Annotated in this window: 119 protein-coding genes and 2 riboswitches (1 of these 121 running past the window's edge); of the genes, 81 read left to right on the top strand and 38 right to left on the bottom strand. The window is 38.5% G+C overall.

All coding sequences use genetic code 11. The features are described from left to right. Both metH and ACRPLY_RS15075 read right to left on the bottom strand, forming a co-directional pair. Positions 1-2589: the 5' portion of a methionine synthase gene (gene metH, locus ACRPLY_RS15080; RefSeq protein WP_098112874.1), read on the bottom strand. The gene continues 855 nt to the left of window position 1, outside the view; only the first 2589 of its 3444 coding nucleotides appear in the window; it begins with the start codon at positions 2587-2589; its stop codon lies beyond the left edge, outside the window. Further along, positions 2590-4428: a bifunctional homocysteine S-methyltransferase/methylenetetrahydrofolate reductase gene (locus ACRPLY_RS15075; protein ID WP_014461038.1), complete on the bottom strand. Its 1839-nt coding sequence runs from the start codon at positions 4426-4428 to the stop codon at positions 2590-2592. It lies immediately after the preceding gene. A 107-nt stretch (positions 4429-4535) separates the two neighbouring features. Continuing rightward, a riboswitch (SAM riboswitch) is annotated at positions 4536-4642 on the bottom strand. Between the two features lie 332 nt (positions 4643-4974). Between ACRPLY_RS15075 and ACRPLY_RS15070 the strand changes: the two genes are divergently transcribed. The 9 genes from ACRPLY_RS15070 to ptsP all read left to right on the top strand — a co-directional run bounded on the left by ACRPLY_RS15070 (position 4975) and on the right by ptsP (position 15542). Continuing rightward, a complete protein-coding gene (locus ACRPLY_RS15070) occupies positions 4975-6009 on the top strand; it encodes a YkvI family membrane protein (protein WP_223546455.1) in 1035 nt (344 codons plus the stop codon). Between the two features lie 106 nt (positions 6010-6115). Continuing rightward, a riboswitch (FMN riboswitch) is annotated at positions 6116-6266 on the top strand. 278 nt (positions 6267-6544) lie between these two features. Next, positions 6545-7204: a riboflavin synthase gene (gene ribE, locus ACRPLY_RS15065; RefSeq protein ID WP_028414136.1), complete on the top strand. Its 660-nt coding sequence runs from the start codon at positions 6545-6547 to the stop codon at positions 7202-7204. A 16-nt stretch (positions 7205-7220) separates the two neighbouring features. Then, positions 7221-8414, top strand: coding sequence for a bifunctional 3,4-dihydroxy-2-butanone-4-phosphate synthase/GTP cyclohydrolase II (locus ACRPLY_RS15060; protein WP_028414135.1), 1194 nt, complete (start codon positions 7221-7223; stop codon positions 8412-8414). A 91-nt stretch (positions 8415-8505) separates the two neighbouring features. Beyond that, a complete protein-coding gene (gene ribH / locus ACRPLY_RS15055; protein ID WP_013056007.1) occupies positions 8506-8976 on the top strand; it encodes a 6,7-dimethyl-8-ribityllumazine synthase in 471 nt (156 codons plus the stop codon). A 382-nt stretch (positions 8977-9358) separates the two neighbouring features. Next, positions 9359-10231, top strand: a complete 873-nt coding sequence (locus ACRPLY_RS15050) for a hypothetical protein (RefSeq protein ID WP_165635675.1) — start codon at positions 9359-9361, stop codon at positions 10229-10231. Positions 10232-10362: 131 nt separating this feature from the next. After that, positions 10363-11211 (top strand): glucose PTS transporter transcription antiterminator GlcT, encoded by an 849-nt coding sequence (gene glcT / locus ACRPLY_RS15045; RefSeq protein ID WP_165635676.1) that lies wholly within the window; start codon positions 10363-10365, stop codon positions 11209-11211. 270 nt (positions 11212-11481) lie between these two features. Beyond that, on the top strand, positions 11482-13536 hold the full coding sequence (ptsG, locus tag ACRPLY_RS15040) for a glucose-specific PTS transporter subunit IIBC (RefSeq protein WP_028414132.1): 2055 nt from the start codon (positions 11482-11484) through the stop codon (positions 13534-13536). Between the two features lie 18 nt (positions 13537-13554). Further along, positions 13555-13821 (top strand): phosphocarrier protein HPr, encoded by a 267-nt coding sequence (locus ACRPLY_RS15035; protein ID WP_013056011.1) that lies wholly within the window; start codon positions 13555-13557, stop codon positions 13819-13821. Next, positions 13821-15542, top strand: coding sequence for a phosphoenolpyruvate--protein phosphotransferase (ptsP, locus tag ACRPLY_RS15030; protein WP_013082261.1), 1722 nt, complete (start codon positions 13821-13823; stop codon positions 15540-15542). The genes ACRPLY_RS15035 and ptsP overlap by 1 nt, the downstream gene beginning before the upstream one ends. Before the next feature lie 40 nt (positions 15543-15582). On the opposite strand, the gene ACRPLY_RS15025 is transcribed toward ptsP, so the two are convergent. The 3 genes from ACRPLY_RS15025 to ACRPLY_RS15015 form a co-directional block, all read right to left on the bottom strand. Next, entirely contained in the window at positions 15583-16269 is a 687-nt protein-coding gene (locus tag ACRPLY_RS15025) for an LrgB family protein (RefSeq protein ID WP_165635677.1), read from the bottom strand. Next, complete coding sequence (locus ACRPLY_RS15020) at positions 16266-16634, bottom strand: CidA/LrgA family holin-like protein (protein WP_014461029.1); 369 nt, start codon at positions 16632-16634, stop codon at positions 16266-16268. The genes ACRPLY_RS15025 and ACRPLY_RS15020 overlap by 4 nt, the downstream gene beginning before the upstream one ends. Before the next feature lie 497 nt (positions 16635-17131). Then, positions 17132-18007 (bottom strand): LysR family transcriptional regulator, encoded by an 876-nt coding sequence (locus ACRPLY_RS15015; RefSeq protein ID WP_432231934.1) that lies wholly within the window; start codon positions 18005-18007, stop codon positions 17132-17134. 241 nt (positions 18008-18248) lie between these two features. Between ACRPLY_RS15015 and ACRPLY_RS15010 the strand changes: the two genes are divergently transcribed. Next, on the top strand, positions 18249-19025 hold the full coding sequence (locus ACRPLY_RS15010) for a peptide ABC transporter permease (protein WP_432231933.1): 777 nt from the start codon (positions 18249-18251) through the stop codon (positions 19023-19025). 139 nt (positions 19026-19164) lie between these two features. Here the strand turns inward: ACRPLY_RS15010 and ACRPLY_RS15005 are convergent, their stop codons facing one another. After that, the gene (locus tag ACRPLY_RS15005) at positions 19165-19860 is read right to left on the bottom strand and encodes a GNAT family N-acetyltransferase (RefSeq protein ID WP_028414128.1); all 696 of its coding nucleotides are present in this window, start codon (positions 19858-19860) and stop codon (positions 19165-19167) included. 144 nt (positions 19861-20004) lie between these two features. Between ACRPLY_RS15005 and ACRPLY_RS15000 the strand changes: the two genes are divergently transcribed. Continuing rightward, positions 20005-20790 (top strand): SDR family oxidoreductase, encoded by a 786-nt coding sequence (locus ACRPLY_RS15000; RefSeq protein WP_028414127.1) that lies wholly within the window; start codon positions 20005-20007, stop codon positions 20788-20790. 36 nt (positions 20791-20826) lie between these two features. Here ACRPLY_RS15000 and ACRPLY_RS14995 read toward each other — a convergent pair whose 3' ends face one another. From ACRPLY_RS14995 to ACRPLY_RS14975, 5 genes are all read right to left on the bottom strand, one after another. Further along, on the bottom strand, positions 20827-21438 hold the full coding sequence (locus ACRPLY_RS14995; protein WP_014461024.1) for a nitroreductase family protein: 612 nt from the start codon (positions 21436-21438) through the stop codon (positions 20827-20829). A gap of 152 nt (positions 21439-21590) precedes the next feature. Then, complete coding sequence (locus ACRPLY_RS14990) at positions 21591-22754, bottom strand: aminotransferase A (RefSeq protein ID WP_033578399.1); 1164 nt, start codon at positions 22752-22754, stop codon at positions 21591-21593. Positions 22755-22850: 96 nt separating this feature from the next. Continuing rightward, a complete protein-coding gene (locus ACRPLY_RS14985; RefSeq protein ID WP_047751393.1) occupies positions 22851-23072 on the bottom strand; it encodes an IDEAL domain-containing protein in 222 nt (73 codons plus the stop codon). A gap of 203 nt (positions 23073-23275) precedes the next feature. After that, complete coding sequence (locus tag ACRPLY_RS14980) at positions 23276-23470, bottom strand: hypothetical protein (RefSeq protein WP_013056022.1); 195 nt, start codon at positions 23468-23470, stop codon at positions 23276-23278. Positions 23471-23583: 113 nt separating this feature from the next. Further along, positions 23584-24183: a TetR/AcrR family transcriptional regulator gene (locus ACRPLY_RS14975; RefSeq protein ID WP_013082269.1), complete on the bottom strand. Its 600-nt coding sequence runs from the start codon at positions 24181-24183 to the stop codon at positions 23584-23586. A gap of 297 nt (positions 24184-24480) precedes the next feature. Here ACRPLY_RS14975 and ACRPLY_RS14970 point away from each other — a divergent pair, with 297 nt between their 5' ends. After that, positions 24481-25386, top strand: coding sequence for a chemotaxis protein (locus ACRPLY_RS14970; RefSeq protein ID WP_432231932.1), 906 nt, complete (start codon positions 24481-24483; stop codon positions 25384-25386). A 50-nt stretch (positions 25387-25436) separates the two neighbouring features. On the opposite strand, the gene ACRPLY_RS14965 is transcribed toward ACRPLY_RS14970, so the two are convergent. Both ACRPLY_RS14965 and ACRPLY_RS14960 read right to left on the bottom strand, forming a co-directional pair. After that, entirely contained in the window at positions 25437-25904 is a 468-nt protein-coding gene (locus ACRPLY_RS14965) for a YkyB family protein (RefSeq protein WP_013056025.1), read from the bottom strand. Between the two features lie 261 nt (positions 25905-26165). Further along, a complete protein-coding gene (locus ACRPLY_RS14960) occupies positions 26166-26678 on the bottom strand; it encodes a L,D-transpeptidase family protein (protein WP_432231931.1) in 513 nt (170 codons plus the stop codon). A 102-nt stretch (positions 26679-26780) separates the two neighbouring features. Between ACRPLY_RS14960 and ACRPLY_RS14955 the strand changes: the two genes are divergently transcribed. Together ACRPLY_RS14955 and ACRPLY_RS14950 are read left to right on the top strand one after the other, a co-directional pair. After that, positions 26781-28307, top strand: a complete 1527-nt coding sequence (locus ACRPLY_RS14955) for a Ppx/GppA family phosphatase (RefSeq protein ID WP_165635678.1) — start codon at positions 26781-26783, stop codon at positions 28305-28307. Positions 28308-28380: 73 nt separating this feature from the next. Then, on the top strand, positions 28381-30504 hold the full coding sequence (locus ACRPLY_RS14950; protein ID WP_430080039.1) for an RNA degradosome polyphosphate kinase: 2124 nt from the start codon (positions 28381-28383) through the stop codon (positions 30502-30504). A gap of 39 nt (positions 30505-30543) precedes the next feature. Here the strand turns inward: ACRPLY_RS14950 and ACRPLY_RS14945 are convergent, their stop codons facing one another. Both ACRPLY_RS14945 and ACRPLY_RS14940 read right to left on the bottom strand, forming a co-directional pair. Beyond that, positions 30544-30882 carry a hypothetical protein gene (locus ACRPLY_RS14945; RefSeq protein WP_014461015.1) on the bottom strand — a complete coding sequence of 113 codons (339 nt, stop codon included), beginning with the start codon at positions 30880-30882 and terminating at the stop codon, positions 30544-30546. Between the two features lie 146 nt (positions 30883-31028). Beyond that, the gene (locus ACRPLY_RS14940) at positions 31029-31895 is read right to left on the bottom strand and encodes a metallophosphoesterase (RefSeq protein ID WP_013082275.1); all 867 of its coding nucleotides are present in this window, start codon (positions 31893-31895) and stop codon (positions 31029-31031) included. Positions 31896-32066: 171 nt separating this feature from the next. Here ACRPLY_RS14940 and fadH point away from each other — a divergent pair, with 171 nt between their 5' ends. The 3 genes from fadH (at position 32067) to ACRPLY_RS14925 (ending at position 34787) form a co-directional block, all read left to right on the top strand. Further along, the gene (gene fadH / locus ACRPLY_RS14935) at positions 32067-32831 is read left to right on the top strand and encodes a 2,4-dienoyl-CoA reductase (RefSeq protein WP_028414119.1); all 765 of its coding nucleotides are present in this window, start codon (positions 32067-32069) and stop codon (positions 32829-32831) included. A 105-nt stretch (positions 32832-32936) separates the two neighbouring features. Then, entirely contained in the window at positions 32937-34148 is a 1212-nt protein-coding gene (locus tag ACRPLY_RS14930; RefSeq protein ID WP_013056032.1) for an EAL domain-containing protein, read from the top strand. Positions 34149-34304: 156 nt separating this feature from the next. Continuing rightward, positions 34305-34787 carry a DUF3993 domain-containing protein gene (locus ACRPLY_RS14925; protein WP_033578404.1) on the top strand — a complete coding sequence of 161 codons (483 nt, stop codon included), beginning with the start codon at positions 34305-34307 and terminating at the stop codon, positions 34785-34787. A 29-nt stretch (positions 34788-34816) separates the two neighbouring features. Here the strand turns inward: ACRPLY_RS14925 and ACRPLY_RS14920 are convergent, their stop codons facing one another. Further along, positions 34817-35053 carry a glutaredoxin domain-containing protein gene (locus ACRPLY_RS14920; RefSeq protein WP_013056034.1) on the bottom strand — a complete coding sequence of 79 codons (237 nt, stop codon included), beginning with the start codon at positions 35051-35053 and terminating at the stop codon, positions 34817-34819. A 280-nt stretch (positions 35054-35333) separates the two neighbouring features. Here ACRPLY_RS14920 and ACRPLY_RS14915 point away from each other — a divergent pair, with 280 nt between their 5' ends. The 6 genes from ACRPLY_RS14915 to ACRPLY_RS14890 all read left to right on the top strand — a co-directional run bounded on the left by ACRPLY_RS14915 (position 35334) and on the right by ACRPLY_RS14890 (position 39809). Beyond that, complete coding sequence (locus tag ACRPLY_RS14915) at positions 35334-35570, top strand: YkuJ family protein (protein ID WP_013056035.1); 237 nt, start codon at positions 35334-35336, stop codon at positions 35568-35570. Between the two features lie 382 nt (positions 35571-35952). Next, the gene (cbpB, locus tag ACRPLY_RS14910) at positions 35953-36408 is read left to right on the top strand and encodes a cyclic-di-AMP-binding protein CbpB (protein WP_013056036.1); all 456 of its coding nucleotides are present in this window, start codon (positions 35953-35955) and stop codon (positions 36406-36408) included. Between the two features lie 99 nt (positions 36409-36507). Further along, entirely contained in the window at positions 36508-37386 is an 879-nt protein-coding gene (locus ACRPLY_RS14905; RefSeq protein ID WP_013056037.1) for a LysR family transcriptional regulator, read from the top strand. Positions 37387-37515: 129 nt separating this feature from the next. After that, complete coding sequence (dapD, locus tag ACRPLY_RS14900; protein WP_432231930.1) at positions 37516-38235, top strand: 2,3,4,5-tetrahydropyridine-2,6-dicarboxylate N-acetyltransferase; 720 nt, start codon at positions 37516-37518, stop codon at positions 38233-38235. A gap of 144 nt (positions 38236-38379) precedes the next feature. Beyond that, a complete protein-coding gene (locus ACRPLY_RS14895; protein WP_014461009.1) occupies positions 38380-39507 on the top strand; it encodes an N-acetyldiaminopimelate deacetylase in 1128 nt (375 codons plus the stop codon). Between the two features lie 56 nt (positions 39508-39563). Beyond that, positions 39564-39809: a YkuS family protein gene (locus ACRPLY_RS14890; protein WP_013056040.1), complete on the top strand. Its 246-nt coding sequence runs from the start codon at positions 39564-39566 to the stop codon at positions 39807-39809. A 34-nt stretch (positions 39810-39843) separates the two neighbouring features. Here ACRPLY_RS14890 and ACRPLY_RS14885 read toward each other — a convergent pair whose 3' ends face one another. Next, positions 39844-40707 carry a mechanosensitive ion channel family protein gene (locus ACRPLY_RS14885; protein ID WP_014461007.1) on the bottom strand — a complete coding sequence of 288 codons (864 nt, stop codon included), beginning with the start codon at positions 40705-40707 and terminating at the stop codon, positions 39844-39846. 356 nt (positions 40708-41063) lie between these two features. Here ACRPLY_RS14885 and ACRPLY_RS14880 point away from each other — a divergent pair, with 356 nt between their 5' ends. The 6 genes from ACRPLY_RS14880 (at position 41064) to ACRPLY_RS14855 (ending at position 47874) form a co-directional block, all read left to right on the top strand. Then, positions 41064-41612: a peroxiredoxin gene (locus tag ACRPLY_RS14880; protein WP_014461006.1), complete on the top strand. Its 549-nt coding sequence runs from the start codon at positions 41064-41066 to the stop codon at positions 41610-41612. Positions 41613-41714: 102 nt separating this feature from the next. Then, the gene (locus tag ACRPLY_RS14875; protein ID WP_028414116.1) at positions 41715-42161 is read left to right on the top strand and encodes a TlpA family protein disulfide reductase; all 447 of its coding nucleotides are present in this window, start codon (positions 41715-41717) and stop codon (positions 42159-42161) included. Positions 42162-42348: 187 nt separating this feature from the next. Then, the gene (gene gnd / locus ACRPLY_RS14870) at positions 42349-43245 is read left to right on the top strand and encodes a phosphogluconate dehydrogenase (NAD(+)-dependent, decarboxylating) (RefSeq protein ID WP_025749395.1); all 897 of its coding nucleotides are present in this window, start codon (positions 42349-42351) and stop codon (positions 43243-43245) included. Between the two features lie 259 nt (positions 43246-43504). After that, on the top strand, positions 43505-45241 hold the full coding sequence (locus ACRPLY_RS14865) for an ABC transporter ATP-binding protein (protein ID WP_033578405.1): 1737 nt from the start codon (positions 43505-43507) through the stop codon (positions 45239-45241). 15 nt (positions 45242-45256) lie between these two features. Further along, a complete protein-coding gene (locus ACRPLY_RS14860) occupies positions 45257-47062 on the top strand; it encodes an ABC transporter ATP-binding protein (RefSeq protein WP_028414114.1) in 1806 nt (601 codons plus the stop codon). A 149-nt stretch (positions 47063-47211) separates the two neighbouring features. Beyond that, complete coding sequence (locus ACRPLY_RS14855; RefSeq protein ID WP_028414113.1) at positions 47212-47874, top strand: potassium channel family protein; 663 nt, start codon at positions 47212-47214, stop codon at positions 47872-47874. A 42-nt stretch (positions 47875-47916) separates the two neighbouring features. Here ACRPLY_RS14855 and rnjA read toward each other — a convergent pair whose 3' ends face one another. Continuing rightward, the gene (gene rnjA, locus ACRPLY_RS14850) at positions 47917-49584 is read right to left on the bottom strand and encodes a ribonuclease J1 (RefSeq protein WP_013056048.1); all 1668 of its coding nucleotides are present in this window, start codon (positions 49582-49584) and stop codon (positions 47917-47919) included. Between the two features lie 5 nt (positions 49585-49589). Beyond that, positions 49590-49799, bottom strand: a complete 210-nt coding sequence (locus ACRPLY_RS14845; protein ID WP_013056049.1) for a DNA-dependent RNA polymerase subunit epsilon — start codon at positions 49797-49799, stop codon at positions 49590-49592. Between the two features lie 549 nt (positions 49800-50348). Between ACRPLY_RS14845 and ACRPLY_RS14840 the strand changes: the two genes are divergently transcribed. Then, positions 50349-51131 carry a Cof-type HAD-IIB family hydrolase gene (locus tag ACRPLY_RS14840; RefSeq protein WP_033578407.1) on the top strand — a complete coding sequence of 261 codons (783 nt, stop codon included), beginning with the start codon at positions 50349-50351 and terminating at the stop codon, positions 51129-51131. Positions 51132-51160: 29 nt separating this feature from the next. On the opposite strand, the gene def is transcribed toward ACRPLY_RS14840, so the two are convergent. After that, positions 51161-51715, bottom strand: a complete 555-nt coding sequence (def, locus tag ACRPLY_RS14835; protein ID WP_432231929.1) for a peptide deformylase — start codon at positions 51713-51715, stop codon at positions 51161-51163. 174 nt (positions 51716-51889) lie between these two features. Further along, positions 51890-52000 (bottom strand): YjcZ family sporulation protein, encoded by a 111-nt coding sequence (locus tag ACRPLY_RS14830; RefSeq protein WP_016763434.1) that lies wholly within the window; start codon positions 51998-52000, stop codon positions 51890-51892. Positions 52001-52169: 169 nt separating this feature from the next. Here ACRPLY_RS14830 and ACRPLY_RS14825 point away from each other — a divergent pair, with 169 nt between their 5' ends. The 6 genes from ACRPLY_RS14825 (at position 52170) to ACRPLY_RS14800 (ending at position 58823) form a co-directional block, all read left to right on the top strand. Beyond that, on the top strand, positions 52170-52835 hold the full coding sequence (locus ACRPLY_RS14825; protein WP_028407940.1) for a YkyA family protein: 666 nt from the start codon (positions 52170-52172) through the stop codon (positions 52833-52835). A gap of 581 nt (positions 52836-53416) precedes the next feature. Then, entirely contained in the window at positions 53417-54532 is a 1116-nt protein-coding gene (gene pdhA, locus ACRPLY_RS14820) for a pyruvate dehydrogenase (acetyl-transferring) E1 component subunit alpha (protein ID WP_013056054.1), read from the top strand. A gap of 3 nt (positions 54533-54535) precedes the next feature. Then, on the top strand, positions 54536-55513 hold the full coding sequence (locus ACRPLY_RS14815; protein WP_013056055.1) for an alpha-ketoacid dehydrogenase subunit beta: 978 nt from the start codon (positions 54536-54538) through the stop codon (positions 55511-55513). A 102-nt stretch (positions 55514-55615) separates the two neighbouring features. Beyond that, entirely contained in the window at positions 55616-56917 is a 1302-nt protein-coding gene (locus ACRPLY_RS14810) for a dihydrolipoamide acetyltransferase family protein (RefSeq protein ID WP_028414110.1), read from the top strand. Positions 56918-56920: 3 nt separating this feature from the next. After that, complete coding sequence (gene lpdA / locus ACRPLY_RS14805; RefSeq protein WP_013082295.1) at positions 56921-58333, top strand: dihydrolipoyl dehydrogenase; 1413 nt, start codon at positions 56921-56923, stop codon at positions 58331-58333. 247 nt (positions 58334-58580) lie between these two features. Further along, a complete protein-coding gene (locus ACRPLY_RS14800; RefSeq protein ID WP_028414109.1) occupies positions 58581-58823 on the top strand; it encodes a hypothetical protein in 243 nt (80 codons plus the stop codon). A gap of 49 nt (positions 58824-58872) precedes the next feature. On the opposite strand, the gene ACRPLY_RS14795 is transcribed toward ACRPLY_RS14800, so the two are convergent. Next, positions 58873-60393, bottom strand: coding sequence for a glycine betaine uptake BCCT transporter (locus ACRPLY_RS14795; RefSeq protein ID WP_028414108.1), 1521 nt, complete (start codon positions 60391-60393; stop codon positions 58873-58875). A gap of 393 nt (positions 60394-60786) precedes the next feature. Here ACRPLY_RS14795 and ACRPLY_RS14790 point away from each other — a divergent pair, with 393 nt between their 5' ends. Next, on the top strand, positions 60787-60912 hold the full coding sequence (locus ACRPLY_RS14790) for a GapA-binding peptide SR1P (RefSeq protein WP_013056059.1): 126 nt from the start codon (positions 60787-60789) through the stop codon (positions 60910-60912). Positions 60913-60948: 36 nt separating this feature from the next. Here the strand turns inward: ACRPLY_RS14790 and ACRPLY_RS14785 are convergent, their stop codons facing one another. Beyond that, on the bottom strand, positions 60949-62424 hold the full coding sequence (locus ACRPLY_RS14785) for an aminotransferase class I/II-fold pyridoxal phosphate-dependent enzyme (RefSeq protein ID WP_028414107.1): 1476 nt from the start codon (positions 62422-62424) through the stop codon (positions 60949-60951). Positions 62425-62955: 531 nt separating this feature from the next. Between ACRPLY_RS14785 and ACRPLY_RS14780 the strand changes: the two genes are divergently transcribed. Then, positions 62956-63225 (top strand): UPF0223 family protein, encoded by a 270-nt coding sequence (locus ACRPLY_RS14780; protein WP_013056061.1) that lies wholly within the window; start codon positions 62956-62958, stop codon positions 63223-63225. A 125-nt stretch (positions 63226-63350) separates the two neighbouring features. Further along, the gene (locus ACRPLY_RS14775) at positions 63351-63578 is read left to right on the top strand and encodes a hypothetical protein (RefSeq protein ID WP_098112885.1); all 228 of its coding nucleotides are present in this window, start codon (positions 63351-63353) and stop codon (positions 63576-63578) included. 2 nt (positions 63579-63580) lie between these two features. On the opposite strand, the gene ACRPLY_RS14770 is transcribed toward ACRPLY_RS14775, so the two are convergent. After that, the gene (locus tag ACRPLY_RS14770; protein WP_432231928.1) at positions 63581-64216 is read right to left on the bottom strand and encodes a YktB family protein; all 636 of its coding nucleotides are present in this window, start codon (positions 64214-64216) and stop codon (positions 63581-63583) included. Positions 64217-64484: 268 nt separating this feature from the next. On the opposite strand from ACRPLY_RS14770, the gene ACRPLY_RS14765 reads away from it, so the two are divergent. Beyond that, positions 64485-64670 carry a hypothetical protein gene (locus ACRPLY_RS14765; protein WP_013056063.1) on the top strand — a complete coding sequence of 62 codons (186 nt, stop codon included), beginning with the start codon at positions 64485-64487 and terminating at the stop codon, positions 64668-64670. A 195-nt stretch (positions 64671-64865) separates the two neighbouring features. Beyond that, positions 64866-65672, top strand: coding sequence for an inositol monophosphatase family protein (locus ACRPLY_RS14760; protein WP_154989282.1), 807 nt, complete (start codon positions 64866-64868; stop codon positions 65670-65672). Between the two features lie 108 nt (positions 65673-65780). Here ACRPLY_RS14760 and ACRPLY_RS14755 read toward each other — a convergent pair whose 3' ends face one another. After that, positions 65781-65966 (bottom strand): YlaF family protein, encoded by a 186-nt coding sequence (locus ACRPLY_RS14755; protein WP_028414104.1) that lies wholly within the window; start codon positions 65964-65966, stop codon positions 65781-65783. A gap of 113 nt (positions 65967-66079) precedes the next feature. Here ACRPLY_RS14755 and typA point away from each other — a divergent pair, with 113 nt between their 5' ends. Together typA and ACRPLY_RS14745 are read left to right on the top strand one after the other, a co-directional pair. After that, the gene (gene typA / locus ACRPLY_RS14750; RefSeq protein ID WP_013056066.1) at positions 66080-67918 is read left to right on the top strand and encodes a translational GTPase TypA; all 1839 of its coding nucleotides are present in this window, start codon (positions 66080-66082) and stop codon (positions 67916-67918) included. A gap of 160 nt (positions 67919-68078) precedes the next feature. Further along, entirely contained in the window at positions 68079-68396 is a 318-nt protein-coding gene (locus ACRPLY_RS14745; protein WP_013056067.1) for a YlaH-like family protein, read from the top strand. Positions 68397-68422: 26 nt separating this feature from the next. Here ACRPLY_RS14745 and ACRPLY_RS14740 read toward each other — a convergent pair whose 3' ends face one another. After that, positions 68423-68857: a hypothetical protein gene (locus tag ACRPLY_RS14740; RefSeq protein WP_033578411.1), complete on the bottom strand. Its 435-nt coding sequence runs from the start codon at positions 68855-68857 to the stop codon at positions 68423-68425. A gap of 1 nt (position 68858) precedes the next feature. After that, a complete protein-coding gene (locus tag ACRPLY_RS14735; protein ID WP_013056069.1) occupies positions 68859-69059 on the bottom strand; it encodes a YlaI family protein in 201 nt (66 codons plus the stop codon). A 185-nt stretch (positions 69060-69244) separates the two neighbouring features. Between ACRPLY_RS14735 and ACRPLY_RS14730 the strand changes: the two genes are divergently transcribed. Next, entirely contained in the window at positions 69245-69700 is a 456-nt protein-coding gene (locus ACRPLY_RS14730) for a pyridoxamine 5'-phosphate oxidase family protein (RefSeq protein WP_028414102.1), read from the top strand. A 26-nt stretch (positions 69701-69726) separates the two neighbouring features. Here ACRPLY_RS14730 and ACRPLY_RS14725 read toward each other — a convergent pair whose 3' ends face one another. Then, positions 69727-70326, bottom strand: a complete 600-nt coding sequence (locus ACRPLY_RS14725) for a YhcN/YlaJ family sporulation lipoprotein (protein WP_013056071.1) — start codon at positions 70324-70326, stop codon at positions 69727-69729. Positions 70327-70542: 216 nt separating this feature from the next. Here ACRPLY_RS14725 and ACRPLY_RS14720 point away from each other — a divergent pair, with 216 nt between their 5' ends. Next, positions 70543-71871 carry a PhoH family protein gene (locus ACRPLY_RS14720; protein ID WP_013056072.1) on the top strand — a complete coding sequence of 443 codons (1329 nt, stop codon included), beginning with the start codon at positions 70543-70545 and terminating at the stop codon, positions 71869-71871. Between the two features lie 38 nt (positions 71872-71909). Here the strand turns inward: ACRPLY_RS14720 and ACRPLY_RS14715 are convergent, their stop codons facing one another. Further along, on the bottom strand, positions 71910-72410 hold the full coding sequence (locus ACRPLY_RS14715; protein WP_014460988.1) for a hypothetical protein: 501 nt from the start codon (positions 72408-72410) through the stop codon (positions 71910-71912). Positions 72411-72691: 281 nt separating this feature from the next. Between ACRPLY_RS14715 and ACRPLY_RS14710 the strand changes: the two genes are divergently transcribed. The 3 genes from ACRPLY_RS14710 (at position 72692) to pyc (ending at position 77875) form a co-directional block, all read left to right on the top strand. Next, positions 72692-72958 carry a YlaN family protein gene (locus ACRPLY_RS14710; protein WP_370506486.1) on the top strand — a complete coding sequence of 89 codons (267 nt, stop codon included), beginning with the start codon at positions 72692-72694 and terminating at the stop codon, positions 72956-72958. Positions 72959-73101: 143 nt separating this feature from the next. Continuing rightward, positions 73102-74292, top strand: a complete 1191-nt coding sequence (locus ACRPLY_RS14705) for an FtsW/RodA/SpoVE family cell cycle protein (RefSeq protein WP_028414100.1) — start codon at positions 73102-73104, stop codon at positions 74290-74292. A 133-nt stretch (positions 74293-74425) separates the two neighbouring features. Continuing rightward, complete coding sequence (gene pyc, locus ACRPLY_RS14700) at positions 74426-77875, top strand: pyruvate carboxylase (RefSeq protein WP_028414099.1); 3450 nt, start codon at positions 74426-74428, stop codon at positions 77873-77875. A gap of 39 nt (positions 77876-77914) precedes the next feature. Here the strand turns inward: pyc and ACRPLY_RS14695 are convergent, their stop codons facing one another. Then, positions 77915-78817, bottom strand: coding sequence for a COX15/CtaA family protein (locus ACRPLY_RS14695; protein ID WP_028414098.1), 903 nt, complete (start codon positions 78815-78817; stop codon positions 77915-77917). Between the two features lie 504 nt (positions 78818-79321). On the opposite strand from ACRPLY_RS14695, the gene cyoE reads away from it, so the two are divergent. The 6 genes from cyoE (at position 79322) to ctaG (ending at position 85306) form a co-directional block, all read left to right on the top strand. Then, the gene (cyoE, locus tag ACRPLY_RS14690; RefSeq protein WP_028414097.1) at positions 79322-80260 is read left to right on the top strand and encodes a heme o synthase; all 939 of its coding nucleotides are present in this window, start codon (positions 79322-79324) and stop codon (positions 80258-80260) included. A gap of 137 nt (positions 80261-80397) precedes the next feature. Next, positions 80398-81453 carry a cytochrome c oxidase subunit II gene (gene coxB / locus ACRPLY_RS14685; protein WP_432231927.1) on the top strand — a complete coding sequence of 352 codons (1056 nt, stop codon included), beginning with the start codon at positions 80398-80400 and terminating at the stop codon, positions 81451-81453. Between the two features lie 34 nt (positions 81454-81487). Continuing rightward, a complete protein-coding gene (ctaD, locus tag ACRPLY_RS14680) occupies positions 81488-83353 on the top strand; it encodes a cytochrome c oxidase subunit I (protein WP_028414095.1) in 1866 nt (621 codons plus the stop codon). Next, positions 83353-83973 (top strand): cytochrome c oxidase subunit III, encoded by a 621-nt coding sequence (gene ctaE, locus ACRPLY_RS14675; protein WP_013056081.1) that lies wholly within the window; start codon positions 83353-83355, stop codon positions 83971-83973. The genes ctaD and ctaE overlap by 1 nt, the downstream gene beginning before the upstream one ends. Positions 83974-83977: 4 nt before the next feature. After that, a complete protein-coding gene (gene ctaF / locus ACRPLY_RS14670; RefSeq protein ID WP_014460982.1) occupies positions 83978-84310 on the top strand; it encodes a cytochrome c oxidase subunit IVB in 333 nt (110 codons plus the stop codon). A 57-nt stretch (positions 84311-84367) separates the two neighbouring features. Next, positions 84368-85306, top strand: coding sequence for a cytochrome c oxidase assembly factor CtaG (gene ctaG, locus ACRPLY_RS14665; RefSeq protein ID WP_432231926.1), 939 nt, complete (start codon positions 84368-84370; stop codon positions 85304-85306). 36 nt (positions 85307-85342) lie between these two features. Here the strand turns inward: ctaG and ACRPLY_RS14660 are convergent, their stop codons facing one another. After that, positions 85343-85702 carry a YugN family protein gene (locus tag ACRPLY_RS14660; RefSeq protein WP_013056084.1) on the bottom strand — a complete coding sequence of 120 codons (360 nt, stop codon included), beginning with the start codon at positions 85700-85702 and terminating at the stop codon, positions 85343-85345. Between the two features lie 185 nt (positions 85703-85887). On the opposite strand from ACRPLY_RS14660, the gene ACRPLY_RS14655 reads away from it, so the two are divergent. The 4 genes from ACRPLY_RS14655 (at position 85888) to ACRPLY_RS14640 (ending at position 89117) form a co-directional block, all read left to right on the top strand. Continuing rightward, on the top strand, positions 85888-86307 hold the full coding sequence (locus ACRPLY_RS14655; RefSeq protein ID WP_028414093.1) for a CBS domain-containing protein: 420 nt from the start codon (positions 85888-85890) through the stop codon (positions 86305-86307). Between the two features lie 190 nt (positions 86308-86497). Beyond that, on the top strand, positions 86498-87514 hold the full coding sequence (locus ACRPLY_RS14650; RefSeq protein ID WP_028414092.1) for a CAP domain-containing protein: 1017 nt from the start codon (positions 86498-86500) through the stop codon (positions 87512-87514). An 84-nt stretch (positions 87515-87598) separates the two neighbouring features. Continuing rightward, positions 87599-88375: a sporulation protein YpjB gene (locus tag ACRPLY_RS14645; RefSeq protein WP_028414091.1), complete on the top strand. Its 777-nt coding sequence runs from the start codon at positions 87599-87601 to the stop codon at positions 88373-88375. 64 nt (positions 88376-88439) lie between these two features. Continuing rightward, on the top strand, positions 88440-89117 hold the full coding sequence (locus ACRPLY_RS14640) for a zinc metallopeptidase (RefSeq protein ID WP_013056088.1): 678 nt from the start codon (positions 88440-88442) through the stop codon (positions 89115-89117). 29 nt (positions 89118-89146) lie between these two features. Here the strand turns inward: ACRPLY_RS14640 and ACRPLY_RS14635 are convergent, their stop codons facing one another. Continuing rightward, complete coding sequence (locus ACRPLY_RS14635) at positions 89147-90013, bottom strand: YitT family protein (protein WP_028414090.1); 867 nt, start codon at positions 90011-90013, stop codon at positions 89147-89149. A gap of 312 nt (positions 90014-90325) precedes the next feature. Between ACRPLY_RS14635 and ACRPLY_RS14630 the strand changes: the two genes are divergently transcribed. The 19 genes from ACRPLY_RS14630 to ACRPLY_RS14540 all read left to right on the top strand — a co-directional run bounded on the left by ACRPLY_RS14630 (position 90326) and on the right by ACRPLY_RS14540 (position 108118). Then, positions 90326-90655: a nucleotide pyrophosphohydrolase gene (locus tag ACRPLY_RS14630; protein WP_013056090.1), complete on the top strand. Its 330-nt coding sequence runs from the start codon at positions 90326-90328 to the stop codon at positions 90653-90655. Between the two features lie 13 nt (positions 90656-90668). Continuing rightward, positions 90669-91469, top strand: coding sequence for a 4-hydroxy-tetrahydrodipicolinate reductase (gene dapB / locus ACRPLY_RS14625; protein WP_028414089.1), 801 nt, complete (start codon positions 90669-90671; stop codon positions 91467-91469). A gap of 12 nt (positions 91470-91481) precedes the next feature. Then, positions 91482-91880, top strand: a complete 399-nt coding sequence (mgsA, locus tag ACRPLY_RS14620; protein ID WP_013056092.1) for a methylglyoxal synthase — start codon at positions 91482-91484, stop codon at positions 91878-91880. A gap of 10 nt (positions 91881-91890) precedes the next feature. Beyond that, positions 91891-92601, top strand: a complete 711-nt coding sequence (gene bshB1 / locus ACRPLY_RS14615; protein WP_028414088.1) for a bacillithiol biosynthesis deacetylase BshB1 — start codon at positions 91891-91893, stop codon at positions 92599-92601. Beyond that, a complete protein-coding gene (gene bshA, locus ACRPLY_RS14610) occupies positions 92602-93729 on the top strand; it encodes an N-acetyl-alpha-D-glucosaminyl L-malate synthase BshA (protein ID WP_028414087.1) in 1128 nt (375 codons plus the stop codon). A gap of 15 nt (positions 93730-93744) precedes the next feature. Continuing rightward, a complete protein-coding gene (locus ACRPLY_RS14605; protein WP_028414086.1) occupies positions 93745-94938 on the top strand; it encodes a CCA tRNA nucleotidyltransferase in 1194 nt (397 codons plus the stop codon). After that, on the top strand, positions 94923-95912 hold the full coding sequence (locus ACRPLY_RS14600) for a bifunctional biotin--[acetyl-CoA-carboxylase] synthetase/biotin operon repressor (protein ID WP_013056096.1): 990 nt from the start codon (positions 94923-94925) through the stop codon (positions 95910-95912). Before ACRPLY_RS14605 ends, ACRPLY_RS14600 begins: the two co-directional genes overlap by 16 nt. A 273-nt stretch (positions 95913-96185) precedes the next feature. Beyond that, complete coding sequence (gene panB, locus ACRPLY_RS14595; protein ID WP_033578419.1) at positions 96186-97019, top strand: 3-methyl-2-oxobutanoate hydroxymethyltransferase; 834 nt, start codon at positions 96186-96188, stop codon at positions 97017-97019. Between the two features lies 1 nt (position 97020). After that, positions 97021-97878, top strand: a complete 858-nt coding sequence (panC, locus tag ACRPLY_RS14590) for a pantoate--beta-alanine ligase (RefSeq protein ID WP_033578420.1) — start codon at positions 97021-97023, stop codon at positions 97876-97878. Continuing rightward, positions 97879-98262: an aspartate 1-decarboxylase gene (gene panD, locus ACRPLY_RS14585; RefSeq protein ID WP_028407965.1), complete on the top strand. Its 384-nt coding sequence runs from the start codon at positions 97879-97881 to the stop codon at positions 98260-98262. A 202-nt stretch (positions 98263-98464) separates the two neighbouring features. After that, positions 98465-101266, top strand: coding sequence for an ATP-dependent DNA helicase DinG (gene dinG, locus ACRPLY_RS14580; RefSeq protein WP_432231925.1), 2802 nt, complete (start codon positions 98465-98467; stop codon positions 101264-101266). 87 nt (positions 101267-101353) lie between these two features. Beyond that, a complete protein-coding gene (locus ACRPLY_RS14575; RefSeq protein ID WP_432231924.1) occupies positions 101354-102151 on the top strand; it encodes a hydrolase in 798 nt (265 codons plus the stop codon). A 188-nt stretch (positions 102152-102339) separates the two neighbouring features. Then, the gene (locus ACRPLY_RS14570) at positions 102340-102510 is read left to right on the top strand and encodes a YpmA family protein (RefSeq protein WP_013056102.1); all 171 of its coding nucleotides are present in this window, start codon (positions 102340-102342) and stop codon (positions 102508-102510) included. Between the two features lie 11 nt (positions 102511-102521). After that, on the top strand, positions 102522-103010 hold the full coding sequence (locus ACRPLY_RS14565) for a DUF5590 domain-containing protein (RefSeq protein ID WP_034266853.1): 489 nt from the start codon (positions 102522-102524) through the stop codon (positions 103008-103010). Between the two features lie 132 nt (positions 103011-103142). Beyond that, entirely contained in the window at positions 103143-104327 is a 1185-nt protein-coding gene (locus ACRPLY_RS14560; protein ID WP_013082327.1) for a pyridoxal phosphate-dependent aminotransferase, read from the top strand. Between the two features lie 155 nt (positions 104328-104482). Further along, on the top strand, positions 104483-105775 hold the full coding sequence (asnS, locus tag ACRPLY_RS14555) for an asparagine--tRNA ligase (RefSeq protein WP_033578423.1): 1293 nt from the start codon (positions 104483-104485) through the stop codon (positions 105773-105775). 336 nt (positions 105776-106111) lie between these two features. Next, a complete protein-coding gene (locus ACRPLY_RS14550) occupies positions 106112-106819 on the top strand; it encodes a DnaD domain-containing protein (protein WP_016763459.1) in 708 nt (235 codons plus the stop codon). 140 nt (positions 106820-106959) lie between these two features. Next, positions 106960-107631, top strand: coding sequence for an endonuclease III (gene nth / locus ACRPLY_RS14545; protein ID WP_028414079.1), 672 nt, complete (start codon positions 106960-106962; stop codon positions 107629-107631). After that, entirely contained in the window at positions 107618-108118 is a 501-nt protein-coding gene (locus ACRPLY_RS14540; RefSeq protein ID WP_302892523.1) for a YpoC family protein, read from the top strand. The genes nth and ACRPLY_RS14540 overlap by 14 nt, the downstream gene beginning before the upstream one ends. 35 nt (positions 108119-108153) lie before the next feature. Here the strand turns inward: ACRPLY_RS14540 and ACRPLY_RS14535 are convergent, their stop codons facing one another. Both ACRPLY_RS14535 and recU read right to left on the bottom strand, forming a co-directional pair. Then, on the bottom strand, positions 108154-110979 hold the full coding sequence (locus ACRPLY_RS14535) for a PBP1A family penicillin-binding protein (RefSeq protein ID WP_034266857.1): 2826 nt from the start codon (positions 110977-110979) through the stop codon (positions 108154-108156). A 63-nt stretch (positions 110980-111042) separates the two neighbouring features. Beyond that, entirely contained in the window at positions 111043-111642 is a 600-nt protein-coding gene (gene recU, locus ACRPLY_RS14530) for a Holliday junction resolvase RecU (RefSeq protein WP_432231923.1), read from the bottom strand. 73 nt (positions 111643-111715) lie between these two features. Between recU and ACRPLY_RS14525 the strand changes: the two genes are divergently transcribed. Continuing rightward, the gene (locus tag ACRPLY_RS14525) at positions 111716-112711 is read left to right on the top strand and encodes a DUF2515 family protein (RefSeq protein WP_034266862.1); all 996 of its coding nucleotides are present in this window, start codon (positions 111716-111718) and stop codon (positions 112709-112711) included. Between the two features lie 11 nt (positions 112712-112722). Here ACRPLY_RS14525 and ACRPLY_RS14520 read toward each other — a convergent pair whose 3' ends face one another. Next, entirely contained in the window at positions 112723-112824 is a 102-nt protein-coding gene (locus ACRPLY_RS14520) for a hypothetical protein (protein ID WP_016763465.1), read from the bottom strand. Positions 112825-113051: 227 nt separating this feature from the next. Between ACRPLY_RS14520 and ACRPLY_RS14515 the strand changes: the two genes are divergently transcribed. Continuing rightward, on the top strand, positions 113052-113306 hold the full coding sequence (locus ACRPLY_RS14515; RefSeq protein WP_034266868.1) for a hypothetical protein: 255 nt from the start codon (positions 113052-113054) through the stop codon (positions 113304-113306). A gap of 45 nt (positions 113307-113351) precedes the next feature. After that, a complete protein-coding gene (locus ACRPLY_RS14510) occupies positions 113352-113702 on the top strand; it encodes a YppE family protein (RefSeq protein ID WP_013056113.1) in 351 nt (116 codons plus the stop codon). A gap of 93 nt (positions 113703-113795) precedes the next feature. On the opposite strand, the gene ACRPLY_RS14505 is transcribed toward ACRPLY_RS14510, so the two are convergent. Further along, positions 113796-113966: a hypothetical protein gene (locus ACRPLY_RS14505; RefSeq protein WP_167387310.1), complete on the bottom strand. Its 171-nt coding sequence runs from the start codon at positions 113964-113966 to the stop codon at positions 113796-113798. Positions 113967-114091: 125 nt separating this feature from the next. After that, positions 114092-114286 carry a YppF family protein gene (locus ACRPLY_RS14500; RefSeq protein ID WP_013056115.1) on the bottom strand — a complete coding sequence of 65 codons (195 nt, stop codon included), beginning with the start codon at positions 114284-114286 and terminating at the stop codon, positions 114092-114094. Between the two features lie 230 nt (positions 114287-114516). Here ACRPLY_RS14500 and ACRPLY_RS14495 point away from each other — a divergent pair, with 230 nt between their 5' ends. Further along, on the top strand, positions 114517-114930 hold the full coding sequence (locus ACRPLY_RS14495; RefSeq protein ID WP_028414073.1) for a YppG family protein: 414 nt from the start codon (positions 114517-114519) through the stop codon (positions 114928-114930). Positions 114931-114961: 31 nt separating this feature from the next. Here ACRPLY_RS14495 and ACRPLY_RS14490 read toward each other — a convergent pair whose 3' ends face one another. Continuing rightward, the gene (locus ACRPLY_RS14490) at positions 114962-115108 is read right to left on the bottom strand and encodes a hypothetical protein (RefSeq protein WP_165573333.1); all 147 of its coding nucleotides are present in this window, start codon (positions 115106-115108) and stop codon (positions 114962-114964) included. Positions 115109-115343 lie beyond the last annotated feature (235 nt).

Here is a 115343-nt window from a genome sequence, read left to right as displayed (position 1 = left end):
AGGCTGGCGTTCTCGAACCGTTACTTTCTTTTCTTGACGCGTTTTTAAATCTGCTAAAAGCTGAATAACTTCTTCTTTGTTCTGCAGCTTATTTGCTAACGCTAATCCGTCCATCGCATCTTTGGCGTAGAGGACGGCACCTTCATATTCCGGGGCAATTTTAAAGTCAGTAAATTTACGGGAAAGGGCAGCGCCTCCTACCATAATTGGAACATCAATGCTTGATTGCGTTAAATCTTGTGCAGTTAAAACCATTTGCTGAGCAGATTTTACTAAAAGACCTGACAGGCCAATGATGTCTGGCTTTTCGTCTTTTACTGCTTCAATCAGCTGCTGCGGCGTTACTTTAATTCCTAAATCAATGACTTTAAAACCATTGTTGCTTAAAATGATGTCTACTAAGTTTTTACCGATATCGTGCACGTCGCCTTTAACCGTTGCAAGAATCACTTTTCCTTTTCCAGAATCATTTTCAGTTGCTTCCATATGAGGTTCTAAAAAGGCAACGGATGCTTTCATAACTTCCGCACTTTGAAGCACTTCTGCTACAATCAGCTGGTTGTCATTAAACAAACGTCCGACTTCCGCCATCCCCTTCATAAGCGGTCCGTTAATAATATCTAACGGATCATCATATTGAGCTAAAGCCTGTTCTAAATCAGGAAGCAATCCTTCTTTTGTACCTTCGACAATATACATTGCCAATCGTTCTTCAAGTGTTAACGTAGAAATTTCTACTTTTGCTTCTTTCTTTTTATCACGATAAAAGTCTGTAAACGTGCTTAGCGTTTCATCAGTTGTGTTAAATAATAACGCATTAGCAAGCTCAATTTCAGCTTCTGGAATAGAAGCATAGCGCTCTAATTTTTCTGTATTAACAATGGCATAATCGAGTCCAGCCTGCGTACAGTGATAAAGGTAAACCGCATTTAGTACTTCACGTCCGACTGGAGGAAGACCGAATGACACGTTACTTACGCCAAGAATGGTCAGGCAATCAGGCAGGGCTTCTTTAATCATTTTAATTCCCTTAACTGTTTCTTCAGCAGAACCAATATATTGTTCATCACCAGTCCCTACAGGAAACACAAGAGGGTCAAAAATAATATCTTTTGGATTAAAGCCATGTTTTTTAACAAGCAAATCATGTGAGCGTTTAGCAATCTCTACTTTTCTTTCTGCAGTAACGGCCATGCCTGTTTCATCGATTGTACCGACAACCAGAGCTGCACCGAATTTTTTTACTAGCGGCAAGATTGCATCAAAACGCTCTTCACCATCTTCTAAGTTAATGGAGTTGATAATGACCTTACCTTGCGAGTACGTTAAAGCTTTTTCAATAACTTTCTCGTCAGTTGAATCGATTACAAGAGGAACCTTCACTTTTTTTACAACTTCTTGAATAAATTCCTCCATGTCTTCCATTTCTTCACGGTCTGGATCTGCTAAGCAAATATCAATAACGTGAGCACCATTTTTAACTTGAGCACGCGCAATTTCAGATGCTTCTTCAATTTTCCCTTCCGCAATCAGACGCTTGAACTTGCGAGAACCGATTACATTCGTACGTTCTCCCACAAAAAGAGGGCGCATAGAATCGTCATATACAAGCGGTTCAATACCGGTTACAGCATGATTATGCTCGGAGCGATCAAGCGAACGAGGCGCAACCTCTTTTACTGCTTCAGCAAGTGCTTTAATATGAGCAGGCGTTGTACCACAGCATCCGCCTACAAAGTTCAGCCAGCCTTTATCAGCAAATCCTTTAATTTTTTGAGCCAGCAGCTCAGGGGACTCATGATAATTGCCTTCTTCATCCGGAAGTCCAGCGTTTGGATAACAGCTAACAGCTGAAGTGGCTAGGTCTGAAAGAGAGCGAATATGATCCGTCATAAATTCAGGACCTGTCGCGCAGTTAAGTCCGACTGAAAGAGGCTTCATGTGTTCCAGTGATAAGTAAAAAGATTCGATATCTTGACCAGCGAGAGTTGTTCCCATTGGCTCAATCGTTCCTGAAATCATAATTGGAACTTCTATTTTCAGTTTTTCAAACGCCGCTGTAATGCCTAAAAACGCAGCTTTTACGTTCAGCATGTCTTGACAGGTTTCGACTAGAAGTAAGTCAACGCCGCCGTCTAACAAACCCCGAGCTTGCTCTTCGTACGATTCTACTAACTCAGGGAATGTAATACCTCCCGTAACAGAGAGAGTTTTAGTGGTAGGACCGATAGCTCCAGCTACGAACCTAGGCCATTCGGGAGTTGAATATTTATCGCGAGCTGCACAAGCAAGCTTCACAGCTTCGATATTCAATTCATACGCCAAGTGGCCTAAATCATATTCATCAAGTACGGTAGATGTTGAGCCAAACGTATTGGTTTCAATGATGTCAGCACCCGCTGCAAAGTACTCTTCATGAATGCGCTGAATCACATGAGGCGCTGTTCGGGTCAAATATTCGTTGCAGCCTTCATATTCTTCGCCGCCAAAATCTTCAGCGGTTAAATCAGCATCTTGAATCATCGTTCCCATTGCTCCATCGATGACGAGTATTCGCTTCTTTAGTTGTTGTTCGATAAGTGAGCTCATTTATATCTTCCTTTCTGATGTAACGAGTTGCTTGTCATGAATATAGCGTGTTAGAATTTCGGTCATTTCATAGCGCATAAACGGCGTAATTAAGTAAATACCGTCAAATAGCTCATATGCTGTATCAATTAAGTTTTTTGCAATCGCAAGGCCTTCGACTTCACCGCGAATCCGGTCATTTCCCGTTGCGTCCATACGTTCTAGAATATCTTCTGATAATTTAATTCCAGGTACTTCATGGTGAATAAATCGAGCATTTCTTGCGCTTGTTAACGGCATGATCCCGATGTATACCGGTGTTGTTAAATGTTTGGTTGCTTCATATACCTCTTCAATTTGCTTAGTTGAATAGAGAGGCTGAGTAATGAAATAGTGAGCCCCGCAGTCGATTTTCTTTTCCAAGCGCTGAACGGCTCGGTCTAAGTGACGCACGTTTGGGTTAAAGGCAGCTGCAATGGAAAAATTGGTTTTTTGACCAAGCGGTTTGCCGGAATAAGATAGTCCTTCATTAAACTGAGCGATTAAACTAATCAAGTCAAATGAAGATAAATCATAGACCGAAGTGGCGCCAGGGAAATCGCCAACTTTTGACGGATCACCGGTAATTGCAAGCACTTGATTCATTCCTAGCGTATGAAGTCCCATTAAATGAGATTGAAGTCCAATTAAATTTCGGTCGCGACAGGTAATATGAATAAGCGGTCGTGCTTTTGTTTCTTGTTGCATCAGTGTTGCCATTGCCAAGTTGCTGATGCGAGGTGAGGCAAGAGAATTATCAGCTAATGTAATAGCATCTACGCCGACTTTATCAAGTGCTTTTGCGCCTTCTAAAAATTTCGTCGGACCAAGCTGTTTAGGCGGATCCAGCTCGACGATAACCGAGCGGCGCTTCTTCACAATTTCGTGCATATGAGGTTTATCCTGCTGCTCACGCTCTTGAACCGTAACGGCTGGTCTCATTTTAACGACTTTGCTTGTAATCGGAGGCAGGTCTTTTAAGGCAGACGACATGGCGCGTACGTGAGCTGGTGTTGTACCGCAGCATCCTCCGATTAAGCGAACCCCTTGTTCGCGGAATAAACGCGCGCTTTCTACAAAGTAGTCTTCATTCGTTTCATATTCCAGCTTGCCTTCCACATACGCCGGAAGGCTGGCATTAGGGTAAGCAGATAAGAAAGCACGATCAGGAAGCGGTACTTCTTCAAGAGACTGAATCATATGATAAGGACCTAAACGGCAGTTTAGCCCGACAACGTCTGCTCCTAAGTCTTCTAATTCTTTTAATGCATCTGCTAAAGGACGCCCATCTTGCAGTACGCCAATATCATGCAGGGAAACGTGAGTAATAATAGGCTTATCCGTTTCTTTTCTTGCTAGTGTAAGAACGGTCTTTAATTCTTCGAAATCATAGTATGTTTCAAATAAAAGGCCATCCACGCCTTCATTTAAAAGCCAAAACATTTGTTCACGAATGCTTCGCTTAACCTCTTCTAAACTAATAGCATTTTTTTGGAAAGAACGAATTCCGCCGAGTGTACCAACCACGTAAGCCTGATCTTTTGCAGCTTGTTTCGCTAATTTTACACCAGCAACATTGATGTCTTTGACTGAATCTTCTAATCCATAACGGGCAAGTTTTTGATAATTAGCAGCGTACGTATTTGTTTGAATAACGTTTGCACCAGCTTCTACATAGGCTCTGTGAATACGAGAAACCTCTTCTGGTTTGGTGATGTTTAGTTCTTCAAAACAGCTGTCAATACCGTGTGAGTAAAGGAGGGTACCAGTGGCACCATCCCCAATTAAAATTTTAGACTTTAAATCTTCAAGTAACCCCATGTCAAAACCTCCTTAAATTGTTCCGCTTCTATTTCACGAGTGATTCGTTTTATGCAATATGCCGATAAAATAGAAAAAGTCTTCTTAAGAAGAAGACTTTTTTCGCCTTCTTATCTTCCAAGCAATAAATTGCTTGCTGGATTTAGCACCATGTCTCTAACGACTGGTTGCTGAGGTTTCAAAGGGCCAGTCCCTCCACCTCTCATGATAAGAATCAATTGTATATAATTGAAACATATTTTTTTAAATAGAAAGAATACTTATTTAATAATTTATCTGATTTTTAGAAATTATACAACAGTAAATTGTGAATTTCCAGCAAATATTGAGGAAAATTTAAAAGCTAAAGGGAAAATATCCGTATATTTTGTTTGAAAACTGCCGTTATGTTAAGGGATAAAGGGTTTTCATGAAAAAAACAAGAAGGAAATAAAAAAACGAAAAAGGAACAGCACCGGGTGAGGCGAGGATTTACATATAAAAGGCTCGTCTTTTTTTAACCGTTTCTACATATAGTGAACTATGAAGGGTAGAAGGGTGATGGGCATGAAAAGGTGGAAACTCACGCTGCAGGTTGCTGCTACGTATGTAGGCACCGTTGTAGGAGCCGGTTTTGCAACAGGCAAGGAAATTGTTCAATTTTTTACACAGTACGGGGAACTTGGAATGGTTGGAATTTTGGTCAGCGGCTTGTTTTTTATTTGGCTAGGTTCGAAAATGATGCTGCTTTCGCACGCAATTGGGGCTTCTTCTTATCAGCAGCTTAATACATATTTATTTGGTGATGTACTTGGAAAAGCGGTAAACGGTGTAATGATCGTCATTTTATTTGGAGTAACTTCAGTCATGCTAGCGAGTACGGGGGCAATAGGAAAAGAACAGTTCGGGCTGTGGCCTCCTGTTGGGATGATTTGTACAATTGTTTTAACTTATATATTTATCGCAAGAGGAATTAACGGTATTTTAATGGTTAATTCTCTTGTTGTGCCGATGATGCTTTCATTTGCTTTTATCATCTTTGTGCCAAATGTCAGCTATTTCTCACTGATTCAAACGAAGCCAGACTTAACGCTCGTCACACAGTGGAAGTGGGCGGTTAGTCCCTTTTTATATATTTCCCTAAATCTAGCTTTGGCTCAGGCCGTTTTAGTTCCATTAGGAAGCTCCGTGAAAGATAAGAGCGTGATCAAAAAAGGGGCCGTAATAGGAGGATGTGTACTTACGTTTATGCTTGTTTCTACTCATCTTGCCCTTTCCAATTTGCCTTATTCATTTCAACTTGATATTCCGATGAGTGCCGTTGTTAAAAATATCTCAGCGTGGGTGAATGTTTTATTTACGGTAGTTGTGTTAGGTGAGATTTTTACTACATTGATTGGAAATGTATTTGGAATCGCTAAACAGCTTCAATCATTTCTTCCCCTGAATGACAAACAAGCTTTTGCGTTTATTATCTTGGCATGCTTTATTATCGGGCAATTTGGATATGCTCAGCTTCTTGAGTTTTTGTATCCGATATTTGGCTATATTGGACTAGCTTTTGTATGGATGCTATGTATTAAAAAAGAAAAAATAAGCTAAAAGCTGGATTTTGCAGAACAGATGTGAAAAACGAAGTTAAATGATGTGACAAGTCGATTTTACTTTGCTATAATGTAAAACAAATAAGACTCTAGCAGTCGAATATATTATCCTTCGGGGTCGGGTGTAAGTCCCAACCGGCGGTGATAAAGCATATGCTTTTAAGCCCGTGACCCGTTTTCATACGATGTATGTTAGCGGTGGATCTAGTTAAAATCTAGAGCCGACAGTAAAAGTCTGGATGGGAGAAGGATCAGGAAGCACAGTTGTTTTTTTGTGTTGTATTAATAAGGGACAGGTTTGCCTTTTTTAAAGCTACCCTTGTTTTTGTACACAAAACATAACTGTTTATTTCGTATACAATTAGCGGAATTTTGCATAGATAAAACTGATTCAGCTCAGCCGACCCCTTGGACATTTGTTCAAGGGGCTTTTTTATTTTCAGTGGTTGGGGGAAAGATAAATATGAAAAAAAAGCAGCTGCTATTTCAAAACGGCATAAGAAGTTGGAATAGCGCCAAAGCAGGTGAAGAAAATGTTCACAGGTATTATTGAAGAAATTGGAAAAATAAAACGGATTCAAAAGGCTACAGAAGCAATTGTTCTTACGATTGATGCGAAGACCGTGTTAGAAGATGTGAACTTAGGGGACAGTATTTCAGTTAACGGCGTTTGTTTAACCGTAACGGCTTACTCTCAAAATGAATTTACGGTCGACGTCATGCCGGAGACGATTAAAGCAAGTACCCTGCAGCTTCTAACCGTTGGATCACGTGTTAACTTAGAACGGGCGATGGCTGCAAATGGCCGGTTTGGAGGGCATTTCGTCAGCGGACACGTTGATGGAATTGGAACCATTGTAAGCAAAACACGTAAAGGAAATGCCTTTTATTATGAAATTCAAGTGGATCCTGAACTTCGTGAATTTATGATGTTAAAAGGATCTGTTTCTGTAGACGGAACAAGTCTTACTATTTTTGATGTCAGCAATCAATCATTTACTATTTCTCTTATTCCTCATACGGTGCTTCACACAGTCGTGGGAGACAAACAGCGAGGAGACAAGGTGAATATTGAATGCGATATGTTAGCTAAATATATGCATCAGATGATGGCTAACAAGTCAACTCCTGGCGCCTCGAATCGGTCAGGTAATATGAAGGATTTATTGCAGCAGCATGGTTTTACAAATTAACAGTGAGGTGAAAGAGATGTTTCATAAAGTAGAAGAAGCCATTGAAGAGTTAAAAAAGGGAAAAGTGGTTATTGTATGCGACGATGAAGATCGAGAAAATGAAGGAGATTTTATTGCATTAGCCGAAAAAACGACGCCTGAGGTTATTAACTTTATGGCTACTCATGGAAGAGGATTAATTTGTACACCTGTTAATGAAGAAATTGCGCATAAATTGAATCTTCACCCGATGGTAGTGAACAATACGGATGTACATGGAACAGCATTTACAGTAAGTATTGATCATATTTCAAGTACAACAGGTATCAGTGCGTACGAACGTTCTGCTACCGTTATGGCTCTTGTAAATGAAGCAACGGTAGCAAGTGATTTCCAACGACCAGGACACATTTTTCCGTTGATTGCAAAAGACGGGGGCGTTCTGCAGCGTGCGGGTCATACAGAGGCCGCTGTTGATTTAGCCGTGTTAGCAGGAGGAAAGCCTGCGGGTGTTATTTGTGAAATCATGAATGAAGATGGAACAATGGCACGCGTACCGGATTTAACAAAGATTGCAGAGCAATTTGATTTAAAAATGATTACAATAAAAGATTTGATTGCCTACCGCCGCAAACATGACCAGCTGATTAGCCGTGAAGTAGAAGTAAGCTTACCTACGGCATTTGGTGATTTTAAGGCTGTAGGATATACAAATAAACTTGATAATAAAGAACATGTGGCTCTTATCAAGGGTGATATCGATCATAATAGCCCCGTTCTCGTGCGGGTTCACTCCGAGTGCTTGACTGGAGATGTGTTTGGCTCTGAGCGCTGTGACTGCGGTCCTCAGCTTCACGCAGCTCTTACGCAAATTGAAGAAGAAGGACGCGGCATTCTGCTGTACATGCGTCAAGAGGGCAGAGGTATTGGCTTATTAAATAAGCTAAGAGCATATAAGCTGCAGGAAGAAGGATACGATACCGTAGAAGCGAATGAAAAACTCGGGTTTGCTGCGGATTTACGAGAGTATGGAATCGGTGCTCAAATCTTAAAGGACCTTGGAGTCAAACAAATGAAGCTTTTAACGAACAATCCTCGCAAAATTACTGGGCTAAAAGGCTACGACCTTGAAGTGGTAGAGAGAGTGCCTCTTCAAATGCCGGCAGTGGATGCCAATAAAAAATACTTAGATACCAAAGCTAAAAAACTAGGTCATTTATTACATTTATAAGTTTACACTTTTTTTCGTTATAACAAATGAAGCTAATTCATGAAAAGAAATGTAAATAACTATATATTACTACTAGCAGGAGGAACAAGAGATGAATCATTTATATGAAGGAAATTTAGTTGGCACAGGATTAAAAATCGGAATCGTGGTAGGGCGTTTTAATGAATTTATTACGGGGCGTTTACTTAGTGGAGCAGAAGATGCGCTTAAACGTCACGGCGTAGCTGATGAAGATGTAGACGTGGCTTGGGTACCGGGCGCTTATGAAATTCCATTAATCGCTAAAAAATTAGCTGAATCTAAAAAATATGACGCGGTTATTACGCTAGGAACGGTTATTCGAGGAGCTACTCCACACTTTGATTTTGTATGTAATGAAGTAGCAAAAGGCGTTGCATCTCAAAGCTTACAAACAGGCGTACCAATTATCTTTGGTGTATTAACAACTGAAACAATTGAGCAAGCAATTGAACGTGCAGGAACAAAAGCAGGAAACAAAGGATGGGAAGCTGCAGCATCAGCTATCGAAATGGCTAACCTTTCAAAAATGATTGAAGGATAATAGAGGTCATTCCAGTTTTTGTAAACTAAAGAGTTAAAAGAGGCTGAAACAAAAGTATGGTAGTTGAAAGAAGATCCGAACGATGAATCGTTCGGATTTTTTCATGGTTAGGGTTACATTACAACGTAGGTTTCCTGTATGTAGGCTTCTAACTGTTGAGTGGAGAGCAGGGCGAAGGCTCCTGTAGGGAAAGCGAAGACTTGCAGGGAAATCACCTGCAGTGCAGCAAGCGATCCATACTATCTCATGTATCCGATTTGTTCGCCTTTAGATTGGATTGATGTAGTATGTCTCAATCTCTTTTGAATAGCAGCTAGCTATGTATAATTTAGCTAAAACGTCTTACTCTAAGTAATAATTAGGTCGTAAAAGGGAGACGTCTATGCCTCATTATACTGCTTTTTTTGCATTGATTATTATCAGCACAGCCGTTTTGCTTACAGTATTCATACGTAAAAAAGATAAAAGGCTAGTCGTTTTGCTTTTTTTTATCATTGGAATGGCTTATGTACTAGAGTATGTTGTATTTGTGTTGTTTGAAAGTTACGAGTACGATCCTGATTTTATGACCAATGAATATTTTGATAATTTGTTTGGGTCCTTAACTTCTCAAACGTTTGCTTTTCCAATCATGGCTATGGTGGTAGCTGCTTATCAATTAAAATTCCGCTATATTTTAATCATTTCGGCTATGTTTATGGGGATTGAAGAATTATTTTTACACTGGGATATTTATACACATCACTGGTGGAAAACAATTTATACAGGCGTTTTAATGACTATAGGCTTTAGTATTTCAAAGATTTGGTATGTATGGCTAACAGAACGGTATATGACATTTGTGCATTACGCTACATTTTTTCTGGGAATGCTCGCCATTACTTCTACTATTATGTTTCTGCTGTTAGCATACTTTCATAATAATTGGTTTTATACGGGATGGTTTGCGTCGGCTACTCATGATTCCGTAAATGCAACGATGATTTATGTTTGTATTGTTACGATTCTCCTCGTTTGGAGTGTAGTCAAAGAATTTTTTATTGGAGCTGGGATCATTATAGCGGGGCTGCGTATAGTAGATATTTTACTAATTCACTATGGGATTTTACTGGTATCTATTACCACTTCACTTGTTCTTTTTACGCTTTTACAAGCGGGTGTATTCATTCTGAGCGTTATGCTTCAAAACTTTATTATGAAAAATTGTTATGGGACGAGCAAAAAAGACGTTGCGTTTCCAGCAAAGAACTACTAAGATAATACGTAACTCAAATAGTTTAGTTCAATAATATTTGAAACAAAGAAAAATGAATTGACGGTTATGCGTATTATTTGTAAGATAGGAAAGCAAATAATAGAAAGCCGAAACAGGGGAGTGAAGGATTCGTGAAAGAGTCCTTTTTTGTAGAAAAGGTACTTAATAATAATGTTTTAATTGCTAAACACCTTACCTATGATGAAGTTGTGCTAATTGGGAAAGGAATAGGGTTCAATAAGAAAAAAGGCGATGAAATCGATGCAAAAGCCGTGGAGAAAATGTTTTTGTTAAAGAGTGAAGAAGAGCAAGAACAGTACAAGCAGCTTTTAGCTCAGGTGGATGAAGACGTGATTGAAATGATGAATGATATTGTAACGCACATTCAAAAGCGTGTTAACATTCCTTTGAATGAGCATATACACATTTCATTGACGGATCATATCGCGTTTGCGATAAAACGTTTTCAGCAGGGAATGGGGCTTAAAAATCCATTTTTACTTGAAACAAAAGCCTTATATCCAGAGGAATACACGATCGCATCTGAAGTGGTAGAAATTATTAGTCGTAAAATAGGCGTGAAGCTTCCAGTAGGAGAGATTGGTTTTATTGCGCTACATATTCACAGCGCGCTGACTGAAAAAAATCTGCTGGAAGTGAATCAAGACTCGCAGCTTATTCAAACGATTATTAATGTGATTGAAGAATCGCTTCATCTGCAGGTAGACAAAGAATCTGTACACTATATGAGATTGATTCGTCATTTGCATTTTGCCATTGATCGAGTAAAAACAGGAGAAAAAATAGAAGAGCCAAAAAAAATTGCTTTGCTATTGAAAGAAGAATATCCTCTGTGTTACAATGTGTCTTGGAAAGTGATAAAAGTAATGCAGCAAGCGTTACATTTACCTGTGTATGAAGCAGAAGCAGTTTACTTAACGATGCATTTGCAGCGACTTATAACAAAAACGGATTTATAAAATCATTTCAATACGTGTTACTGATACGATCAGGCATGAGTGAGAAATGAAGCGATGTGTAATTGGATGAGTGTATCCATTTGTCGTTTCTTTTTCCTCATGCCTTTTTTTGTTATAAGAAAGCGCAATCATTGAAGACTTCGCCTCATAACACCAGGAGATGTAATGAGTTTTCTAGTTAAAGAAAGCGTTTTATGAAAGCGCGTTAATGATTCACGTATCAAATAAATAGCTTGTTGCACACTAAATATATAAAAGGAGGTAAGCGCCATGTTTAAAAAACTTTTTGGAGTATTACAAAAAGTCGGAAAAGCGCTTATGCTACCGGTTGCGATTTTACCGGCAGCAGGGATTTTACTTGGAGTAGGGACAGCGCTTCAAAACCCTACATTGTTGGATGCAGTACCGGCACTTGGTGCAGACTGGGTTCAATTAGTTTCAAATGTTTTGTCGCAGGCGGGTCAAATCGTATTTGACAACTTATCGCTATTGTTTGCCGTTGGTGTTGCCGTTGGTTTAGCCGGTGGTGACGGTGTAGCAGGTATTGCTGCAATCGTAGGTTACTTAATTATGAACAAAACGATGAGCACAATCTTAGTTGCTACAGGACAACTAGATCCTGACAAAATGGGTGCTAATCCAGCTTACACTAGCATCTTAGGAATTCCTACGTTAGCTACGGGTGTATTCGGGGGTATCATAGTAGGTATTTTAGCTTCATCCATGTATAATCGTTATTTCAATATTGAATTACCATCTTACTTAGGGTTCTTTGCAGGAAAACGATTTGTACCAATTATTACTGGGGTATTTTCAATTCTTTTAGGTGTTATTATGATTTTCATTTGGCCGCCAATTCAAAGCGGATTAAATGCTTTCTCTACCAACATGATTGATGCAAACCCAACTTTATCAGCGTTTGTATTTGGATTAATTGAACGTTCATTAATTCCATTTGGACTTCATCACATCTTCTACTCTCCGTTCTGGTTTGAGTTTGGTGATTATGTCAATAAAGCAGGTCAACATATTCATGGTGACCAAAAGATTTTCTTTGCTCAATTAGCAGATGGCGTGCCTTTAACAGCAGGAACATTCCAAGTTGGTAAATTCCCGTTCATGATGTTCGGATTGCCAGCAGCCGCTCTTGCGATTTATCACGAAGCGCGTCCTGAAAACAAAAAATATGTAGCTGGTATCATGGGTTCAGCTGCTTTAACATCTTTCTTAACGGGTATTACAGAGCCGCTTGAGTTCTCGTTCTTATTCGTAGCACCAGTATTATTTGCGATTCACGCAGTATTTGCTGGTTTGTCGTTTATGGTTATGCAATTATTAAATGTTAAAATCGGTATGACATTCTCAGGTGGGGTTATCGATTACGTTCTATTTGGAGTTATGCAAAACCGCACAGCATGGTGGCTAGTTATTCCAGTAGGTTTAGTTCTAGCAGTTATCTACTACTTCGGTTTCCGCTTTGCAATCCGTAAATTTAACTTAAAAACACCGGGTCGTGAAGATAAAGAAGAAGGAGAAGAAGATGTAAAAGTAGAAGCAGCAGAGCTTCCGACAAATATTTTGGCTGCACTTGGCGGTAAAGAAAACATTACACATTTAGATGCTTGTATTACGCGTTTACGTGTTTCAGTAGATGATGTGGGTAACGTTGATAAAAACCGCTTGAAAAAACTTGGAGCAGCTGGTGTTCTTGAAGTTGGTAACAATATTCAAGCTATTTTCGGTCCGAAATCTGACACGTTAAAAGGTCAAATTCAAGACATTATGAATGGCAAAACACCGGTTGTCACAAAAGAAGAGACAAAAACAATTGAAAAACCTGTTGCAACATCTGAAGTAGGAAGCGATAATGGTAATGATATTGTTTCACCGATTGAGGGAGAATTGGTACCTTTATCGGAAGTACCAGATCAGGTATTTTCACAAAAATTAATGGGTGACGGTTTTGCGATTATTCCGAAAACAGGCACAGTAGTTGCACCAGTGGACGGAAAAATAGTAAACTTATTCCCGACGAAACATGCTTTAGGTATTGAATCAACGACTGGACGTGAAATTTTAATTCACGTTGGTATTGATACAGTTAATTTAAAAGGCGAAGGTTTTGAAGCTTTAGTTGCCCAAGGCGATGAAGTGAAAAAAGGACAGCCTCTATTGAAAATTGATTTAGACTTTGTAAAAGAAAATGCGCCATCGACGATTACGCCGATCATTTTCACGAATTTACAAGCTGATGAAAAAATTGATATCTTAAAGCAGGGCCAAGTTTCTCAACAAGAAGCAAATATTATTAACATTTCAAAGTAAAAAGGAGATTGATTTAACATGGCACAAAAAACATTTACAGTAACAGCAGACTCAGGAATTCACGCACGTCCAGCAACAACTTTAGTACAAGCAGCAAGCAAATTTGATTCTGACATCAACTTAGAATTCAACGGTAAAACTGTAAACTTAAAATCAATCATGGGCGTTATGTCTTTAGGTATTCAAAAAGGCGCTACAATCACTATCTCTGCAGAAGGTTCTGACGAAGCAGATGCACTTGCTGCTCTTGAAGATACAATGAGCAAAGAAGGATTAGGCGAATAATGACAAAGGAAATTCAAGGCATTGCCGCTTCTAGCGGCATTGCTATTGCTAAAGCATTTCGTCTAGAAAATCCAGAATTAACCGTTGAAAAAAAATCAGTAACTGAAGTTGAAGCAGAAGTAGCACGTCTAGAAGCTGCGCTAGAGAAATCAAAATCAGAACTTGAAATTATTAGAGAGCACGCTCGTAAAGAACTTGGAGATGACAAAGCAGAAATCTTTGAAGCTCACTTATTAGTTCTAAGCGATCCTGAACTTATTAATCCAATTAAAGATAAAATTACCAATGAAAATGTAAACGCTGAACATGCACTTGATGAAGTAGCGGCAATGTTTATTAATATGTTTGAGTCAATGGACAATGAATATATGAAAGAACGTGCTGCTGATATCCGTGACGTAACAAAACGTGTATTAGCTCATCTTTTAGGTGTAAACGTTTCAAATCCAAGCTTAATCTCAGAAGAAGTTGTCATTATCGCAGAAGATTTAACGCCGTCTGATACAGCACAGTTAAATCGTAAGTTCGTAAAAGGATTTACAACAGATATTGGCGGACGTACTTCTCACTCAGCAATTATGGCGCGTTCAATGGAGATCCCAGCTGTTGTAGGTACAAAAACAGTTATGGAAGACATTCAAAACGGCGTATTAGTAATTGTTGATGGTTTAGATGGCGAAGTTATCGTTGATCCAAGCGAAGAAACAGTAAAAGCTTACGAGAAAAAAGCCGCTGAGTATGCAGAACAAAAAGCTGAGTGGGCTAAGCTTGTAAATGAAAAAACGGTTTCAGCTGATGATCATCACGTTGAACTTGCAGCTAACATTGGTACACCAGAAGATGTAAAAGGCGTATTAGAAAACGGCGGCGAAGGCGTTGGCCTTTATCGTACAGAATTCTTATATATGGGCCGCGAAGATCTTCCGACGGAAGAAGAGCAGTTTACTTCTTATAAAACAGTTCTTGAACGTATGGAAGGCAAACCAGTGGTTGTTCGTACTCTTGACATCGGTGGAGACAAAGAGCTTCCTTATTTAAATCTACCAAAAGAAATGAACCCATTCTTAGGATTCCGTGCTATCCGCTTATGTCTAGAGATGCAAGACATGTTCCGTACACAGCTTCGTGCGCTTCTACGTGCAAGCGTATACGGTAATCTGAAAATTATGTTTCCTATGATTGCTACTGTTGATGAGTTCCGTCAAGCAAAAGCTATTCTTTTAGAAGAAAAAGCAAAACTTCAACAAGAAGGCGTACAAGTTTCGGAAGACATCGAAGTAGGGATGATGGTAGAGATTCCTTCTTCAGCGGTAATCGCAGATTTATTTGCTAAAGAAGTAGATTTCTTCTCTATCGGAACAAACGATTTAATTCAATATACGCTTGCTGCTGACCGCATGAATGAGCGCGTGTCTTATTTATACCAACCGTATAACCCAGCGATTCTTCGCTTAGTGAATATGGTAATCAAAGCGGCTCACAAAGAAGGTAAGTGGGTAGGCATGTGCGGAGAGATGGCAGGAGATGAGATTGCCATTCCAATTCTTTTAGGCTTAGGCTTAGATGAATTCTCAATGAGTGCAACATCTATTCTGAAAGCTCGTTCTCAAATCCGTCAATTATCAAAAGCTGATATCGAACCTCATTTAGATACAATTCTATCAATGTCTTCTACGGAAGAAGTTATTGAGTTCGTAAAATCAACTTTTCATATTGGATAATAAAAAGGTGTGATCATATATGATCACACCTTTTTATCTTTTAAGCGAAAATAGTAGGCAGAAGCATATTCGCAAACAGCATTGTAAGAAGTGCTGCTACGATCATGCCAAGGCTAGAAAAAGTACCTTCAATTTTTCCAAATTCAAAAGCTCTTGCTGTACCTGTCCCATGAGAAGCTACGCCTAAAAGAAGACCTCTTGCTAGAGAAGAGTGCAGTGCGAGGAGCTTAATGAGTTTTGGAGCGACCATACATCCCACTACACCGGTTATAATCACAAACATAATGGTAATATTCGGATCTCCTCCTAGCGTCTGAGATACATTAACAGCAATAGGAATCGTAACCGATCTTGGAATCAAGCTATGAACCAGCGTTGATTGTAAATGAAACACTAATGCTAACAGCATGGAAGAAATCATGGCAGCAAACGTGCCGAGCCCTACGCTTAAGCTGATTTCAACATGATGTTTTTTGAGTAAATCAAAGTATTTAAACATAGGAACAGCAAAAGCAACGGTTGCTGGTCCAAGCATAAAGCTAATAGCACTGGCACCTTGCTTATAATGATCATAAGAGCCATTCGTTACTAATAAGATGCCAATTAAAAGAATGGGGGCTAGTAAAATAGGGGAAACTAGCATAGACTTATATTTTTTATAGAGCACTTTTGTGCCGACATAAACGAGCAGTGTAAGCGGAAGAGCAATCCATGTGAGTAATGTCATTTTAGCGAACCTTCCTTTCTTCTTGAAATATGTTCTGCAATGATTCCCGTTACAGACATCACAATAATCGTACTGATTGTGATAATAATCACAATCTGGATTCCAAAATGCATCAATACATCTCCATAATTGATGAGTCCAACGACGGCTGGTATGAAAAATAATAATAGTTCTCCCACTAACAGTGTTCCACCTTGTTCAACCCAGCTTAATTTAATTACTTTAAAGTACAGTAAGAAAAACAGTAAGAAAAATCCGATGATACTACCTGGCACTGGGAGGTCAAACCACTGTGAAATACTTTCTCCTATTAAAAACAGAGCCGTTAGTAATAAAATCTGTAAAATCACCATAATCAGTTTCATGATTAGCCTCCTTTATTTATGTTTTTATTCATTCATTCCTAGTTTGTTGAGACAATAATGGAGTCGTCTATGCTGAAAAGACGACTCCATCATGGGAAAAGAGAAACTATTTGGATTTTGCAAATGGGGATACAACTTAAGTAAATGAATGCTACACACTTATCTTACAAAAAAACGACTATAATATGAAATATATAATAACTATGATAACTATTCTTTTTAGTTATAGTCGCAAGAAATCTCTTTACAAATGCGTTGGTAACCTTTTCAAAAAAGCGTTTGTGAAATATAAGGTGTAATTATTTAATAAAAGGCAATCAAAAAAAGAAATTGTGACATGCCTACATCCATTCAATCTAAAGACGAACCAATGGGATAAATGATTTAGTATGAATGACTTGTTACACCGCCATGAAAAAAATCCGAACGAGTTTGATTCTTGATGGAGAATCAGGCTCGTTCGGATTTTTAATTAAACTACTTTTGTCTCAGCATTGTTAAACTGTACTTTTAATATAATCAATAAAAGCCTGCGTAGCATAAGAGATATATCGATCTTTTTTAACGATTAAAGCAATTTCCCATGGAATAGCATTCTCGAGATTAATTACTTTCATATGCTCCAAATCAAGCTTTTCACATAATGAATAAGGGAAAAGAGCAATGCCGAGATTAGCAGCTACCAGCTCTCCAATGAAGTCCCACTGAGAGCTTTTAAAAGCAATATTAGGCGTAAATCCATTTTTTAAACATTCGTTATAGACCATTTCATGCATGGTGAAGTCTTCATGAAAGGAAATAAGCGTTTCGTCTTTTAACTCTTTTAATGAAATCGTAGAATGCTGAGCCAACGGATGAGATTTATGCACAACAAGCTGCAGCGTTTCTCGAGCTAAAGGAGTCGTAAAGAACATATTTTCATCAACTGGAAGTAAAACTACCCCCACGTCCACTTCTCCTTGTTCCACAAACTTTTGCATTCTTTTAGCGCCATATTCCACTAATTGAATATCAATCTCAGGGTATTGCTCTCGAAATGCTTTAATAATAGTAGGAAAAAACAATGTACCAATAATAGGGGGAATGCCTATTTTGATGGTTCCTCTTTTTAAATGCATTAAATCATAGAGGGAATCCGATAAATCTCGGAGAGAAGATAAAATGCTTTCAGCTTGCTCGTACACAATTATTCCTGCATCGGTAAGCTGCACTTGTTTGCCAGTGCGATCAAACAAAGGTGTGCCGAGCTCTTCTTCTAATGATTTAACCATTTTACTGAGAGAAGGTTGAGAAATATGCAGCGCTTCAGAAGCTCTTGTGAAATTTTTATGTTTTGCCACTTCTGTTAAGTAATGCAAATGGCGAACATCCATTTTGTATACCTCCGTGTTCATACATGCTAATTAATAAGATACACACATTCTACCACATTCACGATCAGCTCTATACCTTTCTGTCCTATCCAATAAAATGATCAGTAGAAGGGGGAGTGAATACAAAAGAAATTGCCAACAATATATATTTACACATTGTTTATTTTAGAAGTATAATATATAAATCAGTAGAACGGTTACATATCGATCACAGAATCAATCAATAAGGTGGTTAGAACGGTTGAGTAAAGCAGATGAAATAAGAGATATCGTTTATATTAATGGCCATGTAAATAAAAAATGCTTTATTACATATGGAATTGAATTTAAAGAGTTTTATCATTCCCTTCCTACGCCGCTTGCAAATATATTATTGTTAAAGCACGGTTTTGAAGACAGTGATTACCATTACCAAACCCATATGGACTATGTAGAAGAAGAACAAATTCATCTTTTAGCAGAGGATGATGTTTATAATTATGGCGATTTTTGTTGGATTGATTTTGAGGATATATCTTCGTTGGATTTGTTAGAACCTCAAGATATTGCAGCGCTGCTGTATTTAGGTCATTTAAAAAAACCGCTCAATTCGCCATTTAATAATAAACTCGGTAATCAATTTGTTTATTTAGCTCACGATGATGGATTTTATAACAAAATCTATTTTCGAGACGTGTATGATATGAAGCATATTTTAAGCCGAATCATTCCGTTAAAAATGTCAGCAATTAAGCAAAAAAGATTTGTATTTAGAAGGAAGAAGTTAGAATATCCGATCTTGCCGCTCGTGTTAGCAAATACGCTTCTTACTTTAACGAATGACGGTTTGTTTATTGATTTTGAACATATGGTTCAATCCCGTAAAGATATTAAAATTCCTTTGTATACAATCGGTGATTTTGACGATATGAATGAAATGTATAATGATCGGTTTGAGCACAAAGCGATGAGTAAATTGCAGGCGCATCTTGTTCTGACTCATAAAGAACTGGAGTGGAGCATTGAAGAAGTTCAATAACCTAAAAAGAAGTTGAGACATAGGGAGATGAATCCAATCAACTGCTAGAAGGAACGAGACAGATAAAACTATATTTACCATCACAAAAAAACGAACCACTAATCAAACATGCTGATTAATGGTTCGTTTTTCACTTGGGCTAAAATGCTTTTGTCCCAGCCTCTTTTTGAATAGACGTATAAAATGGATTTTTCCATTCCATTAGTACGGCGTAGTTGTGTGAATCTTCATCTTCAATATAATTTGTTGCGAGGCCAATAGGCGTTCTGCCACAGCGCATCAAAAAGGTCATAACGGGGTCGTAGAGAGTTCCGGCTGATACAAGGTTCATATATTCAACGGGCGTGTACAAGGAAGACACTGGTGCGTATCCAGGGATGCGGCACCCGCCGAGCAGCCTTTCTAACTTGTAATGAATCACCACTTCATATAAAGACTGCAAAAGCAGCTTCCCAAGCCCCATTGATCGATGCGAAGGAGTGACGCACACGTCCACTACATAAAGCGTATTACCAGAAGAGTCGTGCGTATGAATATATCCGCTTCCTGTTACTTCATCCCATGTGTGAGCCGCATTTCCTTCCACTGAAACAATCGCGCTTGTGATAGATCCGCATATTGTCCCGTCTATCTCCACGCATAGCGCTCCATCCGGAAAAAGGGAAACATGGTTATTTAACTGATCTTTACTCCATAATAATTCAGAAGGGAAAGGAGGGGGAAAACTTTCTTCTTGAATCCGAATCAACTCATCAAAATCATTCGATGTATATGATCGTACCGTACATATTACAGGCTTATTTTGATGAAAGACAAAGCATTGCTTTTTATACACTGCTTTTTTGCCTCCTTTAAGAAATAATTTTCAGATAATTAAGTATACCATATGGAAAAAAGAAATTATTTCATATTTATTGAAGAATTTGACGAGAACGTGATAAAGTTAAAAAGATTCGAACTATTAGACGAGGTGAAAGAAATGGATGTTGAATTAAAAGGAAAAACAGCGCTTGTATTTGCAGCCAGCCAAGGGCTTGGCAAAGCGATTGCTGCTAGACTCGCAGAAGAAGGCGCAAACGTTATGATTGCAAGTCGTTCAGAAGAGAAACTAGCCCAAGTAGCAGAAGAGATTTCATACCTTGGAAGCGGACAAGTGTTACATAAAACGGCAGACGTTACAAAAACAGAGGACATTCAAGACGTTATTCAATATACAGTAGATACGTTTGGAACTATTGATATTTTAATTAACAATACAGGAGGTCCTAAAGCTGGGAACTTCCTTTCGTTAACAGATGATGATTGGAAGCAGGCATTTGAGTTAAATCTCCTCAGCTATATTCGTATTATTCGTGAGGTAGTGCCCTTTATGAAAAAGAGCGGAGGACGTATTGTCAATATTGCTTCTTCTTCCATTAAAGAGCCAATTGCTGGACTTATTCTGTCAAATACCTTCCGTACAGGAATCGTGGGACTTACGAAAACACTTGCTTCAGAACTAGCAGAGGACGGTATCTTAATTAACACGGTTGCGCCAGGAAGAATTGCAACAGACCGAGTGAAAGAGCTAGATACCATTCGTGCTGAAAAAATGGGAGTAGACGTTTTAGAAGTTGAAGAAGAGATGAGAAACCAAATTCCTCTTAAGCGCTACGGTCAGCCTGAAGAGTTTGCTAAAGCCGTTGCTTTCTTTGTTTCGGGAGCGAATTCATATATGACAGGCCAGTCGTTTCTAATCGACGGAGGCATGGTGAAATCCATTTAGTTACATAGAAAAACCCTGCAGCTGCAGGGTTTTTTGTTAAATCCAAGTTGTAACTTGATCTAATGGTAAACGATCGCTAGCATGTGCTTCTTTAGCTGCTTTTCCAACTGAAATAAGCATAACTGGAATGTATCGATCCTCAATTTTAAACTCTTCTACAAATTTTTGTGCGTTAAATCCGCCCATTGAACATGTGTCATATCCTTTTGCTTTTGCTGCAAGCATGAATGTCATAGATGCAAGCGAAGCATTTGTAAACGCGGCATCGCGGGCGAAAGCACCGTTTTTATAAGCGCCGTTAATTTGTCCTGACAAAATGTTTTTTACGTCTTCTGTCATGTGACCTGCTTCGACTAGTGGGTTGTACACGTCATCTACATTTTTATTGGCTTCTAAATCACCTAACACAGCTACTACAGCGCCTGCTTCTGTAATTTGTTTTTGGTTGTAAGCAATTGGAAGTAGACGTTCTTTCGCATCTTGGTCTGTAATAACAACGAAATGCCAGTGCTGTAAGTTCCAAGCTGATGGTGACTTCACTGTTGCTTCTAAAAGTTCCGTTAATTCTTCTTTGCTTAATTTAGCTGAAGAGTCATATTCTCGAATCGATGTACGTTCATTTACCACATCAAAAAAATCTTTTGTCATAATAAAAACCTCCGTTAAAAGTATGTATTTCTTTAGTGAATCGATGCACATTTTATAATGATACACTATTGAAGTCAATTTATATGCTTCTAGTATACCCGCTCTTATGTGCTATCACTCACAAAAAAATGCATACACTTCTTACCATCGGTTTAACGTGATTGACGAGATGTAAGATAAGCTTCAATTCGATCACAGGCTTCACGCAGCGTGTTCATGGAATACGCATACGACAGGCGTACATATCCTTCACCGTGGGAAGAAAAAGCGCTGCCGGGTACTAGTGCAACACCCGCTTCTTTGACTAACTCCAGGGCAAAATCAAATGAATTACTGTGGAAGTTCTGGATAGAAGGGAAGATATAAAAAGCACCAGTCGGCTTTTCTACGTCAAATCCCATGTTTACTAGTCGGTCATACACATAATTCAGTCTTTGTTCGTATTCTTTTTTCATATCCACCGCATCGTTTTTACCTGCTGTCAGTGCCTCGAGTGCAGCTGCTTGAGAGACAGAAGAAGCACAGCTCACGTTGTATTGATGAACTTTTAAAATATGTTTGGCTAAATAAGAAGGAGCAAATAAAAGACCAATTCGCCAGCCCGTCATGGAATGAGACTTTGATACTCCGTTAATAACAATTGTTTTCTCTCTCATAGATGAAATGGAGGCAATGGACTGATGTTTTTTATCAAAAACGAGCTCGCTGTATATTTCATCAGATAGTACAAAAATATTTTTATCGCTTAAAAGAGCGGAAATTTCTTCTAATTCTTGCTGTGACAACGTCACGCCTGTAGGATTAGACGGATAAGGTAAGATGACGCATCTTGTTTTAGAGGTCAAATGTTGTTCGATTAAATCCGCAGTTAGTCGAAATCCTGTTTCGGTTGTATCAATATGTACAGGTTTAGCCCCGTTTAACCGGATAAGCGGTTCGTATCCTGGATAAACAGGTCCAGGCAAAATAACTTCGGAATCTTCTTCTAAAATGGTGCGAAGAGCAATATCAATTGCTTGACTAGCTCCAATGGTCACAATTACTTCATCCGCTGGGTTATAGTGCAAGTCATATTTTTCTTTGACAAATTGAGCTGCTGCCTCGCGCAGTTCGATTGTTCCAGCATTGTGGGTATAAGAAGTTTGGTTACCATCAATTGCAGATTTTGCCGCTTCTTTTACATGCTGTGGTGTTAAGAAGTCAGGTTGTCCAATTGTGAGGGATAAAACATCTTGGTATTGTGAGACCATATTATAAAATGTACGTATTCCTGATAGTTCAATTTCTTTGACACGTTTATTGATTAAGTGCTCCATGGTTTCAAATCCTTCCGCGTATTTTCAACTCATTTTATCACAATGAAAATAGGTAAAAAACCACTATTTGCGCATTTTGCAAATAGTGGTTTTAAGTTAGGTGTTATATAGCTTATTATAAGCAGTTGTTAGTTCATAAAATTGTTCTTCATCTCTGTTATCTAACGCATCGTCGATAAGAGATTTCAAATGCTGTTTATTAAAGTTTGTACTCATAGTCGTCAAAATACGATTGGCCTCTTTTGCGTAATAGTGTTGGTAAGGTGTGTACTGAGATGAGTGAGGATAGTGATTCATATTTTTTCGATAAGAACTCATAACATAAACCTCCTTTTTTAAAATAAAACGCAGCTTCTATTACTTGAAATGTACCCTTTCTATGTAGTTGTTAACCCTGTTTTTAACTGCGAATGTGCTAAGGTATGTGTTAGGAAATCAGAGGTTCCTTGCTTCACGCTCAATTCTAGATTCAAAAAAATAAGTGCATAAAAAGACCTGCATATATATGCAGGTCTTGTATATTAGTCAGTGTGTATTTGGCCTTCACGCCAATAAACGGGGGAAACGTAGCCAAAATCAACTTCATGATCGTCCAATGTGACAACGCAGTGATCAGAGCCTTCTTGTTCTTTAATATCTTGATATACAGCTTCTTCTACGTTTTCAATAATGGTCATTTCATTATCGTCATTAAAAAGAATGACGGAGCCTTTCATATTACGAACACCTTCTTTTAAGATTATTCATTCACTTTGTGTAGTATAAACCGTTTTGGCTGTAGAGTCCACAGCTATCTTCGATTTCTTGTTAAAAATTTGTGAACAGGCTTTTAGGAATGAATAAGAAACCCTCTAAATAGAAGAGTAACCGACTTGTCTATTCTTTCTTGAAGGGTAGCAGAGTCGGGTTGGTTAGTACACCAGTAGAGAAGGGTGCCAAAAAAATTAAGTATAGCAATAGAAGCCATTTCTTCCGCAGGGATATCAACTATAAGTTCACCACGGTCTTGTCCTGTTTGAAAAACTTTTGTAAAATGAGCGCGCATTTTTTCAATTTGAAGAATTTCAGATTGTTGAAAGGAACTGTTGGTAATAGCAATATGAAACCAAGAACGGATTAGGTGAGGGTTCGCTTCTTCGTTTGATTGTGCTAGTAATAAAAACAGTTGTTTAACAATGGCAGCAGTTGATTCTTCGGTTTGAAGGAGCTGTTCTAATTTATAGGAGATACGGTTTGTGAAATTAATTCCAAGGTAGTGAAGAACTTCTTCTTTTGTTTTGAAGTAATTAAAAAATGTTCCCTTTGCTACACCCGCTTCATGCGTAATTTGAGACACAGTCGTTTTTTGATATCCCTGCTGTTGGAATAAAGAGATAGCTGCTTTTTGAATGCGTTTTTTTGTTTCTTCTTTTTGTAATCCTCTGTTCATAAATTACACCTCATTTGAATAGGAGTGGTCGTTTGACTCAAGTTCATAAGCTAGTATAGAGAAGTAAAGTAGAGCAAGTAAAAAACTGAGCAGAGGATAAGACGAAAGGGATCAACGCTCATGTTTTTATATAGTATATAATATTCTGTTAATTCGTAAAACAATATTTTATGTATATGTTTTAGGGAAAAAGGATAATAAAATAAGAAAATTTTTCTTTACGGATATAAGAGGCGGTCACTATAATAGGAAATATGGACTATTAGATAAGCGGGTGAGATGAGAGGAGTAAGTGATATGAATCAAGATAAAGGAATACTGTTAGAAAGTGGTACAAACGAACTGGAAATTGTCGAATTTGAGATAGGAAATGTTTTATTTGGCATCAATGTAGTAAAAGTTAGAGAGATTATTAATCCTGTATCTATTACACCTGTTCCAAATGCGCATTCTTACATAGAAGGTATTATAGAGCTAAGAGGAGAAGTTCTTCCTGTCGTTGACATAGCAAAAGCGTTAAAAATGGAACCTTCAAATACGCCGGAAAAAGATAAGTTAATCGTCACAGAGTTCAATCAGCAAAAAATAGTCTTTCACACACACGCAGTAACGCAAATTCACCGTATTTCTTGGAAAGAAATTGAGAAGCCTTCAGATTTGTATCAAGGTTTGGAAACGCAGATTACTGGAGTGGTAAAATTAAACGGGCAAATGCTTCTGCTGTTAGACTTCGAAAAGTTGATTTCTGATGTGAACCCTGATGCGGGTATTAATCAGTCGAAAATAAAAAAGCTAGGGGCTAGAGAACGTTCTAATAAAAAGATTGTCGTGGCTGAAGACTCGCCGCTGCTGCGCCGAATGATTGAAGATACTCTTGCACAAGCAGGTTATGAGAACACGGAATTTTTCGAGAACGGTGAGGAAGCATGGAACTATCTAAGCTCGGTGATCGATAAAGGAGTGGAAATCAGTGATCAAGTCCAGCTGCTTATTACAGATATAGAAATGCCGCAAATGGATGGCCATCATTTAACTAAAAAAGTGAAAGAAAATCCTCAGCTTTCTATCCTTCCAGTTATTATTTTCTCTTCTCTTATCACAGAAGATTTACGTCACAAGGGAAAAATGGTAGGAGCGGAAGGACAAGTAAGTAAGCCGGAAATCGGAGAGCTTGTTGAGTTGATTGATCTCTATACTTTGTAGGAAGACAAAAAAGTGCCTGAAAGCAGATTGCTCCACTTCAGGCACTTTTTTTAAAAATAACTTTTACCCAGCGGTTTAAACACAGGTGCTTGCCGTTTTCTTGGAGTCGAAACAGGGCTTTTAGCCGGCTGTACGAGATGACCCGTATATTTAGATAATAAGCGCTTCGCATAAGATAATGACATAGTCGTTTTGGGATTTCGATACTGATGGTTTAAATGGCCGAGGTGTGATAACTCTTTGAAGTCTTCTTTCTTTGGAGGCATATGGAAAAAGTAGTCTCCAACTGATACAAGTACATCTGATTTTTGTTGACTTTTACCAGGGTTTGGCGAAAAGTGAAGTCCTTCTTTTTTTGCTTTTCCTTCTAAAATTAGTTGATCTAATGCAATTTTTTTTAACGTATATAACTGCTTAGGATCAGGAGCAGCTTTTGCGTGACGATTTACAGTGAAAATAGCTTGTGCAATCTCAGATACAGACGGGGTCAAAGAGCCTTGTCCATTTGCTTGAGACATACGTTCACTCCCTTTCTATCATATCAGCTGTTCAACCTATAAGGTGAAAGGTGAAAGCTGATACGTTCATTATAGCGTGTCTTGTCCCATTTGAAAATAATTACACGAAGAAGTATTTTGGTAATTAATGAAATTTCCTATGTATAGGGTTTGTTTTGTTACGCTTCCTTATACAAGTAAAGTGGAACAGCACGCCATACTTTCTATTTTTAAAAAATGCTGCTCGCACAGTTAAACAATCATTGATTAGTAAATCCCGAACTATTGAGCCATTCGTCGAGAGGGTCGAATATAAACACCAGTACCATTTGGCACAATTTGAGCTAGCTCATTTACTTGGGCATTATACATACGAATGCATCCTTTGGATACGGCTTTTCCAATAGAACTTGGATCATTTGTTCCGTGAATGCCATATGACTTTTTAGACAAGCTTAGCCACATTGTACCAAAAGGCCCCCCGGGGTTTGGTTCCCGGTTAACGATAACAAAGTCTCCAGTAGGCGTTGCGCTCAGCATTTTTCCTGCTGCAATGGGATAGACTTTTTGTATGATATTATTTCTTCGTAATTCAAGCTGTTTTTCAGCAATAAACACGTGGATCGTGTAAGGAATGAGCTCTTTATCGGGGAGGTTTGGAATGATGATTACTTGCCCAGGCTTCAGCGCATGATGGCTTACAAAAGGATTAGTCATCCACAGGTCTTCAACCGGAATCCGGTAGTCACCTGAAACGCTTTGCCAGGTTTCACCGCGCTTTACTATATATCTCATTAACTTCGCTCCTTTGATATATGACTATGCTGTAACAGTATACGATTGAAAAAAGTAAAAGTGACTTTTTAAAGTTATTTTGAAAAAGGTGTTGAAATTACATTGACTTATAAGCATGGACTGATTGATATAGGTTCAAATACAATACGCCTTGTTATTTATGAATACAAAAAAGGCAGAGGGTTTAAGCAAATTGAAAACGTGAAAGTAGCTGCACGGATTCGAAATTATTTAGATAAAGAAGGAGTGTTAACGGCTAAAGGAATACATACCTTGCTTGATACGCTTAAAACGTTTGGAGTTATTACCAAGCATTATCAGCTGCTGCGCGTTACCTGTGTGGCCACAGCTACCATCCGTCAAGCGACTAATGCAAAAGAAGTTCTAGCCCTTGTAAAAAAAGAAACGGGCTTTTCTATTCGACTATTGTCTGAATATGAAGAAGCGTATTACGGCTTTGTTGCAGTTATTCATTCCACTTCGATCGAAGAAGCCATTACAATTGACATTGGCGGGGGAAGTACGGAAGTTACGTATTTTCGCAATCGAGAGTTAGTGCAGTACCACAGCTTTCCATTCGGTGCCTTATCTCTACGTCTGCAGTTCGTCAAAGGCAATATTCCCACTGCAGAAGAAAAAGCGAAAATCCGGGATTTCGTGATCCGGCATTTCCATGCTGTCCCTTGGCTTTTAAATCGTCATGTGCCGATTGTAGCAATTGGAGGAAGTGCAAGAAGTATGGTGCAACTGCATCAAGGTTTTATCCACTATCCTCTCGCGGGGCTGCATCAATATGAAATGAATTTAGCTGATATATTGCATGTGAAATCTGCTATAGGCTCATTGTCTTATCACAATCTTCAAAAGCTAGACCGCTTGTCAAACGATCGTGCAGATACAATTTTGCTAGCGATTGAAGTATTTCAATCAGTATATGAAACAGTGAACGCGACTCGCTTCATCCTAAGCCGCAAAGGCTTGAGAGAAGGGCTGTTATTTAAAGAAGCATCTGATGCTAATATCCAGCCAATGTACCCCGATGTCATACAGCAAAGTTTTCAAGAAATAATGGAAGAGTTTGAAGTAAGTAAAGATTACGTCAAACAGCTTACGCGCACAGCTAGTATGATGTTTCAGCATCTTAGGGAGCAGGGACCGGTTGAGTTAAAAGAGGATGACTTAGCGCTTCTTATAAAAGCTGCGCAAGTGTATGATATAGGAAAGTATATTGATGCAGAATCAAGCAGCCAGCATACGTTTTATGTGCTTGCTAATCGTACAATAGATGGAATTTCACATAGAGAACGTTTAAAGCTGGCACTTGTTTCTTCATATAAAGGGAAGTCTTCTTTTAGGCAATATGTTGCTCCTTTTAAAAAGTGGTTAACAAAAGACGAACAAAAAAAAGTTCAGCTGCTCGGTGCACTTTTAAAAATAGCTGATGGCTTACATGCAACAAAGCGAAATGTTGTTCAACATATTGATGTGAAAAGCGATGAAAACACAGTGACGATTAAACTATTATGTACAAAAACCTTTCTTCCTGAACAATATCAGGCTGAAAAACAGAAAAAGCATCTAGAAAAAGTAGTAAAAAAAAATATTGTTCTTGAATTTACTAAGCTTTAGAATAACGCTGGATCGGTTAGAATATTCAGTATAGCTAACTAGATTAAATTCATTATCCTGGAAGGTGAGGCTAATGTTAGAAAGTAATCGCACTTATAAGCAAACCATACAAGTGGCTGATTCAGCTTATTACAATAATCGTGAATTGAGCTGGCTGGCCTTTAACAAGCGGGTGCTGGAAGAAGCTGTAGATACGAAAAACCCTTTGCTTGAGCGATTTAAATTTCTAGGGATTTTCAGTTCGAATCTGGATGAGTTTTTTATGATTCGGGTAGCGGGGTTAAAAGATCAGGTGAAGGCTGGATTTAACAAACCCGAAAACAAAGCAGGCTTAACTCCTACACAGCAGCTATTCTCTATCTCCAAACAAAACCACGAGCTTGTCAAGCAGCGGTATGATACGTATATTCACACACTTCTTCCCGAATTACAGAAATACGGTGTGGAAATCATTTCGGTTGAAAAGCTGGAGAAATCAAATCTAGATAAGCTTGAACAGTATTTTGACGAGCAAATCTTTCCCGTATTAACTCCTATGGCTATTGATACATACCGGCCGTTTCCTATGTTGATGAATAAAAGCTTGAACTTAGCAGTTGTCCTTTCAGAAAAGTTAAATGATGAGCAGCAAATTGCCGAGATAAAAGGAAGACTAGCCATCGTTCAAGTACCTTCGATGCTAACGCGCTATATTGAAATAGCTACGTCAGATTCTACCCGTCTATTTGTATTGCTAGAGGATGTGATTGCCTATTTTATTAAAAAGTTGTTTAAGGGATACTGCGTTTCTTCCGTTTCTCAATTTCGAATTACCCGCAACGCAGATATGACTATTCACGAAGAAGACGCTCAAGATTTATTAAAAGAGATTGAAGAAGAGTTGCAGAAGCGAAAATGGGGAGCGGCTGTTCGGCTTGAGATTAAGAGTCCATACGATCAGGGTGTACTAGCGTATTTAAAGTCAGTCCTTGAAATTGACGATGAAGATGTGTATGAGATCAAAGAACAGTTGGATTTAACCAGTTTGTTTTCGTTTTATAGATTACTTAAATCTACCCATGAAGAGCTCGCTGAAAAAGCCTTTATTCCTAAGGTTACAACACAGTTACACCCGGATCAAAATGTTTTCGATCAAATGATTCAAAGAGACATTTTGCTTCACCATCCTTATGAATCGTTTAAGCCGGTGCTTGACTTTGTTAACTGTGCAGCAGACGATGAAAATGTGCTTGCTATTAAGCAAACGTTATATAGGGTAAGTGGAGATTCTCCCGTTATTAAAGCATTAAAACGAGCGGCTGCAAAAGGTAAACAAGTGACGGTACTAGTTGAACTAAAAGCAAGGTTTGATGAAGAGAATAATGTGCAATGGGCTAAAGAGTTAGAGCGGGCAGGATGCCACGTGATATATGGAATGACGCATTTAAAAACGCATGGTAAAATTACGCTCGTGGTGAGAAGAGAAGGAGAGCATATTAAGCGATTTGTTCATCTTGGTACTGGGAATTACAACGATGCGACGGCAAAGATCTATACGGATATAAGTCTTTTTACTGTCAACGAAAACATCGGGATAGATGCGGCCAATTTTTTTAATTACTTAAGTGGCTATACGCAAAAACCAGTATATCATCATTTATCCGTTGCACCATTTGATATAAGAAACGATTTTTTGCATCTCATTGATCAGGAAATACAGTATCACAGACGGTATGGCAATGGAAGAATCATTGGGAAAATGAACTCATTGACGGATAAAATTTTAATTATGAAGCTATATGAAGCTTCTATAGCGGGTGTGACAATCGAACTCATTGTTAGAGGAGCGTGCTGCTTGCGCCCTCAAATTCAAGGCGTTAGCGAGAATATAAGAGTAAGAAGCATTGTGGGACGATTTTTAGAACATAGCCGAATTTATTATTTTCATCATAATAAACAGGAAAAGTTTTTCTTTTCATCTGCAGATATGATGACAAGAAATATGGTGAAACGAGTAGAAATTTTATTTCCTGTCTTGGATACACATTTGAAAAAAAAAGTGTGGAAGTGGCTTGAAGTTATGCTTGCTGATAATGTAAAAGCACGAGAACAAGATCAAGAAGGGAATTATCATTACGTCATAAAAAAAGAACATGAGCTCTCTATCAATAGTCAAGAGATCTTTTGTCAATATGCTCTTTGCGACGATCAAGAATAATACAAAAAAAGCCGAGTGCTCGGCTTTTTAGTCATGTTATTATCTAGGAATGGGACCACCAGGACCGTATCCAGGTCCGTAGTATGTGTTATAAACAGGAGCACCGCCTCCATAACCGGCACCAGGGTAGCCTCCTCCAGAAAATCCAACGCCTCCAAAGCCGGCACCAGGGTAGCCTCCTCCAGGAAATCCACCGCCGTAAAACGGAACGGGATAAGGATAAGGTGGTGGACAGCACCCAGGTCTGCCTCCAAAGCCGCCAACAGCTAGTCCGCCAAGCAGCCCACCAGCTAAGCCAGCAACAAAAGGAAATCCAAAAAAGCGCTCGTCACCATTTGGAATATTACGATATCCTGTATAGGGATATTGATAGTACATAATTTAACCTCCTTGTCAGTTGTCTTTGTAGTGTATGGCTGAACGGAAGTTTTTGAGCCTGGTTTATTTCTTTAAGACTAGAATTAGGCGGTCATGATCAGCTAAAAAAAGACAAAAAAACATAAAAACGCCCTGTAAGGGCGTTTTTATGTTGATTGCAAGGTGAAAAGCGTAATTTCAGGCGTAGCTAAAAAACGAAAAGGAATGCGCGTGGTTCCTAAGCCTCTATTCACATAAAGCTTCATTTTAGAATCTCCAACTTCGTACATTCCTTCAGGGTAAACCGTCCCAAAGGGCGGTGTAATCAAAGGACCGTAAAAAGGAATTTGAATTTGGCCTCCATGACTGTGGCCGGAGAGCTGAAGATCCACTGGAAAAGGAGCTGCTTTGACAGCAACGTCAGGTTCATGAATCATAGCAATAGAAAAGATATCCGGCTGTAATTGTCCTAGCGTTCCCTCATATTGTGGATTCCCAAGCATAATATCATCGAGTCCACAAATATGAATGTAGCTTTTATCGGGCATGGAAACCGTGTCAACTTCATTTACTAGAAGTCTAAATCCTGCGTCTTCAATGGCTTGTTTGTAGATATTTGTTCCATACCCTCCATGATCATGGTTTCCATATATTGCGTATTTTCCAAGAGGAGCCTGAAGCCTCTGTAAAATCGGGGGAATTCTTTCTGGATGCGGGTATTCATTAGGTACATCCATTAAATCTCCAGTAAATAATATAATAGTAGGCTTCAAATTATTTATGGTTACCATAAGCTGTTCAAGTTGTAATAAATCATAAGAGAGTCCAAGGTGAATATCACTAAATTGTAAAATTTTTATTCCGTTAAAGCTTTTCGGAATGTTTTTAGAAGTAATTGTATGACGAACAATTTGCAGACGTCTAGGCTCAATATATTTGGCATATGTATACCCAAAAGACGTGGTGAGCAAAGACCCTAACGAAATAGACGCTAGTCCTTTCAAAAAAGATCGTCTTGTATACGTCTTTTTCATGCAAAATCAACCTATTCCTTATAGTTTTCAAGTTTTCATTATAGCATTGTTTTTTTTATCATCACAACGAGAAGTCTGCTTTTAAGTTAAATAGATAAAAGTTTCACTTTATTCAGAAAAAATAGTAAAATAATAGTTGTAAAACACTTATGTTTTGGGGAGGAAGATAAATTGAAGAACAAGGTCGTAATTGTTACTGGCGGTTCAAGTGGAATGGGAAAACATATGGCGAAGCGATTTGCAGAACAAGGTGCTCATGTGGTAATCACAGGTAGGTCAGCCGATCGATTACAAGAGACAGAAAAGGAAATTAAAACGTTTGATGGACAGGTACTTTCCGTGGTGATGGATGTACGCAATCCAGAAGATGTGGAACGAATGGTTCAAGAAACAGACAAGGCATTTGGACAAATTGATTTTTTAGTTAATAATGCTGCAGGGAATTTTATATGTGCAGCTGAAGACTTATCCGTTAACGGATGGAACAGCGTAATTAATATTGTATTAAATGGTACATTTTATTGCAGTTCCGCAGTAGGGAAATATTGGATCGATAAAGGTACAAAAGGAGCCATTACAAACATTGTGGCTACATATGCGTGGAACGCAGGAGCAGGTGTTATTCATTCAGCTTGTGCCAAGTCAGGAGTTTTAACCATGACGCGCACGCTCGCAGTAGAGTGGGGAAAGAAATACGGTATACGGGTGAATGCGATTGCGCCGGGGCCGATCGAGCGAACAGGAGGAGCCGATAAGTTATTTGAGTCAGAAAAAATGAAAGCGCGTACATTGAATTCTGTACCATTAGGACGCCTTGGAACTCCTGAGGAAATAGCAGGATTAGCTAGTTTCTTATTCTCCGATGAAGCATCTTATATCAATGGGGAATGCATCACAATGGACGGGGGACAGTGGCTAAATCAGCATCCTTTTTAAGGTTGGATACGCACTAAAAAGTACAAAGCAAACCTAGAAGGACTAGCAAAATTATGCTATTCGTATTATACTAACGTAAAGTGAACAAGGAGAGGGGAGAGTTGAGTGGACCCGTTAGATGTATTAACAAACATAGAGAAAACTCTTCCGTATTATCAAGCAATTTTTAGTGCAGATGGACACAGAGTAATTGGCTATGAAGTGTTGGCGAGGTTTCAAAATGAAGGGGAAATTGAAAGTCTCGGCCCATTCTTTCATGATGATGCGATTCCGGATGAATATCGCATAGAAGTTGATTATGCTGTTTTAACACAAGCGCTCGAGCATATGTTGACCCAGGAAGAACAATTTTTAATTTTTATTAATCAGAACCCTAATTTATTAATGAACGATCATGGAGAATCCTTGCTAGAATTATTGCAACTTTTCGAAAATAAAGGATTATCGCTTGATCGAATTGTTCTCGAAATTACAGAACACAATTTTAGTGGAGATTTGGAATCGCTTCAACACTTACTAAAGTATTATCAAACATATGGTATTAAGATTGCAATTGATAATATAGGAAAAGAAAGTAGTAATCTAGACAGAATTGGGTTGCTGTCACCAGATATCTTAAAAGTAGATTTACATATTCTAAGACAAACGGACATGGCGCAGTCGTATCAAGACGTATTGTATTCTTTATCTCTTTTAGCAAGAAAAATGGGTGCTACGCTTCTATATGAAGATATAGAAGCCTCCTATCAGCTGCAGTATGCATGGAGAAACGGAGGCAGATATTTTCAAGGTTATTATTTACATAAGCCGGCTGCTGAACTTGTCGATCCGAACATCTTAAAGGATAAACTAAAGGAACGTTTCGAAATGTATATCGCTCATGAAAAGAAAAAGCTGCTTGCTGTTTACCAGCTGACGGAACGCTTTCAAGATAAAATGCAGCAGGTAATGACAAAGTGCAGAAAGCTAGAAACGTATGACGATATGCTGCCTGTTATTGCAGAAGAACTATCCAACGTGTGTTTTCGCCTTTACATCTGCGATGAAAATGGATTTCAAAAGTCTTCTAACTATGTAAAGAAAAACGAGGATTGGATTCTTGAGCCTGAATATGTAAAGAAAAATTGGAGCTGGCGCCCATATTTTCTTGAGAATATTATTCGAATGAGCTATGAAAAAAAAGGCATATTATCAGATTTGTATAATGATATTGAAACAGGTGAGAATATCCGGACTTTTTCGTATCCGATTGATAATATGCACTATATATTCCTTGATATTTCATATTCTTTTTTATATGAAAGAGACGTTTTGTAGAGAATATATAAGTTGAAGTTAAACCGGCAATCAGCAAAAGTGGTTGCCGGTTTTTTATGTTTTTTTAGAGGGGAACGACAGTCGGTTATAGAGATATGCATAGGCAGGGGAAATTTCGGAATTCTAATAAAAAAGAAGCGAAGGAGCTGAGTTAATTTGAAGAAAATATGCTTACTTGTCTTTTTGATGATGATCTTGTACTCAGGAAAATCTGTTCATGCAGAAGTGTCAGGAGAGATTAGGCATGAAATCTTTATAAATTTGCAGGACGCTTATCAGGCTCAGCTAAGAGCTGCGTCTGCCCATGCTAATCAAGATGCTGCTCGTGAGCTGAAATTATTTTTAGATGATGAGTATGCATCCGTATTTTTTAATGAGGCTCTCTTACAAAAAGCTCAAGGATATGTCGGAGAGGGACCTGAATATTTAACACACTACATCCCTTTCTTTTCTTTCGATGAACAGACGAAGGTAGCTCTTCATTCCGACCAAAACAAAGCTTATGTCTATCAATTTTTTCCGGCTGTGCATAATGAACGAGTAAAATACCAAGATCATTATGAAATGATCACTTTAGTAAAAAAACAGGGGAAATGGAAGGTGCAAAAGCTTATATATAGTAAGAAACACTCAAAATAGCCGAGAAAAGCTTATTTTGAGTGTTTCTGTTACCCAATGTTCAGAAGCTTCTCAAGCGCTTGAAGGTCAAACCCTCTGATAATTTCCTGATCAACACGAATAGTCGGAGTGGAATAAGACTCTAACTCAGTAGTCATTCGTTTTCGAGCAGAAGCATCTTTAGATACGTCAAATTCTTTATAGGAAACGTGGTGATGCTGTAAAAACTGTTTAACAATTTCGCAAGGTGGGCAAGCTGGTTGTGTGTACAGCTCTATAGATCTCAATGAAAGCACCTCCCTATATCAAAATGAATGGTGTTAAAGTAGAATGAAGTTTTGGATGATACATAGTATATCGCTATGTTATTATAATAAAAAACGACATATATCGCTATAATAAGGCATTTTCTTATGAAAAATCACGTAAAGTACTTGTGTTTTTTTAGTATGTGGCATATAGTGAAATGGTGTCTTTTAAGTATTAGTTTAGATAAAGTACTTATTTGAATTGATATTGTAGAAAAGTCGAATGCGTAATGATGTAATAGGTGAAAGGAGAGATTATATGTCACAATTACAAGGTATTTTAACTCGTCTTGTGAATCTCCGTGAGCAAGCAAGTGGAAGTGAAGCGCCACAACGCTTCTTCGAAGTAGAGGGAAAAAGAATTTGCAGCGTGAAATATCATGCAAAAACTGAAACATACGAACTTGAAGTATATCAAGATGGTGAAAAGCCAGCTGTTTATCAATTTGATAACGTTGATATGATTGCAATTGAAATTTTTGAACTTATTCATTAAGGGATAAAGCAAAACGAATGCCGCAAAGGATTTTATACTTTGCGGCATTTTTTTGTTACTGCGTATGGAGTTTTTGCGGTGGCTTCTGTCCTATTTTCCCGAGAAATACCGACAAAGTGATAGCGGATTTTCTGATAAATGGAAGGAAAGGGTCGAATGCTGTAAAAAAAGCAAAATAAAAAATTCAGATAATTATGAACTTTCGTTGACACTTGTTTTAAAAAAATCTAGACTTAACATATAAGGGAGAACATCGAGTGTGTCTGCTTCTATTCCCTCTTAAAGGTTCGCATTTACGTAAGCAAGCTATTTTCATTTTGTAGCTTGTTCTTTTTCTCTTTACACACGTGGAAGTTATGAGAAATGGAAGGAGAATGTATAAATGATTGATATTGATCACAATCAGTTAAATCAAATTGAACTTCGAGATTTGCTTGTCACTTCTGATAAAGTTGCTCATGTTCAAGTGGGAAATAATTTAGAACATGCTTTGCTTGTGTTAACAAAGACTGGCTATACGTCCATTCCCGTATTAAATCCAAGGTTTCAGCTGCAGGGGTTCGTGAGCATGACGCTTATTTTAGATTCGATTTTAGGGTTAAAGCGCATTGAATTTGAACGATTAGAAACCATGAAAGTAGAAGAAGTTATGAATCAAAATGTTCCTCGTGTCTCCATGAAAAAATCCGTATTAAAAGTCATAAATGCCATGATTAACCATCCTTTTTTGTGCGTAGAGAATGAAGATGGTATTTTTGAAGGGATTTTAACGCGAAGAAATTTGTTAAAGTCATTAAGAAGGCAGTCCATCATTCTCCCGAAAGAGTCATTTCAATAATTTTTTTAAGAAATCGTGTTTCAGCCTATCTTTCTCCGTTTTTTTCTTATATGATAAAGGTAAAATGAAAGTAAAAAGAGGCTTGAAAGGAATAACTGAATGCAATTAATAGAATGTCGAATGCTCGTTGTATTAGCTCAAGAATTAAATATGAGAAAAGCTGCAGAGAGATTATTTGTATCGCAACCAGCTTTATCACAGAGGCTGCAAACCATTGAAAAAGCATGGGATACACAAATCTTCATTCGTTCGCAAAAAGGACTGTCATTAACGCCTGCTGGAGAAAAGATTGTTCAATTTGCAAAAGAAGTAGTAGAAAAAGAAGATCGGGTTCGCGAGGACTTGCATCATTTAGATAATGAAGTATATGGTACACTCAAATTAGCGGTGGCTTCGATTATTGGACAGCACTGGCTGCCGGCGGTGTTAAAACGCTATATGGATCGTTACCCACATGCTAAAATCTCTCTTGTAACCGGCTGGAGCAGTGAAATGCTTCGCTATCTGTACGAAGATGAGGTACATATTGGAATCATACGCGGAAATCCGGATTGGAAAGGCGTCAAAGAACATTTGTTTACAGATCCTCTTTACCTAGTTGATTCAGAAATTGAAAGGGCAGCGGAAGTAGTAAATACTCATCGACCATTTATTCAATTTAAAAGTGACTCAACGTATTATCAAGAAATTTTAGAATGGTGGCATCGAGAGTTTCATACTACACCGAAGCGTACGATTGTAGTGGATCAGATTGAGACGTGTAAACAAATGGCTTTAAATGGTCTTGGTTTCGCTATTTTACCATCGATTGCTATCAAAGAAGCTGGAAGCCATATTCATCGGACGCCGCTTCTAAAAGCAAATGGCGAGCCAATTACACGAGACACTTCTTTAGTTGGATATGAATCAGCGTTTAAACTGAAGCAAGTTCGAGCATTTGTTGATATTGTACGTGAATACGTAAGAGAAACGGTCTAAAGCGAGCTCAGGTGCTCGCTTTTTTTATTTGCAATCGTTATCTTTTTATTAAAACGATAATGATGCTTGTCATTGTGAAAGCATTTTGTTACATTAAATGAGACATTGCTTACTTAGGAGGAATACATAATGAAAATGATGGATGCTAATGAGATTATCTCATTTATTCAAAACAGTACAAAATCAACACCGGTAAAAGTTTACGTAAAAGGTGAAGTAGAAGGAATTGACTTTGGTTCATCTTCTAAAACATTTGTAACGGGCAACATAGGTGTAGTATTTGGTGAATGGAAAGAAATCAAAGCTGCTATTGAAGCAAACGAAGGAAAAATTGAAGACTACGTAATTGAAAACGATCGCCGCAACTCTGCGATTCCTTTATTAGATATGAAAGGAATTAAAGCCCGTATTGAGCCAGGCGCTATTATTCGCGATCAAGTTGAAATCGGCGACAACGCTGTTATTATGATGGGTGCATCGATTAACATCGGTTCTGTAATCGGTGAAGGAACAATGATCGACATGAACGTAGTACTTGGTGGTCGTGCAACAGTAGGTAAAAATTGTCATATCGGCGCAGGTTCTGTATTAGCTGGTGTTATTGAGCCACCTTCTGCAAAACCAGTTGTAGTAGAAGATGATGTAGTAATCGGTGCTAATGCTGTTGTTCTTGAAGGGGTAACAGTAGGTAAAGGTGCCGTAGTTGCTGCAGGTGCAATTGTGGTCGAAGATGTAGCTCCTTACACAGTAGTAGCAGGTACGCCAGCACGCGTTATTAAAGAAATTGACGAAAAAACAAAGTCTAAAACAGAAATCAAGCAAGAATTGCGTCAATTAAACGAAGAATAAGAAAAACGATCAGTTTGCGCTTTTTCTTTGCTGAATTAATAGGTTTTAGCGATTGGGATACTGAATCCTTAAACGTATCATATGGACAAGTTGGAAGCGTGGGCAACCACGCTTTCTTCTTTATTTCGTGAGGAGGACATACACATGGCTGAAAATGAATTTGTGAAAATAAGAAGAGAGCTACATAAAATTCCTGAATTAGGGTTTCAAGAGGTGAAAACACAGCGTTTTTTGCTTGATTATATTAACACTCTTCCGCAAGAGCGCTTAGAAGTAAAGACGTGGAAAACGGGACTCTTTGTTAAAGTACATGGTACAAACCCAACTAAAACAATAGGCTACCGAGCAGATATTGACGGTCTTCCTATCACGGAAGAAACGAATTATTCTTTTCAATCACAGCACGAAGGACTTATGCATGCCTGCGGACATGATATGCATATGGCCATTGGGCTAGGCGTACTGACTTACTTTGCTCAACATGAAATCAAAGATAATGTACTGTTCATCTTTCAACCTGCAGAAGAAGGTCCAGGAGGAGCACAGCCAATGCTCCAAAGCGATATCATGAAAGAATGGCTTCCAGATTTCATCTTCGCCCTTCACGTAGCGCCTGAATATCCGGTTGGTTCGATTGCGCTGAAGGAAGGGTTACTATTTGCTAACACGTCTGAGCTATTTATTGATTTAAAAGGAAAAGGCGGTCATGCTGCTTATCCACATACAACAAATGATATGGTAGTTGCTGCATGTCAGCTTGTTTCACAGCTTCAAACTATTGTTGCTCGAAACGTTGATCCGCTAGACAGCGCTGTAATTACAGTAGGAAAAATTCAAGGCGGCACGGTTCAAAATATTATTGCGGAGCGAGCTCGCATAGAAGGAACCATTCGCACGCTATCTCCTGAATCAATGACGCGTGTTAAAGAACGAATTGAAGCGATTGTTAAAGGAGTAGAAGTAGGGTATCAGTGTGAAACAGCCATTGATTATGGATGTATGTATCATCAAGTATATAATCACCATGAAGTCACGCGAGAGTTTATGGAATTTGCCAAAGCGCAAACCGACGTGGATGTCATTGAGTGCAAAGAAGCAATGACAGGAGAAGATTTTGGCTATATGTTAAAAGATATTCCTGGATTTATGTTTTGGCTTGGCGTTCAGTCTGAATATGGGCTTCATCATGCAAAGCTGCAGCCTCATGAAGGCGCAATAGATACGGCGATTTCACTTATTACAAAATATTTTGAACATAAAGGCAATCAATAAATCGTATAATCATTTTTCCTTATGGCTAAATTAATACCATGAGGAGGTGGGCAACGATGGCACGAATTGGTGTAGAATATGGTTTAACAGATGTACAGGCTGCACTTCAGCAGCTCGGACATGAAGTGGTACAATTACGCAACGAAAGTGATGCACAAGGGTGCGATTGCTGTGTTGTAACAGGACAGGATTCAAACGTAATGGGGATTTCTGATGCAGTAACGCAAGGCTCAGTTATTACAGCTAGCGGATTAACGGCAGAAGAAATTTGTCAGCAAGTAGGCAACAAGGTACAAGGATAAAAGAAAGCCGAAGGAATAAATCCTTCGGCTATTTTTATGCATGCTGAGGCTGCTTGGCATCTTCAGGCTGCTTTTTATCAATATTTACTTGATGAGGGAACGGAATATCAATACCGTTTGCGTCAAATGCTTCTTTAAACTCTTTGCGAAGCTGACGTTCAACCCCCCACTGCTCACCGTTTTTAGCTTTGCCAACTACACGAAGCACAACGTCCGATGCGCCTAGACCTTGAACTCCTATCACGCTTGGTCCTTCTACAATGTTTTCATTTGTTGCAGCAACGCGCTCACATACTTTTTCTAGTACAGAAATTGCTTTGTCAATATCATCATCATACGAAATGCCAATATCAATCAACGCGCGCATATTGCCTCGGGAATGATTGCTTAAGCTTGTAATTTCACGGTTAGGCACATAGTGTAAAGTTCCATCAAATCCGCGAATTTGAGTAGTACGCAGACCTACTGATTCGACAATTCCTGAAAAACTTCCGGTTGTCACATAGTCGTCAACATCCAGCTGTTTTTCAAGAAGTAAAAAGAAACCTGTTACAACGTCGCTAACTAGTCCTTGAGCACCGAACCCGATTGCTAGACCCACAACTCCGGCACCGGCTAATAGAGCTGTCGCATGGATATTTACTGCTTCAAGCAGCATGACGACAAAAATAAAAATAAGTACATATGAAAACACATTAACGGTTAAACTTTTGAGTGTGAGCATGCGTCCGCGCGTAGTATTTTCGCGCTCGCTCATTTTTTCAAAGGAACGCTCAATAACTTTTTTACCAATTGCTCGTACAAGTAAAAATACAATGGTAATGGCAATAAGTTTTAACACAATAACTCCAGCATTGGTAAGAAGCTGTTCCCAGTTGATGTCTTGCATCTTAAACATTCGTTGTTCATCCTTCCTATGTTCTGTTTCAATATTAATAAGTGGGAATTTATTCTGTGGAAAAGATTTTGTAAGAGTATGAGCACATTTGTTTATTCCCGATATTAGACATGCTAAACTGAGAAGGTAAATAAATGCAACCCTTTTATAGCATTTTTTTGCTGAAGTCAGGGTTTAATTTGCCCTAAAGGCGGGCATAACAACTATGTTACCATTATAAGGTGTTGTTTAAATTCATTCTTAATTAATATTGACTAAAAAAACAATATCCATTATAATGAAAACCGTTATAACAGTACATAAGTGAGAATGTTTTATACATTTTCTCATTTAATAATTATTTGGAGGGATCATGTATGCCAGAACGTATGGTAGGTAAACAAGCTCCACGCTTTGAAATGGAAGCTGTATTATCAAACAAAGAATTCGGTAAAGTTAGCTTAGAAGAAAATATTAAAAATGACAAATGGACAGTATTATTCTTCTATCCAATGGACTTTACATTTGTATGTCCAACAGAAATCACTGCACTTTCTGACCGTTATGATGAGTTTGAAGATCTTGACGCAGAAGTAATCGGTGTTTCTACAGACACAATCCATACACACTTAGCTTGGATCAACACTGATCGTAAAGATAATGGTTTAGGTGATCTTAAATATCCATTAGCAGCTGATACAAATCACGTTGTTTCTCGTGAGTACGGCGTTTTAATTGAAGAAGAAGGTGTAGCACTTCGCGGTTTATTCATCATCAGCCCAGAAGGCGAATTACAATATTCAGTTGTAAACCACAACAATATTGGCCGTGACGTTGATGAAACTTTACGTGTTCTTCAAGCGTTACAAACTGGCGGACTTTGCCCAGCTAACTGGAAACCAGGTCAAGCTACTTTAAACGCGTAAGCACAACGTTTAAAAGGTCTAACGTCCACGTTAGGCCTTTTTTTCATCGGATAATAAAGAACATATAGTCAATAATAGTGAAAACAAGGGAGGCTTTTATTCATGAAATTACGTCAGCCAATGCCTGAGTTAACGGGCGCTACAGAATGGTTAAACGGAGAGGTTACAAAAGAGCAGCTAATTGGCGAAAAGCCAACGCTTATTCATTTTTGGTCAGTAAGCTGTCATCTATGTAAAGAAGCAATGCCTCAAGTAAATGAATTTCGCGACCAATACAAAGAACAACTAAACGTAGTAGCCGTTCATATGCCGCGCTCTGAAGATGATTTAGACTTAACAAAAATTAAAGAAGTAGCAGCAGAACACGATATTACGCAGCCAATTTTTGTAGACAGTGAACATAAATTAACGGATGCATTTGAAAATCAATATGTACCGGCATATTATGTATTTGACAAAACAGGTCAGCTACGCCACTTCCAAGCTGGTGGAAGCGGTATGAAAATGCTTGAAAAGCGCGTGAATCGTGTATTAGGCGAGAACGAATAAATACAGGCAGTTGTAACAGGTGAAAAGCATTCGATGCTTAGTAGAACTTGCATCGAATGTTTTTCTTTTTTGTGTGTAGGAAGTAACTGATAAAGGAAATATAAAAATGTGGATTTTTTCTTGTGAGTTTACACCATACTAACACTAACAACATGATACGAAACTTACTATTGGAGGTAATTTACATATGAAATTAGGTATGATTGGCTTAGGGAAAATGGGAGCAAACTTAGTATTGAATTTACTAGATCATAACCATTCTGTGGTAGCATTCGATGTGAACAACGAAGCCGTACAGAAAGTATCAGAAAAGGGAGCAGAAGGCGCTTCTTCCATTCAAGAATTAGTAAGCAAATTAGAAAAACCACGCATTGCTTGGGTAATGGTTCCAGCCGGAGAGCTCACAGAAAAAGTAATTTCTGAGCTTCAAGAATTACTTGAAGAAGGAGATATGATTATCGAAGGCGGTAATTCTAAGTATAAAGATTCCGTACGACGTGCCGCAGCTTCTGCTGAAAAAGGAATTCACTACTTCGATGTTGGAACGAGCGGCGGAATGGAAGGTGCCCGAAACGGCGCTTGTATGATGATTGGCGGAGATAAAGAAGCATTTGCTACAATCGAACCTATTTTCCGCGACATCAACGTAGAAAACGGCTATCTCTATTCAGGTGCAGCAGGAAGCGGTCACTTCTTGAAAATGGTTCATAACGGAATTGAGTACGGCATGATGCAAGCAATTGCTGAAGGTTTTGATGTGTTAGAGAAAAGTGAATTTGACTATGACTACGAAGCTGTAGCCCGCGTATGGAACAATGGCTCTGTTATTCGCTCATGGTTAATCGAATTAATGGAACGTGCATTTTCAAAAGATGCAAAGCTTGACAGTATTAAAGGAGTTATGCATTCTTCCGGTGAAGGGAAATGGACGGTTGAATCAGCTTTAGATTTACAAGTGCCAACGCCAGTTATTGCTTTATCTTTAATGATGCGCTATCGCTCACTTGAAGATGATACGTTTACAGGTAAAGTAGTTGCCGCTCTTCGCAATGAGTTCGGCGGACATGCAGTGGAAAAACAATAAAAAAAGAAGCTGGGACAAAAGTATTTTAGACGAAGTGAAAAACGAACCATTGATCAATATGTTTGATTAGTGGTTCGTTTTTTTGTTTGAGTGAATAGTTTCGTCTTTAGATGGAATTCATTTAGCTATATCCCAACCTCTTTTTTATGACTATTTACCTTTTTTTGAAAAAATATCTAAAAATTATGGTAATTTATTTCGGGAACCGATATATTTAAATATGTGTGCCACATCTTAGCTAAGGGAAAGGACGGGGTATATGGGAACGTTTAAAAAACTAAAAGATTTTTATTTGCCGTACCGAATGTACTTTTTTTATTCTGCTATTTGCTTGTTATTTGTAACCTCCATCACTGTGATTTACCCTATTGTGCTGCAATATACGATTGATCATATCGTGTTAGGAAAACAATATCAGCTAGTCGATAATGTAGCATTTATTTTTATTGGACTTATGATCATCAAAGGAATCTTTACATATATTCAGCAATATTACGGCGACTTATTTGGAATTAAGTCCGTGTATACTCTTCGCAATAAACTTTACCGCAAACTTCAGTATTTACCGTTTTCTTATTATGACAATGCTAAAACAGGGGACTTGATGTCCAGGTTGACAGCTGATGTAGAAGGATTTCGTTTTTTTCTATCTTTTGGCTTCTCAGAATTAATTCGCTTCGTCATTTTACTTACTGCCAGCTTTTCCGTTATGTTCTATTACTCTATTTCACTCACTCTTGTCACAATTTGCCTGCTGCCTTTTTTGGGGGTAGCTGTTTATCGTTTTGATAAACGCGTTCATCCAGCGTTTCGCTTAATTCGCCAATCGTTTGGAGAACTTAATACAAATGTTCAAGAAAATATAAGCGGCATACAGACGGTCAAATCATTATCAAGAGAAAAATTTCAAACCTCTAAATTTAACGATTCCAACGGAGTTTATAAAAATCGAAACATTGAAACAGCGAATGTGTGGGCAACTTATTTCCCCTTAATGGAGTTTATAGGGAATTTATCTATTGTTGGTCTCCTTGCTTACGGAGGAGCGCTTGTTATGAACGGAAGCGTACGTCCTGGAGAGCTTGTTGCTTTCTTTAGCTTAACCTCTTATTTAATGTGGCCGATTATGAATCTAGGGTTTGTTATCAATATGTTTTCACAGTCTAAAGCTTCAGGTGAAAGGCTGCTAGAAATTTTAGAAGAAGAAGAAAAAGTCCATGAGCATGCCGGAAGTTTCTCTATTAATGGAACGGTCGAGTTTCAGCATGTTAGCTTATCCTATCCAAACGAGGATAAAAAATCGCTTGAGAACATATCGTTTTCTGCTTCTAAAGGGAAAGTAGTAGGTTTAATCGGTGCAACTGGAGCCGGCAAAACAAGCTTAACACAGCTGCTCACGAGGTTTTATGAACCGACTTCAGGACAGATCTTAGTTAACCATCGTCCGATTAAAGAGTATCCGCTCTCTGTTCTTCGGAAAGAAATTAGCTTTGTACTTCAAGAAACGTTTTTGTTCTCAAGCAGCATAGGAACCAACATCTCTTATGGCGTGCCGGGTATTTCTAGAGAAGACATTATTGATGCTGCAAAACGAGCGCAGGCGCATGATTTTATTATGGAGCTTCCAGATGGATATGATACGATGCTGGGAGAGAGAGGACTGGGGTTATCAGGCGGGCAAAAGCAGCGTATTGCGATTGCACGAGCGCTTATCTTAAATCCTAGTATTCTAGTATTAGATGATGCAACCAGTGCCGTTGATATGAAAACAGAAAGAGAAATTCAATTGGCTTTAAAAGAAGTGATGAAAAATCGTACGACGTTTATTATCGCGCACCGCCTTTCTTCTTTGCGACATGCCGATGAAATCTTGGTCTTACATGAAGGTCGTATAAAAGAGAGAGGAAGCCACGAAACGCTCATTCAAAAGCAAGGGATTTATAAAAACATTTACGACATTCAATATGAAAGCAGTACGTCGGTGATGAACGTATAACAGGGGAGGAATAGAATGGCAGGCGAAAAAAATAAAGTTGTGCGAGAGCGCTTTTATTATCAAACAGATCAAATCATTGATAAGACGTTTAACTGGAAGCAAATGGCCCGCTTGTTTCGTTATCTTCATCCATATCGAAAAAACTTGCTTCCTTTCTCGTTTCTTATGGTCATTATCACGACGGTCATTAGACTCGCTATTCCTATTTTGATAGGTGTCTATACGCTTGATCATGCTGTAAAAGATAAGAATAGCACGCTGCTCATGCAGTTAGTTTTCATCATTTTTAGCTTGTATATCCTATCTTATATTGCGAATGTCTTTCGGATTAAATGGATGAATCAACTCGGGCAGCACGTGATATATGATTTAAGAAAACATTTATTTACGCATGTTCAAGGGCTGTCGCACCGGTTTTTTGATACGCGTTCAGGAGGCTCTATTCTTGTAAGGATTATGAATGATATTAACTCTCTTCAAGATTTATTTACGAACGGGGTAGTTAACCTATTTATGGACCTCTTATTGTTAGTGGGAATTGTGGTTATATTATTTTCTCTCAGTCCTGCTTTGACATGTGCTGTTTTAGTCATTTTACCGATTATGTTTTTGATTTCTACAAAGCTGAGAAGAAGAATCCGCCGGTCATGGCAAGTTGTTCGTATGAAGCAGTCAGTATTAAATTCACATTTAAATGAGAGTATTCAAGGCATTCGCGTTACTCAATCATTTGCTCAAGAACAAGAAAATATGCTGTTTTTTGATCGCATAAACAGTGAAAATTACGAGAGCTGGAGGCAAGCTACTCGAAAAAATGCCATGTTTCGACCGTTTGTAGAACTCACAAATGCTGTCGGAACGGCCATTTTAATTTGGTTCGGTGCTGCACTTATTCAAGATGAGCGGCTAACAATTGGTATTTTTGTATCATTTGCTTTTTATCTCGGGATGTTTTGGGAACCGATTTCTCGTTTAGGGCAAGTGTACAATCAATTATTAATGGGAATGGCTTCATCCGAGCGCATTTTTGAATTTCTAGATGAAAAACCTCTCGTCGCAGATTTGGAAACCGCTACGTCTTTAGAGAATATGAAGGGGAAAGTTGAGTTCAAGCACGTCTCATTTTCTTATGATGGGAAGCGTAAAGCTCTAAACAACGTATCAATTGAAATAAAAGAAGGACAGACGGTTGCTTTAGTGGGGCATACTGGATCTGGAAAAACGTCCATTGCTAATTTAATCACACGTTTTTATGATGTGAACAAAGGGCAGATTTTAATTGATAATATGCCTATTCAAGATATTACGTTAGCGAGTTTACGAGCACAAATTAGTATTGTGCTGCAAGAAACCTTTATTTTTTCAGGAACCATCACGGAGAATATTCGGTTTGGAAAACCGGATGCTACCGATGATGAAGTGATTAAGGCCGCAGAAGCGGTAGGGGCTGCAGATTTTATAAAGCGTCTGAAAAAAGGCTATGATACGGAAGTAGAAGAGCGAGGAAACGTTTTATCGGTGGGAGAGCGTCAATTGATTTCATTTGCTCGAACGCTGTTGGCTGATCCTCGTATTATTATTTTAGATGAAGCGACAGCAAGCATCGATACAGAAACAGAAGTGAAGATTCAACAAGCGCTTAAAACGCTGTTAAATAACAGAACGGCCATCATGATTGCTCATCGGCTATCGACTATACGAGAAGCAGATAACATCATTGTGTTAGACCACGGAAGCATTATTGAAACAGGCAATCACGGGGAACTTATGCAGCAAAAAGGCGTATATTATTACCTTGTTCAAACCCATGCTACAGCTTAAAAAACAGAAGGAGCTGATCCTTCTGTTTTTCTATGAGAAATAGTAAAGACATATAAGCGTTGTTAACGGGAAAATGAGGTTGATACAAAAGAATTGTGGTAAAATAACGGTAGTTCAGATTTTTTCCTGTACATAATGGAGGAATTCAAATGAAAAAAGAATTTGCAGTCATCGGATTAGGTAGATTTGGTGGAAGTATTTGTAAAACATTAAGCGATCAAGGAATGGAAGTTCTGGCGATTGACATTGATGAAGAAAAGGTAAATGAGTATGCTAACGTTGCTTCGCATGCAGTAGTAGGCGATTCAATGGATGAAGGGGTTCTAAAAAGTTTAGGAATTCGTAATTTTGATCACGTTATCGTAGCTATTGGCGACAATATTCAGGCAAGTATTTTGACGACCCTTATACTAAAAGAGCTGGGGGTTGAAAAAATAACGGTAAAAGCGCAAAATGATTATCATGCCAAAGTATTATCAAAAATTGGCGCCAATTTTATCGTGCATCCCGAACGAGATATGGGACGAAGAATTGCCAATAACATGATTTCAAACAGCGTGCTGGATTATTTGGAGCTATCTGAAGAACACAGCATTGTCGAATTAGTAGCAAGCAAAAGAATGGCTGGCAATACGCTGATTGAGTTAGACATTCGTGCGAAATATGGTATTAACATTGTAGCCATTAAGCGTGATCGAGATATCATCGTTTCTCCTCAGGCGTCCGAAACGATACAAGAAGGAGACGTGTTGATTGTTATTGGAGCAGACGCAGATATCAACCGCTTCGAAAATAAATTTGCCAGTTCCTAATAAAAAAGAGCAGATGCAATTGCATCTGCTCTTTTTCTTTTATTAAACCTCCATAATGATTGGTAAAATCATTGGACGGCGCTTTGTTTTTTCGTAAAGGAATGGAGCCAATGTGTCTGTGATTTCATTTTTAATCTCAGACCATTGTGACGTACGACGTTCCATCACTTTGTTCAAGTGTTTTGTAATGAGGGACTGTGCATCATTAATTAAGTCGCCAGATTCGCGCATATAAACAAAACCACGAGAGATAATGTCTGGACCAGCAGCGATCTTGAAGTCTTTCATATTGATGCTTACAACGACAATAACAAGTCCTTCTTCAGATAAAATACGGCGGTCACGAAGTACGATATTTCCAATGTCACCAATTCCGCTTCCGTCAATATATACAGAGCCTGAAGGGATTTTGCCGGCTACTGAAGCTTCACTGTCGCTTAAAGCTAGCACCTCTCCATTATCCATAATGAAGCAGTTTTCTTCAGGAACTCCACAGTCTGTTGCAAGTTTGATGTGCATCTTCTGCATGCGATACTCACCGTGAATTGGCATAAAGTATTTTGGTTTCATCAAACGAAGCATTAATTTTTGCTCTTCCTGTCCGCCGTGTCCAGAAGTATGGATATCGTTTAGAGCACCGTGAATAACCTCTGCTCCTGCACGGAATAGCATATCAATTGTTTTGCTAACACTTACTGTATTTCCTGGAATAGGTGAAGATGAGAACACAACCGTATCTCCAGGGATAATTTGAATTTGGCGGTGAGTACCGTTTGCAATTCTAGATAGCGCTGCCATCGGTTCACCTTGGCTGCCTGTACATAAAATAGTCACGCGGTTAGCTGGAATTCGGTTAATTTGAGAAGGCTCAATGAACGTATCTTTCGGACATGAAATATATCCAAGCTGTTGGCCAATCTCAATAGCTGCTTCCATACTGCGTCCGAATACAGCAACTTTGCGGTTATGCAATACGGCTGCTTCCACTACTTGCTGTAAGCGGTGAATATTTGAAGCAAACGTTGCAAAAATAATACGGCCGTCTACTTTACGGAAAATGTCATGAATGCTGTCACCTACGCGGCGCTCAGACATCGTAAAGTTAGGAATTTCACTGTTTGTACTGTCTGAAAGCAAGCATAGAACGCCTTCTTTACCGATTTCAGCCATTTTTGTTAAGTTAGCCGGTTCGCCCACTGGTGTAAAATCAAACTTGAAATCTCCTGTATGTACGATTTGTCCGTTTGGTGTTTTTACCACAATTCCGTAAGAATCAGGAATACTGTGAGTTGTACGGAAGAACGTTACCGATGTTTTACGGAATTTAATTACGTCATCTTCAGTAATTTCATGAAGCTGAGCTGTACGAAGCAACCCGTGCTCGTCTAATTTGTTGCGAAGAAGTCCAAGGGCTAATTTTCCTGCATAAATAGGAATGTTTAATTCTCTTAATAAGTAAGGAATTCCGCCAATGTGATCTTCATGACCATGTGTAACGAAAAGACCACGGATTTTATCTGCATTTTTTACCAAATAACTGTAGTCAGGAATAACGTAGTCAATTCCTAAAAGCTCATCTTCAGGGAATTTAATTCCTGCATCAATAAGAATAATTTCATCTTGAAACTGTACGGCATACGTATTTTTACCAATTTCGCCTAGTCCACCCAGGGCGAAAACTGCCGTTTGATTATTTTTTACAAATTTCATTTTCATCATATCTCCAATACTTTAAAATCTTCATGCTGTTGTTCATATTCTAGATAGTCTCCAGTCACTGCTTGAACAAACTCAATATTAATTGAACGCGCTTTTAACTTTTTACGAACGTCACGCTCAGAATCTGCGTTCACATACACTGTTTTTGTATTTTCACGTACAGCTACTTCACTCATTTTTTCTTGAAAATAAACTTTAAAAATCATAACAAAAATCTCTCCTTAATTCCGAAATTCAAATAACTTATTTTATTATATTATAAAATGTGTATGTATTTCATGTATTTTCTAAAGAAACTTGCTTTCACTACATTTTAGTCATCTAAATATAACAAGTCAATTAATTATAGAATAATATTAATAGGAAACGGATACAAGACTATATTTTCCGGGCGTATAAAAAATAAGGGCTATTCCATTGTACGATGCAGACACACACTCTGCAAATTTTACAACAGAAAGCCCTAAAAAAATCGATTATGCCATCGTTTTTTTACGCAATAATTCATTCCAGCGTTTTAGCAGCCTTTTTCGAAAATCTTTTAACATGATTTTTCAGCTCCTTTGTTTTTTTGCGATACCTGCCTGTCTCTCTCTGTACTTTTATTATATGATGAAAAGGGAGAGGTTTCTCGTGGTTAAATATGGAAAAATTGTAAATAGGAACGTCCATTTATAGAGAAATCAGCGCTTGTTTGATATAATTGGAAAGGCTTAACAAAGAGATAAAAAATTATAAAAAATAAGGTGATAAACGTGGAACGAAAGATTATTTTTTTTGATATTGATGGAACGTTATTGGATCATGATAAAAAACTGCCTGCTTCTACAAAAAAAGCTGTCCAGCTGTTAAAAGAGCAGGGGCATGAAGTGGCAATTGCAACTGGAAGGGCTCCTTTTATGTTTAAAGATCTGCGTGAAGAGTTGGATATTCAAACATATATTAGCTTTAATGGTCAGTACATTGTCTTAAATGGAGAAGTTCTTTACAAAAACCCGTTAAATAAAGAAGAGCTTCAGGATTTAACGGCTTTTGCTGTTGAGCATGATCATCCTGTCGTATACATGGATCATGAAGATATGAAATCAAACATTGAATTTCATGATTATATCGAATCCAGCATCAGCACGCTGAAAATTGGATTTACCCACCCTCACCACGATCCTGCTTATTTCAAAGGGCGTGAAATTTATCAATCCCTCTTATTCTGTACAGCGGGAGAAGAAGCTCCTTATGAAGAAAAATTTAAGAAATTTGACTTTATTCGCTGGCATGAATTTTCAACTGATGTTCTCCCAAAAGGTGGATCAAAAGCGCGAGGAATTGAGACCATGATTGAAAAGCTTGGCTTTGATAAAAAAGATGTATATGCATTCGGAGACGGCTTAAACGATATCGAAATGCTTGAGTTTGTCGGAAATGGCGTAGCGATGGGAAATGCGGAAGAAGTCGTGAAAGAAGTGGCTGATCTTGTTACAAAAGATGTAGCAGAAGGTGGTATTCTCCACGGATTAGAGCTAGTAGGATTGTTAAAATAAGAAAAAACGCGAGCTCTAGCTCGCGTTTTTTAGCGTTCATATGGAAAAGCATTTTCAGGTTCTTGAAATGGGTTTTCTTTATTGATGTAATCATAAAACATAATTCCGTCTAAATGATCAATCTCGTGCTGAAATACGACAGCAGGAAGGCCTTTCAAACGAATTTTCACTTCTTCGCCTTCAAGCGTTGTGCCTTTTACTGTGATGCGTGCATATCGAGGAACAAATCCTGGGATATCTTGATCGATAGACAAGCAGCCTTCACCGCCTGTAAGATATGTCTTTTCAACTGAGTGGCTAATGATCTTAGGGTTAAATAATGCATAGCTGTATAGCTTGCCTTTTTCATCCGTAACGTGTACCCCAATCATTCGTTTTGATACATTAATTTGAGGAGCGGCAAGTCCGATACCAGATCGCAGTCCATATTTAGCAGCAATTTCAGGGTCTTGGCTGTTTTTTACATATTCTAATAAGCTATGTAAAATCTTTTTGTCTTCTTCAGAAGCAGGTAACGGTACTTCTTTTGCTACTTCTCGCAGCGTTGGGTGTCCGTCTTGGATAATATCGTTCATTGTAATCAACTTTCACATCTCCCTAGGCTATTTTATAGGTATAAAGTGTACCAAATCCGTATAAAAAAGTCATTACCTCGACCTTGACCACATAAATGTTTCTACTAATTATATGTATCAAACATTTGGAAAAACATGCATAAGAAAACATAAAAGCGGCAGTTAGCCGCTTTTATTGTATAATTACCAGCCGCCACAGCTGCAGCCGATAATAACTAATAAAATGAACAGTACGATTAATAACACGAAACCTTTATTAGAACCGCCGCAGCCATATCCACCATAACCCAACATAATGTAACCTCCCGTAGTTATCAATCCCAAGGTAAAAAGTAATAAACTCCCTTTTTTTCACGATTGGGTTAGTATAATATATTAAAAGGTGGAAAAAGGGTGTAGATAAATTGCTAATTTCCTACAAAAATTGTATAATGACCCATGAATAAGGGAGGATTTACCAAATATGAAATGCGTCGGAAGATATATAGTTATTGGCATTGCTGCTATGTCACTAGCAGGCTGTGCAGAGGGCTCATCGCCTGAACTTGAGGTATATAATGGATTAGAAAAAGTGGTAGCACAAGAAAAGCAATTTGCTGATCAGCAAAAACCGTTAGCTGATTTAGAACAGCAAGAAAATGCGATATACGACCAAATTATTGAGCTAGGGATTAAAGATAAAAAGAAAATAAAAAATAAAGCACAAAAAGCGCAGCAGTTATTAGATGAGCGTGAAAATAAATTACAAAAAGAAGAAAAAAGCATCAGCGCTTCGCAAAAACAGTTTGAAGCGACAGAGCCAAAGATCCAAAAGCTAGAGGACGGCAAAGCAAAAGAAGAGGCGCTTGAACTATCTTCGTTAATGAAGAAGCGTTATAAGGCCTACCAGTCCTTACATGATGCCTATCTTCATTCCATTGAATTAGATCGTCAGCTATATACGCTCTTTGAAAAAGACAATGTGAAATTAGAGAATCTTGAAACACAAATCGCTTCGATCAATGCTACTTATAAAGAAGTTGAAAAGAAAAAAGAAACGTTTAACACACTAACAGCTGACTATAACAAAGCCAAAGAAGATTTTTATAACAAAACGAAGTTAAAGGTGAAAAATAGCGAGGATAAATAAGAAGGCCTGTGAAGTTTACAGGTCTTTTTTTTTGGCTGAAAAGGAAGGTTTTCTGAAATAAAGAAAGAGTTTCGACACGATTCAAGTAAAAATTACAAAAGGTTATTGTTTTAAAAAATCGTTTATTTGTGGCAAGATAGGAGATGTGCAGACGTAAAAACAGAGAAGGTTATTATAAAACATATAATACAGTTTGTATCTGTGTAATAGTACAGCATGTCTTTTTTATGTGTTTTATTTCACAAACTAAAAAAGCGTAATTTCTTGATGTAAATGCATTGACGAACTGTTTTAGTGTATTGTAAACTAGGTAGCGTAGTAAGTGTTGTATTAATCATTTTTGCAAAATAATTAATACAGTTTAACGAAACGCTCGTTTCGCTTAAACTTTCCTTTTACGTAAATGTTTGCACAGAATTCGCTGGGGAATACATAGAAATGTTAAGGATTAGCGAATTCAAAAAGCTACTCGACAAAATATGACTTTTACTTGTCCATTTGGGACATTCTAAAAGCGTGTATGTTTGTTTGATTAGTAAAATGAATTTATACGGCTTAAATGAAAGGAAGAGGTGACTTAGATGGCTGCTAAAACTAAAAAGGCTATTATTGATGTATCAAAGCAACTTGATAAAATCGCTGAGCAGTACCAAACGTTCCAAATTCTTAATGAAGAGGGCGAAGTAGTAAATAAATCAGCGTTGCCAGATTTATCTGACGAAAAATTAAAAGAGTTAATGACTCGCATGGTATACACTCGTATTCTTGATCAACGTTCAATTTCATTGAACCGTCAAGGTCGTTTAGGTTTCTATGCACCAACTGCTGGGCAAGAAGCTTCTCAAATCGCTTCACATTTCGCATTAGAAAAAGAAGACTTCATTTTACCTGGGTACCGTGATGTGCCTCAGTTAATTTGGCATGGTCTTCCACTATATCAAGCGTTCTTATTCTCTCGTGGTCATTTCCACGGTAACCAAGCGCCAGAAGGTGTAGATGTACTTTCTCCACAAATCATCATCGGTGCACAAATCGTGCAAACTGCTGGTGTGGCACTAGGTCTTAAAAAGCGTGGTAAAAAAGCAGTAGCGATCACTTATACAGGTGACGGCGGAGCTTCACAAGGTGACTTCTACGAAGGTATGAACTTCGCAGGTGCATTCAAAGCTCCAGCAATCTTTGTTGTACAAAACAACCGCTTTGCAATTTCAACACCAGTTGAAAAGCAATCTGCAGCACGTACAATCGCTCAAAAAGCAGCGGCTGTTGGTATCCCAGGCGTTCAAGTAGACGGTATGGATGCACTAGCAGTATACGTTGCAGTAAGCGAAGCTCGTGAGCGTGCAGTAAACGGTGAAGGTCCAACTTTAATTGAAACATTAACTTACCGTTATGGTCCACATACAATGGCTGGTGACGATCCAACTCGTTATCGTACAGCTGAGCTTGACACTGAGTGGGAAAAGAAAGATCCACTTGTTCGCTTCCGTAAATTCTTAGAAGCTAAAGGCATCTGGAATGAAGAAGAAGAAAACAAAGTAATCGAGCAAGCTAAAGAAGATATCAAACAAGCTATTAAGAAGGCTGACGATTATCCAAAACAAAAAGTTACAGATTTAATGGAAATCATGTACGAAACTATGCCTTCAAACTTACAAGAGCAATATGAAATCTACAAAGAGAAGGAGTCGAAGTAAGCCATGGCGCAAATGACAATGATTCAAGCGATTACTGATGCGTTACGCACAGAAATGAAAAACGACGAAAACGTATTAGTTTTTGGTGAAGACGTTGGCGTAAACGGTGGAGTATTCCGTGCGACTGAAGGTCTTCAACAAGAATTCGGCGAAGATCGCGTATTCGATACGCCATTAGCTGAATCTGGTATCGGTGGTCTTGCTGTGGGTCTATCGACTCAAGGTTTCCGTCCGGTTCCTGAAATTCAATTCTTTGGTTTCGTATACGAAGTACTTGATTCTGTATCAGGTCAAGCTGCACGTATGCGCTACCGTTCTGGCGGTCGCTGGAATGCACCAATCACATTCCGTTCACCATTTGGTGGAGGCGTTCATACACCAGAACTTCACGCTGATAGCTTAGAAGGTATCGTAGCATCTCAACCTGGTCTAAAAGTTGTAATTCCTTCAACTCCATACGATGCAAAAGGTCTTTTAATTTCATCAATCCGTGATAACGATCCGGTTGTATACTTAGAGCACATGAAGCTTTACCGTTCATTCCGTCAAGAAGTACCTGAAGAATCATACACTATTGACTTAGGTACAGCTGATGTGAAACGTGAAGGTACAGACGTAACGCTTATCGCTTACGGTGCAATGGTACACTCATCATTAAAAGCAGCTGAAGAACTAGAAAAAGAAGGTATCTCTGCTGAAGTAGTGGACTTACGTACAGTTCAACCTTTAGATATCGATACAATTCTTGCATCAGTTGAAAAAACTGGTCGCGTAGTAGTAGTTCAAGAAGCTCAAAAACAAGCTGGTATCGCAGCTAACGTTGTAGCTGAAATTAACGATCGTGCAATCTTAAGCTTAGAAGCACCAGTATTACGTGTAACAGCACCGGATACTGTGTTCCCATTCTCTCAAGCTGAGGGCGTATGGTTACCAGACCACAAAGACATCGTTGAAACAGCTAAGAAAGTACTTGAATTTTAATTAGCATTTTACTGTGATAGAAATCAGCTTTGTGCTGATTTCTGTCTTAGATAAAATAAACACTAACAAATTGAACGCAACTAACTAGGAGGGTGAAGACACGTGGCATTTGAATTTAAACTGCCGGATATCGGTGAAGGTATCCACGAAGGTGAAATTGTAAAATGGTTCGTAAAAGCTGGAGATGAAATTGATGAGGATGATGTACTAGCAGAAGTACAAAATGACAAAGCTGTTGTTGAAATCCCATCTCCTGTAAAAGGTAAAGTATTAGAAGTAAAAGTTGACGAAGGTACAGTAGCTACTGTAGGACAAGTTATCGTTACTTTTGATGCTCCTGGATACGAAGACTTAAAATTCAAAGGTGACGATCATGATGATGCACCAGCAGAAGAAGCTAAAGAAGAAGCTTCAACTGAAGAAGTGACTGAAGAAGCAACAGCTCCTGCAGCACAAGCTGATGTTGATCCTAACCGTAAAGTAATTGCTATGCCTTCAGTGCGCAAATATGCTCGTGAAAAAGGTATAGACATTAAAGCTGTTCCTGGTTCAGGTAAAAATGGACGTATTGTTAAAGATGACATCGATAGCTTCTTATCTGGTGGCTCTACAGCTACAGCAACTGCTGAAGCTCCAGCTAAAGAGGAAACTGCTTCAGCTGAACCAAAAGCAGCAGCAGCACAAGCTATTCCTGAAGGCGATCTACCAGAAACTCGCGAGAAAATGAGCGGTATCCGTCGTGCAATCGCAAAAGCTATGGTTAACTCTAAACACACTGCTCCACACGTAACATTAATGGATGAAATCGATGTAACAGCTCTTGTTGCTCATCGTAAAAAATTCAAAACAGTTGCAGCAGATCAAGGTATTAAATTAACATTCTTACCTTACGTGGTAAAAGCGTTAACTTCAGCACTTAAGAAGTTCCCAGCTCTTAACACTTCAATTGATGATTCTACAGATGAAGTAATTCAAAAACATTACTACAACATCGGTATCGCTGCTGACACTGAAAAAGGTCTTTTAGTACCAGTTGTGAAAAATGCTGATCGTAAATCTGTATTCGAAATTTCGGATCAAATTAACGACCTTGCTGGAAAAGCACGTGATGGTAAATTAGCTCCTGCTGAAATGAAAGGCGCTTCTTGTACAATTACAAACATCGGTTCTGCTGGTGGACAATGGTTTACTCCAGTTATCAACCACCCAGAAGTTGCAATTCTAGGTATCGGACGTATCGCTGAAAAACCAGTTGTACGCGACGGTGAAATTGTAATTGCTCCAGTATTAGCATTATCACTAAGCTTTGACCACCGTATTATCGATGGCGCAACAGCTCAAAACGCTCTTAACCAAATCAAGCGTTTATTAAATGATCCAGAATTATTATTAATGGAGGCGTAATAAATGGTAGTAGGAGATTTCCCAATCGAAACTGATACTCTTGTCATTGGTGCTGGCCCTGGTGGCTACGTTGCAGCAATTCGTGCAGCTCAATTAGGTCAAAAAGTTACAATCGTAGAAAAAGGTAATCTTGGAGGCGTATGCTTAAACGTTGGTTGTATTCCTTCAAAAGCATTAATCGCTGCAGGTCACCGTTTTGAACATGCTAAACATTCTGAAGACATGGGGATTATCGCTGAGAACGTAACAGTTGATTTCTCTAAAGTTCAAGAATTCAAAAACGGCGTTGTAAACAAACTTACTGGCGGTGTTGAAGGCCTTCTTAAAGGTAACAAAGTTGACATCGTAAAAGGTGAAGCTTACTTCGTTGACAGCGAAACTGTACGTGTAATGGATGAAAATTCAGCACAAACGTACAAATTCAAAAATGCAATCCTTGCAACTGGTTCTCGTCCAATCGAGATCCCTGGATTCAAATTCTCTGAGCGCGTAATCAACTCTACAGGTGCATTAGCGCTTAAAGAAGTTCCTAAAAAATTAGTTGTAATCGGCGGAGGTTACATCGGTACTGAGCTTGGTACTGCTTTTGCTAACTTCGGTACAGAAGTTACATTTGTAGAAGCTGCTGATGAAATTTTAGCTGGTTTTGAAAAACAAATGAGCTCTCTTGTTAAACGTAACCTTAAGAAAAAAGGAAACGTTGAAATCTATACAAAAGCAATGGCTAAAGGTGTTGAAGAAACTGCTGATGGCGTACAAGTTACGTTTGAAGTAGGCGGAGAGTCAAAAGTAATCGATGCTGACTACGTATTAGTTACTGTAGGTCGCCGTCCTAACACTGATGAGCTTGGTCTTGAGCAAGTTGGCGTTAAAATGACTGACCGTGGTCTTATCGAAATCGATAACCAAACTCGTACATCTGTAAGCAACATCTTTGCAATTGGTGATATCGTAACTGGACCACCACTTGCACACAAAGCTTCTTACGAAGGTAAAATCGCAGCTGAAGTAATCGCTGGCGAACCTGCTGAAATTGACTATTTAGGAATTCCAGCAGTTGTATTCTCTGAGCCTGAGCTTGCATCTGTAGGTTATACTGAAGCACAAGCGAAAGAAGAAGGATTAGCTGTTAAAGCTTCTAAATTCCCATTCGCTGCTAACGGACGTGCGCTTGCACTTAACGCTGCAGAAGGCTTCTTGAAGCTTATCACTCGTAAAGAAGACGGAGTAGTTGTTGGTGCTCAAATCGCTGGACCTAGCGCATCTGACATGATCGCTGAGCTTGGTCTTGCTATCGAAGCTGGCGTAACAGCTGAAGATATCGCATTAACAATTCACGCTCACCCAACATTAGGTGAAATCACAATGGAAGCTGCTGAAGTAGCTATTGGAAGCCCAATTCACATTGTAAAATAATGTTTTTAAAAAGCTGATGCGTATGCATCAGCTTTTTTTTGAAGAAAACGGTTTTCATCAAGTATCAGATGCTTGTCAGACAGTTTTTATTGCTGATGAGTATCTCCTTTAGAAGAAACGTGTAAAAAGCGCTGAGGCAGTCTTAAATGAGCTCTAGATGCATACATATGAAGTGGGACGTGCTTTCCTTATAGGTAGATAAAAAATTGCTTCTTTGGATAACGAATGAAAAGGCGGCGAAGGAGCTATGAAGACATATTTCGTTTGGAGCTTACACATTGTTATTTGGATAGGTTATTCACTGGTTGAATTATTATCAAAACGTGATCAATTGACATCTAAAATTATTTTGTTTTTAGTATTTGCTTATTTAGCTTACGGCATAGCAGAAATGAACGTTAAATCTAAAAGACTGGCGCTTATGATGACGGGCACAACGTCAGCTGTCTGCTTGACGTGTTATCAACTAATTTTATTTTGCACGGCGTAAGAGTGCATAAAAAAAGCGTTAGCTTATATAAGCTAACGCTTTTTTTATCTTACACAGATTTCTTTTCTTTTTTTAATGCGCCTTCTTCTTTAAATGCTTTCATTAATGAGAAGACCGTTAACACCAGCACAATTGAAAATGGAAGTGCTGCTATAATCGCAGCCGTTTGGAGTGCATCCAAGCCACCTGTCCAAAGCAGAATGATTGCTGTTAACGATTGAATTAAGCCCCACGTAAGCTTAATAGAGCCTGAAGGATTTAGATCACCGTTTGTTGTCTGCATTCCTAAAACAAATGTAGCTGAGTCAGCTGATGTAATGAAGAATGTAGCAATTAAGCAAATAGCAACAATGGACATGAACGTACCAAATGGAAACTGTTCAAGTACGTAGAATAAAGCAACTTCTGTTCCTTTATTATTGATAACATCCATAACAGGAAGATCCTTAAAAAAGTCTAAATAAACCCCAGAACCTCCGAATACAGCAAACCATAATCCGCCAAATACGGTCGGAACAGCTAGTACACCAATTAAAAATTCTCGAATGGTTCTACCTCGTGAAATACGAGCAATAAACGTACCAACGAACGGTGCCCAGGCGATCCACCATGCCCAGTAGAAAATTGTCCAATCTTGAACCCAGGTGCTGTTATCAAACGGGCTCAATCGAAAACTCATCGACGGCAAGTTTTGAATGTAGCTGCCAATTGTTGTAACGAATAAGTCCATAATAAAGTTGGTTGGACCTGCAAATAACAAGAATAGCATTAACAGAATAGCTAAAACAATATTAATGTTACTCAAATACTTAATACCCTTGTTCAGACCTGTCTGTGCTGACAGCATGAACAAGAACGTCACGATAATAATAACAATTAATTGAGTCGTGAAATTATTATCAATACTTGGCGACAAGTAAGAGGCTCCACCAGTAATTTGAATAGCGCCCAGTCCTAGAGATGTTGCCACTCCAAAAATAGTTGCAAATACGGCGATGACGTTTATGATCGTTCCAAGAGGTCCATCAACACGTTTTCCTAATAGTGGACGTAAAATATTACTGATTATGAACGGGTAACCTTTTCTAAATTGAAAATATGCAAGGGCCAGTGCAAGAACGGAATAAATAGCCCAAGGATGTAAACCCCAGTGGAAAAACGAATAACGTAGAGCTGCACGAGCTGATTCTGCTGTACCGCCTTCACCAGAAGGTGGAGTATGAAAATGATTGATTGGTTCTGAAACACCCCAGAATACAAGTCCAATCCCCATACCAGCACTAAATAACATAGCAAACCACGAGACATAACCATACTGAGGCTTTTCGTCAGGTTTACCTAGTTTAATGTTTCCGTACTTTGAAAAAATTAAGTACAGCGTAAAAACTAAGAATAATGTAGCTGCTAATAAATAATACCAGCCAAATTTCTCGATGATAAAACTATGTATTGCCGATGTGACAGGTGTAAGCGCTGCGCTTCCTAGCACAGATTCCGGAATAACACCCCATACGATAAATACTGCAGCAATAATAACCGAAATGATAAAAACAGGAGTCAGTTTTTTCATCGATTATCACTCCTTTCCTATTCTATTTTACATAACATAGTTTCTCATATAACCTTTTTAGCTATACATGAAACCACATGGTTATACATTCTAGTAAAGTTTGTATGAAATGTCTACCCTATTAGTAAGAAAAAAAGGCAAGATCTCAAATTCTTATTTTTCGTAATTATTTTAAAGTGCCGAAATAGATATGAAATTAGACATAGTTTTTTCATATAAATAGAGATGATGCTAAGGGGTCAGTTTTTTGAAAACAAATATAACATTTATGAGAAAAATATTTTTAATGTGACATACTAATTAGTTGTTGACATATTTAATGTGACATAATAATATAATATCAAGAGTTGTAAAACGCTTACAAAAAAAGACGGTTAAAGGGGAGTTTACAAAATGGGAACAATCGTATGTCAAACATGTAACTGCACAATTGATCATTTCGAAGATGAGAAAGTGACGCGATTATACTCAACATGTAAAAGCGGAGAATGTCAAAAAGCAGATGAAGATTTAGATTAATTCAATAAAAAAAGGTGCGGAACTTCGCACCTTTTTTTATTGAATTGCTTTATGTTCTTTAATGACACGAAATGTCTTTAATTCAAAATCTTCCGGACCCTGCACTGGTAAACCTGCCTCTAAGTTTGTTTCAATGTAGGTTAAATTTTCCTCAGTGATGATTTCCCCAGGAATAAAAATAGGAATACCAGGAGGATAGACCATTACAAATTCTGCAATAATACGACCTGCTGACTCATGAAAAGGTACCACTTCGGTTTCAGCGTAAAAAGCATCACGAGGTGTTAAAGCCAATACAGGAATATCAGGTAATAAAATAGCCGGTTTTGCCGTTGTCTCAGAAAGGTTATGGAATTTTGCGGATAACTCACGCAGAGCTGTGACAAGACGTGAAAGATCTTCTTCTGTATCTCCGGGCGTGATAATACATAGAATATTATAAAGGTCAGACATTTCCACTTCGATATTATGAGCTTCACGCATCCATTTTTCTACGTCATAGCCCGTAATTCCTAAATCTGAAACAGAAATAATTAATTTAGTAGGGTCTAAATCATACGTAGCTTTTGTGCCTAAAATTTCTCTGCCTATACATCGGATATGCTCAATTGTATTAATTTCTTTTCGTGCTTTTTCAGCAAGAGAAATTGCACGTTCAGCCAGCTCTTTTCCTTCTGTAGCTAGACGTTTTCGTGCAACATCTAAAGAAGCCAGCAGCAGATAAGAGGTTGATGTTGTTGTCAGCATGCTTAAAATAGACTGTACGCGTTTTGGAGAAATTAAGCCTTCGCGTATGTTTAAAATGGAACTTTGCGTCATAGAACCGCCTAATTTATGAACGCTTGTTGCTGCCATATCTGCACCGGCCTGCATAGCAGACAGAGGCAAATCATCATGGAAGTGAATATGAACGCCGTGAGCTTCATCAACAAGTACAGGCACTTGATACGAGTGGGCAATTTCTACGATTTTACGAAGGTCTCCGGAAATTCCAAAGTAAGTTGGATTGATAACAAGCACTGCTTTTGCTTCAGGGTGCTGCTTTAAGGCTTTTTCTACAGAGTCCGATGTAATACCGTGAGAAATGCCAAGATTTTCGTCAATTTCAGGATGAATAAAAATAGGCGTAGCTCCTGAAAAAACAATCGCACTCATAACAGATTTATGCACGTTTCTAGGAACGATAATTTTATCTCCAGGTCCACATGTCGCCATAACCATTGCCATAATTGCTCCGCTCGTTCCTTGAACAGAGAAAAAAGTATGATCAGCACCAAATGCTTCTGCAGCTAAATCCTGCGCTTGTTTGATAATGCCTTTTGGCTGGTGAAGATCATCAAGGGGACCGATATTAATTAAATCAATGGATAAAGCATCATCGCCAATAAATGAGCGGAATTCAGGATCCATTCCATTTCCTTTTTTATGTCCAGGGATATGGAATTGTGTTGGGTTTTTCTTAGCGTGATTAACTAATCCAGTAAATAATGGAGTTGAAAATTGAGAAGACAACTTTGCTATACACCTCTTTTATCATAAATTGTCAGTCCCTCTAAGCAAAGCTTAGAGGGACTTTGATTGTTTTTTTATCAAATTACAGCATTCAATTTTATATACCAAAAACTAATGGCTGTTGAATTATACATATTAAAATATCAGATCTTTTTTCTACAAAAGAAATTCAACACAAATTCTACTCCGCAGTTTTCTTGATTTTAACCATTATATAAATGAATGAAACGCGTATGTTTACTACTGTTTGATAATATAAATACAATTTTTAGTTAAAAAAATACAAGTAATTGTAAACTGCTTATTACTTATTATTTTATAGTTCTTTATGTTTTGAAAATCCCCATAAAACAAAAGAATTATAGCACTTATTAACCTATTTGCAAAGATATTTTAAAGAGAAAATAAAAAGAAAAAAAAGGAGAAATTCTTTTGGGTGAAAAGAGAATAAATTTTGTGTACATTATAGATTGTGATAGAGTTAAGAATATAGATATACATAGAATGAAGAAATAAATGGAGTGATGAGAAGTGGAATATCAATACCCTATCTCCCTTGATTGGAGTACAGAAGAAATTATTGATGTAGTGAAGTTTTTTGAAAGCATTGAACGAGCTTATGAAAAAGGTATTGAGCGTGATCACCTAATGGCAGTCTATCGCCGATTTAAAGAAATTGTGCCAAGTAAAGCAGAAGAAAAAACAATCTGTAACGATTTTGAAGACCAAAGCAAATACTCTTCTTATCGAACGATTCAAAAAGCAAAGGCTGCTTCTTCTGGAGATATCATAAAAATGTAAAAACTGAGACTGGACAAAAGTAGTTTAGCCGAAGTAAAAAACGAATCATTAATCAAATTGTTTGATTAATGATTCGTTTTTTTTGTTACGGTGAACATAGAGTTTATCTGTTTCGTTTCTTCTAGTTGATTGGAAGGCAAGGCGAAGACTCCTGCGGGGAAAGCGGAACAGGCGAGACCCCGCAGGAGCGCAAGCAACGAGGAGGCTCACCGGCAGCCCGCGGAAAGCGAAGTCTTGCAGGGAAATCAACTGCGGTGTCACAAGCGTTTCAGCTTATGTATCCCATTTATTGGTCTTTCGATGAGCTTCCTTTCGTTATGTGTCACCCTCATTTTTTTATATCAATTCGTTAAAATTATGCATATGCTTTTTTAGTTAGTTCATATAATGGAGTTACCGTATGAAATGTTTGTTCAATACGAGCCATCCATTCTTCGCCGTTCATTGCAATCGCTTCTTCTTTTGGAATTGTAATGCCGCATAGGATCTCAGCTTTTTTAACCTTCTCTAGACGTTCAAACAAACTCTCTAAGTCTTCAGAAGATAAGTCGCCCATTTTTTTACTATCAGGTTTTGTATGATCTTTCGACCAAACAAACGAGTCTGGGATATTTTGACGAATCTCCTCCATGTTTTGTTTTAGCAGCTTTCCAAATTGTTCTTTAATAGGTGATTCGTAAATGACGGCGAACCACACAAAGACGTGTGTTTCCCAAAGGCCAATTTGAAAATGAGGGAGCTTTTTATACCCGCGTTTACTGTTAGCAAAGGCTACCCACGTATCTGCTGGCGGGTTAACTGTTCTTCGTGCGTGCTTGGCAATGTGTACGAACATTTCGTCTCCACAAAGTGAAGAAAGAGTAGGAGCAAAGTGATTGCTCAATTGTTCGAATTTTGGGCGTATCGTTGTCTTGATGGCTTCCATACGTGCATCAAGCCCCTCGATACGGAATACGTTAAAGTCATCTTGTGAAAATCCTGAGAATGCCATGTGAAACCTCCGTTTTTTTAGTGAATATGTATAGCTGCTGTGCATCTATGCAAGTAAGTATGATTTACGCGAAGATTCTACCACATGAAAAGCATAAACACCAATTAATTCGCATATGCTTGTCAAAACGTGTCTATCATTTTTTTATAGGTAATCACACAATTTAGTTGCATGAGATTAGGTTTCGACATAGACTATATCAATCAAAATATCTGAAAATTTAGTTTTCTATAAGTGGGTTCAATAATTTGAGAGGGGTGTTTGAAACATGAAACAAGTGGTGAATATGTATAAGAAGAATGATGGACAAAAAAGATTAGGTGTAATTCGGTTGGAGTTAGATTACGAGTTAGCGACGTTATATGAAGCCATGATGGAAAATAATGAGGAACAAAAACAAAAATGTAAGCGAAAGCTCGAGAAACTTCGTGAAGAAATGATATCTCTTCAGTAGCAGACACGGGAATAAAATAGAACAAATATGGGTAAACTGTAAAAAAGGATTAAACTGAATGAGCAGATTCATAAGTGGTAACAGAGCACGTGGGAGAAGAAGCGGCAGTTCTTCTCCCACGTGCTCTGTTAATTGACATCTTGCAGAGGTTTTTTTAAGCTTAAACAAGAGACGTATTTTTGAGGGGGCATTGAGATGACACAACGCTGGAAAGAAATTGATACATACGTTAAAGAGTGGCTAAAAGAAGCTGGACAAAAAATTCAACAGTCGTTTAGTAAAGAACTTCTCATTCAAACGAAATCGAATCCAAATGATTTAGTAACAAATATGGATAAAGAAATTGAACAGTTTTTTATCTCAAAAATCAATGAAACCTTTCCGGAACATCATATTCTTGGAGAAGAAGGATATGGGGAAGAGCTTGAATCAGAAGAAGGAACGATTTGGATTATCGATCCGATCGACGGTACGATGAACTTTGTTCATCAGCAGCGAAATTTTGCTATTTCCATCGGTATATTCGAAAATGGTGTAGGACAAGCAGGTTATATTTATGATGTTATTCATAATGAGCTGTATCATGCTTTAAAAGGACAGGGCGCGTTTATGAATGACATCCAATTGCCAAAACTTGAACCTGTACCAGTTGAAGAAGCTATTATTAGCTTAAATGCAACGTGGGTGACGGAGAACCGCCGTATTGATCCTTCCGTATTAAGTCCGCTTGTGCGTAAAGTAAGAGGGACCCGTTCATATGGATCCGCAGCTATTGAGCTTGCTTACGTAGCGGCTGGACGCTTGGATGGATACATTACTTTACGTTTGGCTCCATGGGACTTTGCTGCCGGTAAAGTGTTGATTGAAGAAGTTGGAGGAGTTATGACGGATTTAGAAGGAAAGCCGTTAGAGATTCTTGAAAAAAGCAGTGTATTTGTAAGCAAACCAACATTACATGACGAAATCTTTCGTACGTACCTTGAAGGAAAGTGGACTAAATAAAATAGAAGTGAAGACTTACGTGTAGTCAAAGAATTTTGTGATGAAAAAACGTCATGAACCATTTTGATGTTGCAAATGGCCATGACGCTTTCAATCATCGCAAAAAAATTACAGCTGCCCTTTTTCTCGCATTTTTTTCTTAGTCGTAAAGCCAAGACCCATTACAACAATTAAAGCTACGATAGCTAAAATGACCCCGAGAGCGCTTCCTTCTCCGATAAATATGCCAATTGACATAATAGCTGCAGTTGCGATGAATGCATATAAAACGAATACCCACTTAATGTTTCTCATGTTGATTCCTCCCATTTGTAACGGATATTTATAGTGTACAACAAAATCATTCTGCAATTCTAGAGTTAGTGTGATATAATAGCTTAGTTATTACAAGCATAGGAGTGAAATGCGTGAACATTCGTAAAGATTTACGTAATATTGCCATTATTGCCCATGTAGACCATGGGAAAACAACGTTAGTAGATAAATTATTACATCAGTCCGGAACATTCCGTACTAATGAGCATGTTGAAGAACGTGCGATGGATTCAAATGACCTTGAGCGTGAGCGTGGAATTACAATTTTAGCGAAAAACACAGCTATTAATTATAAAGATACGCGTATCAACATTATGGATACGCCAGGACATGCTGACTTCGGTGGAGAAGTTGAGCGTATTATGAAAATGGTAGACGGTGTTCTACTTGTAGTAGACGCATACGAAGGATGTATGCCTCAAACGCGCTTTGTATTGAAAAAAGCATTAGAGCAAAACTTAACGCCGATTGTTGTTGTTAACAAAATTGACCGTGACTTTGCTCGTCCAACTGAAGTAGTTGATGAAGTAATTGACTTATTTATTGAACTAGGTGCAAGTGAGGAACAAATTGAGTTCCCTGTTGTTTATGCTTCAGCAATCAACGGAACGGCTAGCACGAACCCTGAAAAGCAAGATGAGAACATGTCATCTCTATTTGACTCAATCATCGAGCACATTCCAGCACCAGTAGACAACAGCGACGAACCACTTCAATTCCAAGTGGCAATGCTTGACTACAATGACTATCTTGGTCGTATCGGTGTAGGGCGCGTATTCCGCGGAACAATGAAAGTAGGCCAGCAAGTTGCATTAATGAAGCTTGACGGTACGGTAAAACAATTCCGCGTAACAAAATTATTCGGTTTCCTAGGCTTAAAGCGTGTTGAAATCGAAGAAGCAAAGGCAGGAGACCTGATCGCTGTATCAGGAATGGAAGACATCAACGTAGGTGAAACAGTATGTCCGTTTGACCACCAAGATGCACTGCCAATTTTACGTATTGATGAACCTACTTTACAAATGACGTTCTTAGTAAACAATTCACCGTTTGCTGGTCGTGAAGGTAAATTTGTTACATCTCGTAAAATTGAAGAGCGCTTAATGTCTGAACTTGAGACAGATGTAAGTTTACGCGTGGAAAATACTGATTCACCGGATGTATGGGTCGTTTCAGGACGTGGAGAACTTCATTTATCTATTTTAATTGAAAATATGCGTCGTGAAGGATATGAGATTCAAGTATCAAAACCTGAAGTAATCGTTCGTGAAATTGATGGCGTTCGCTGTGAGCCAGTTGAACGTGTGCAAATCGACGTGCCTGAAGAACATACGGGTTCTATTATGGAATCAATGGGTGCTCGTAAAGGTGAAATGGTTGATATGATTAACAACGGCAGCGGTCAAGTTCGTCTGATCTTTATGGTTCCTGCACGTGGTTTAATCGGTTATACAACTGAGTTCTTATCGTTAACTCGTGGATTCGGTATCATTAACCATTCATTTGATAGCTACCAACCAATGCAGCAAGGTCAAGTTGGAGGTCGCCGTCAAGGTGTGCTTGTTTCTATGGAAAGCGGTAAATCATCTACTTATGGAATCCAAGGCGTAGAAGACCGCGGTACAATTTTCGTGGAGCCAGGTACAGAAGTATACGAAGGTATGATCGTAGGAGAACACACTCGTGAAAATGATATCGTTGTTAACATCTGTAAAATGAAGCAAATGACGAATATGCGTTCTGCTAACAAAGATCAAACAACAGGTATGAAAAAACCTCGTATTATGTCTTTAGAGCAATCACTTGAATATTTAAACGAAGATGAATATTGTGAAATCACACCAGAATCTATTCGTCTACGTAAAAAAATTCTTGATAAAAATGAACGTGAAAAAGCAGCGAAAAAGAAAAAATACGCTGACACGAAATAATAAAAAAAGGAAGTCGTTAGCTTTATTTGCTAGCGGCTTGTTTTTTATCAATTATATCAGAATTTTCTATTTTTTGAAAGCGTTTTATAAAGAGATAATTTGGAAAGGAAAAAGGTGGCTTATATCGAATAATGTAAAGTAAGGAATAGGGGGAAGGAAGATGGATGTAAAAGAACACCTTTCATTTTTTGCTGCTTTGTATCAAGTAGATGAACATGCAAAAATAGGAATGTGGCTGTTATACTTTACTATTTTAGGGCTATCTGTTCTTGTGTACAAACTCGGGTTTGCAAAGAAGCTGCCGCTTTTAAAATCTGTGGTTATTTATCTATTTTTAGCTTTTGGATGTACGATTTTAACGTTTTTAGGCATTTTTTTACCTGTAGCTGAAGGGCTTGTGGTTGCAGCGCTTGTATTAATTATTTATAAAATACGGCTGTATCAGGCTAAAAAGCAAAACTCCACGTTGGGTTCATAAAAGACTACATAAAAAGACGCTTGTAGCTACAAGCGTCTTTTTAGTATGATATAGCCGAAGACAAGAGCGGCTGCGAAAATTAAATGGCCAGCTGTCCAATAAAAAATTGCTACTGCATCATCCACCGCAGGCGTAGGCTTAAGCGCAAGCAGCGTCAACGGAAAATACAAAGGAATGGTTGGAAGTGTTAATAAAAAAGAACACAATACGATTTTTCGAATAGACATATTGTTTAATTTACCTACTATGTAAACAAAAACGATCCCAATTGCAACGGCAATGAATAAATGAAAAACAAACTCCACCCATTCAGGCCATTGAATAGGGCCAATGATAGGAATAAAATCAACATTTAATAAAAGGGTATAAACTTGTTTGCCGGTTAGCCATTCTATCCATTTCAAACATAACCCAAGGATAATCCCGCTGAACATGCCAATACTTATTCCTAAACGGAGCACCTTACCAATCCTCCTCTGTCTTTTTCGACTCATATAGTTTAAAGTTACCAGTAGCTATGCGTTCTTTTGTTCGTTTTTCAATCCGTTCAGAACATTCATTGCACATATATGTATGGATAGGACGGTTGCGCAGTCGTTTTGCCACGAGCGTTTCATCCTCAATTGTTTCAATTTTATCGCACATGACACATTGTACTCTCATTTCTATCACCTCAACTTCTCTATACATCATTCTAGCCGAAAATTCTTGTTTTATAAAGTTTTTTTGCGGTGCTATCTCTCAGGAGAAAAGGAACGATAGGAAAACATTCCTAAAGAAGCAGGTAATTTTGCTTGTTAGCTCGAAGATAGTAACTAGTAAGTACATAAACAGTAGGAGGGATGAAAATGGCCAACGAAGTCGAGACTCAATTAGTAGATGCATTATACGATGAGCTACAGACAGAGAGATTTGCAACCATTTCAACTATTGATTTTGAAACAAACGCTCCAAATGTTAGTGCCATTTCGTGGTTAGTAGCTCCGACTAAACAAAAAATTCGATTTGCCGTAGATGTCAAATCGAGGATTGTAGAAAACATTAAACATACGAATAAAGCAGTGGTAAATATCCTTGCTAATGAATCATGCTACTCAATCAGCGGAATAGCTGAGGTAGTGCAGGAAAAGTTAGAAGGAGTAGCTTTAAAGTTGACACTAATTGAACTAGATATTAATGAAGTAAGAGATGTCATGTTCTATGGCTCTAAGATTTCAGTAAACCCTTCATATGAAAAGACCTATGATCCAGTAGCAGCCGCTAAACTCGATAAGCAAGTAATTGAAGCGATAAAAAAAGCTTAGCAGCAGCCTGCCGCTAAGCGACTTTCTTATTCATTTTTTTGAAGATGATTATTAGATTGTTTTTCCTGCTCATTCTTTAAATTTTGCTCTTGTTTATTATTTAATTTTTGATTGTTTGTATCTGTTGAACTAGGATTTCGGCGGATTTCTTCTGCAAATTCAGGCATCACTCGGTTTACAATGGCTGCTAATTCATCTAAAAATCCTGTAACCGGCCGACCTTTGCGAATTTCATTTCCAATTTGTTTTAGCCGAGCGACCGTATCAGGATCTGCAATAACAACAGAGTTAGCGCCGTACGGATCAGCTTTCAGACCTTCGGCAACTGTATATTTGATTGAACTTACTTCTGAACGATCAATATCTTTGCCGACGTCAATGCCTACGATTGCATACTTGCCGAGCACAATGGCAGTAGCATCATTTACATTCGGAACGCTTGAAGCCAGTTCAACTAAATGCGCTGATATTTCATTAGCAGTACGCTTGTGAGAGCGTTCAGGAGATGAATTTTTCACCTGTACAATTCGATCTGTTTTTTGCCCTTCTTCAACGTCTGCTTGATTATTGTTGCAGCCGGTTAGTGTAATAAAACATAAGCTAATGGATAGAAAAAATTTGTTCATGTGGGAGACTCCTCCTTATGAATGACTCATTTTTTGTAGTAATTTGTATTTAGTTTCTAATAGTTCTTCTATCTTTATACACGTGTTCATATATTTAAAGAAAATGGTCCGTCCATTTAAGGTCACTTCACACATGTGCGTTACATAGTATATAAATGGATGGGTGCCTTGTTTCACTCCTTACAGGAAAAACAATCGGAGTAGGAGGCTGAATTATTGGGAAAAATTTATGTATTAGATACGAATGTTTTATTACAAGATCCGCATTCAATTTTTTCATTTGATGATAACGAAGTAGTGATTCCAGCCGTTGTACTAGAAGAAGTTGATTCGAAAAAAAGAAATATGGATGAAGTCGGACGAAATGCAAGGCAGGTATCCAAACTCATTGATAACTTGAGACAACATGGAAAGTTATATGAGAAAATCCCGTTAGAAAATGGGGGCCATTTGCGAATTGAACTCAATCATCGCTCTTTTCAGCAGCTTCAAGAAATCTTTGTGGAAAAAACAAATGATAATCGAATTTTAGCTGTTGCTAAAAATTTATCCCTTGAAGAGGAAACAAAAGAAGATGGACGTGAAGTGATACTAGTAAGTAAAGATGTGTTGGTACGTGTGAAGGCTGACGCAATCGGTTTAAGAGCAGAAGATTTTTTAAGTGATCGAGTAGTGGAATTCAATAGTATTTATACAGGCTTTTCAGAAGTCTATATTGCAAAAGAGCTGCTGAGTCAATTTTACGAAAAAGGAGAGCTGCTAACGTCTCAAATTGCGAACCACTCCTTTTTTGCAAATCAATTCTTAGTGATGAAAGATGCATTTGGAGGATCCGGATCAGCCATCGGCATTGTCGATCAAACAACAACGAAAGTAAAAAAACTGTTATTTGAATATGATCATATCTGGGGAATTAAACCTCGAAATGTTCAGCAAATTATGGCGTTAGAACTTCTTCTTAGAGACGACGTTCAACTGGTCACGTTAATTGGAAAGGCAGGTACGGGTAAAACGCTGCTTGCTTTAGCTTCAGGACTTATGCAGACGGAAGATCTAGGGTGTTTTAAAAAGCTGCTTGTAGCTCGTCCAATTGTTCCTTTAGGGAAAGATATTGGGTTCTTGCCAGGAGAAAAGCAGGAGAAGCTTCGTCCATGGATGCAACCAATTTATGATAACCTAGAGTACTTATTCAACACTAAAAAACCTGGAGAACTGGATGCGATTCTAGCGGGGCTGAGTTCAATAGAAGTGGAAGCCTTGACGTATATAAGAGGCCGAAGCATTCCGGAACAGTTTATTATTATTGATGAAGCACAAAATTTAACGAAGCATGAAATTAAAACAATTTTAACAAGGGTAGGGGAAAAGAGTAAAATTGTGCTTATGGGAGATCCGGCTCAAATTGATCATCCTTATTTAGATGAGTATAACAACGGATTAACGTACGTAGTTGAAAAGTTTAAAGAGCAAAAAGTATCGGGCCACGTTCGGTTAATCAAAGGAGAGCGCTCCGGGCTAGCACAATTAGCAGCTGATATTCTTTAAAAAAGGTGGGGTTCCTTTTGGAACCCCACCTTTTTTTATTATGTAACGATGATTTCTTCCACATATTTAATAGGGTTATTTCGGTTAGATCCGTCCGGTAAATAGACATAGATAGGCCCGTCTTCTCTAAGAGGCTTTCCGTCTTGGCTGAAACCAAAGATTAGTTTTTGCGCTTCTTCTAATGAAAAAGAAATCAGCGCGTCTTTTGTTTTAAATGAAACGTTGGTAGCGTCTTCAGTAGGTGAAGCGTTTGCTAGAAAAGGTGCAAATAAAATCCCAAATGTTCCATTTACTAGCTCCTGTTTTTTGAATTTCTTTTCGGTTTTTAACGTAGGAGGAAAGACGGCTCCTTCTTGAATTTCACGGTCCCAATGCTTAGAAACAGCCTTTGTGTACGCTTCTGTCTCGTCTTTTTGCTCCGGTGGATGTTCAAAGAAAACGTCCATATCGAGCTTGCGGTCATCGAAAATCCACACGCTTGGGTCGAGTGTCAGCGTATATTTTACTTTTCCTTTTAACATAATAATTGAATTCATCATAAATGCCCCCTTGCTAAAAGTATAAGCGCTTTCTCCTTATTTGTCACTTTGATGAAAAAATTTAGTTGAGAGTGATTCTCGTATGATATAATGTAAGAGTCAACGAAAGTGCGAAATTTCCTACATCTAAGGTAATGGTTTTGAGAAAGTAACAGTATAAAAAAGACGGCCAGCCACACGGACATGTTTATCCTTGCTTTTTTGGAGCATAGCCTTTAAAATTGAGAGATAGATTAGGTAATCGCTCGCGAACGGAGGGATTGAGTTTGACGCCTGAGACAATGATAGATCATCGTGAAAAAGCGTATGCGTTGTTAAAAGCTGATGCAGATAAGATTTTGCAATTAATTCAAGTTCAAATGGATAACTTAACAATGCCACAATGTCCTCTTTATGAAGAGGTTTTAGATACACAAATGTTTGGTTTATCAAGAGAAATTGATTTTGCAGTTCGTCTTGGTTTAATTGATGAACGTGTTGGAAAAACATTGCTAGACCGCCTCGAGCGTGAACTTTCTGCACTGCATGAAGCGTTTACAAAAAAATAAAAATCACGCGATCGAAACTCAAACTATATACAAACGTAGTTTGAGTTTTTTATTACAGGTGGTTGAAATTTCCTAATTTACTCAAATTTGTACATAAAAAATGAAACGAAACAGAAACACGTCATTTTTAAAGGAAGAGGGTTATGGTAAAAAAAATATTTAGGCATTTTGACTATTCAATTGTAATTCCAGTGCTGCTTCTTTGTGCGGTTGGACTAGTTATGGTTTACAGTTCAAGTATGATTGTAAGTATTACAAGATATCATACGTCAAGTGATTTCTTTTACAACAGACAAAAAATGTGGCTTGCTTTTACGCTTGTATTGTTCATTTTAACAATGCTAACACCTTACAAGCTGTATCCTAAAATACTGCCTTATGCGATTCTGGGCATTTTTGTACTGCTTTTGCTTGTGTTTGTAATGGGGCATACGAGTAACAATGCGCAAAGTTGGCTGCAGCTTGGCGGAGCAAACATGCAGCCGGCTGAGTATGCCAAGCTTGTTGTCATTTTATACTTATCGTATGTTTTGTCTAAAAGGCAAGAGTATATTGACAACATCAAAAAAGCTTTTTTTGGACCTATGGGTCTTGTATTTCTAATATTAGGTTTTGTAGCGATTCAGCCTGACCTTGGAACGGGATCAATTATTTTTGCGATTTCCGTTACCATTATGCTATGTTCAGGAATCTCTAAAAAAACCTTTTTCCGCATGTTAGCACTAGGTATTATTTTGCTTACGGTCATTATTACGATTGGTTTTTTTACAGGTCAGTTTACTGCCAATCGAATCGGCCGTTTTACCGGTGCGTCAGATCCGTTTGCTAATGCTCAAGGAACCGGTTATCAGCTGGTTAATTCATATTTAGCAATAGGTACAGGAGGCTTAAAAGGCCTTGGTTTAGGAGAAAGTGTACAAAAGTATGGTTATCTTCCCGAGCCCCATACCGATTTCATTATGGCCATTATTGCAGAAGAATTAGGATTCTTTGGAGTTATGCTCGTGCTGGGCCTTTTAGGCTTCTTAATTTTCAGGATTTTAATGCTGGCTAAAAAATCTCAGGATCCGTTTGCTAGCATGATTTGTATTGGAGTAGCCAGTATGATAGGTATTCAAACAGGCATCAACCTTGGAGGGCTTACGGGACTCATTCCGATTACCGGCGTCACGCTTCCGTTTATCAGTTACGGAGGGTCTTCGCTACTAACGCTGATGGTGTCTATGGGAATTATTGTAAATATTTCATTTTTCGTAAATTATCAAAATAAAAAACAGAAAAATACGGAAAATATTGTGCTACATCCGAACAATACATCAACAACAAGCGATTGATTTTCGTAAAAAAATTGTGTAAAAAAAGCAAAAATTTATTGGAATTTTATTATTTTCCATTGATTTTTGCTTTTCTTTTATCCAATTTTGCTATATATTGAAGTTTATACGAAATTGAGAGGAGATTAGCAACATGAGTTTTGTAACTAAAAAAATCAAAAAAGTATTAGTAGCAAACCGGGGAGAAATTGCGATTCGTGTATTTCGAGCATGTACTGAACTGAATATTCGGACTGTTGCAATTTATTCGAAGGAAGACGCAGGTTCTTATCACCGTTACAAAGCGGATGAAGCCTATTTAGTAGGAGCGGAGAAAAAGCCGATTGATGCTTATTTAGATATAGAAGGCATCATCGACATTGCTAAGTCTCATGATGTAGATGCTATTCACCCTGGCTATGGTTTTTTGTCAGAAAATATCCAATTTGCAAAACGTTGCGAAGAAGAAGGCATTATTTTTATTGGCCCAAAATCCAAGCATCTTGATATGTTTGGCGATAAAGTAAAAGCACGTCATCAGGCTATTCAAGCAGATATTCCCGTTATTCCTGGTACAGATGGTCCTATTGATTCAATTGACGAAGCAAAAGAATTTGCTAATCAGCATGGATATCCTCTAATGATCAAAGCAGCTTTGGGCGGAGGCGGTCGAGGCATGCGTATCGTTCGCGATGCAGACAGCCTGAATGAATCTTATGATCGTGCCAAATCAGAAGCAAAAGCGGCTTTTGGTAACGATGAAGTATACGTCGAGAAACTAGTTGAAAATCCAAAACATATTGAAGTGCAAATTTTAGGTGATGAACAAGGAAATGTTGTGCACCTTTACGAACGCGACTGTTCAGTGCAGCGTCGTCACCAAAAAGTAGTAGAAGTAGCACCAAGTGTTTCTATAGATGAAGACTTACGTCTCCGCATTTGTGAAGCAGCTGTGCAGCTGATGGAAAAAGTGCAGTACATAAATGCTGGTACAGTAGAATTTTTAGTATCAGGAAACGATTTTTATTTTATTGAAGTAAATCCACGTGTTCAAGTAGAGCACACAATTACTGAAATGATTACAGGTATTGATATCGTTCAATCGCAAATTTTAATTGCGGACGGCTACGCACTTCACAGCAAGGAAGTGTCTATTCCTGCACAAGACCAAATTCACGTACATGGATATGCAATTCAATCTCGTGTAACGACAGAAGACCCGTTAAATAACTTTATGCCGGATACGGGTAAGATTATGGCTTATCGTTCTGGTGGCGGTTTTGGCGTACGTTTAGATACGGGAAACAGCTTCCAAGGTGCTGTCATTACGCCGTATTATGATTCACTGTTAGTAAAAGTAACAACATGGGCCTTAACATTCGATCAAGCCGCATCAAAAATGGTACGGAACTTAAAAGAGTTTCGTATTCGTGGAATTAAAACCAATATTCCATTTCTTGAAAATGTAGTAAAGCATGATAAGTTCTTAACAGGCGCTTATGATACATCCTTTATTGATACAACGCCTGAACTTTTCGTCTTCCCTAAGCGAAAAGACCGCGGAACTAAAATGCTTACATACATTGGGAATGTTACGGTAAACGGATTCCCGGGTGTATCGGAAAAGAAAAAGCCGATCTTTACGAAACCGCGTGTTCCTAATGTCGATATAAAACAACCAATTCCAAACGGAACAAAGCAGATTTTAGATGAAAAAGGCGCTGAAGGGCTAGTAAATTGGGTGAAAGAACGCAAGGAAGTGCTATTAACGGATACAACCTTCCGTGATGGCCATCAGTCTCTTTTAGCAACGCGTATTCGTACAAACGACTTAAAACAAGTAGCTAACCCAACTGCACGCTTGCTTCCGGATTTGTTTTCTATGGAAATGTGGGGAGGAGCAACGTTTGATGTCGCTTATCGATTCTTAAAAGAAGATCCGTGGGATCGCTTGCTTACTTTACGTCAACAAGCGCCAAACGTTCTTTTCCAAATGCTTCTTCGCGCGTCAAATGCGGTTGGATATAAAAACTATCCTGATAATGTAATCAAGGAATTTGTTGAAAAATCAGCTTATGCAGGTATTGATGTTTTCCGTATCTTTGACAGCTTAAACTGGGTGCAAGGAATGACTCTTGCAATTGACTCTGTTCGTCAAACAGGGAAGATTGCAGAAGCAGCGATGTGTTATACAGGTGATATTTTAGATCCGACGCGCCGTAAGTATGATTTGGATTACTACAAGAACTTAGCAAAAGAGCTTGAGCAGTCTGGAGCACATATCCTGGGCATTAAAGATATGGCGGGTCTTTTAAAACCACAGGCAGCTTATGATTTAGTATCGGCTCTAAAAGAAACGGTTGATATTCCAATTCACCTTCATACGCATGATACAAGCGGAAACGGTGTATACACGTACGCAAAAGCAATTGAAGCAGGTGTAGACATTGTAGACGTAGCCGTAAGCTCAATGGCAGGCTTAACGTCTCAGCCGAGCGCTAACTCTCTTTATTACGCATTAGAAGGTGCGGACCGCAGACCAAATCTGGATATTAAAAATCTAGAAGAGCTTTCTTACTATTGGGAAGACGTGCGAAAATATTACCAAGACTTCGAAAGCGGGATGAATGCTCCTCATACGGAAGTGTACGAGCATGAAATGCCAGGCGGTCAATATAGCAACTTACAGCAACAAGCAAAAGCAGTTGGTTTAGGAAACCGCTGGGATGAAGTAAAAGATATGTATTCACGCGTGAATTTGTTATTTGGTGATATTGTAAAAGTTACGCCATCATCAAAAGTAGTTGGAGACATGGCATTGTTTATGGTTCAAAACAATTTGACAGAAGAAACGCTGTTTGAGCGCGGTGAAACGCTTGACTTCCCGGATTCCGTTATCGAATTGTTTGAAGGGTATTTAGGACAGCCTCACGGGGGATTCCCTAAAGAGCTTCAGCGCATCATTCTAAAAGGCAGAAAACCTATTACAGTTCGTCCTGGAGAACTGTTAGAAGATGTGGACTTCGATGCAGTGAAAGAAAAGCTATTTAAAGACTTAAATCGTCAAGTGACGAGTTTTGACGCCATTGCTTATGCGCTATATCCAAAAGTATTTATGGATTATCACAAAGCAGTCGAACAATACGGAGACATCTCTGTTCTTGATACACCGACTTTCCTATACGGCATGCGTTTAGGAGAAGAGGCTGAAATTGAGATTGAAAAAGGAAAAACCTTAATCGTTCGCCTTGTATCCATTGGAGAACCGCAGGCAGACGGTACGCGAACAGTATACTTTGAATTAAACGGTCAGCCTCGTGAAGTCGTGATTAAAGACGAAAGTGTCAAAACAACCGTTACGGCAAAACAAAAAGCCGACCAAGGAAATCCGTCCCACATTGGCGCTTCAATGCCTGGAACCGTTATTCGAGTAGTAGTAGAAAAAGGCGATAAAGTCTCAAAAGGTGATCACTTAATGATCACAGAAGCAATGAAAATGGAAACAACCGTGCAAGCACCATTTGACGGCGTGATTAAACAAGTACACGTATCGAATGGAGATGGCATCCAGCCGGGAGATTTATTAATTGAATTAGAAAGCTAATCAAAAAAGGTACGAGCTCAGAGCTCGTACCTTTTTTGATTAATTATGTGTATGACGCGTTGCAAGTAAGGTCAAGTAGCTTAATACACCGAATAGGAAAGAGATAATTAAAGAATGAGCAAGCGCGAGCTCTAGCTGCAGACGTGTGACAACAACAAGCATACCGGAAACCGCCTGAAAAATAACTAGAATGAGAGCAGCTAACCATCCGTAAAAAATATTTTTTTGATGACGATAATATTTAACTGCATGAATAAAGGCAGCTAAAATCCATACAAACGTTAAAACAGCAGCGGATCGATGTCCCATTTGAATCCACTGATTCAAATCAACGGGTAGCCAACCGTTTCCGTTTGAACAAAATGGAACGTCTGGACAGGCTAAGCTAGCTTCTTTATGGCGAACAAGCGCGCCCGTGTACACAACGGCATATGTGTATAAGATAACCCCGTAAATATGTTTTTTCATTTTAGAGCCTAGCTGCATATTAGCTGTGTCGAGCTTTTGATCCACTTCAAAGATGATAAGTGTTAACAGCAGTACAGAAGCAAACGAAATAAGGGAAATACCAAAATGAAGAGCAAGCACCGCATCTGATTGCCCCCACATAACGGCAGCGGCCCCAATTAATGCTTGCAGTACTAGGAAGAAAAAAGAGATAAACGCTAAAGGTCTAACTTCTTTTATATGTCCTAGTGAAATCCACGCCCATACGCATAAAGCGAGTACAAGAAAGCCCGACACGCCAGAAACTAAGCGGTGGCTTAATTCAACAACGGTTTCAAATGTTAAAGGGTCGGGAATGAGCTGTCCGTTACACAGAGGCCAAGAATCTCCGCACCCGTCTGCTGAACCAGTTTTCGTAACAAGAGCACCGCCAAGTAGAATAAGTAACATGGCTATGCTCGTCACAACGGATAAAAACTTTAATCCAAGTCGCACAATAATCACCATCCTAAAAGCAAAGTAAGTAATATAACGAGCTAAACATTTTATCCTAATCTTTTTGTATATTAAACATAAATTTCATTTATTCTCCATAAACTTGATTGAATTTGTTATAATGGTAGAAAGTGTAAGGGTTGTTCATGAGTTTGACTCTGCAGATATGTAAAAGGTACCGTACAGAAAACTATTTTACTTGCAGAAATATCTTTTAACAAGTGACAGGGACATGCATTTAGCTCATGACAAAAAAAATCCATATTTTTTTCATGAATTCTTCACAAAGTAACGGCAAAATATGGTTTAATAAACATGAGAAATAGATAATTCTCTACTATTTTATCGTTTATATGTGAAGCTTTTAAGTAGTTTCGGTGAGAGGAATATGACTTCTTTGTGAACAAAGAGGAGATTTTTGTAAAAATATGTTGAAAACGCCTTCATTTATAGACTCTTTATTTACTAGATAAAAGTCTGTGGATGAGTAAAGGAGGAAGCGCCATGGAAGATTCAAAAATGGTGGAAGATTCAACGCTTTCTGCATCGCCTAACACAGCTCATGTAAGCGAAAATAGTTCCATTTGGTCAGATTTTTTAGCTACGATTAAAATCGGAATAGTCAACTCAAATTTCATCACCACCTTTACTGGTTTTTGGCTAGCTCTTTTCTTCAACGAACAACACTTCTTAGAAAACCTGGATAAAGCATTTTTTACTTTAATAGGTTCTTCACTTATCATCGCCGGTTCATGCAGTTTGAACAATTACATAGATCGTGACATTGACCCTCTAATGGAACGAACAAAGGGACGACCTACAGTGACAGGAAGTTTTACACCTTTGACGGTCCTTGGGATTGGAATCGGTTTGACGTTAACCGGCTTGCTTATGCTACTAGTTGTTTCTTCCGTAGCCGCTCTCATCGGATTAGCAGGAATACTTACATATGTAGTTCTTTACACCATGTGGTCCAAAAGACTATACACAATTAATACAGTAATCGGAAGTATATCAGGCGCTGTCCCGCCATTAATTGGATGGGCCGCTATCGATCCCAATTTACACGTAGTGGCTTGGGTATTATTTTTAATCATGTTTATTTGGCAGCCGCCTCATTTTCTAGCTCTTGCTATGCGAAGATGTGAAGAATATCGAGCAGCGGGAATCCCTATGTTGCCTGTTGTACATGGTTTTGAGCTTACAAAACGACAGATTCTCATTTGGATTGCTTGTTTGTTGCCATTACCTCTTTATTTATACGAATTAGGCATTCCATTTCTAATTTTGGCCACTGTTTTAAACATAGGATGGCTATTTTTAGGATTTGCTCAATACAATAAACAAGAAGACACAAAGTGGGCTAGCATGATGTTTGTCTACTCACTAAACTATTTAACTATTTTATTTGTCTCAATGATTGTCGCAACGCTTTTTGCCTAGATAAAATCTTTCACTGAATGCGACGCTGCACAAGGGGGATTTCTTCTACATGTAGAATTCATTATAGAAGGAATAAGTTTTATGCTCAAGAGGGCATAGATGAAATCACGTCAATGAAAGAGAGGTTGGGGAATGGTATGAAAAAATGGCGATTGAACTTTCGTCTTTTGTCGTTATTTACGCTGCTTGCATTCGTGTTATCGGCCTGTGGAAAACCGTTTTTGTCAACACTTAAGCCTGCAGGTGAGGTAGCTGAAGAACAATATTCGCTTATGCTTCTTAGTACAGCCATCATGGTTTTAGTTATTATTGTGGTCACCATTATCTTTATATTTGTTATTCTGCGCTTTCGCCGTCGTAAAGGCGAAGAAAACGTGATTCCAAAGCAAGTGGAAGGAAGCAGAAAGTTAGAAATTATATGGACAGTGATTCCTATCTTGCTGCTCATTATTTTGACTGTTCCAACGGTCATCTCAACATTTAAGCTAGCGGACGTAAAAGGAATGAAGGACAAAGATGCTGTCGTAGTAAATGTGCGTGCTAACTTGTACTGGTGGGAATTTGAGTATCCTAATCAAAAAATTATTACATCCCAAGATCTAGTTGTTCCAACGGATAAAAAAGTCTACTTTAATATTAAAGCTTCTGACGTCAAGCACTCATTCTGGATTCCTTCAGTTGGAGGAAAGCTCGATGCTAACACAGAAAATGATAATAAATTCTGGCTAGTGTTTGATTCTAAAAAATCGAAGGAAGCTAACGGGGTTTTCTACGGAAAATGTGCTGAGCTTTGCGGTCCATCTCATTCTCTTATGGACTTTAAAGTACGGGCTGTATCAAGCAATGAATTTGATACGTGGGCAAAAGATTTGAAAAAGGCAAAGCCTGATGTAGAAACAGCATCCGCAAAAGCGGGTCAAGAGGTCTTTAATGAAAGCTGTATCGGATGCCATGCTGTTGATGTCAAAGACAATCGTCCAGAGCAAGCTCGTCAAGCACCAAACTTAGCCGGTTTTTCTGAACGTGAGCGTGTAGCTGGAGTGCTTCCTCACAACAAGGAAAATATCAAAAAATGGTTAAAAAACCCTGAGAAAGTTAAGCCGGGTAATAAGATGAGTGGTACATATCCTGACTTAACTGATGAACAAGTAAATGAGCTAGCAGACTATTTAATGAGTTTAAAAGAAAAATAAACGTCCAGTCGTTTTTAAAAGGGGAGGTTTAGCGATGAGTACACTCAGTCAAAAGAAGGGTGTAGGTGGAACAATTTGGGACTTTATGACAACCGTTGATCATAAAAAAATCGCCATTCTTTATTTAATTGCCGGCGGTATCTTTTTTCTAGTCGGAGGAGTGGAAGCGCTATTTATACGTATTCAGCTGGCTATACCAAGCAATGACTTTGTTAGTGCAGGAACGTATAATGAAATTTTAACAATGCATGGAACAACGATGATTTTCTTAGCTGCCATGCCGCTTCTTTTTGCTATGATGAATGCAGTTGTTCCGCTGCAAATCGGAGCTCGAGATGTAGCATTTCCATTTTTAAATTTGTTAGGTTTTTGGTTGTTTGCCTTTGGGGGACTCTTTTTAAATCTAAGCTGGTTTTTAGGAGGAGCACCTGATGCAGGTTGGACATCATATGCTTCGCTGTCTATTGCATCGCCTGGTCACGGAATTGATTTTTATGCGATAGGTTTGCAGATTTCCGGAGCCGGGACATTGATTTCAGGTATCAACTTTCTCGTAACAATCATTAACATGAGGGCGCCAGGTATGACTTATATGCGTATGCCGCTGTTTACGTGGACGACGTTTGTTGCATCAGCTCTTATTTTGTTTGCGTTTCCAGCACTGACGGTTGGATTGTTTTTAATGATTTTTGACCGCTTGTTCGGTGGAAACTTTTTTGACGCCACAATGGGTGGAAATACGATTATCTGGGAACATCTTTTCTGGATATTCGGTCATCCGGAAGTATATATTTTAATTCTTCCAGCGTTTGGTGTTTTCTCGGAAATTTTACCTACTTTTTCAAGAAAGAGATTATTCGGATACTCGTCGATGGTTTTTGCTACCGTATTAATCGGATTTTTAGGGTTCATGGTGTGGGCTCACCACATGTTTACAACCGGACTTGGTCCGATTGCAAATGCCATTTTTGCTGTCGCTACGATGGCCATCGCCGTTCCAACTGGAATTAAAATTTTCAATTGGCTGTTTACGCTTTGGGGAGGAAGTATTGAGTTTACGTCTCCAATGCTTTACGCTGTCGCCTTTATTCCGTCATTTGTTATCGGGGGAGTAACAGGAGTTATGGCAGCTGTAGCACCTGCAGATTATCAATTTCAAGATTCTTATTTTATCGTTGCTCACTTCCATTACGTTATCGTAGGCGGTGTCGTATACGCTATATTAGCAGGTGTCACATACTGGTGGCCAAAAATGTTTGGCAAGATGTTAGATGAAAAGTTAAGCAAAGCAACGTTCTGGCTCTTTTTGATTGGTTTCCACTTAACGTTCTTTATTCAGCATTTCTTAGGTCTAATGGGGATGCCTCGCCGCGTATGGACGTTCTTGCCTAATCAAGGTCTCGACCTTGGGAATGCAATCAGTTCATCAGGAGCTGCTTTCATGGCGGTTGCTACGCTCATTTTACTTGTTAACATTATAAAAACCACTGCCAAAGGACAAAAGGTAGGAGGAGATCCTTGGGGAGACGGACGTACATTAGAATGGGCTATTTCATCTCCGCCACCAGAGTATAACTTTAAACAAACGCCGCTTGTACGCGGGTTAGATGCATATTGGATTGAAAAAATGGCAGGAAATAAAGAAATGACGCCAGCCGAACCTCTTGGTGATATTCATATGCCAAACTCATCGTTTATTCCATTTATGATATCGCTTGGGATGTTTATTGCAGGGATTGGCTTTTTGTATCGAAATGATCATGCGTGGGGAGATGTTGTAGGGATTATCGGAATGGTCGTCATGTTTTTATCGATGTTCTTCCGTTCATGGATTGATGATCACGGCTTTCATATTCACAAAGAAGACTTAGTTGATGATGACAAGGAGGCGAAGATGTAATGGAGACTGAACAAAAGCTAACCGCTGAAACTTTCCCTGCTTCGCCTGAAAAAGCAACGCTTGAAGGGAAAAATAAATTCACCGGCTTTTGGCTCTTTTTAGGCGGGGAGACGGTTTTGTTTGCTTCACTTTTTGCTACTTATTTAGCTTTGCGCAATTCAACGATGTCAGGACCTAAGCCGGAAGAATTGTTTGATATTAAGCTTGTTTTTGCAGCAACCATGATTTTATTAACAAGTTCACTAACAAGCGTATATGCTATGTATCATATGAAAAATTTTGAGTTTAAAAAGATGCAGCTATGGTTAGGCGTTACGTGGCTTTTAGGTTTAGCGTTTTTAGGGCTAGAAATCTATGAGTTCAGGCATTATGTTCATGAAGGGCATACGTTTACAAGCAGCGCATTTGGTTCTTCTTTCTACGCGCTGGTTGGGACACACGGAGCTCACGTAACGTTCGGACTGCTTTGGATTGGTTCTTTGATGATTCGAAATGCGAAGCGGGGGCTAAACTTATATAACGCTCCTAAATATTATGTCGCAAGTTTATACTGGCACTTTATCGATGTTGTGTGGGTCTTTATTTTCACGGTTGTATATTTAATGGGAATGGTGGGATAAGCTGATGACGACAAATCAATCAAACTCAGATAACCCAAGGCTCAATTTAGAATATCGTAAAAAAAGAAACGCAGAAGATATGAAGATGCAAGTTATCTCTTTTGCAATGATGTTGTTTTTAACACTAATTGCTTTTTTTGCGGTTTATCAAGAGTTTAGCGGATGGTACATTATGCCGGTGATTGTGCTCTTGGCGGTTGTTCAAGTCATCTTTCAACTTTATTATTTCATGCATATGAACCACAAAGGACATACCATACCAGCATTTTTCTTGTATTCAGGCGTATTGGTAGCTCTTTTAACCATTTTAGCTTTTGTAACCATTATTTGGTGGTAAAGAAAAGGGCTGGCATGCGCCAGTCCTTTTCATCATCTGTAGAAGGAGGAATAGACGTTGATTAACAATTTGCAGATGTTTGGTTTTGAAGCACTTTGGAGTCCTTACTATTTTTTAACCATTTGTCTGGTGACCGTCTTATATTTTTTCATCGTTGGTAGATGGAGAGGGAATTTTATAGGAGCGGCGGCCGTAGACAGAAAAACAAAAGCGTATTTTGTTATCAGCATGGTTCTTTTGTATATATGTAAAGGAGGACCTGTAGATTTACTAGGGCACTTTATGTTTAGTGCTCATATGACGCAAATGGCAATTGTTTACTTGGTGATTCCCCCGCTTTTTATTTTAGGAATTCCACCGTGGTTAGCTCGTTCTGTTATTTATGTAAGAGGGGTTAAACCTGTTTTTAAATTTTTTACAAAGCCCTTAATTGCTTTACTATTATTCAATGGGGTATTTTCTTTGTATCATATTCCGCTGCTTTTTGATGTTATTAAAACGGATATGACGCTTCACGGAATCGTGAGTGTTGTATTATTTATCGCTGCATTTTGTATGTGGTGGCCACTCATTAATCAGCTAGAAGAAGAACAAACGCTAAGTTCTTTAAAAAAGCTTGGATACATTTTTGCAGATGGCGTACTTCTTACTCCAGCGTGCGCGCTGATTATTTTTGCAAACCATTCTTTGTATGCGACGTATACAGACTCAAGCGCTTGGGTACAAGCTCTTTCCCTTTGTGTACCGCCTTCTATGATTGCAAGTTTAGGGCAGCTTGCTCCTGAGATGTTTAATACGCTGCCTCCCGTGGAAGACCAGCAGCTAGGCGGCGTTATTATGAAGATCATTCAAGAAATTGTGTATGGAACGGTTTTAGGCTTTATTTTTTTTCAGTGGGCTCGAAAAGAACGAGAGAAAGATACGTACATGCCTGATTTTACTGAACCTCAAGATATAAAACCAAAGGAATTTCCGTCTACTCCTCCTTTGAATTAAAAAAAGCGCAGTCTGATTACTGCGCTTTTTCTAATTCTATAGCTGAACGGTTTCAAGCTGTGATTTGATTTGTGTTAATATCTTTTCACACTGTTCTACAAGGGATGGCGGGAAATATTCTCCGTCTCCATATTCTACACCGTGAGGATAATAATGTTTGCCTAATAGAGGTGTCATAAGGTGAATAACAGCATGCCTGCCCCCTACATCGCCTGAAATAGCATGTCCTTGGACTCGCAAATAGAAGGTATCTCGCTGAAACTCGAATTTTCGATCGTACGTGACGCGTTCATAATCCCATTGTCCGGCGCGGACCAGGCCAAATTGATGCATAATCTCATCTAATAAATCTAAATCTACCTTTAATGAATCAAACTTTGCATATTCAAATTTCATATGAACTCCCTCCCAAAACAGATATACCCCAACTAAATCATAAGCTGAATGGATAAAACTTGCAATATCTAATAAGGAAAAATGTAAACGTTATCTATTTTTATTTAAACGTTTTAAATGCGAAAGTTTACTAAAAAGTTGGTCACACTATAAAGCGAACACACTATGTAAAGGAGGATAAAACAATGAAAACTGTACAAGAGGTAATGACAGCTGATACGGAAACATGCACCACGCTCGATAACGTATATGAAGTGGCAGTGAAAATGAAGGAATGGAATGTAGGCGCAATTCCAATTGTCGATAGAGATCAGTTAGTAGGAATGATTACAGATCGAGACTTAGTTATAAAAGGCATTGCAGAAAAGAAGCCAAATTCAAGTAAAGTAACGGATGTTATGAGTGAAGAGCTTATAACTATTACAGCGGAAGCCTCTGTAGAAGAAGCTTCTAAGCTTATGGCTCAACATCAAATCCGTCGTCTTCCTGTTGTGGAAAATCAAAAGCTAGTCGGGATTGTTTCGCTAGGTGATTTATCAACGTTTCGCTATGCAAATGAACGTGCAGGAGAAGCGCTCTCAGACATTTCAGAACATACGCATTAAAAAGCGAAAGCCAACTGTTTGCAGGATATTCGTAAATAGTTGGCTTTTTCTTTTGTTTCCTTCATACCGATAGCTATTTTTTTTTGAATGCATGTATAATAGAGATAAAAATAAGTTAAACAGGTAAAGAAAACAGGTGTAAGGAGAGGAAGAAAAGCTGAAAAAAGTTATTTTTATTCTCGTATTAATAGTGGCATTTGTATACGCGGAGGATTATTTACCTCAGCTAGAAAAATATCTAACGGGTCAAAATATTGAGCAAAACCAAACGGATTCCAAAAGTCAGCCCACCCAAGAAGTGGCTTCTTATGAAAAACAAAGTGAAAATATGATGAGGCTCATTGGAGATCATTCAGAACAGTTAATTGGAATGCTTGGAGAGCCGGATCGTATTGATTCTTCTGCATATGGCTATGACTGGTGGATTTACAAAAAGAATCGTCAAACGTATGCGCAGGTAGGAGTAGAAAATAATCAAGTCGTATCCGTATACGTCATTGGTTCAAAAACAAATACAGATCCTTTTGAGATTGGTGAGAAGCGAGAAGAAGTGGAAAAAAGAGTTTCACTTTCATCCGAACTCACGCTTCAAAAAGACGGAAATGAATACCGATTTCGTCTGAGTGAAGAGGATATGAAAATGCGTCCAATTATTAAATATGGAGATGTATACGTCCAACTATATTTTGATCAGTTCCTTAATACAATCTCAAGTATTCGAATTATGGATATGGACACGCTATTAAAACAGCGTCCGTACGAAATTGTTTATCGCGGCGAGCTTCCAACAGCTCCGTCATTGACAGCAGAGGAGTGGAAAAGTGTCCAAGAAGGAGAAGAGCAGCAAATTATCGATATTACAAATGTAATTCGAGACCGTTTTCAGCTGTCACCTTTAGCTTGGGACGAAGCCACTGCCGGAGTAGCTTATTTACACAGCAAAGAAATGAGTGACTTAAACTATTTCTCTCACGTTTCACCAGCACAAGGTGATTTAGGCAACCGTCTGCAAAAAGGTGATGTAGTATACCGTATCGCGGGCGAAAATATTGCCTCGAATTATCAGGATGGAATCGCTGCGGTTGAAGGGTGGCTTAATAGTGAGGGACATCGTAAGGCTTTACTCAATAAAGAGTTTACGCGTCTTGGTGTAGGTGTATATGAGAAGTATTATACGCAAAACTTTATCACTCCGATGAATGAATAGTAAGATTAAAACTTCCTTTTGAAAATAGGTCTACTCTTGTCCTCTTTCTCATAAGTTTTAGTAGAGGTTAGAGGAGGGACGAGAATGAAAGGAAGAATAGTAGGAATATTGCTCGTACTTTTCTTTGCATATACGACTACTGTACATGCAGCTGAAGGGCAGTGGGAAAAGCTTGATAACTTATCTGATCAAACGCTATCGCTTGTAGAGCAAAAGGAGTATAAAGCAGCCCAACATTTGTTCAGAAATTTTTCGAATGAATTTACCAGTCTCAATACAGCTTCTTTGGGCGTATCGGCCGAAGATATACGTATTTTAACTCTTTGTTATGAACAGGTAGAAAGGTCTCTTTTATCTTCTGATTCCAGTGATGAAGAACGTCTTCAAAAAGCTACTCAATTTCGATTATTAGTCGATGCGCTGCACAGCAAGCATCAGCCTATGTGGACTGAACTCGAGGGCAGTATGCTAGCAACATTTAAAGAGATGCGAAATGAAGCAGTAAAAGGACAACAGGCGGCTTATGAAGCGCAGCTTAAGCAATTTTTAAAGGAATATGATATGATCTTACCGAGCGCGCAGGTAGACGTGTCGTCTCCCTACGTACAGCGTGTGAGCGCAGACGTTCACTTTTTACAAAGTGAAGGAACGCTAAGTGAGATTAACGATGACCAGTTCAACCAAATGGAACAAAATTTAAAAGATTTTTTTGAACAAGTAAAAGAAAATCGTACGGACCCGTCTTTTATTTGGGTTACAATTACCACCGGAAGTATTATTATTGCTACACTTTTTTATGTAGGAGCGCGAAAATATTTCGCTGACCAGAAAAGAAAGTCAGCCAGAGGGCGTAATGATTGACGTAAAAGCGCAGAATTGTCTAAAATAAAAGAGTAGTCAAACACATAATGAAAGGTGTGGGTAAATGAGCTTTTTGATTTATTTTCTCATTATTATCCTTGTGCCAATTTGGGCACAGTTTAAGGTGAGAAGTGCTTACAAAAAATATTCACAAGTAAGCAACTCATCAGGAATGACAGGGGCAGAAGTAGCAAGAAAAATTTTGGATGAAAACGGATTGTACAACGTTCACGTAGAGCCTGTAGGCGGATTTTTATCCGATCACTACGATCCTCGCTCAAAAGTCATTCGTTTGTCAGAAGACAACTATTACGGAACGTCTGTCGCAGGCGCTGCCGTTGCGGCTCACGAAGTGGGACACGCGATTCAAGACAAAGAAAACTATTCGTTTTTACGCCTTCGCCACTCGCTTGTGCCGGTGGCAAGCCTTGGATCAAACGCTTCTTGGATTTTAATTATGATTGGAATTATCGCGTCGATTAAGCCGTTGCTATTGTTAGGTATTATCTTCATGGCAGCAGCGGTCGTATTCCAAGTTGTAACACTGCCTGTTGAATTTAACGCTTCAAGCCGAGCGATGACGCAAATCGTCTCAGTCGGAGCGATTCGAAATGACGAAGAGCGCGAGACGCGCAAAGTGCTTAACGCAGCGGCTTTAACATACGTAGCAGCCGCAGCAGTAGCAGTTCTTGAGTTGGTTCGTTTAATCATGATTTATACAGGAATGAATAACGACGACTAATAAAAAAATACCGCATTAGCGGTATTTTTTTATCTTTCAAGCGGTTTTTTATTTTCATCAAGGGTAAATCCTTCACCTAAGACATCATGAACATCCGTAACTGCAACGAAGGCGTGTGGATCTACAGAAGTAATAACTTGCTTTAAACGGAAAATTTCATTTTTACTAACAACGCAGTATAGCACGTTGGTATCTTGCTTAGAAAAAGAACCCTGTCCTTTTAAAATCGTCACGCCTCGATCCATTTCTTTCATAATTTTATCCGATATGGCTTCGTTATGATTCGAAATGATGGTTGCGCCTTTGGCCGCATACGCACCGTCTTGCATAAAGTCAATAACCCGTGCAGCGACAAAGACTGCAACAAGTGTGTACATAGCTTCTCGGTAGGATAAATAAATGAGAGACGCACTAATTACAATAAAGTCAAAAAGAAACATCGTTTTCCCCATATTCCACCCGATATATTTTTGAACAACACGGGCAATGATATCGACTCCTCCTGTTGTTCCTCCAAACCTGAAAATAATGCCAAGACCCACTCCAATAAAAACACCGGCAAAAAGAGCTGCTAGAGTCATATCATGGCGCAGGGGCATATTCACCGGAAAGCGCTGGAATATCCATAAAAATAGCGATAAGCTAACAACTCCGAGCATGGTATAAATAAATGCTGTTCTCCCTAATAGTTTCCACCCTACAAAAAACAAAGGAATATTTAACACTAAGTTAGAATAAGAGGGATCAATGTTAAATAAGAAAAATAAAAGCAGGGTAATGCCTGTGAATCCACCTTCAGCTAAATTGTTTTGCATGTTAAAATTAACAAGTCCAAACGCAAATATAGCAGAACCAAGCAGTATAAAAATAATATTTTTTAATCTGAGACCTTTCATACTTACAAACCTCCTATGACCGTTTTTGCACTACCTTATCATAAAGGAATATATTTCATTTCGTAAATAACTATCGAAAAGATTTTTGAAAATAGTAAAAAGTGATGATGTTTCTTCTAGTGCTATGTATTAGTAGTATCCTCAATTCGTAAAATATAGACAGATTTTTGAGAATTAAGGGAAACGTGAGGAATATTGTGAAAGAGCATCTGACAAAGGCGTGGTAAGAAGAAGTAATTACACTAAATAATTTGAAGTAAAGATGTTATAATAGTAAGCTGAGTGTACTTCTAAAAGAGGTGAAATAAAAAGATGTCAAAAAAAACGATGGAGCAAATGCAGCAAGAAGTTGATGCATATATTAGCCAATTTAAAGAAGGATATTTTAGTCCTCTTGCTATGCTTGCGAGAATGTCGGAAGAAGTGGGCGAATTATCGCGCGAAATTAACCACTATTATGGTGAAAAGCCGAAGAAAACGACTGAAGCAGAACGTACGGTCGAAGAAGAAATGGGCGACATTTTATTTGTATTAATTTGCTTTGCAAATTCATTAAATATTGATTTACAAGAAGCGCATGATCGCGTTATGAATAAATTTAATACGCGTGACAAAGATCGCTGGACGAAAAAAGAAGACTAAGGAGAGAAAAAGAATGGACAAAATTCGAATTGTACTTGCAGGACCAAGAGGTCGTATGGGAAAAGAAGCTGTATTATTAATAGAAGAAACAGAGCATTTTGAATTAGTAGCAGCGGTGGATCGTATCAATGAAGGAAAATACATAAGTGATATTGAAGGAATGCCAAATGTACAAGCGCCGATCTACACGGATATTGAAAAATGTTTTCAAGACGTTAAGGCAGATGTTTTAGTTGATTTGACAACACCTGAAATTGGGCGCGTTCATACTAAAACAGCTTTAACATATGGAGTACGACCTGTTGTAGGAACAACTGGCTTTTCAGAAGAAGATTTAAAAGAATTAAAGCAGCTTGCTGAAGAGAAGGAACTTGGCTGTATCATTGCACCTAATTTTGCGATTGGCGCTATTTTAATGATGAAGTTTTCACAAATGGCAGCTAAATACTTTGATGATGTAGAAATCATTGAAATGCATCATGATCAAAAGTTAGATGCACCATCAGGAACAGGCTTAAAAACAGCGGAGCTGATCAGTGAAGTTCGTGAAGCAAAAAAACAGGGTCATCCTGATGAAAAAGAACTGCTAGAGGGCGCGCGAGGTGCAGATTATGAAGGAATCCGCCTACATAGCGTACGTTTGCCAGGACTGATTGCTCACCAAGAAGTGATGTTCGGAGGATTTGGACAAACATTAAAAATTCGTCATGATTCATACAACCGCGCTTCTTTTATGTCAGGTGTGAAGCTAGCTGTTGATACAGTTATGAACGTAGACACACTTGTATATGGGTTAGAAAATATTATTGACTAAGGAGCGAGAAAAATGAAAATCGCCTTAATTGCACATGATAAAAAGAAAAATGATATGGTACAATTCACAACAGCCTATCAAGCGATTTTACAGGAACATTCGCTGTTCGCAACAGGAACAACAGGAACGCGTATTTCAGAAGCAACAGGTTTGAAGGTTCACCGCTTTCAATCAGGACCGCTTGGAGGAGATCAGGAGATAGGAGCTTTAATTGCTCAAAATGAAATGGATATGGTTATTTTTTTCCGCGATCCGTTAACAGCTCAGCCTCATGAACCTGATATTTCAGCTCTGATGCGTCTATGTGACGTCTATGCGGTTCCTCTTGCAACGAATATGGGAACAGCAGAGATTTTAATTCATGGACTTGAACGAGGCGATTTGCATTGGCGTTCAATTATAAAAAAATAGGGTGAAGATAATGAAAGAAACAATAGATATCCTTGCCTTTGGTGCTCATGCCGATGATGTAGAAATCGGCATGGGTGGAACCATTGCAAGAATGAGTGAACAAGGTTTGAAGGTAGTTATTTGCGATTTGACGCAAGCTGAACTTTCTTCAAATGGAACGGTTGAAATTCGAAAACAAGAAGCGTCTAAAGCAGCTGAAGTCTTAGGTGTTCATGAGCGAATTCATCTGCATTTGCCAGACAGAGGTTTGTTTTTAAAGCCAGAATATATAGCTGAAATTGCATCAGTCATTCGCACGTATCAACCAAGGATTATATTTGCTCCTTATTTTGAAGATCGTCATCCTGATCATGGAAATTGTGCAAAGCTTGTAGAAGAGGCCATGTTTTCCGCTGGCGTTAAAAATTATATAGATGATAAGAAGCAAAAAGCTCATCGTGCGGAGTCTCTATATTTCTATATGATAAATGGATTTCATAAGCCAGATTTTATCGTAGATGTATCAAGCACGTTTCAAAAGAAAGTAGCTAGTCTAGAGGCTTATGAAAGTCAATTTATAAAAACAGCAGATACGTTTGATACGCCGCTCGTAAACGGATATATTGAAACGGTAGAGAGCAGAGAGCGATTATTTGGCAAAGAAGTCGGGATAGCTTACGGTGAAGGTTTTTTATCTAAAAAACCGATTTTGATGTACGACGATTTAGTAGGTGGAAAATAAATGAAGTTAAAAATTGGTATTACATGTTATGCTTCCGTTGGAGGTTCAGGAGTGGTAGCAACGGAGCTAGGGAAGCTGCTGGCTGAAAAGGGGCACGAAATTCATTTTATTTCCTCTAGCATGCCTTTTAGATTGACGAAAGTATATCCAAATATTTATTTTCACGAAGTAGATGTAAATCAATACTCCGTCTTTAAATACCCTCCGTATGATCTCGCTTTATCCAGTAAAATGGCTGAAGTGGCTAAAAGAGAAAAGCTTGATATTATTCATACGCACTATGCAATCCCCCATGCCGTTTGCGGGATTTTAGCTAAACAAATGGTAGAGCACGAAGTGAAAATTGTGACGACTCTTCATGGAACAGATATTACGGTTCTAGGAGAGGATCCATCGTTAAAAGACTTAATTAAATTTGGAATTGAGAAATCAGATGCAGTGACGGCTGTATCTCAGTCACTTGTTGATCAAACTCACCATTTAATTAGTCCAGATAAAGAAATTGAAACGATGTATAATTTTATTGATGAACGAGTTTATCATAAAAAAGAAGTTCAGTATTTAAAAGCGGAGTATGGCATATTAGAAAATGAAAAAGTCGTTATTCATATTTCAAACTTTCGTCAAGTCAAACGAGTTACAGATATAGTCAAAACATTTGCTATTATTAATGAAAAGCTTCAGTCTAAGCTGCTGCTTGTAGGAGACGGACCTGAAATGACGGTTGTGTCTCAATTGGTAAAAGAGCTAAATCTTCAAGATTCTGTGTTATTTCTTGGGAAACAAGAAAATGTAGCAGAATTATATTCGATTAGCGATTTAAAACTGTTATTATCTGAAAAAGAAAGCTTTGGGCTTGTACTTTTAGAAGCTATGGCTTGTGGTGTTCCATGCATCGGAACAAATATAGGCGGAATTCCCGAAGTAATTGAACACGAAAAAACAGGATATATTTGCGAAGTTGGAGACGTCGAAGAGGCAGCGAGCAAAGCAATTCAGCTACTTGAAAATGAACAGCTGCATCACCAAATGAGGGAAGCGTCTCTAAGCGCAGTTAATCATAAATTTCATTCAACAGAGATTGTGAGTCAATATGAAAAACTTTATTATAAATTGGTACAGGGTTGAAGAATGGAGGACGTTATGAAAGAACCGTTCATTCATCCGCTTTATATTATTGAAAAACTGGAGACAGCCGGTTACGAAGCGTATTTTGTTGGAGGAGCGGTCCGGGATCTCATTTTAAATCGGGCGATTGGAGATATTGATATCGCTACGTCAGCTAGGCCGGAACAAGTGATGGAACTCTTTCCTAAGACGATTCATGTAGGAATCGAGCATGGTACGGTTGTCGTTGTCCATGAGAACGAGACCTATGAGGTGACCACTTTTCGCTCTGAGGGAGAATATGATGATTTTCGTCGTCCCTCGTCCGTTACGTTTATTTCGTCTCTGATAGAAGATTTGCAGCGTCGCGATTTTACAATTAATGCAATGGCTATGAATGCAAAAGGAGAAATTATTGATCCATTTAATGGAAGGGAAGATTTGCGAAACCAGTTAATTCGTACTGTCGGAAATGCTAAAGAACGCTTTCATGAAGATGCTCTTCGTATGATGAGAGCCGTTCGCTTTGTCAGTCAGCTGGCGTTTTCGCTGTCTGATCAAACTAAAAGAGCCATTCAGCAATACGGTGAACTACTGAGGCATGTTTCTATTGAACGCATTACAGTTGAATTCGAAAAAATGCTGAGCGGAAAGCGGCCGTCTTTAGCATTAGCACTTGTAGCAGATACGGAGCTGTATCGCTACTTACCCGAATTGAATGTAGATCCGCAAAAATTCCGATCTGTTTGTGCACACGATTGGATGATGCTTCAGCGAGTATCGGAGTCATGGACACTTCTTGTACATCTGCTCGACATTCAAGACAAGCAGGCATTTTTTAAAAGCTGGAAATTATCTAATAAGCAAATTAAAGATATTCAGCTTCAGTCTATTGGTCTTCGGGACGTTTTGGAAAATGGATGGTCAAAACGTATCATGTATACAATTGGAGAGCAGGCCAGCGTGAGCGTGAATCGTATTTTACAACTTCTTCGAAGCAATGAGTATATGAATGAACATGAGCTTCTTTACATCTATAGCGAGCTGCCTATTCATTCTTTAAAAGATTTAGATATAAATGGTCAAGATCTTTTAGTATGGACAGGTAAAAAGGGTGGTCCATGGGTGTCTCAACTATTAAAAGAAATTGAGGAGAAAGTTCTATACAATGAGTTAATGAACACGAAATCTTCAATAAGAAAGTGGGTGCAGTCTTGCAGTCAGATATAAGAAGAACGCTGCTTGAAATGTTTACGAACGCAGATGGGGACTATGTGTCCGGCCAAAAGATCAGCGATTTATTAGGCTGTTCAAGAACAGCTGTATGGAAGCATATCGAAGAGCTACGAAAAGACGGCTATGAACTTGAAGCTGTTCGTAAAAAAGGCTATCGCATTGTTGGGAAGCCGAACAAAGTAAGCAGCAACGAGCTTTTATTAGGACTTCAAACAACAAAAATCGGCCAGTATATTCACTATGAGGAAAGCGTGCATTCTACTCAAAAAATTGCTCATCGAATTGCTCAAGAAGGAGCAAAAGAAGGAACGGTCGTAGTTGCTGAAGAGCAAACGGCAGGAAGAGGAAGACTTGATAGAGCGTGGTACTCCCCAAAATATACTGGTGCCTGGATGAGTATTATACTGCGTCCTTCTATCCCTCCGCAGCAGGCTCCTCAGCTGACTTTACTATCAGCAGTGGCTGTTGTACAGGCCATTCAAGAAGTGACGAACCTTTCTCCAGACATTAAATGGCCGAATGATGTTTTATTAAATGGGAAGAAGCTAGTTGGGATTTTAACGGAAATGCAGGCTGATTTTGACCGGATTCATTCGGTCATCATTGGAATCGGCATTAATGTGAATCAGCAGGAAACGGATTTTAATGAACAAATCAAACACATTGCCACATCTTTACGTATTGAAAAAGGTGAAGAAATTAATCGTGCCGCTTTGATGCAAGCGTTTTTCTTAAAGTTAGAAACCCTTTATGAAGAATACTTAAAAAATGGCTTTGGTTTAATTAAAGTTCTTTGGGAAACGTATGCAATCAGCATTGGAAAGCGAATTATAGCACGGACGATGACAGCCAACATTGAAGGCTTTGCAAAAGGTATAACAGATGAAGGCGTTTTATTGATTGAAGACGATGAAGGTGTTATACACCGAATTCATTCTGCAGATATTGAGCTCTCTGCTAAAAAATAGTAGAAAAATAAAGAAATTTTTATTATAATACGAGTATCAAGGTAGTATCGAAAGAACTTCACTTGATACTCGTTTGTTTATTTTTAATACGACAATAAATCTGCCTTGATCCATTAAGGACTAGGACAGAGGGATGACGCGTAGGTAAGCACATTAGGTAAAGTGTGCTTTTTATAGATGAAGTCTGTCAAAGTCCTTCTTCCTTTTATAGGTAGAAGGGCTTTTTTGTGTGCAGACGTGCGCTCATCTCCTCTGAGAAGGAGGAGAAAGTTAGTGAAAACAAAATTAGATTTTTTACGTATGAAACAAAACAATGAACCAATTGTGATGCTGACTGCGTACGATTATCCGTCAGCTAAGTACGCTGAAGAAGCAGGCGTAGACATGATTTTAGTAGGCGACTCTCTAGGAATGGTCGTTTTAGGATATGACTCTACGATTCCTGTAACGGTAGATGATATGATTCATCATACAAAAGCGGTTAAAAGAGGGGCTAGTGATACATTTATCGTCACCGACATGCCGTTTATGTCCTATCACGTGTCGAAAGAAGACACGATGAAAAATGCTGCTCGCATTATGCAGGAAAGCGGAGCTCATGCTTTAAAAGTAGAAGGTGCAAACGATGTTCTCTATACAATTTCAGAATTGACGCAAGCTGGTATTCCGGCTGTTGCACATCTCGGGTTAACACCTCAGTCTGTCGGTGTTCTGGGCGGTTATAAAGTGCAAGGGAAAGAAGCGAAAGAAGCCAAACAGCTAATCCAAGACGCAATCAAGTGTGAGCAGGCGGGAGCTATTGCTGTTGTATTAGAGTGTGTTCCTAAACAAGTAGCAAAACAAGTAGCTGAACGCTTAAGCATTCCAACAATCGGAATCGGAGCAGGAGCTGACACGGATGGTCAAGTACTTGTATACCACGATGTATTAACGTACGGCGTAGAGCGTGTGCCCAAATTTGTTCAGTCATTTGCGAAAATAAATGAGCCTATTTTACAGGGGCTTTCTCAGTATGTAAGTGAAGTGAAAAAAAGAGAGTTTCCGAAAGAAGCACATACTTTTTCAATGAAAGAAGAGCAGTTAACGGCACTGTACGGAGGGAAATAAGATGAAAGTCATTACAACAATTAAAGACATGCAGCAGGAGATGAAAAAAGAAAAGCAGCTTGGACGTTCAATTGGATTTGTCCCGACGATGGGCTATTTGCATGAAGGCCATGCTACTCTGCTTGGAGCAGCTCGCACAGAAAATGAAGTAGTGGCGCTAAGTATTTTTGTGAACCCGACTCAATTTGGACCAAATGAAGATTTTGATACGTATCCAAGAGATTTTGAGCGCGATGAGCGCGTGGCAAAAGAAGCTAACGTCGACTATTTATTTTATCCTTCAGTAGAGGAAATGTATAAGTCAAGCCGTTCAGTTGCTATAACCGTGAGAGATCGTGTAGACGTATTGTGTGGACAGAAGCGCCCTGGTCATTTTGACGGAGTAGCCACGGTACTAACAAAGCTTTTTCACATTGTAACCCCAGATCGTGCATACTTTGGTAAAAAAGATGCGCAGCAAGTTGCTGTAGTAGATGGTTTAATTGAAGATTTTAATTTCCCGGTGGAGCTTAGAGCAGTAGATACGGTGAGAGAAGCAGATGGATTAGCTAAAAGTTCTCGTAACGTATATTTAACAGATAAAGAAAGAGAAGAGGCACCTGTTTTATTTAAGAGTTTACAAAGCGCTCTGCAGCTTCTTGAAGGCGGAGAGAAGCAAGTAGAAATCATTAAAGGGACCATTCGAAAAGAAATTGAGCAACATACGAGCGGTAAAGTGGATTATATCGAGGTTTATACGTATCCAGAGCTAAAACCAATTAAGAAAGCCGCTGGAAAAATCATTATCGCTTTAGCTGTTCAATTCTCTAAAGCTCGTTTAATTGATAATGTAATTGTAGACGTACAGGGGGATAACTAAATGTTTCGCACGATGATGAACGCTAAAATACACAGAGCTCATGTAACTGAAGCCAACTTAAATTATGTTGGCAGCATCACCATTGATGAAGATATTATCGACGCAGTAGGAATTGCAGCAAACGAAAAAGTCCAAATTGTAAACAATAATAACGGAGCTCGCTTGGAAACGTACGTGATTCCCGGCGAACGAGGGAGCGGCGTAGTTTGTTTAAATGGAGCTGCTGCAAGACTCGTGCAGCCTGGAGATATCGTCATCATTATCTCTTATGCGCTCGTAGCAAATGAAGAAGTAGCTCACCATCATCCAACCGTAGCGATTATGAATGAGCAGAATAAAATCCAACAATTGCTTAAACAAGAACCAGCTGGTACAATTCTATAAGAACAGTCCCCCTTTATGAGGGGGATTTTTATTTGAATACATACGCTAGTAAGTGAACGGTATAAACCTCTATACACACTAAAGTAAAACTTCTATGTATGAAAGCCTCTCTGTTTTTCACGAGAAGGAGTTGCGCTTTTAAAGCATATAGAGCAGGCTTTCACTTTATACTATAAAAAGACAGACTTGCGAGGTGTTGACCGTGAATAAACGCTTTGTTGTGGTAGATCTTGAAACGACGGGACATTCTCCAAAACAAGGAGATAAAATGATTCAATTTGCTGCTGTCATAGTAGAAGACGGCAAAATTGTTGAACGTTTTTCTAGTTTTTTAAATCCTGGTATGGATATTCCGCCTTTTATTACACAACTAACTAACATTCAAAATGATATGGTGAAAGATGCGCCTTTATTTGAAGAAATTTCACCTAAAATTATAGAATTGCTAGATGATGCTTATTTTGTTGCACATAATGTGGCATTTGATTTAACTTTTTTACAAGAAGAACTCTATCAGTGCGGGATGGAGACGCTTTATAATTCAACCGTGGATACCGTCGAACTGGCCCGGATTCTGCTGCCTACAGTTGATGGGTACAAACTTAGTCAATTAGCTGAGTATTTACATATTGAACATGAAAACCCTCATCAAGCAGATAGTGATGCAGAAGTAACGGCACGTATTTTACTTTTACTAATTGAAAAATTAAAGAAGCTCCCTTTAACAACCTTGAAGCAGCTATACGCGCTAAGCTTACACTTTAAAAGTGAAATTGGAGAACTGATTCAACAAGTTATAGATGATAAAAGTTATGCCGAGGATGATTCTTATGAATTTATACACGGCATTGCGCTAAACAAATATCAGCCGCATTCAGCTAATGAAAAGCAGCACTCTCATACTTACGAAATATTTGAAACTGAAAAGCAAAAGCTGTTCCATCAGGCTCTGCCATTGTTTGAAGAACGAAAAGGGCAGTGGGAGATGATGAACTTTGTACAAGAGTGCTTTGCAGGCAACGAGCATGCTTTAATTGAAGCGGGGACCGGTATTGGTAAAACCTACGCTTATTTAGTTCCTGCCGTGTTTTATGCTTCTGTTCATCACCACCCAGTCATTATCTCAACTAACACGGTAACGCTTCAGCAGCAAATCGTCGAAAAAGATGTGCCCATTTTAGAAAAGATTGTGCCGTTTCCTGTCACAGCAGCTGTTTTAAAAGGAAGAGAACATTACATTAGTATAAGAAAATTCATTCAGCTCTTAAAAGAGCGAAATAATAATTACGATGCGATCCTCACAAAAGCGAAGCTGCTTATTTGGCTGACGGAAACGGAAACGGGCGACAGCGATGAAATAAACCTGCCTTCTGGGGGTAAACTTTTTTGGGAACAGCTAAATGAAAGCAATCCGTCTCCAAGTGACTTTAAGCATCCTTGGAAGCTTTATTCTTTTTATGAACGAGCGCAGAACAGAGCGCAAAATGCCCATATAGTAGTGACAAATCATCGCTTACTGTTGATGGATGTGATGAGTAATCATGAGCTGCTACCTGATTATGAACAAATTATTATTGACGAGGCTCATCACTTAGAAGACATTGCCGGAGAAGAACTGGGAGAGCGCTTAGATTATTTTGCGGTTCATGCGCTATTAAACCGAATCGGAACCATTCAAGACAAAGGGCTGTTAAAAAAAGTTCATCATACGCTTGTAAAATATAGCATCGATCTTAACACTGAATTTCTTCAAAATCTGTTTGTGCAGCTTCATTCTGAGTGTGATGACTTATTTCGTTTAATTCATTCTTTTGTTCAAAAAAGAATCGGCAATCAGCAGGGCGAGATTGGAAGAAGCAGCTATCGGTACAAAGTGGAAAAAGAGCATGGGCATTACTGGACGGCTATTCAAGAAGCAGCGTCGCGCATTCGTTTTTTAATTCACGATCTTTTTACATGGAATGATGGGGCAAGACATTCCTTTGACGATCTATATGACAAAGCCACAAAAAATGAACAGTCATCTCTTCATGAATTTCAAACGGCTGTTAAAGGATTTGAGCATATATCTCAGCAAATAGAAAAGCTTTTGTTCAAACAGCAGAGCAATTACGTAACGTGGTTTGAAATTGAGCCAAAAGGAGCAGCAAATGCTACGTATATCTATAGTCAGCCTACTTCCATTGCCGATACGCTGGCTGATGAATTTTTCGCTAAGAAACAAAGCGTTATTTTAACATCGGCTACATTGACGGTGAATGGAACATTTGATTATTTAATTCAAGAGCTAGGGTTATATGACTTTCAGCCTGCTCAACTCATTCTTCCTTCCGAGTTTGATTACGAGAAGCAAGCTAGAGTCTATATTCCTCAGGATATGCCTGCTGTTAACGAAGTATCATTATATGAGTATAGCGCTATGATGGCAGAAAGTATTCTTGACGTAGCCAAAGTAACAAATGGCCGTATGCTGGTGCTTTTTACTTCATATGACATGTTGAAAGCTACATATGGTTATTTGAAAGAGTTAAACGATCTTGAAGAGTTTGTCCTGCTTGGTCAAGGAGTCACAACTAGAAATCGCAATAGACTGTTAAAAGACTTCAGTCAATTTGAGCATTCCATTCTTTTGGGTACAAACAGTCTGTGGGAAGGAATTGATTTGCCAGGAGATTTATTATCATGTCTCGTAATAGTCAGACTTCCTTTTTCATCTCCAAATCAACCTCTGTTGACAGCTAAATTTGAGCAGATGAAAAAAGAAGGGAAAAGTCCCTTTATGAATTATTCACTTCCTCAAGCCGTTATCCGTTTTAAACAAGGATTTGGACGGTTGATTCGTTCAAAAAGTGACCGGGGAGCTATATTTATTTTTGATAATCGTATTACGCGAACAGCATATGGATACCATTTCCTTCACTCGCTTCCAAAAGTCCAGGTTGTTCAAAAAACGTTTTCAAATATCTTACTGGACTACAAAGAATGGTGGAATGAAAAGACTTGAGCATAGCTTAAGTCTTTTTTTATGCATACTGTTTCTTCACTTGAGAGACGATAGTAATATACTATGATAAGCAAATGAGGACAGTGTATGATTAAAATATTGCTAAGTGCTGTACTGTTTTTTAGTTTTATGACCTGTTCGGTTTCAGCAGCCGTCATTAAAAACGTAGATTTTGGTTTGCAAGCTGATGAAGTAGTGATCACCTTTCTGCCTCTTTCAGATGGAGAAGCAAGTCTGATTCAAGACGGAAGCGGTGAGGCGATTTTAGTAAATACCGGGAGTGCATCTTCCTATCCCGAGCTAAACAAGTGGCTGCAGCGATATAAAGTAAAAAAAATCAACCAATTAATAATTACGAAACAGCAAAAGTACTATGATTCAAATGTTCAGCGAGCTGTGAAGGATTATCATATAGAGCGTATTATTGTGCCGGCTCAGTACCAGGCGGAATTTCAAACAGAGAAGTGGAAAGAAAATGATTTATTTCAGTTAACGGATAATATACACGTTGATGTCTTGCATGCATCGAAGCAAAAAACAGCGGCTATGGATCTATTATTCACGATTGGAGAGCACCGAGTTCTATATGCCATGAGCGGCTCAGATGAAGTAGAGGAAAAGTTTTTACGCATTCCCCTTACTCATGTAGATATATTGAAAATTCCTAATTTTGGAGAGGGAACGTTTTTTTCGAATACATTTTTGAAGCAATTAGATATACAGCTTGCCGTTTCGTTTACGAAACCAGGGCGTTCCTATTCCCCTCGACTGCTTTCAAATTTAACAGCTGAATGGATTGAATTATATGACGTAAGAGAGGGGAGCGCTTACTCTATTAAAATGTCGCTAAAATCCTATGATGTGATGAAATTTTCTGCAAAATAAACAAATTTCCTTTTGCAAAAAGAGGTAAATTCCTTATAATATTATATATGTTTACTTATTTATTCGGTTTTTACGCAAAACGTACGGGCTGGATTGATGAGTGAAAAAGATGACGATGGTTTTTGATACCTGTTATAATACGGATATCGTCATTTTTGCGTCGTGATAGACGAGCTAGGAGGTTTACAATGGAAAGCAGGATTGAAGTATTATCAACTGTCCGCGTGGAAAATTCCTCGGATTTATATAAAATTGTTGATAGTTTGAATCGCACGTTGAAAAAGCAAGATTTGATGTTCGGATTAGCGTTAGATGAAGAAGATCAAAGCAAAGCTGTATTTACAATTTATCGTACATAAGTAGGGATTTTATGAAAAAGTTAATTATTGTAGCGGTAGCTGCTGTGCTTTTAATTATCGGAGGCATTTCTTTTAGCATTTATCACTCGTCTGTGAAGGATGTTCAGTCTGCTGAGGAAAAAGCAGCATCCCAAGCAAAAAAAGAATTTAATTTGAAATCTGTCACAAGCACCCAGCCATATTTCGGCAATCATGCATTTTATGTAGTAGAAGGTACAAACCGAAGCAATCAAAAGGTAATTGCTTGGGTGCCTAAAAGCAAAAAACAAACAGCTGTTTTAAAGAAAGCAAGCAGCGGGATCACAAAAGAGAAAGCCATTTCCATTGTGAAAAATGATAAAAATCCGCAGGAAATTAAGTCGGTGCGCCTAGGCATTGAAAATAAAAAGCCGCTGTGGGAAGTAACATATGTGGATAAAGATAAGAAACATTTAACATACTATTATCTTGATTTCTCTAGCGGTGAATTTATAAAACGATACAGCTTATCTCAATCATAAATCGTTTATACCATATGAAATGTCATATGTGTCATAATATAAGATTTCAGCGCTTTATGAAAATGAAGCCAATTTTTTATCTATAATCAGCCTGAGGCTGATTATAGCTTTAGTTCATAGGGGGAGATTTTAGTGAAGTTAGCAAAACGTGTATCAGCATTAACGCCATCATCAACATTAGCGATTACAGCAAAAGCGAAAGAATTGAAAGCGGCTGGTCATGATGTGATTGGACTTGGAGCAGGGGAACCTGATTTTAATACGCCGCAGCACATTTTAGAAGCGGCTGTTACAGCAATGAATGATGGTCAGACAAAATATACGCCAGCAGGCGGTCTTGCACCATTAAAAGAAGCGGTAATTGAAAAATTCAAACGCGATCAAGGCCTGACGTATTCACCTTCTGAAATTATTGTTTGTACAGGTGCTAAGCACGCACTGTATACGTTATTTCAAGTTCTGTTAGACGAAGGTGACGAAGTAATTATCCCAACTCCTTACTGGGTAAGTTATCCTGAGCAAGTAAAGTTAGCAGAAGGTACACCAGTATTCGTTGAAGGTTCTGAAAATAACGAATTTAAAATCACACCTGAACAATTAGAAGCGGCTATTACTGCTAAAACTAAAGCTGTTATTATCAATTCACCAAGCAACCCAACGGGTATGATTTACACAAGAGAAGAGCTTCAAGCTTTAGGAGAAGTTTGCTTGAAGCACGATATTTTTATCGTATCAGATGAAATTTATGAAAAGCTTGTGTATGGTCAAAATGAACATGTATCGATTGCACAGCTTTCACCAGCGTTAAAAGAAAAAACAATTATCATTAACGGTGTTTCTAAGTCACATTCCATGACGGGCTGGCGCATTGGATATGCAGCTGGTGATGCTACAGTTATTAAAGCGATGACAAACCTAGCGAGTCACAGCACGTCAAATCCAACATCTATTGCTCAATATGCAACAATCGCTGCTTATAACGGCACTCAGGAGCCGGTGGAAATGATGCGACAAGCTTTTGAAGAGCGTCTAAACGTGATTCATGAAAAGCTGATTAACATTCCAGGGTTCTCATGCTTAAAACCACAGGGTGCTTTCTACTTATTCCCTAATGCAATTGAAGCTGCAAAGTTAACTGGCTTTGATACAGTTGATGCATGGGTAGAAGCTATTTTAGAAGAAGAGAAGGTAGCGCTAGTGCCTGGATCAGGATTCGGTTCACCTGAAAACGTACGTCTTTCTTATGCTACATCACTAGATCTGCTAGAAAAGGCATTGGAACGAATTCAATCATTCATGACTCGTCATATGAAATAAAAAAGATTATATTTAAAAACAAAAGAGCCTTTTAGCACAAATCACACGTGTTAGAAGGCTCTTTTTGTTTGTTACTTGTTATTATGTTTGTCGAAATGTATAATAGGATGGCATACATAATTACGAAATGTAAGTTTTTTGGAGGGATATTAATCGTGAAAATTACGATTTCAGAAGCAAACAAGCATGTAGGAAAAGAAGTAACAATTGGTGCTTGGTTAGCGAATAAACGTTCAAGTGGTAAAATTGCCTTTTTACAGCTACGCGATGGATCAGGATTCATGCAAGGGGTAGTTGTAAAAGCTGAAGTAGAAGAAGAAACTTTTAAATTAGCTAAATCTATGACGCAAGAATCATCACTATATGTAACAGGTGTGGTACGCGAAGATGAGCGCTCACCGTTTGGCTATGAGTTAACAGTTACAAGCCTTGAAGTTATTCATGAAGCTGTTGATTACCCAATTACGCCAAAAGAACATGGAACAGAGTTCTTAATGGATAACCGTCATTTATGGCTGCGTTCTAAACGTCAACATGCTGTTATGAAGGTTCGTAACGAAATCATTCGTGCAACGTATGAATTCTTTAACGAAAACGGGTTTACAAAAGTAGATCCTCCAATCCTAACAGGAAGTGCTCCTGAAGGAACAACAGAATTATTCCACACGAAATATTTTGACGAAGATGCATATCTTTCTCAAAGTGGACAGCTTTATATGGAAGCAGCGGCAATGGCGCTTGGAAAAGTATTTTCATTCGGTCCAACGTTCCGCGCTGAAAAATCTAAAACACGCCGTCATTTAATTGAGTTTTGGATGATTGAACCAGAGATGGCTTTCTACCAATTCGAAGATAACTTGAAAGTACAGGAAGAGTATGTGTCTCATGTCGTACAGTCTGTTTTAACAAACTGTAAGTTAGAGTTAAATGTACTAGGCCGTGATACATCTAAGTTAGAACAAATTAAAGCGCCATTCCCTCGTATTTCGTACGATGAGGCTCTTAAATTCTTACATGAAAAAGGATTTACAGACATTCAGTGGGGAGATGACTTTGGAGCACCGCATGAAACGGCTATCGCAGAAAGCTATGACAAGCCGGTATTCATTACACACTATCCAACGTCATTAAAACCATTTTATATGCAGCCAGATCCAACAAATGAAGACGTAGTATTATGTGCAGACTTAATCGCACCAGAAGGCTACGGAGAAATCATTGGAGGCTCTGAACGTATTCATGATCAAGAGCTTTTAGCTCAGCGTGTAGAAGAGCACAAATTAGATACAGAAACATACAAGTGGTATTTAGAGCTTCGTAAGTATGGCTCAGTTCCACATTCAGGATTTGGTTTAGGCCTTGAGCGTACAGTAGCATGGATTAGCGGCGTAGAACACGTTCGTGAAACGATTCCATTCCCACGCTTATTAAACCGTTTATACCCGTAAGGAAGTGAAAAAGTATTCTGACTCCTGTAGTCAGGATACTTTTTTAGCTTTTTTTTATGAATCATAAAAAGAAAAGAAAAACGAGGTTTTTACTTATATCACAAGGAAACAACGGCAAACATAGAAGAGAGTCTAACTTAAAAGGGAGTTGCAATTCTCGAAAAAATAAGTTAGTGTAATATTCTTGGAAGGAAGTCATCGTTCGTATATATTTTATATGTGCAGAGCAATGGTACGGTTTCAGCGGAAAGTTTTACATAGAAGCTTTTTTAGCTTCGAATAATTATTACTTTGACCATAAACTTCATGATATACTAACTACTGAGGTGTTCGGATATGAAAAAAGAAACGTTAATTGAATGGTTTGAACAAGGCACAGTTTCAATTCCGAAGCTGCTGTTTAATCACTATAGCGATTTGGGAATGAACGAAACGGAATTCATGACGTTAATGCATATTTATGTTTCCATTGAAGGCGGTGAAGGTTTCCCGACACCTAACGAATTGGCGGCAAAAATGAGTATTTCAAGTGCTGTGTGTATGGATACGCTGCGAGCATTAATTCAGCGCGGCTTTTTATCTATTGAGCAAGATCAACAGCAAAACGCCCTTATTTGTGAACGTTATTCATTAAAACCGCTTTGGGAAAAGCTTATTCATCATATGATGCAAGAAACAAGAGAAGTAGAAAAAAGCGAAGAAGAACAAGAAGAGCTTAATTTATATACAATGTTTGAAAAAGAGTTTGGCAGAGCATTGTCTCCGTTTGAATGCGAAACGCTAGCGATGTGGATTGATCAAGATCATCACGATCCCATTATTATTAAAGCGGCACTAAGAGAGTCGGTGATGTCTGGAAAATTAAACTTCCGGTATATTGATCGTATTTTATTTGAATGGAAGAAAAATGGCATTCAGACCATTGATCAAGCCCGCAAGCATAGCCAAAAATTTCGTCAAAATCAACAGCCCAAAAAACTATCTTCTGTTAACCCTTCTCAGTCTACATCAGCCATTCCTTTTTTTAACTGGCTAGAGCAATGACAGGATAAAAAGCTGCTTCAAGATCCAAGTAATTGAATCTTGAAGCAGCTTTTTTAAAAGAGTATGGACAAAAGTAGCATTTGACAGGAACCCTATTGTAAAATAGGAGGGAACTACCTGTAAGAAGAAGGAGAACTAGTATGTTAACGTTAAAACAAATCAGACAGTGCCTAGATGCTATGGCAGAAATGTTTCCTGACGCCCACTGTGAGTTGAATCATCGGAATCCCTTTGATTTAGTCATTGCCGTGGCGCTATCTGCTCAGTGCACAGATGCTTTAGTCAACCGCGTAACAGCGGATTTATTCAAGAAATATCAAACGCCTGAAGACTATTTAGCCGTTTCGTTAGAAGAGCTGCAGCAAGATATTAGATCAATTGGCTTATATAGAAATAAAGCTAAAAACATTCAAAAGCTCTGCCGTATGCTCATTGATGAATACGGAGGAGAAGTTCCGAAAGATCGTGATGAGCTGACCAATCTTCCGGGAGTAGGGCGTAAGACGGCTAATGTTGTTGTATCCGTAGCTTTTGGAGTACCGTCAATAGCCGTAGACACGCATGTAGAACGTGTAAGTAAACGCCTTGGGATTTGCAGGTGGAAAGATTCAGTTTTAGAAGTAGAAAAAACGCTGATGAGAAAAATTCCGAAAGATGAATGGTCCGTTACGCATCATCGACTTATCTTTTTTGGACGCTATCACTGTAAAGCACAGTCTCCTCAATGTCATGTCTGCCCGCTTCTTGATCTTTGCCGAGAAGGAAAGAAACGAATGAAAGGAAAAGAGAAGAAGACAGATGTTACCGATTGAAGTGCCGTCACATTTCATATGCGAACCATTTTATTCAAAAGAAGATCGGGTTCTTGAATTAGATACAAAAAATGGAAGAAATTATTTTGCTTATGATATTTTATACGATGTACATAAAGAAACGAAAACACCTTGGAGGGATGTTCAAAAGAACATACGGCCATTTTTTGAAAAGTGGGAAACTCAAAGGGAAGAACTGCATACGCTTTTTTCTCAGCGAAAAGCAAAAGAAGCAGCGCCTTGTATGAAACAAGCTGCTGCTATGTATATTAGTTTACTGTTTTGGATTAATGGACAGCCCGTTCGGCGTTTAAATCAGCTGCAAGAAGACATAGCGGACCTAATCTATAAGCCTATTAACTGTGCTGAGAGGCTTATGTTTTTGCTGCAGCGAGTTTCTTCTTATCAAGCGTATATTCAGCTGACAGAATTATTTAATGAGTTGCGTAAGCAGTATGCAAAAATGCTTATTCTTCACAAGAAATAAAGCCCCTACACGTGTAGGGGCTTTTTACTGCTGCGTTAATTTTCAGTTGTTGGCTCTTGCTGCGGTGTAGCAGGTGTTGACGGCGTCGATGGTGTAGCAGGAGTTTGTGGTGTTTGACTTCCTGAGTCACTTCCACCGTTGTCTGCTGGAGGAGGAGTTGTGCCTCCGTTATTATTGTTGTTGTTGCCGCTATTACCATCGTTAGCATTGCCGCTATCGTTATTGTTATTATCGGTATTTCCGCTATTGTTACCGCCGCTATTGCTGCCATTATTGCTGTTTTGGTTATCATCCGGCTGAGTAGATGAATCGTCACCTTGATCAGAGCCGTTGTTTTGATCAGTGTTGCTATTGTCTTCATTTTGATTATCGTCCGTTGTTCCGTCATCTTCAGGCTTAGTAGAATTATCTTCGGTAGCTTGATCTGATGAATCAGGAACTTTTACAGAAGAACTAGCGCTTTGGCCCGTATTTGTTGTTACGGTGAAACTATACGTTGAGCCTGGTGCTGGATTGGAAATTGTTTTTCCACCGGCTCCTGCGCCAGATGCGAGTTGTTCAGAACCGTTAGGAGAAGACATTGTGACTGTAAAGGTCGTATCACTGGCTGCGTTTGACGCTGACCAGTTAACTGAAATTGCTCCTCCGCTATACGAAGCAGTAATTTTTGGCTTCACATCTTTATTGTCTTTTTTCTCTTTTTTGTCCTCTTTTTTATCTTCTTTCTTTTCTTCTTTTTCTTTCTTCACAAACGTTTGAGATACTTTTGTCGGTGCAGTACCGCGCACAAAGTATTCTTTTGTAATTAAGCTAGAAGGAGTAGAGCCGCTTGGGCGTTTTAAGTCTTTGCCCGTTGGTTTTTCCACGGAACGTTCAACTACGCTGTCCGGCTGCTTGAAACTTCCTTTAGGTTTGCCTTCAGAAATATGAGTAATAACATGCTTAAAGATATTTTTTGCCATGCCTGTTTCATTAGGACTTAAAATATAGCCGTCTTTAGCAGTTTCATAGCCTGTCCATACGGAAATCGTATAGTTTGGCGTAAATCCATTAAACCACACGTCTTTTTCACCAGCGTCTGGAATGTTGTATCGTTTTTTCTCGTCAGCACTAAAGTTCGAAGTTCCTGTTTTACCCGCAATTTCTAATCCTGGTGTACGAACAGCACGAGCTGTACCATAGGATTCGTTTACAACAGATTTCATCATGTCCGTCATCATAAACGCCGTGTAATCTTGCATTGCGCGTTTTGGTTTTGGCGTTAAATCAATTTCTGTTCCATCAGGGAATTTTACCTTTGTCACTGTATGCGGTGCATTGTACATACCTTCATTTGCAAAAGCACTATAGGCTCCAGCCATTTGCAGAGGTGTAACACCTGTACGGAAGCCTCCGATAGAATAAGATTCAGAATAAGCTTCGCCGTCTTCTTCATCTAATTTTAGCCCAAGGCCCGTAGCGAACTCTTTTGCTTTGTCAGCACCGGTTGCTTGAAACGCTTTTAAAGCAGGGATGTTCAGTGAGCGTCCTAAAGCTTCACGCGCTGAAACCCACCCTTTATAGTTGCGTCCAAAATTTCGGATTGGCGTGCCGTTTGAATAATGATATTCTTCATCTTTTATCGGTTGTCCAGTAGACCACTTTAAGTTCTCAATCGCTGGACCGTAATCTAAGATCGGCTTAATTGTTGAGCCGGGCTGGCGTCTCATATTTGTTGCAAAGTTCAAGCCGCCTGACACACGGTTACGTCCGCCTCCAATTGCTTGAATACCGCCTGTTTCATTATCTACAACGACAAGACCTGCTTGGAATTTATCGTTCGGGAAGTTGACTACTTTGTTATTCATCACATCATCCACATAGTCCTGAGCATTCGTGTCAAGCGTTGTATAAATTTCTAAGCCCGCAGAAAATGGATCCGCGTCTGTTTTCTTTTTTACTTCCTCGATTACTTGATCAATAAATACATCGTACTTAGATGTTGATTCAGTTTGTTTAGCTAAGTGAGCCTGTACATCTACTTGTTTTGCTTTGTCGGCTTCGGCTTGTGTAATGAAGCCGTTTTTAGCCATTAAGTTTAATACTGTGTTACGGCGTTTAGTAGCATTCTCTGGGTTTGTAACTGGGTTATAAGTAGTTGGCGCTTTTGGTAAGCCTGCCAACATAGCAGCTTCATCAAGGGTTAAATCTTTTACGCTTTTAACTCCGTAAAATTTCTCAGCTGCTCGTTCAATACCGTATACTTCACCTGATGCGAAATATATTTTGTTTAAATACATTTCAAGAATTTGTTGCTTCGAATATTTGCGCTCAAGTTGGTAAGCTAACCACATTTCTTGTACTTTACGTTTAACCGTCTTCTTTGGTGATAAGAACGAATTCTTTACCACTTGCTGAGTAATCGTACTACCGCCCTCAGCACCGAAGCCGTTTTTAAAGTTCGCCATTAATGCTCCGCCAATACGGTAAAAGTCGACGCCGTGATGTTTATAAAAACGAACGTCTTCCGTAGCGATAAATGCGTTTTTGACGACTTGAGGGATTTCATCGTATTGCACATATGTACGTTTTTGAGCTCCAATTTCTTTTACAACTGTCTTTCCATCGTTTGCATATACTTTAGATGAAAAAGAGTTTTTTAATACCGAGTCATCAACTTTTGGAGCATCGCTTATCATAGCAAAAAAAGTTCCCACTCCGGCAATGAGCCCGATGATTCCTATCAGTAAAACTGCGGCAACAATTTTACGAAATAGGCCTCCTTTTTTCTTCTTTTTCGGTTTTCCTTGAGATTTACCTTCTGGTTTGTTGTCATTCATAGCTCTTCGTCGTTCTTCACGAGAGCGATAATTATCTGACATAAAAACTCCTACCTTTCAACGCATTGTAAGAGAATGATTTCCGTAAACATATATATCATACTCTTAAAAGTATAATTTATCTATAGTTTTTATGTAATCGATTCTCGGATGGTAACCAAGTTCGATGAAATGTCCTTTTTTTTCAATATCTGCCTTAGGGATTGATTTTCGTCCATCTTTTTTCATGGCATCCCAATAAGGAAAAAGGAACTGTGCTTCGAACAAGTATATTTCTTGTAAAGTAGAGAACATTAATATAACGAAACAAACCCCGTTTTGTTTCACAATTTGCTTCATATGTTCAATTTGATGTTCATGAAAATTACGCAGAGGAAATGAGGTTTTATTTCTCGTTTCTTTTGCTTCAAAGTCAAGGTGTTTTCCTTTATAGATTCCATTATAGTCTGTAGTAGAAGCCTGCTTAAAATAAGCTTCTTTGATAACAGCGGCACTTCTCTTCGGATAGTCTACTTTTACAATTTGAACAGGGGTTGTTTTTTTGTGAACAATGGCTATTCCTTTTGAAACATAGTATTCGTTTGTTTCGTTTAAATCGTCCTCCAGCGTCATACCACGATTGCTATAGCTAGCTTCTAGCTTTTTAGGGGAAGGACTGCTGGTATTCAATGGCTTATAGGCCTTTCCGTTAGGATAGCGAATCATAACCATCACTCCTTTAGTGTAAATCTATTAAACAAACAAATTCTATTATACCAAATCCTACAAATAAAAATAGATGAAAGAAGATGAAGAGATGTCACTCAATAGTTCGGAACAAGCGCTGTTGACGGCGATTAATAAAACAACAGACAAGCTGAATATTGATAATATATCAAGAACCCAAGCTTATGCAACTTTTTATCATAGATATCCTGAAGTAAAGTGGGCATTTCTCGCAAGTATGGTATCGCGCAACGCAGGGTGGAATATGTGTGATTTGCAAGGAGAACCAATGAAAAAAGCGTTATCAAAGCAAACGCGCGATTTATTATTTTTGACGTATGAAAGAGCAAATTGGCTTATTTTTAAAGATGCCTTCCCGCAATTACTATTGTATGCTGTTTCGCGTAAAAAACATGTCTCTTACGTTCATTTACTTCCCTATTTAAATGTTTCATCTTTTATCGAAGAAAAGTGGAGGCAATTTATGCAGAAACCTTCTGAACTGCAGCTTATTCATGCGTTAATTGTAAATGAGCAGCACGTTATTCAAAAGCCCGTTATTGAACAGCCTTTTTATCAAGATAGAGTATTTAAAAGTATGCTGTTTTTTTTTCAAGATATATTCCACTTTAGCTCCGTCCTTTTTCCTACTACAAAAGGGGAGCTATACGGTTGTTCTGTTCATGATTTTACAAAAGTAAATAATCGGATTGATTTGGGGAAGAAATTAGCGGCTTTATTATTTCATGAAAAGTATTATCCCTTGTTTTATGAATTTTCTTTGAAAACAAAGCATACGGGTTCGAGATACGATTATGAGCAGTATTTTGTGGATGAAACCAGTTGCTGTACACCTGCACTTCGAAAGGTGTATCCGGCTATTAGACATCATGAAAAAAAGAGAGAAGAGTGGTTTTTAACAAAAAAACAGGAACAAAAGCTCATGAAAAAGCCGCCTTTTCCAAAGAAAGTTCATTTTACAAAGTGGTATCTTCAAAAGCAAAAGCAGCTGCATATATTAATGAAAGTAGCGCAAGTAGTTAATGTAAATAAAAACGGTCACAAGTGACCGTTTTGTTCTTAAGTAGAAGGCTGGTTAGGACCGTTTAACTTTTTAGGATCACCGTAGGTTTTTGTTTCAGGCTTATTTTTAGGCTGTGATTTTTGCTGTTTGTTGGCCATATCTAGGCACCTCCTATCATGTTGTAATGAACGTTCAGCAGCAGAATGTATCCACTTAGCTGAAATGTCTATACTAGTGTTTTCAATATGTTCTCTTTCGATTCACCATAAATGAAAATGTCGAAAACATCTTTCTTTGACGAATAGAAACTAGTTTTGTCATGTGTGAAGGGACAATGAATAAAAAAGAGAATACGTTATGCAAAGGAAAATTTGGAGGGATGGCGATGAAACAAAGTATGGTTAAAACAAGCGAAATGATGACTTTATTAGATAGCTTACTAGAGCAAGTAGATCTAGTGGATAAAACGATGTCTACATCTATAAATGAAGCATTTACACATTGTGAAGAAACATATATGGAACAAGTTCATCGCATTGACCAATCGCTGCAAGAAATTGAAGTAACTGTGTATGAAAGCATGCCTTCCGAAACAGAATGGAGTAGAAGACGAAGAGAAATGGTTCTTCATACAGTATAAAGATTGTTTATGTTACAATAGTCATCGTAGAGGTGACGAATAACGATGAATGAAGATGTGAAAAAAAGTACGGAGATCATGTTTCAATATAATGAAGTAGCTGTAGAACGATTAGCGTCTATTCAACAGGAAGAAAATTATGAAGTGAAATTTTTTGAAGAAGTAAAGCCTTATGGAGACATTTTCTTCAAAGAACTTGATGAATGGGCTAGTCTCGTAACGGAATGGCTGAAGAAAGAGCGACCAAAATATATTCATGTTAATCAAGTAGAGACGTTAAAAGAAAATTTACAAAACGTTGTACTACAGTCATTTTATCCCGAGACGCGAGAAAAGCGATTTAAAAAGATGTATCACTCAAATAAGTATGTGCTCGAGTCGATATTGAATAATTAATCCCGGCCTTCCGTTGAGACTTATAAGGTGGGGATTTTCTATGTATGCCTAAAGAGAAAACTCTTTAGGCATTTTATCATGATCAATAAAAAGTTAATCAAAATCTTTTTGTGATTGGATAGAAACAGCTGGGTGATCTTGTGAAGCAACTGTATCGATATGATAATCAACTTTTTCGGTATGTTTAGAAGCAACGGCGTTATTTGTTTTATTTACTGCACCTTGTCCTTGTTTTTTATGATCAAAATGTTTTCCACGACTCATGAAATAAACCTCCTTTATTGAATACTACGTTAAAGCCTTTATAGTATAAACAAGTCAAAAAAGAAGTATGTGTCCACTTTATAGGAAACAAAGAAACCACCGATTTCTCAGTGGTAGTAAAAAAATTAATCATCTTGTGCACTAAAATCAGGCTTAGTAGCTCCAATTTGTTCGAGTTCACGTACAGCGGCTTTGTAATTCATAGGAGTTAAAAAACCTTTTAAATACTGCTGCTGAGCAAAATCGAGTAATTCATTACTTGACTGCGGCTCATATTGTTTCACCGCAATAAAAGCTTCTTGAAGTTCGTTCACATACATGTAAATTCCCTCCTAATCCCCATTTGTGCCACTACGTATAGGTAGTATCACTTGTTCTTATCGTACCATATATTTAAATAATCTCGTTTTTTTGAAAAATTTAAACTTTCGACAGAAACCTACATATTTTTGAATGCGTTCTCCAAAAGTACAAGTAGACGAACGTCACCTCTTATTTCTGCATACATACTATATATTATGTAATATTAAAAAGGAGGTATTGATTTTGCATGTATACAAGTAAGCACTATCCGTATTATGAGCAACATCAACCAGAACGTTTTGATTTAAGTCAGGTACATCCATTTCCACAGTATCACCAGCAGCCATGGACGGAAGCTTATATGCCGCAACATCCGTACGCTCAGCAACAAATGCCTTTTGGCCCTCAGCAAATTCCCTATATGAACGGAATGTACCAGCAGCCCATGTACAACAATGCAGGTGCGCCTTTTAATCCATATCCTAAAGGTCAGCAGCAAAAGCCTCAGCCATCTCAATTTCAGTCATTAATGTCTCAGTTTAAATCGAGTGATGGCAATTACGATATGAACAAAATGATGAATACTGCGGGACAGATGATGGGAGCCATGAACCAATTAACATCCTTAGTGAAAGGGTTTTCCGGGATTTTCAAAGTATAAGGACTAGAAGTTGTTTTCTAGTCCCAGCTTATTATTTTTTCTGTTGATTTTTCAAATAGTTTTCTCCAAGAAGTGCAAATACTTCATTGTAAGTTAGTCCAGACTGCGCATTTAAACGTTTGATCTCTTCGACATCTGTTGTTGATGAAGTTGAAATTTGATGTTTGTTTTTTTTCATAAAACCTCTCCTTTTCTATGTAAAATGAATAACGCTTCATCTTAGTATATTTCCAAATGTTCCTCTTCTATAAGTGGAAAAAAACGCCGAAGACACTCATGGCTCTTCGGCGTTTTTTTTTCAATAAAGATGAGTGTTTAGGGAAATTAAGAACGGCGAGAACGACGAGAGCGGCGAGTAGAACGACGAGAGCGGCGAGTAGAACGACGAGAGCGGCGAGTAGAACGACGAGAGC

Origin of the sequence: Priestia sp. TGN 0903 (assembly GCF_050846855.1) — a bacterium.
In the GTDB taxonomy this organism is placed as follows: Bacteria; Bacillota; Bacilli; order Bacillales; family Bacillaceae_H; genus Priestia; species Priestia zanthoxyli.
This window is presented reverse-complemented; position numbering and strand designations above follow the sequence as displayed.

What these genes read in the sequence shown, in the direction of transcription:
- panC (WP_033578420.1), top strand. Translation starts at nt 97,021, where the DNA reads ATGAAAGTCATTACAACAATTAAAGACATGCAGCAGGAGATGAAAAAA.
- ACRPLY_RS14730 (WP_028414102.1), top strand. Translation starts at nt 69,245, where the DNA reads ATGGCCAACGAAGTCGAGACTCAATTAGTAGATGCATTATACGATGAG.
- ctaD (WP_028414095.1), top strand. Translation starts at nt 81,488, where the DNA reads ATGAGTACACTCAGTCAAAAGAAGGGTGTAGGTGGAACAATTTGGGAC.
- ACRPLY_RS14495 (WP_028414073.1), top strand. Translation starts at nt 114,517, where the DNA reads ATGTATACAAGTAAGCACTATCCGTATTATGAGCAACATCAACCAGAA.
- ACRPLY_RS14980 (WP_013056022.1), bottom strand. Translation starts at nt 23,470, where the DNA reads ATGAAAGGCTCCGTCATTCTTTTTAATGACGATAATGAAATGACCATT.
- ACRPLY_RS14795 (WP_028414108.1), bottom strand. Translation starts at nt 60,393, where the DNA reads ATGAAAAAACTGACTCCTGTTTTTATCATTTCGGTTATTATTGCTGCA.
- ACRPLY_RS15070 (WP_223546455.1), top strand. Translation starts at nt 4,975, where the DNA reads ATGAAAAGGTGGAAACTCACGCTGCAGGTTGCTGCTACGTATGTAGGC.
- ACRPLY_RS14765 (WP_013056063.1), top strand. Translation starts at nt 64,485, where the DNA reads ATGAAACAAGTGGTGAATATGTATAAGAAGAATGATGGACAAAAAAGA.
- ACRPLY_RS14605 (WP_028414086.1), top strand. Translation starts at nt 93,745, where the DNA reads ATGAAAGAACCGTTCATTCATCCGCTTTATATTATTGAAAAACTGGAG.
- ACRPLY_RS15050 (WP_165635675.1), top strand. Translation starts at nt 9,359, where the DNA reads ATGCCTCATTATACTGCTTTTTTTGCATTGATTATTATCAGCACAGCC.
- ACRPLY_RS14520 (WP_016763465.1), bottom strand. Translation starts at nt 112,824, where the DNA reads ATGGCCAACAAACAGCAAAAATCACAGCCTAAAAATAAGCCTGAAACA.
- ACRPLY_RS14865 (WP_033578405.1), top strand. Translation starts at nt 43,505, where the DNA reads ATGGGAACGTTTAAAAAACTAAAAGATTTTTATTTGCCGTACCGAATG.
- nth (WP_028414079.1), top strand. Translation starts at nt 106,960, where the DNA reads ATGTTAACGTTAAAACAAATCAGACAGTGCCTAGATGCTATGGCAGAA.
- ACRPLY_RS14895 (WP_014461009.1), top strand. Translation starts at nt 38,380, where the DNA reads ATGGCTGAAAATGAATTTGTGAAAATAAGAAGAGAGCTACATAAAATT.
- ACRPLY_RS14535 (WP_034266857.1), bottom strand. Translation starts at nt 110,979, where the DNA reads ATGTCAGATAATTATCGCTCTCGTGAAGAACGACGAAGAGCTATGAAT.
- bshA (WP_028414087.1), top strand. Translation starts at nt 92,602, where the DNA reads ATGAAGTTAAAAATTGGTATTACATGTTATGCTTCCGTTGGAGGTTCA.
- ptsP (WP_013082261.1), top strand. Translation starts at nt 13,821, where the DNA reads ATGACAAAGGAAATTCAAGGCATTGCCGCTTCTAGCGGCATTGCTATT.
- ACRPLY_RS14565 (WP_034266853.1), top strand. Translation starts at nt 102,522, where the DNA reads ATGAAAAAGTTAATTATTGTAGCGGTAGCTGCTGTGCTTTTAATTATC.
- ACRPLY_RS14940 (WP_013082275.1), bottom strand. Translation starts at nt 31,895, where the DNA reads ATGAAAAAGACGTATACAAGACGATCTTTTTTGAAAGGACTAGCGTCT.
- ACRPLY_RS14770 (WP_432231928.1), bottom strand. Translation starts at nt 64,216, where the DNA reads ATGGCATTCTCAGGATTTTCACAAGATGACTTTAACGTATTCCGTATC.
- ACRPLY_RS14915 (WP_013056035.1), top strand. Translation starts at nt 35,334, where the DNA reads ATGTCACAATTACAAGGTATTTTAACTCGTCTTGTGAATCTCCGTGAG.
- ACRPLY_RS14725 (WP_013056071.1), bottom strand. Translation starts at nt 70,326, where the DNA reads ATGAACAAATTTTTTCTATCCATTAGCTTATGTTTTATTACACTAACC.
- ACRPLY_RS14640 (WP_013056088.1), top strand. Translation starts at nt 88,440, where the DNA reads ATGAGCTTTTTGATTTATTTTCTCATTATTATCCTTGTGCCAATTTGG.
- pdhA (WP_013056054.1), top strand. Translation starts at nt 53,417, where the DNA reads ATGGCTGCTAAAACTAAAAAGGCTATTATTGATGTATCAAAGCAACTT.
- ACRPLY_RS14645 (WP_028414091.1), top strand. Translation starts at nt 87,599, where the DNA reads ATGAAAGGAAGAATAGTAGGAATATTGCTCGTACTTTTCTTTGCATAT.
- ACRPLY_RS14830 (WP_016763434.1), bottom strand. Translation starts at nt 52,000, where the DNA reads ATGTTGGGTTATGGTGGATATGGCTGCGGCGGTTCTAATAAAGGTTTC.
- ACRPLY_RS14655 (WP_028414093.1), top strand. Translation starts at nt 85,888, where the DNA reads ATGAAAACTGTACAAGAGGTAATGACAGCTGATACGGAAACATGCACC.
- ACRPLY_RS14760 (WP_154989282.1), top strand. Translation starts at nt 64,866, where the DNA reads ATGACACAACGCTGGAAAGAAATTGATACATACGTTAAAGAGTGGCTA.
- ACRPLY_RS14965 (WP_013056025.1), bottom strand. Translation starts at nt 25,904, where the DNA reads ATGTCTCAAGCAAATGGACAAGGCTCTTTGACCCCGTCTGTATCTGAG.
- ACRPLY_RS14630 (WP_013056090.1), top strand. Translation starts at nt 90,326, where the DNA reads ATGTCAAAAAAAACGATGGAGCAAATGCAGCAAGAAGTTGATGCATAT.
- ACRPLY_RS14660 (WP_013056084.1), bottom strand. Translation starts at nt 85,702, where the DNA reads ATGAAATTTGAATATGCAAAGTTTGATTCATTAAAGGTAGATTTAGAT.
- rnjA (WP_013056048.1), bottom strand. Translation starts at nt 49,584, where the DNA reads ATGAAATTTGTAAAAAATAATCAAACGGCAGTTTTCGCCCTGGGTGGA.
- ACRPLY_RS14815 (WP_013056055.1), top strand. Translation starts at nt 54,536, where the DNA reads ATGGCGCAAATGACAATGATTCAAGCGATTACTGATGCGTTACGCACA.
- ctaE (WP_013056081.1), top strand. Translation starts at nt 83,353, where the DNA reads ATGGAGACTGAACAAAAGCTAACCGCTGAAACTTTCCCTGCTTCGCCT.
- ACRPLY_RS15025 (WP_165635677.1), bottom strand. Translation starts at nt 16,269, where the DNA reads ATGACATTACTCACATGGATTGCTCTTCCGCTTACACTGCTCGTTTAT.
- gnd (WP_025749395.1), top strand. Translation starts at nt 42,349, where the DNA reads ATGAAATTAGGTATGATTGGCTTAGGGAAAATGGGAGCAAACTTAGTA.
- ACRPLY_RS14635 (WP_028414090.1), bottom strand. Translation starts at nt 90,013, where the DNA reads ATGAAAGGTCTCAGATTAAAAAATATTATTTTTATACTGCTTGGTTCT.
- ACRPLY_RS15075 (WP_014461038.1), bottom strand. Translation starts at nt 4,428, where the DNA reads ATGGGGTTACTTGAAGATTTAAAGTCTAAAATTTTAATTGGGGATGGT.
- coxB (WP_432231927.1), top strand. Translation starts at nt 80,398, where the DNA reads ATGAAAAAATGGCGATTGAACTTTCGTCTTTTGTCGTTATTTACGCTG.
- ACRPLY_RS15035 (WP_013056011.1), top strand. Translation starts at nt 13,555, where the DNA reads ATGGCACAAAAAACATTTACAGTAACAGCAGACTCAGGAATTCACGCA.
- cyoE (WP_028414097.1), top strand. Translation starts at nt 79,322, where the DNA reads ATGGAAGATTCAAAAATGGTGGAAGATTCAACGCTTTCTGCATCGCCT.
- ACRPLY_RS14735 (WP_013056069.1), bottom strand. Translation starts at nt 69,059, where the DNA reads ATGAGAGTACAATGTGTCATGTGCGATAAAATTGAAACAATTGAGGAT.
- ACRPLY_RS14855 (WP_028414113.1), top strand. Translation starts at nt 47,212, where the DNA reads ATGAAAAAAGAATTTGCAGTCATCGGATTAGGTAGATTTGGTGGAAGT.
- lpdA (WP_013082295.1), top strand. Translation starts at nt 56,921, where the DNA reads ATGGTAGTAGGAGATTTCCCAATCGAAACTGATACTCTTGTCATTGGT.
- ACRPLY_RS14755 (WP_028414104.1), bottom strand. Translation starts at nt 65,966, where the DNA reads ATGAGAAACATTAAGTGGGTATTCGTTTTATATGCATTCATCGCAACT.
- mgsA (WP_013056092.1), top strand. Translation starts at nt 91,482, where the DNA reads ATGAAAATCGCCTTAATTGCACATGATAAAAAGAAAAATGATATGGTA.
- ACRPLY_RS14995 (WP_014461024.1), bottom strand. Translation starts at nt 21,438, where the DNA reads ATGACAAAAGATTTTTTTGATGTGGTAAATGAACGTACATCGATTCGA.
- panD (WP_028407965.1), top strand. Translation starts at nt 97,879, where the DNA reads ATGTTTCGCACGATGATGAACGCTAAAATACACAGAGCTCATGTAACT.
- ACRPLY_RS14905 (WP_013056037.1), top strand. Translation starts at nt 36,508, where the DNA reads ATGCAATTAATAGAATGTCGAATGCTCGTTGTATTAGCTCAAGAATTA.
- ctaF (WP_014460982.1), top strand. Translation starts at nt 83,978, where the DNA reads ATGACGACAAATCAATCAAACTCAGATAACCCAAGGCTCAATTTAGAA.
- ACRPLY_RS14540 (WP_302892523.1), top strand. Translation starts at nt 107,618, where the DNA reads ATGTTACCGATTGAAGTGCCGTCACATTTCATATGCGAACCATTTTAT.
- ACRPLY_RS14860 (WP_028414114.1), top strand. Translation starts at nt 45,257, where the DNA reads ATGGCAGGCGAAAAAAATAAAGTTGTGCGAGAGCGCTTTTATTATCAA.
- ACRPLY_RS14515 (WP_034266868.1), top strand. Translation starts at nt 113,052, where the DNA reads ATGAAACAAAGTATGGTTAAAACAAGCGAAATGATGACTTTATTAGAT.
- ACRPLY_RS14710 (WP_370506486.1), top strand. Translation starts at nt 72,692, where the DNA reads ATGATAGATCATCGTGAAAAAGCGTATGCGTTGTTAAAAGCTGATGCA.
- bshB1 (WP_028414088.1), top strand. Translation starts at nt 91,891, where the DNA reads ATGAAAGAAACAATAGATATCCTTGCCTTTGGTGCTCATGCCGATGAT.
- ACRPLY_RS14570 (WP_013056102.1), top strand. Translation starts at nt 102,340, where the DNA reads ATGGAAAGCAGGATTGAAGTATTATCAACTGTCCGCGTGGAAAATTCC.
- ACRPLY_RS15020 (WP_014461029.1), bottom strand. Translation starts at nt 16,634, where the DNA reads ATGAAACTGATTATGGTGATTTTACAGATTTTATTACTAACGGCTCTG.
- recU (WP_432231923.1), bottom strand. Translation starts at nt 111,642, where the DNA reads ATGATTCGCTATCCTAACGGAAAGGCCTATAAGCCATTGAATACCAGC.
- ptsG (WP_028414132.1), top strand. Translation starts at nt 11,482, where the DNA reads ATGTTTAAAAAACTTTTTGGAGTATTACAAAAAGTCGGAAAAGCGCTT.
- ACRPLY_RS14950 (WP_430080039.1), top strand. Translation starts at nt 28,381, where the DNA reads ATGTTAGAAAGTAATCGCACTTATAAGCAAACCATACAAGTGGCTGAT.
- ACRPLY_RS14505 (WP_167387310.1), bottom strand. Translation starts at nt 113,966, where the DNA reads ATGAGTCGTGGAAAACATTTTGATCATAAAAAACAAGGACAAGGTGCA.
- ACRPLY_RS14890 (WP_013056040.1), top strand. Translation starts at nt 39,564, where the DNA reads ATGGCACGAATTGGTGTAGAATATGGTTTAACAGATGTACAGGCTGCA.
- ACRPLY_RS14525 (WP_034266862.1), top strand. Translation starts at nt 111,716, where the DNA reads ATGAAAGAAGATGAAGAGATGTCACTCAATAGTTCGGAACAAGCGCTG.
- cbpB (WP_013056036.1), top strand. Translation starts at nt 35,953, where the DNA reads ATGATTGATATTGATCACAATCAGTTAAATCAAATTGAACTTCGAGAT.
- ACRPLY_RS15015 (WP_432231934.1), bottom strand. Translation starts at nt 18,007, where the DNA reads ATGGATGTTCGCCATTTGCATTACTTAACAGAAGTGGCAAAACATAAA.
- ACRPLY_RS14745 (WP_013056067.1), top strand. Translation starts at nt 68,079, where the DNA reads ATGGATGTAAAAGAACACCTTTCATTTTTTGCTGCTTTGTATCAAGTA.
- ACRPLY_RS14880 (WP_014461006.1), top strand. Translation starts at nt 41,064, where the DNA reads ATGCCAGAACGTATGGTAGGTAAACAAGCTCCACGCTTTGAAATGGAA.
- dapB (WP_028414089.1), top strand. Translation starts at nt 90,669, where the DNA reads ATGGACAAAATTCGAATTGTACTTGCAGGACCAAGAGGTCGTATGGGA.
- ACRPLY_RS14550 (WP_016763459.1), top strand. Translation starts at nt 106,112, where the DNA reads ATGAAAAAAGAAACGTTAATTGAATGGTTTGAACAAGGCACAGTTTCA.
- ribE (WP_028414136.1), top strand. Translation starts at nt 6,545, where the DNA reads ATGTTCACAGGTATTATTGAAGAAATTGGAAAAATAAAACGGATTCAA.
- ACRPLY_RS14490 (WP_165573333.1), bottom strand. Translation starts at nt 115,108, where the DNA reads ATGAAAAAAAACAAACATCAAATTTCAACTTCATCAACAACAGATGTC.
- ACRPLY_RS14705 (WP_028414100.1), top strand. Translation starts at nt 73,102, where the DNA reads ATGGTAAAAAAAATATTTAGGCATTTTGACTATTCAATTGTAATTCCA.
- dapD (WP_432231930.1), top strand. Translation starts at nt 37,516, where the DNA reads ATGAAAATGATGGATGCTAATGAGATTATCTCATTTATTCAAAACAGT.
- ACRPLY_RS15060 (WP_028414135.1), top strand. Translation starts at nt 7,221, where the DNA reads ATGTTTCATAAAGTAGAAGAAGCCATTGAAGAGTTAAAAAAGGGAAAA.
- pyc (WP_028414099.1), top strand. Translation starts at nt 74,426, where the DNA reads ATGAGTTTTGTAACTAAAAAAATCAAAAAAGTATTAGTAGCAAACCGG.
- ACRPLY_RS14500 (WP_013056115.1), bottom strand. Translation starts at nt 114,286, where the DNA reads ATGTATGTGAACGAACTTCAAGAAGCTTTTATTGCGGTGAAACAATAT.
- ACRPLY_RS14875 (WP_028414116.1), top strand. Translation starts at nt 41,715, where the DNA reads ATGAAATTACGTCAGCCAATGCCTGAGTTAACGGGCGCTACAGAATGG.
- ACRPLY_RS14975 (WP_013082269.1), bottom strand. Translation starts at nt 24,183, where the DNA reads ATGAACAGAGGATTACAAAAAGAAGAAACAAAAAAACGCATTCAAAAA.
- ACRPLY_RS14715 (WP_014460988.1), bottom strand. Translation starts at nt 72,410, where the DNA reads ATGATGAATTCAATTATTATGTTAAAAGGAAAAGTAAAATATACGCTG.
- ACRPLY_RS14510 (WP_013056113.1), top strand. Translation starts at nt 113,352, where the DNA reads ATGAATGAAGATGTGAAAAAAAGTACGGAGATCATGTTTCAATATAAT.
- ACRPLY_RS14960 (WP_432231931.1), bottom strand. Translation starts at nt 26,678, where the DNA reads ATGAGATATATAGTAAAGCGCGGTGAAACCTGGCAAAGCGTTTCAGGT.
- ACRPLY_RS14945 (WP_014461015.1), bottom strand. Translation starts at nt 30,882, where the DNA reads ATGTACTATCAATATCCCTATACAGGATATCGTAATATTCCAAATGGT.
- ACRPLY_RS15000 (WP_028414127.1), top strand. Translation starts at nt 20,005, where the DNA reads ATGGATGTTGAATTAAAAGGAAAAACAGCGCTTGTATTTGCAGCCAGC.
- ACRPLY_RS14885 (WP_014461007.1), bottom strand. Translation starts at nt 40,707, where the DNA reads ATGTTTAAGATGCAAGACATCAACTGGGAACAGCTTCTTACCAATGCT.
- ribH (WP_013056007.1), top strand. Translation starts at nt 8,506, where the DNA reads ATGAATCATTTATATGAAGGAAATTTAGTTGGCACAGGATTAAAAATC.
- ACRPLY_RS14790 (WP_013056059.1), top strand. Translation starts at nt 60,787, where the DNA reads ATGGGAACAATCGTATGTCAAACATGTAACTGCACAATTGATCATTTC.
- ACRPLY_RS14575 (WP_432231924.1), top strand. Translation starts at nt 101,354, where the DNA reads ATGATTAAAATATTGCTAAGTGCTGTACTGTTTTTTAGTTTTATGACC.
- ACRPLY_RS14970 (WP_432231932.1), top strand. Translation starts at nt 24,481, where the DNA reads ATGAATCAAGATAAAGGAATACTGTTAGAAAGTGGTACAAACGAACTG.
- ACRPLY_RS14990 (WP_033578399.1), bottom strand. Translation starts at nt 22,754, where the DNA reads ATGGAGCACTTAATCAATAAACGTGTCAAAGAAATTGAACTATCAGGA.
- ACRPLY_RS14800 (WP_028414109.1), top strand. Translation starts at nt 58,581, where the DNA reads ATGAAGACATATTTCGTTTGGAGCTTACACATTGTTATTTGGATAGGT.
- ACRPLY_RS14845 (WP_013056049.1), bottom strand. Translation starts at nt 49,799, where the DNA reads ATGATTTTTAAAGTTTATTTTCAAGAAAAAATGAGTGAAGTAGCTGTA.
- ACRPLY_RS14825 (WP_028407940.1), top strand. Translation starts at nt 52,170, where the DNA reads ATGAAATGCGTCGGAAGATATATAGTTATTGGCATTGCTGCTATGTCA.
- ACRPLY_RS14985 (WP_047751393.1), bottom strand. Translation starts at nt 23,072, where the DNA reads ATGAGTTCTTATCGAAAAAATATGAATCACTATCCTCACTCATCTCAG.